Annotated in this window: 105 protein-coding genes and 1 tRNA gene (1 of these 106 only partly in view); 46 read left to right on the top strand and 60 right to left on the bottom strand. The window is 53.5% G+C overall.

Features of this window, described 5'->3' with window-relative positions:
- Positions 1–309: 309 nt before the first annotated feature.
- Positions 310–426, bottom strand: a complete 117-nt coding sequence (locus AB9F27_RS06415; protein ID WP_369757609.1) for a transposase — start codon at positions 424–426, stop codon at positions 310–312.
- 694 nt (positions 427–1,120) lie between these two features.
- Between AB9F27_RS06415 and AB9F27_RS06410 the strand changes: the two genes are divergently transcribed.
- Both AB9F27_RS06410 and AB9F27_RS06405 read left to right on the top strand, forming a co-directional pair.
- A complete protein-coding gene (locus AB9F27_RS06410) occupies positions 1,121–1,507 on the top strand; it encodes a methylglyoxal synthase (RefSeq protein WP_039001438.1) in 387 nt (128 codons plus the stop codon).
- A 15-nt stretch (positions 1,508–1,522) separates the two neighbouring features.
- Complete coding sequence (locus AB9F27_RS06405) at positions 1,523–2,173, top strand: aldolase (protein ID WP_335584138.1); 651 nt, start codon at positions 1,523–1,525, stop codon at positions 2,171–2,173.
- Between the two features lie 72 nt (positions 2,174–2,245).
- Here the strand turns inward: AB9F27_RS06405 and AB9F27_RS06400 are convergent, their stop codons facing one another.
- From AB9F27_RS06400 to AB9F27_RS06385, 4 genes are all read right to left on the bottom strand, one after another.
- Positions 2,246–3,532, bottom strand: a complete 1,287-nt coding sequence (locus AB9F27_RS06400; protein ID WP_335584139.1) for a TRAP transporter large permease — start codon at positions 3,530–3,532, stop codon at positions 2,246–2,248.
- A complete protein-coding gene (locus AB9F27_RS06395) occupies positions 3,532–4,062 on the bottom strand; it encodes a TRAP transporter small permease (RefSeq protein WP_039001441.1) in 531 nt (176 codons plus the stop codon). The genes AB9F27_RS06400 and AB9F27_RS06395 overlap by 1 nt, the downstream gene beginning before the upstream one ends.
- A gap of 70 nt (positions 4,063–4,132) precedes the next feature.
- Positions 4,133–5,119 (bottom strand): TRAP transporter substrate-binding protein, encoded by a 987-nt coding sequence (locus AB9F27_RS06390; protein ID WP_369757608.1) that lies wholly within the window; start codon positions 5,117–5,119, stop codon positions 4,133–4,135.
- A gap of 277 nt (positions 5,120–5,396) precedes the next feature.
- Complete coding sequence (locus tag AB9F27_RS06385) at positions 5,397–6,902, bottom strand: aldehyde dehydrogenase (NADP(+)) (protein WP_335584141.1); 1,506 nt, start codon at positions 6,900–6,902, stop codon at positions 5,397–5,399.
- A 255-nt stretch (positions 6,903–7,157) separates the two neighbouring features.
- Here AB9F27_RS06385 and AB9F27_RS06380 point away from each other — a divergent pair, with 255 nt between their 5' ends.
- The gene (locus AB9F27_RS06380) at positions 7,158–7,511 is read left to right on the top strand and encodes a cupin domain-containing protein (protein ID WP_335584142.1); all 354 of its coding nucleotides are present in this window, start codon (positions 7,158–7,160) and stop codon (positions 7,509–7,511) included.
- Here the strand turns inward: AB9F27_RS06380 and AB9F27_RS06375 are convergent.
- The 4 genes from AB9F27_RS06375 to AB9F27_RS06360 form a co-directional block, all read right to left on the bottom strand.
- Positions 7,508–8,260 (bottom strand): FadR/GntR family transcriptional regulator, encoded by a 753-nt coding sequence (locus AB9F27_RS06375; RefSeq protein WP_335584143.1) that lies wholly within the window; start codon positions 8,258–8,260, stop codon positions 7,508–7,510. The two genes, AB9F27_RS06380 and AB9F27_RS06375, sit on opposite strands and share 4 nt — an antisense overlap.
- The gene (locus AB9F27_RS06370) at positions 8,236–8,952 is read right to left on the bottom strand and encodes a ribonuclease activity regulator RraA (protein ID WP_039001445.1); all 717 of its coding nucleotides are present in this window, start codon (positions 8,950–8,952) and stop codon (positions 8,236–8,238) included. Before AB9F27_RS06370 ends, AB9F27_RS06375 begins: the two co-directional genes overlap by 25 nt.
- A gap of 1,231 nt (positions 8,953–10,183) precedes the next feature.
- Positions 10,184–10,260, bottom strand: a tRNA-Arg gene (locus AB9F27_RS06365).
- A 160-nt stretch (positions 10,261–10,420) separates the two neighbouring features.
- Positions 10,421–10,732 carry an ETC complex I subunit gene (locus AB9F27_RS06360; RefSeq protein WP_039001989.1) on the bottom strand — a complete coding sequence of 104 codons (312 nt, stop codon included), beginning with the start codon at positions 10,730–10,732 and terminating at the stop codon, positions 10,421–10,423.
- 379 nt (positions 10,733–11,111) lie between these two features.
- Between AB9F27_RS06360 and uvrB the strand changes: the two genes are divergently transcribed.
- A complete protein-coding gene (gene uvrB, locus AB9F27_RS06355; RefSeq protein WP_335584144.1) occupies positions 11,112–13,283 on the top strand; it encodes an excinuclease ABC subunit UvrB in 2,172 nt (723 codons plus the stop codon).
- 71 nt (positions 13,284–13,354) lie between these two features.
- Positions 13,355–13,756 (top strand): hypothetical protein, encoded by a 402-nt coding sequence (locus AB9F27_RS06350; protein WP_335584145.1) that lies wholly within the window; start codon positions 13,355–13,357, stop codon positions 13,754–13,756.
- 2 nt (positions 13,757–13,758) lie between these two features.
- On the opposite strand, the gene AB9F27_RS06345 is transcribed toward AB9F27_RS06350, so the two are convergent.
- Positions 13,759–14,076 carry an antibiotic biosynthesis monooxygenase gene (locus tag AB9F27_RS06345; protein ID WP_039001987.1) on the bottom strand — a complete coding sequence of 106 codons (318 nt, stop codon included), beginning with the start codon at positions 14,074–14,076 and terminating at the stop codon, positions 13,759–13,761.
- A gap of 91 nt (positions 14,077–14,167) precedes the next feature.
- Positions 14,168–16,462, bottom strand: a complete 2,295-nt coding sequence (locus AB9F27_RS06340) for a glycosyl hydrolase family 28-related protein (RefSeq protein WP_335584146.1) — start codon at positions 16,460–16,462, stop codon at positions 14,168–14,170.
- Positions 16,463–16,724: 262 nt separating this feature from the next.
- Between AB9F27_RS06340 and AB9F27_RS06335 the strand changes: the two genes are divergently transcribed.
- From AB9F27_RS06335 to AB9F27_RS06315, 5 genes are all read left to right on the top strand, one after another.
- A complete protein-coding gene (locus AB9F27_RS06335) occupies positions 16,725–17,420 on the top strand; it encodes an endonuclease/exonuclease/phosphatase family protein (RefSeq protein WP_335584147.1) in 696 nt (231 codons plus the stop codon).
- Between the two features lie 71 nt (positions 17,421–17,491).
- Entirely contained in the window at positions 17,492–18,640 is a 1,149-nt protein-coding gene (locus tag AB9F27_RS06330) for an ROK family transcriptional regulator (RefSeq protein WP_335584148.1), read from the top strand.
- Positions 18,637–19,734: a Gfo/Idh/MocA family oxidoreductase gene (locus AB9F27_RS06325; protein WP_335584149.1), complete on the top strand. Its 1,098-nt coding sequence runs from the start codon at positions 18,637–18,639 to the stop codon at positions 19,732–19,734. The genes AB9F27_RS06330 and AB9F27_RS06325 overlap by 4 nt, the downstream gene beginning before the upstream one ends.
- Before the next feature lie 13 nt (positions 19,735–19,747).
- Positions 19,748–20,395, top strand: a complete 648-nt coding sequence (locus AB9F27_RS06320) for a ThuA domain-containing protein (RefSeq protein WP_335584150.1) — start codon at positions 19,748–19,750, stop codon at positions 20,393–20,395.
- Positions 20,396–20,504: 109 nt separating this feature from the next.
- Positions 20,505–21,779, top strand: a complete 1,275-nt coding sequence (locus AB9F27_RS06315; protein WP_335584151.1) for a 3-phosphoshikimate 1-carboxyvinyltransferase — start codon at positions 20,505–20,507, stop codon at positions 21,777–21,779.
- 70 nt (positions 21,780–21,849) lie between these two features.
- Here the strand turns inward: AB9F27_RS06315 and metG are convergent, their stop codons facing one another.
- The 3 genes from metG to AB9F27_RS06300 all read right to left on the bottom strand — a co-directional run bounded on the left by metG (position 21,850) and on the right by AB9F27_RS06300 (position 25,587).
- Complete coding sequence (gene metG, locus AB9F27_RS06310; protein ID WP_335584152.1) at positions 21,850–23,379, bottom strand: methionine--tRNA ligase; 1,530 nt, start codon at positions 23,377–23,379, stop codon at positions 21,850–21,852.
- Positions 23,380–23,494: 115 nt separating this feature from the next.
- Positions 23,495–24,463: an aldo/keto reductase gene (locus AB9F27_RS06305; RefSeq protein ID WP_335584153.1), complete on the bottom strand. Its 969-nt coding sequence runs from the start codon at positions 24,461–24,463 to the stop codon at positions 23,495–23,497.
- Positions 24,463–25,587, bottom strand: coding sequence for a mannitol dehydrogenase family protein (locus tag AB9F27_RS06300; RefSeq protein ID WP_335584154.1), 1,125 nt, complete (start codon positions 25,585–25,587; stop codon positions 24,463–24,465). The genes AB9F27_RS06305 and AB9F27_RS06300 overlap by 1 nt, the downstream gene beginning before the upstream one ends.
- A 397-nt stretch (positions 25,588–25,984) precedes the next feature.
- Here AB9F27_RS06300 and AB9F27_RS06295 point away from each other — a divergent pair, with 397 nt between their 5' ends.
- On the top strand, positions 25,985–26,878 hold the full coding sequence (locus AB9F27_RS06295; RefSeq protein ID WP_335584155.1) for a GntR family transcriptional regulator: 894 nt from the start codon (positions 25,985–25,987) through the stop codon (positions 26,876–26,878).
- Positions 26,879–26,916: 38 nt separating this feature from the next.
- Here AB9F27_RS06295 and AB9F27_RS06290 read toward each other — a convergent pair whose 3' ends face one another.
- Entirely contained in the window at positions 26,917–27,816 is a 900-nt protein-coding gene (locus tag AB9F27_RS06290) for a metal ABC transporter solute-binding protein, Zn/Mn family (protein ID WP_335584156.1), read from the bottom strand.
- A gap of 86 nt (positions 27,817–27,902) precedes the next feature.
- On the opposite strand from AB9F27_RS06290, the gene AB9F27_RS06285 reads away from it, so the two are divergent.
- Genes AB9F27_RS06285 through AB9F27_RS06275 form a run of 3 tightly spaced genes read left to right on the top strand, consistent with a single transcriptional unit; the run spans position 27,903 to position 29,909 of the window.
- A complete protein-coding gene (locus AB9F27_RS06285; RefSeq protein WP_335584157.1) occupies positions 27,903–28,373 on the top strand; it encodes a Fur family transcriptional regulator in 471 nt (156 codons plus the stop codon).
- Positions 28,370–29,125 (top strand): metal ABC transporter ATP-binding protein, encoded by a 756-nt coding sequence (locus AB9F27_RS06280; protein WP_335584158.1) that lies wholly within the window; start codon positions 28,370–28,372, stop codon positions 29,123–29,125. The genes AB9F27_RS06285 and AB9F27_RS06280 overlap by 4 nt, the downstream gene beginning before the upstream one ends.
- Positions 29,115–29,909, top strand: a complete 795-nt coding sequence (locus AB9F27_RS06275; RefSeq protein ID WP_335584159.1) for a metal ABC transporter permease — start codon at positions 29,115–29,117, stop codon at positions 29,907–29,909. Before AB9F27_RS06280 ends, AB9F27_RS06275 begins: the two co-directional genes overlap by 11 nt.
- A gap of 5 nt (positions 29,910–29,914) precedes the next feature.
- On the opposite strand, the gene AB9F27_RS06270 is transcribed toward AB9F27_RS06275, so the two are convergent.
- The 4 genes from AB9F27_RS06270 to rpe all read right to left on the bottom strand — a co-directional run bounded on the left by AB9F27_RS06270 (position 29,915) and on the right by rpe (position 35,127).
- Positions 29,915–31,156 carry an Hsp70 family protein gene (locus AB9F27_RS06270; RefSeq protein ID WP_335584160.1) on the bottom strand — a complete coding sequence of 414 codons (1,242 nt, stop codon included), beginning with the start codon at positions 31,154–31,156 and terminating at the stop codon, positions 29,915–29,917.
- A 76-nt stretch (positions 31,157–31,232) separates the two neighbouring features.
- Positions 31,233–33,947 (bottom strand): DUF2339 domain-containing protein, encoded by a 2,715-nt coding sequence (locus tag AB9F27_RS06265; RefSeq protein WP_335584161.1) that lies wholly within the window; start codon positions 33,945–33,947, stop codon positions 31,233–31,235.
- Positions 33,948–34,001: 54 nt separating this feature from the next.
- Positions 34,002–34,430, bottom strand: a complete 429-nt coding sequence (locus AB9F27_RS06260) for an arsenate reductase family protein (protein WP_335584162.1) — start codon at positions 34,428–34,430, stop codon at positions 34,002–34,004.
- A 4-nt stretch (positions 34,431–34,434) separates the two neighbouring features.
- The gene (rpe, locus tag AB9F27_RS06255) at positions 34,435–35,127 is read right to left on the bottom strand and encodes a ribulose-phosphate 3-epimerase (RefSeq protein ID WP_335584163.1); all 693 of its coding nucleotides are present in this window, start codon (positions 35,125–35,127) and stop codon (positions 34,435–34,437) included.
- 180 nt (positions 35,128–35,307) lie between these two features.
- Here rpe and deoC point away from each other — a divergent pair, with 180 nt between their 5' ends.
- Positions 35,308–36,318, top strand: coding sequence for a deoxyribose-phosphate aldolase (gene deoC / locus AB9F27_RS06250; protein WP_335584164.1), 1,011 nt, complete (start codon positions 35,308–35,310; stop codon positions 36,316–36,318).
- A gap of 4 nt (positions 36,319–36,322) precedes the next feature.
- The gene (locus AB9F27_RS06245; protein WP_335584165.1) at positions 36,323–38,683 is read left to right on the top strand and encodes an aldehyde dehydrogenase family protein; all 2,361 of its coding nucleotides are present in this window, start codon (positions 36,323–36,325) and stop codon (positions 38,681–38,683) included.
- 51 nt (positions 38,684–38,734) lie between these two features.
- Here the strand turns inward: AB9F27_RS06245 and AB9F27_RS06240 are convergent, their stop codons facing one another.
- From AB9F27_RS06240 to AB9F27_RS06205, 8 genes are all read right to left on the bottom strand, one after another.
- Positions 38,735–39,412, bottom strand: coding sequence for a DUF1523 family protein (locus tag AB9F27_RS06240; protein WP_335584166.1), 678 nt, complete (start codon positions 39,410–39,412; stop codon positions 38,735–38,737).
- Between the two features lie 7 nt (positions 39,413–39,419).
- Entirely contained in the window at positions 39,420–39,689 is a 270-nt protein-coding gene (locus AB9F27_RS06235; RefSeq protein ID WP_335584167.1) for a hypothetical protein, read from the bottom strand.
- The gene (locus AB9F27_RS06230) at positions 39,686–41,032 is read right to left on the bottom strand and encodes a DUF6638 family protein (RefSeq protein WP_335584168.1); all 1,347 of its coding nucleotides are present in this window, start codon (positions 41,030–41,032) and stop codon (positions 39,686–39,688) included. The genes AB9F27_RS06235 and AB9F27_RS06230 overlap by 4 nt, the downstream gene beginning before the upstream one ends.
- Entirely contained in the window at positions 41,029–42,963 is a 1,935-nt protein-coding gene (locus AB9F27_RS06225) for an ATP-binding protein (protein WP_335584169.1), read from the bottom strand. Before AB9F27_RS06225 ends, AB9F27_RS06230 begins: the two co-directional genes overlap by 4 nt.
- A gap of 33 nt (positions 42,964–42,996) precedes the next feature.
- Positions 42,997–44,127: a hypothetical protein gene (locus AB9F27_RS06220; protein WP_335584170.1), complete on the bottom strand. Its 1,131-nt coding sequence runs from the start codon at positions 44,125–44,127 to the stop codon at positions 42,997–42,999.
- A 57-nt stretch (positions 44,128–44,184) separates the two neighbouring features.
- Complete coding sequence (locus tag AB9F27_RS06215; protein WP_335584171.1) at positions 44,185–45,261, bottom strand: hypothetical protein; 1,077 nt, start codon at positions 45,259–45,261, stop codon at positions 44,185–44,187.
- Between the two features lie 114 nt (positions 45,262–45,375).
- The gene (locus AB9F27_RS06210; RefSeq protein WP_335584172.1) at positions 45,376–46,167 is read right to left on the bottom strand and encodes an alpha/beta hydrolase; all 792 of its coding nucleotides are present in this window, start codon (positions 46,165–46,167) and stop codon (positions 45,376–45,378) included.
- 80 nt (positions 46,168–46,247) lie between these two features.
- On the bottom strand, positions 46,248–46,634 hold the full coding sequence (locus AB9F27_RS06205; protein WP_335584173.1) for a hypothetical protein: 387 nt from the start codon (positions 46,632–46,634) through the stop codon (positions 46,248–46,250).
- 114 nt (positions 46,635–46,748) lie between these two features.
- Here AB9F27_RS06205 and AB9F27_RS06200 point away from each other — a divergent pair, with 114 nt between their 5' ends.
- The gene (locus AB9F27_RS06200) at positions 46,749–47,288 is read left to right on the top strand and encodes an RNA polymerase sigma factor (protein ID WP_335584186.1); all 540 of its coding nucleotides are present in this window, start codon (positions 46,749–46,751) and stop codon (positions 47,286–47,288) included.
- A gap of 26 nt (positions 47,289–47,314) precedes the next feature.
- Positions 47,315–49,195 carry a vWA domain-containing protein gene (locus AB9F27_RS06195; protein WP_407067046.1) on the top strand — a complete coding sequence of 627 codons (1,881 nt, stop codon included), beginning with the start codon at positions 47,315–47,317 and terminating at the stop codon, positions 49,193–49,195.
- A gap of 57 nt (positions 49,196–49,252) precedes the next feature.
- Here AB9F27_RS06195 and AB9F27_RS06190 read toward each other — a convergent pair whose 3' ends face one another.
- The 5 genes from AB9F27_RS06190 to AB9F27_RS06170 all read right to left on the bottom strand — a co-directional run bounded on the left by AB9F27_RS06190 (position 49,253) and on the right by AB9F27_RS06170 (position 54,602).
- Positions 49,253–49,720 carry an Hsp20 family protein gene (locus AB9F27_RS06190; RefSeq protein ID WP_369757607.1) on the bottom strand — a complete coding sequence of 156 codons (468 nt, stop codon included), beginning with the start codon at positions 49,718–49,720 and terminating at the stop codon, positions 49,253–49,255.
- A 140-nt stretch (positions 49,721–49,860) separates the two neighbouring features.
- Positions 49,861–50,667, bottom strand: a complete 807-nt coding sequence (locus AB9F27_RS06185) for a trypsin-like serine protease (protein WP_335584176.1) — start codon at positions 50,665–50,667, stop codon at positions 49,861–49,863.
- Positions 50,668–50,725: 58 nt separating this feature from the next.
- On the bottom strand, positions 50,726–52,009 hold the full coding sequence (gene glcF, locus AB9F27_RS06180; protein ID WP_335584177.1) for a glycolate oxidase subunit GlcF: 1,284 nt from the start codon (positions 52,007–52,009) through the stop codon (positions 50,726–50,728).
- Positions 52,010–52,012: 3 nt separating this feature from the next.
- Positions 52,013–53,155: an FAD-binding protein gene (locus tag AB9F27_RS06175; RefSeq protein ID WP_335584178.1), complete on the bottom strand. Its 1,143-nt coding sequence runs from the start codon at positions 53,153–53,155 to the stop codon at positions 52,013–52,015.
- Complete coding sequence (locus AB9F27_RS06170) at positions 53,148–54,602, bottom strand: FAD-linked oxidase C-terminal domain-containing protein (protein WP_335584179.1); 1,455 nt, start codon at positions 54,600–54,602, stop codon at positions 53,148–53,150. Before AB9F27_RS06170 ends, AB9F27_RS06175 begins: the two co-directional genes overlap by 8 nt.
- Before the next feature lie 89 nt (positions 54,603–54,691).
- Here AB9F27_RS06170 and AB9F27_RS06165 point away from each other — a divergent pair, with 89 nt between their 5' ends.
- Both AB9F27_RS06165 and AB9F27_RS06160 read left to right on the top strand, forming a co-directional pair.
- Positions 54,692–55,393, top strand: a complete 702-nt coding sequence (locus AB9F27_RS06165) for a DUF599 domain-containing protein (RefSeq protein ID WP_335584180.1) — start codon at positions 54,692–54,694, stop codon at positions 55,391–55,393.
- Entirely contained in the window at positions 55,390–55,740 is a 351-nt protein-coding gene (locus AB9F27_RS06160) for a hypothetical protein (protein WP_335584181.1), read from the top strand. The genes AB9F27_RS06165 and AB9F27_RS06160 overlap by 4 nt, the downstream gene beginning before the upstream one ends.
- Here AB9F27_RS06160 and AB9F27_RS06155 read toward each other — a convergent pair whose 3' ends face one another.
- Genes AB9F27_RS06155 through AB9F27_RS06140 form a run of 4 tightly spaced genes read right to left on the bottom strand, consistent with a single transcriptional unit; the run spans position 55,741 to position 62,515 of the window.
- The gene (locus AB9F27_RS06155; protein ID WP_335584182.1) at positions 55,741–57,819 is read right to left on the bottom strand and encodes a hypothetical protein; all 2,079 of its coding nucleotides are present in this window, start codon (positions 57,817–57,819) and stop codon (positions 55,741–55,743) included. It lies immediately after the preceding gene.
- Positions 57,820–60,633, bottom strand: a complete 2,814-nt coding sequence (locus AB9F27_RS06150; RefSeq protein ID WP_335584183.1) for a DUF4159 domain-containing protein — start codon at positions 60,631–60,633, stop codon at positions 57,820–57,822.
- Positions 60,633–61,511 (bottom strand): DUF58 domain-containing protein, encoded by an 879-nt coding sequence (locus tag AB9F27_RS06145; protein WP_335584184.1) that lies wholly within the window; start codon positions 61,509–61,511, stop codon positions 60,633–60,635. The genes AB9F27_RS06150 and AB9F27_RS06145 overlap by 1 nt, the downstream gene beginning before the upstream one ends.
- Positions 61,508–62,515, bottom strand: coding sequence for an AAA family ATPase (locus tag AB9F27_RS06140; RefSeq protein ID WP_369757606.1), 1,008 nt, complete (start codon positions 62,513–62,515; stop codon positions 61,508–61,510). The genes AB9F27_RS06145 and AB9F27_RS06140 overlap by 4 nt, the downstream gene beginning before the upstream one ends.
- 95 nt (positions 62,516–62,610) lie before the next feature.
- Between AB9F27_RS06140 and AB9F27_RS06135 the strand changes: the two genes are divergently transcribed.
- The 3 genes from AB9F27_RS06135 (at position 62,611) to AB9F27_RS06125 (ending at position 64,366) form a co-directional block, all read left to right on the top strand.
- Positions 62,611–63,213 carry a DUF1285 domain-containing protein gene (locus tag AB9F27_RS06135; protein ID WP_335586992.1) on the top strand — a complete coding sequence of 201 codons (603 nt, stop codon included), beginning with the start codon at positions 62,611–62,613 and terminating at the stop codon, positions 63,211–63,213.
- 85 nt (positions 63,214–63,298) lie between these two features.
- Complete coding sequence (locus AB9F27_RS06130) at positions 63,299–63,676, top strand: VOC family protein (RefSeq protein ID WP_335586988.1); 378 nt, start codon at positions 63,299–63,301, stop codon at positions 63,674–63,676.
- Positions 63,677–64,366 (top strand): YafY family protein, encoded by a 690-nt coding sequence (locus AB9F27_RS06125; protein ID WP_335586989.1) that lies wholly within the window; start codon positions 63,677–63,679, stop codon positions 64,364–64,366.
- Here AB9F27_RS06125 and polA read toward each other — a convergent pair.
- Together polA and AB9F27_RS06115 are read right to left on the bottom strand one after the other, a co-directional pair.
- Positions 64,363–67,164, bottom strand: coding sequence for a DNA polymerase I (gene polA, locus AB9F27_RS06120; protein ID WP_335586990.1), 2,802 nt, complete (start codon positions 67,162–67,164; stop codon positions 64,363–64,365). The two genes, AB9F27_RS06125 and polA, sit on opposite strands and share 4 nt — an antisense overlap.
- Positions 67,165–67,282: 118 nt before the next feature.
- Positions 67,283–67,462: a zinc-finger domain-containing protein gene (locus AB9F27_RS06115; protein WP_335586991.1), complete on the bottom strand. Its 180-nt coding sequence runs from the start codon at positions 67,460–67,462 to the stop codon at positions 67,283–67,285.
- A 107-nt stretch (positions 67,463–67,569) separates the two neighbouring features.
- Between AB9F27_RS06115 and AB9F27_RS06110 the strand changes: the two genes are divergently transcribed.
- On the top strand, positions 67,570–68,496 hold the full coding sequence (locus tag AB9F27_RS06110; protein WP_369757605.1) for an ABC transporter ATP-binding protein: 927 nt from the start codon (positions 67,570–67,572) through the stop codon (positions 68,494–68,496).
- Positions 68,497–68,504: 8 nt separating this feature from the next.
- Here AB9F27_RS06110 and AB9F27_RS06105 read toward each other — a convergent pair whose 3' ends face one another.
- Positions 68,505–68,885 (bottom strand): HIT domain-containing protein, encoded by a 381-nt coding sequence (locus tag AB9F27_RS06105; RefSeq protein ID WP_335583678.1) that lies wholly within the window; start codon positions 68,883–68,885, stop codon positions 68,505–68,507.
- 24 nt (positions 68,886–68,909) lie between these two features.
- Entirely contained in the window at positions 68,910–70,487 is a 1,578-nt protein-coding gene (locus AB9F27_RS06100) for a DUF5928 domain-containing protein (protein WP_335583679.1), read from the bottom strand.
- A gap of 148 nt (positions 70,488–70,635) precedes the next feature.
- Between AB9F27_RS06100 and AB9F27_RS06095 the strand changes: the two genes are divergently transcribed.
- The gene (locus AB9F27_RS06095; protein ID WP_335583680.1) at positions 70,636–71,457 is read left to right on the top strand and encodes a sulfotransferase family protein; all 822 of its coding nucleotides are present in this window, start codon (positions 70,636–70,638) and stop codon (positions 71,455–71,457) included.
- Entirely contained in the window at positions 71,454–72,434 is a 981-nt protein-coding gene (locus AB9F27_RS06090) for a threonine/serine dehydratase (protein ID WP_335583681.1), read from the top strand. Before AB9F27_RS06095 ends, AB9F27_RS06090 begins: the two co-directional genes overlap by 4 nt.
- Here the strand turns inward: AB9F27_RS06090 and AB9F27_RS06085 are convergent.
- Positions 72,398–73,021, bottom strand: coding sequence for a TetR/AcrR family transcriptional regulator (locus tag AB9F27_RS06085; protein WP_335583682.1), 624 nt, complete (start codon positions 73,019–73,021; stop codon positions 72,398–72,400). The two genes, AB9F27_RS06090 and AB9F27_RS06085, sit on opposite strands and share 37 nt — an antisense overlap.
- Positions 73,022–73,098: 77 nt before the next feature.
- On the opposite strand from AB9F27_RS06085, the gene AB9F27_RS06080 reads away from it, so the two are divergent.
- Positions 73,099–73,857: an SDR family NAD(P)-dependent oxidoreductase gene (locus AB9F27_RS06080; RefSeq protein ID WP_335583683.1), complete on the top strand. Its 759-nt coding sequence runs from the start codon at positions 73,099–73,101 to the stop codon at positions 73,855–73,857.
- Here AB9F27_RS06080 and denD read toward each other — a convergent pair.
- From denD to nth, 3 genes are read right to left on the bottom strand one after another with little or no spacing between them, the layout of a single operon-like run.
- Positions 73,854–74,843 (bottom strand): D-erythronate dehydrogenase, encoded by a 990-nt coding sequence (gene denD, locus AB9F27_RS06075; RefSeq protein ID WP_335583684.1) that lies wholly within the window; start codon positions 74,841–74,843, stop codon positions 73,854–73,856. The two genes, AB9F27_RS06080 and denD, sit on opposite strands and share 4 nt — an antisense overlap.
- A 58-nt stretch (positions 74,844–74,901) precedes the next feature.
- A complete protein-coding gene (locus AB9F27_RS06070) occupies positions 74,902–75,894 on the bottom strand; it encodes an adenosine kinase (protein ID WP_335583685.1) in 993 nt (330 codons plus the stop codon).
- Positions 75,887–76,534, bottom strand: coding sequence for an endonuclease III (gene nth / locus AB9F27_RS06065; RefSeq protein ID WP_335583686.1), 648 nt, complete (start codon positions 76,532–76,534; stop codon positions 75,887–75,889). Before nth ends, AB9F27_RS06070 begins: the two co-directional genes overlap by 8 nt.
- 116 nt (positions 76,535–76,650) lie before the next feature.
- Between nth and AB9F27_RS06060 the strand changes: the two genes are divergently transcribed.
- From AB9F27_RS06060 to AB9F27_RS06050, 3 genes are all read left to right on the top strand, one after another.
- Complete coding sequence (locus AB9F27_RS06060; protein ID WP_335583687.1) at positions 76,651–77,502, top strand: bifunctional helix-turn-helix domain-containing protein/methylated-DNA--[protein]-cysteine S-methyltransferase; 852 nt, start codon at positions 76,651–76,653, stop codon at positions 77,500–77,502.
- 106 nt (positions 77,503–77,608) lie between these two features.
- A complete protein-coding gene (locus AB9F27_RS06055; protein ID WP_039001927.1) occupies positions 77,609–78,259 on the top strand; it encodes an OmpA family protein in 651 nt (216 codons plus the stop codon).
- Positions 78,260–78,402: 143 nt separating this feature from the next.
- A complete protein-coding gene (locus tag AB9F27_RS06050) occupies positions 78,403–79,170 on the top strand; it encodes an FCD domain-containing protein (RefSeq protein WP_335583688.1) in 768 nt (255 codons plus the stop codon).
- Here AB9F27_RS06050 and AB9F27_RS06045 read toward each other — a convergent pair.
- Complete coding sequence (locus AB9F27_RS06045; RefSeq protein WP_039001925.1) at positions 79,167–79,430, bottom strand: hypothetical protein; 264 nt, start codon at positions 79,428–79,430, stop codon at positions 79,167–79,169. The genes AB9F27_RS06050 and AB9F27_RS06045 overlap by 4 nt on opposite strands.
- 300 nt (positions 79,431–79,730) lie before the next feature.
- Between AB9F27_RS06045 and AB9F27_RS06040 the strand changes: the two genes are divergently transcribed.
- The 6 genes from AB9F27_RS06040 (at position 79,731) to AB9F27_RS06015 (ending at position 86,534) form a co-directional block, all read left to right on the top strand.
- The gene (locus tag AB9F27_RS06040; RefSeq protein ID WP_039001924.1) at positions 79,731–80,183 is read left to right on the top strand and encodes a cytochrome c; all 453 of its coding nucleotides are present in this window, start codon (positions 79,731–79,733) and stop codon (positions 80,181–80,183) included.
- A gap of 15 nt (positions 80,184–80,198) precedes the next feature.
- Positions 80,199–81,563 (top strand): cbb3-type cytochrome c oxidase subunit I, encoded by a 1,365-nt coding sequence (locus AB9F27_RS06035; RefSeq protein ID WP_335583689.1) that lies wholly within the window; start codon positions 80,199–80,201, stop codon positions 81,561–81,563.
- Complete coding sequence (locus tag AB9F27_RS06030; protein WP_335583690.1) at positions 81,563–82,375, top strand: CbbQ/NirQ/NorQ/GpvN family protein; 813 nt, start codon at positions 81,563–81,565, stop codon at positions 82,373–82,375. The genes AB9F27_RS06035 and AB9F27_RS06030 overlap by 1 nt, the downstream gene beginning before the upstream one ends.
- 3 nt (positions 82,376–82,378) lie before the next feature.
- Complete coding sequence (locus AB9F27_RS06025) at positions 82,379–84,322, top strand: VWA domain-containing protein (protein ID WP_335583691.1); 1,944 nt, start codon at positions 82,379–82,381, stop codon at positions 84,320–84,322.
- Between the two features lie 387 nt (positions 84,323–84,709).
- Entirely contained in the window at positions 84,710–85,783 is a 1,074-nt protein-coding gene (nirK, locus tag AB9F27_RS06020) for a copper-containing nitrite reductase (protein ID WP_369757613.1), read from the top strand.
- A gap of 19 nt (positions 85,784–85,802) precedes the next feature.
- The gene (locus AB9F27_RS06015) at positions 85,803–86,534 is read left to right on the top strand and encodes an SUMF1/EgtB/PvdO family nonheme iron enzyme (protein WP_335583693.1); all 732 of its coding nucleotides are present in this window, start codon (positions 85,803–85,805) and stop codon (positions 86,532–86,534) included.
- Here the strand turns inward: AB9F27_RS06015 and AB9F27_RS06010 are convergent.
- Positions 86,531–87,403, bottom strand: coding sequence for a LysR family transcriptional regulator (locus tag AB9F27_RS06010; protein WP_369757604.1), 873 nt, complete (start codon positions 87,401–87,403; stop codon positions 86,531–86,533). The two genes, AB9F27_RS06015 and AB9F27_RS06010, sit on opposite strands and share 4 nt — an antisense overlap.
- A gap of 141 nt (positions 87,404–87,544) precedes the next feature.
- Here AB9F27_RS06010 and urtA point away from each other — a divergent pair, with 141 nt between their 5' ends.
- The 5 genes from urtA to urtE all read left to right on the top strand — a co-directional run bounded on the left by urtA (position 87,545) and on the right by urtE (position 93,502).
- Positions 87,545–88,807 carry an urea ABC transporter substrate-binding protein gene (gene urtA, locus AB9F27_RS06005; protein ID WP_335583695.1) on the top strand — a complete coding sequence of 421 codons (1,263 nt, stop codon included), beginning with the start codon at positions 87,545–87,547 and terminating at the stop codon, positions 88,805–88,807.
- A 67-nt stretch (positions 88,808–88,874) separates the two neighbouring features.
- On the top strand, positions 88,875–90,830 hold the full coding sequence (urtB, locus tag AB9F27_RS06000) for an urea ABC transporter permease subunit UrtB (protein ID WP_335583696.1): 1,956 nt from the start codon (positions 88,875–88,877) through the stop codon (positions 90,828–90,830).
- Positions 90,831–90,834: 4 nt separating this feature from the next.
- On the top strand, positions 90,835–92,067 hold the full coding sequence (gene urtC / locus AB9F27_RS05995) for an urea ABC transporter permease subunit UrtC (protein WP_335583697.1): 1,233 nt from the start codon (positions 90,835–90,837) through the stop codon (positions 92,065–92,067).
- Positions 92,064–92,804: an urea ABC transporter ATP-binding protein UrtD gene (gene urtD / locus AB9F27_RS05990; RefSeq protein ID WP_335583698.1), complete on the top strand. Its 741-nt coding sequence runs from the start codon at positions 92,064–92,066 to the stop codon at positions 92,802–92,804. The genes urtC and urtD overlap by 4 nt, the downstream gene beginning before the upstream one ends.
- A 2-nt stretch (positions 92,805–92,806) precedes the next feature.
- On the top strand, positions 92,807–93,502 hold the full coding sequence (gene urtE / locus AB9F27_RS05985; protein ID WP_335583699.1) for an urea ABC transporter ATP-binding subunit UrtE: 696 nt from the start codon (positions 92,807–92,809) through the stop codon (positions 93,500–93,502).
- Between the two features lies 1 nt (position 93,503).
- On the opposite strand, the gene AB9F27_RS05980 is transcribed toward urtE, so the two are convergent.
- Positions 93,504–94,202, bottom strand: a complete 699-nt coding sequence (locus AB9F27_RS05980) for a response regulator (protein WP_369754757.1) — start codon at positions 94,200–94,202, stop codon at positions 93,504–93,506.
- Positions 94,203–94,587: 385 nt separating this feature from the next.
- Here AB9F27_RS05980 and AB9F27_RS05975 point away from each other — a divergent pair, with 385 nt between their 5' ends.
- Positions 94,588–97,095, top strand: coding sequence for an ATP-binding protein (locus AB9F27_RS05975; protein WP_335583700.1), 2,508 nt, complete (start codon positions 94,588–94,590; stop codon positions 97,093–97,095).
- Between the two features lie 35 nt (positions 97,096–97,130).
- Here AB9F27_RS05975 and AB9F27_RS05970 read toward each other — a convergent pair whose 3' ends face one another.
- Positions 97,131–97,799 (bottom strand): GntR family transcriptional regulator, encoded by a 669-nt coding sequence (locus AB9F27_RS05970; protein WP_335583701.1) that lies wholly within the window; start codon positions 97,797–97,799, stop codon positions 97,131–97,133.
- A gap of 155 nt (positions 97,800–97,954) precedes the next feature.
- Here AB9F27_RS05970 and AB9F27_RS05965 point away from each other — a divergent pair, with 155 nt between their 5' ends.
- Positions 97,955–99,361, top strand: coding sequence for an FAD-binding oxidoreductase (locus AB9F27_RS05965; protein WP_369757603.1), 1,407 nt, complete (start codon positions 97,955–97,957; stop codon positions 99,359–99,361).
- Here AB9F27_RS05965 and hemC read toward each other — a convergent pair.
- Positions 99,358–100,305 (bottom strand): hydroxymethylbilane synthase, encoded by a 948-nt coding sequence (gene hemC, locus AB9F27_RS05960; RefSeq protein WP_369757602.1) that lies wholly within the window; start codon positions 100,303–100,305, stop codon positions 99,358–99,360. The two genes, AB9F27_RS05965 and hemC, sit on opposite strands and share 4 nt — an antisense overlap.
- Positions 100,306–100,418: 113 nt before the next feature.
- On the opposite strand from hemC, the gene hemE reads away from it, so the two are divergent.
- Positions 100,419–101,450 carry a uroporphyrinogen decarboxylase gene (hemE, locus tag AB9F27_RS05955; RefSeq protein WP_335583704.1) on the top strand — a complete coding sequence of 344 codons (1,032 nt, stop codon included), beginning with the start codon at positions 100,419–100,421 and terminating at the stop codon, positions 101,448–101,450.
- Here the strand turns inward: hemE and hemF are convergent.
- From hemF to clpS, 4 genes are read right to left on the bottom strand one after another with little or no spacing between them, the layout of a single operon-like run.
- The gene (gene hemF, locus AB9F27_RS05950; protein ID WP_335583705.1) at positions 101,447–102,340 is read right to left on the bottom strand and encodes an oxygen-dependent coproporphyrinogen oxidase; all 894 of its coding nucleotides are present in this window, start codon (positions 102,338–102,340) and stop codon (positions 101,447–101,449) included. The two genes, hemE and hemF, sit on opposite strands and share 4 nt — an antisense overlap.
- Positions 102,341–102,351: 11 nt before the next feature.
- The gene (locus AB9F27_RS05945; protein WP_335583706.1) at positions 102,352–103,158 is read right to left on the bottom strand and encodes an SDR family oxidoreductase; all 807 of its coding nucleotides are present in this window, start codon (positions 103,156–103,158) and stop codon (positions 102,352–102,354) included.
- Positions 103,159–103,196: 38 nt separating this feature from the next.
- The gene (locus AB9F27_RS05940; RefSeq protein WP_335583707.1) at positions 103,197–104,201 is read right to left on the bottom strand and encodes a methyltransferase; all 1,005 of its coding nucleotides are present in this window, start codon (positions 104,199–104,201) and stop codon (positions 103,197–103,199) included.
- A 16-nt stretch (positions 104,202–104,217) separates the two neighbouring features.
- Positions 104,218–104,538, bottom strand: a complete 321-nt coding sequence (gene clpS, locus AB9F27_RS05935) for an ATP-dependent Clp protease adapter ClpS (RefSeq protein ID WP_039001901.1) — start codon at positions 104,536–104,538, stop codon at positions 104,218–104,220.
- A 119-nt stretch (positions 104,539–104,657) separates the two neighbouring features.
- Between clpS and AB9F27_RS05930 the strand changes: the two genes are divergently transcribed.
- Both AB9F27_RS05930 and AB9F27_RS05925 read left to right on the top strand, forming a co-directional pair.
- Positions 104,658–105,362 carry an HAD family hydrolase gene (locus AB9F27_RS05930; RefSeq protein WP_335583708.1) on the top strand — a complete coding sequence of 235 codons (705 nt, stop codon included), beginning with the start codon at positions 104,658–104,660 and terminating at the stop codon, positions 105,360–105,362.
- A 263-nt stretch (positions 105,363–105,625) separates the two neighbouring features.
- Positions 105,626–107,011, top strand: a complete 1,386-nt coding sequence (locus AB9F27_RS05925; protein ID WP_039002014.1) for a D-alanyl-D-alanine carboxypeptidase family protein — start codon at positions 105,626–105,628, stop codon at positions 107,009–107,011.
- Here AB9F27_RS05925 and ccoS read toward each other — a convergent pair.
- The 7 genes from ccoS to ccoO all read right to left on the bottom strand — a co-directional run.
- Complete coding sequence (gene ccoS, locus AB9F27_RS05920) at positions 107,008–107,166, bottom strand: cbb3-type cytochrome oxidase assembly protein CcoS (protein ID WP_039001899.1); 159 nt, start codon at positions 107,164–107,166, stop codon at positions 107,008–107,010. The genes AB9F27_RS05925 and ccoS overlap by 4 nt on opposite strands.
- A 3-nt stretch (positions 107,167–107,169) precedes the next feature.
- Entirely contained in the window at positions 107,170–109,368 is a 2,199-nt protein-coding gene (locus AB9F27_RS05915; RefSeq protein ID WP_335583709.1) for a heavy metal translocating P-type ATPase, read from the bottom strand.
- Positions 109,368–109,829 (bottom strand): FixH family protein, encoded by a 462-nt coding sequence (locus tag AB9F27_RS05910; RefSeq protein WP_039001897.1) that lies wholly within the window; start codon positions 109,827–109,829, stop codon positions 109,368–109,370. Before AB9F27_RS05910 ends, AB9F27_RS05915 begins: the two co-directional genes overlap by 1 nt.
- Positions 109,826–111,268 carry a cytochrome c oxidase accessory protein CcoG gene (ccoG, locus tag AB9F27_RS05905; protein WP_335583710.1) on the bottom strand — a complete coding sequence of 481 codons (1,443 nt, stop codon included), beginning with the start codon at positions 111,266–111,268 and terminating at the stop codon, positions 109,826–109,828. The genes AB9F27_RS05910 and ccoG overlap by 4 nt, the downstream gene beginning before the upstream one ends.
- Before the next feature lie 271 nt (positions 111,269–111,539).
- A complete protein-coding gene (gene ccoP / locus AB9F27_RS05900) occupies positions 111,540–112,400 on the bottom strand; it encodes a cytochrome-c oxidase, cbb3-type subunit III (protein WP_335583711.1) in 861 nt (286 codons plus the stop codon).
- A gap of 2 nt (positions 112,401–112,402) precedes the next feature.
- Entirely contained in the window at positions 112,403–112,615 is a 213-nt protein-coding gene (locus AB9F27_RS05895; protein ID WP_039001894.1) for a CcoQ/FixQ family Cbb3-type cytochrome c oxidase assembly chaperone, read from the bottom strand.
- Between the two features lie 11 nt (positions 112,616–112,626).
- Positions 112,627–113,071, bottom strand: the 3' portion of a protein-coding gene (gene ccoO / locus AB9F27_RS05890) for a cytochrome-c oxidase, cbb3-type subunit II (protein WP_335583712.1). 281 nt of this gene lie beyond the right edge of the window; 445 of the gene's 726 nt are visible here — the last part of the coding sequence; its start codon lies off the right edge, out of view; the stop codon is at positions 112,627–112,629.

The following is a 113,071-nucleotide window of genomic DNA, read 5'->3' as shown; positions in this document are numbered from 1 at the left end:
CCCTTCGGTTCATAGTACAAATTAGATCGCGTTAACGTCAGCAATGCGCATTGCCGACGCATGCTTAGTTTATGATCCTGGCTCACCATTTTTTGCCTCGCGTCCCGAGCAACTGGTCCGAGGCATCGGCCAAAAAATCCCGCTCCATCCATTGGCCGGCAGGGGTGTTTACACCCCGAGAGGCACAAGCTGACCGATCTTCGAATGCAATTTGTCGACTTCAGCCGCGCTCACCTGTTCCGGGGCAGCACCTCGGCGCGTAAAAGCCGTCGTCATGTTTTCTATCGCTGCACGCTTCCACGTGCCGATCTAGGTCGGGTGAACACCATACTTCTTGGGCAACTCCGCAAGCGTCATCTCCTCGCGGATTGCTTCAAGCGCGACCTTGGCTTTGAACTCTGGCGAATGGTTCTTTCGTTTTTTCATTCTGGATCACTTCTCTCATCGTGCGATCCACCTTAACAACTGGTCCGAAATTCCGCGACCACCTCTCTCTACGGTGGTGCCCGTTAATACCCCACAGCGCTTTGCTTGCATACACCCTAGTCCTAGAAGCCATGCCGTGCGGGCAAACCTATGCGTAATAAATGAAGAGGACACGGAAACCCAAAGTACACGCGATCTTCAGCCATCACTACAATGACGTCCATTAATCCTCCCAGCGCCCGCTGATTACAAACAGGCCTTACCGCTTGCCAGTGTGGACAGACCTCACCCAAAAGCGTTACAGTAACGTGTACCGGACAAGAACACACTCGGCGAACAACCATCTGAAAAAATTTGGATATTTCGCCTACAACACGGCTCCGTTAGGCTCCACCATAGTATTTTTAAAATTTGCTATCGTTAGATCTCTCTTTATTTTAGGGGTGCACAAAGCTTCGAACTGTTTTTGCGGCGGCGTTGAGAAAAATGCTTAACACCCAAAATTTTACCTCGGAACCAATACCCCGAACAATAACGGTTGGAGTGATCCAGAAAGCGAAGACGTTGTCTCGTAGCCTGTCCCCTCTCACACAGGGTGCGCACGCACAGGCGCTTCTTGAAAACACGCGATTTATTGACAGGGCGCGCTAGGGGTCTTACCCAAAGGCAACCGAATATTTTTCAGGAGCATAGGATGCCCGCCCACCAAAAATCTCTCGCCCTTGTGGCCCATGACGGCATGAAAGACGCGCTGATCGAATGGGCGCGCCCACGGGTAGCGGAGCTGTCTAAGCATCGCCTATTTGCCACAGGGACCACGGGGGGGCGGCTGCATACGGAACTGGGGCTGGACATCACTCTCCTCAAAAGCGGCCCTTTGGGGGGCGATGCGCAGCTTGGCGCCATGATCGCGGAGGAAAGGCTCGACGGGCTTGTGTTTTTTGTCGATCCTCTCTCGGCCCTACCCCACGATGTTGACGTGAAATCATTGCTGCGGCTTGCGATTCTGTATGACACGAACTTGGCTGTGAATAAAACGACCGCAGATGCGGTTCTGGCCCATTTTGATACTCCAAAATAACCCCACGAGGCAGACATGACACCAGAAACGCGCTTACGCGAAGATATTTGCACCATTGCCAAATCGCTTTTTGATCGTGGCTTAACCAGTGGGGCCAGTGGCAATATTTCCGCGCGCACCGAGGATGGCGGGCTTTTGGTTACGCCAACGGGGAGTTGTTTTGGCCGCCTTGATCCTGCGCGACTTTCGCGTTTTAATGCGCAATTGAGCCATATCGGCGGGGACAAGCCAACGAAGGAAATGGCCCTCCATGAGGCCTTCTATGACACACGCGGCGCGAAGGCGGGGGCGATCGTTCATTTGCACTCCTGCCACTCGGTGGCGCTTTCTACCCTGCCCGACACCGACCCTGACAACATGTTACCGCCCATCACGGCCTACGGGGTCATGCGCCTTGGGAAAGTGGCCCTACTGCCGTATTTCATGCCCGGTGATCCCGCGATGGGCGGTGCCATCCGTGGGCTCGCAGGCAAGCGCAGCGCCGTCGTTTTGGCCCATCACGGCCCTGTGGTCGCTGGCAAGGACCTTGAGGCCGCAGCCAACGCGATGGAAGAATTGGAAGAAACCGCCAAGCTCGCGTTACTGACACGCGGCATGACGCCAAATCTTCTGAGCGAGGCGCAAATTCAAGGGCTGGTGCGCGAATTCGGTGTTGAATGGGACTAGGGTGACCCACGCCTAAAAACGCCAACGGGCCGCAACCATTTCTGGTGCGACCCGTTTTTTAATGTTCGCGCGTCACTCCATCAAAGACGGGAGAAACAGCGAGAACGACGGCACATAGGTAATCAAAATCAACGCGGCCAAAATTGCGATATAAAACGGCCAGATCGTCTTTAGACATTCTTCGATTTTGATTTTACCCACGGCACATCCCACAAAGAGACAGGTGCCAACGGGCGGTGTGCAAAGGCCGAGACCCAAGTTCACCAGCATCATGATGCCAAATTGCGTAGGGTCCATTCCCAAGTCGCGGGCGATGGGCAAAAAGATCGGTGTGCAAATCAAAATCAACGCTGCCATATCCATGATCATGCCCAAAACAAGCAGGATAATGTTGATCATGATCAGAATGACGATTTTGTTGTCAGAGATCGCGAGCAATAAGTCACTAAGCTTCATCGGCACCTGATAGAGCGCCAGAAGATAGGCAAAGGCCGAGGCAAAACCGATGAGGATCATCACCATCGACGTAGTTTTAACCGTGCTCACAACCGAAGTTTTCAGGCCCGCATAACTCAGCGAGCGATAGATCAGCCCCGTCAAAACGAGGGCATAGATCGCGCCGAAAGCTCCAGATTCCGTAACGGTAAACACACCACCAAGAACACCACCGATAATGATAACTGCGGTAAACAGACCCGGGATCGCAACAGCCCCCGTGCGGGCAACTTCGCCCCAACCGGGGAAAGGTTCAGCGGGATATTTATGTTTGATCGCGATAACATAGGCGGCAATGGCCAAACACACGCACATCAGAATACCGGGAATAACACCGGCCAAAAAGAGCTTATCCACCGCAATTACCCCACCAGAAGCGACCGCGAGAATAATCATGTTGTGGCTGGGCGGGATAACGATACCCGCAATCGACGAGGTGACCGTCACGTTAACCGCATAGTCTGGGCGATAGCCGCGCTCTTTCATCACAGGGATAAGGATCGAACCCAGCGCCGAAATATCCGCAATCGCTGATCCCGAAATTCCTCCAAACAGCATGGAGGAAAAGATATTCACCGAGGCCAAACCGCCCCGCACGTGCCCAACAAGCGTAGAGGCAAAACGCACCAACCGGATCGCGATACCGCCGTGCATCATCACTTCGCCTGCAAGGACAAAGAACGGAATGGCAAGGAGGGGGAAGCTGGCGACGCCCGAAATCGTGCGCTGGAATGTGGTGACAAGGGGGAACCCTTCAAACCAAAACGCGCCCAATGCCGCCGCGCCCATGGCAAAAGCGACCGGCATGCCAATAATCACGCCCCCAAAAAATACGCCCAAAAGGATGAGCAAACCATATTCCATTATTCTAACCCCTCGGAGAGATAAGCTGCGCGTTTTTCGGGGTCACAAACCATGATCAAAAGACGCGATGCGGAAAAGAGAAAAACAAGCGCCCCACAGAAAACGGCGGAGCCTGTGCGTATCCCTTCGGGAACATTCAGCATGGGAAGCAATGTCGACCAGCCGAAAATCGTAAGTTTGACGCTATATATGAACATTGCCAAGCCAAGCCCCGCCACAATGAGATCGCTTAAGATAAGCAGAAAAACTTGAACTTTGGGCGGAGACATATCGCGAAACAGGGTGACGCCAAGGTGGCTTCTTGTGTGAATGCCCGCAGCGGCCCCAAGGAACGTAATATAACAAATCAACACAAGGGCCAGTTGCTCAACCCATGTCGGCGTGACGTTCAAAACATAGCGGCCAAAGACCAACCAGCCGAAGGTGAGAACCATCACAGTGACGGCAATCGCGCCTGTGACAATGCATATTTTACTGAGAGTGTTGTTGAAACGGATGAGGTTATCCGTCCATTTCCGCTGCTCGCTCATTTTCATCTCCCATAAAAAAAACGCGCCGACCTAGATGCAAGGGCGGCGCGACTCTTTGATATCGTGCAGATTAATCCGCAGCTTGGATCATCTCAACGAGACCCGCCATATCTGGGCTGGCAGCGAGGTACTGGTCGTAGACCGGAGCCATTGCGGCTTGAAACGCGGCTTTATCTTCGATTGTGTTCACAAGAACACCACCTGCGACAACTTTTTCCATCGAAGCCGCTTCACGGGCCTGCCACAATTCACGCTGTAGTTTCGCAGAATCCATCGCTGCTGCTTTTACAATGACTTGCTGCTCTGGCGTGAAGCCTTCCCAAGTTTTCAAGCTCATGCAAAGGCACTCAGGAATGATCAAGTGCTCGGACAACGAGTAGAATTTCGCAACTTGGAAGTGGTTTGTGGATTCGTAGGATGGTGGGTTGTTTTCCGCACCGTCGACAACGCCCGTTTTGATCGACTGATACACTTCAGCAAAGGCCATTGGTGTCGCGTTGCCGCCCAAAGATTCGATCATTCCAACGAACAAATCGTTGTTCATAACGCGAACTTTCATGCCTTCAACGTCCGCAGGAACGTTCACAGGCTGGATTGAGTTATAGAAAGAACGTGCGCCAGCGTCATAGAAGGCCAGAGCTTTGATACCTTTTTTCTGCATGCCCGCGTCGATAGCATCGCCAACAGCGCCGTCCATCAACTCATACATTTGAGGGATGGATTTAAAGATGAAGGGAAGCGAAACAACGTTTGCTTCTGGCACAGCTTGGCCCATCGGACCGAGGCTGAATACGCCGAAATCAAGCGCGCCAAGGCGAAGCTGCTCGATCGCATCCGGTTGGCTTCCGAGGACGCCGCCGTGGTAGACTTTGCCACTGACTTCGCCAGCCGTCGCTTCTGAAACTTCTGCGATAAAGGCTTCCATGCCATAGGACACAGGGTAGTCTTCGACGTGGATATTCCAGCCGCGCAGGTCTTTTGCCATTGTGCCAGTCGCACCAAAAGCCATTGCAACGCCTACGGCGCCTGCCCAAATTTTATTAATAGATGTCGTCATGAGGGATCCTCCCAAATCCTGATTTACATTAAAATTAACATATTTGTAAAAAGTTGTAAAAGCAACAGGACAAATATCTCACAACGTAATTTTAAGTCTTTTAAAAACAGGCATTTAAAATGTCACCAAACTTTAGTGCACAAAAACAATTGGAAAATTGCGCCAAGATGGGAGGCAGTAAGGCTCATTGGAATCGATTTGGAACTCTTTCAACGCGCGAATCAAAAAGGGCCCACAAGAATGCAGGCCCTTCGCGTTCAAATAGGAACGCTTTTTCTTAAGAGAAATCAGCCGGAAGAAGGCTAACCGGAATGTTTTGATAGCTTACAGGACGCAAGAAACGACGGATAGAAAGGGTTCCAACCGATGTCGCGCCAAAGTTCGTGGATGCAGGATAAGGTCCGCCGTGCACCATTGTGTCACAAACTTCTACGCCAGTCGGGAAGCCATTGGCCAAGACACGACCAGCTTTGCGCTCAAGGATCGGGAGCAACTGACGGGCCAATGGCGCATCTTCGTCATCCATGTGCAACGTACATGTGAGCTGCCCAACGAGGCTTTTCGCAACCGCGAGCATTTCGGCTTCATCTTTGGCAACGACAACAAGACCCAAGGGGCCAAAGACCTCTTCGCCAAGTTCTTCATTCGCGAGCCATTCGGACGCCGTGGTTTGGTACAGATAGGGCGTCGCGTTGCGCAAATCACATGTCGTGGTGAGCAGCGTTTGAACGCCTTGCGAGCCTGCAATACGGTCACGACCTGAATGATAGGCCGCTGCGATTCCGTCCGTCAGCATGGTTTGTGCGCCGACTTGCTTGAGGGCAACTTGCGCCGCGTGGACAAAAGCTGCGCCCTCGTCACCTTCCAAAACAACCGCGATTCCGGGGTTGGTACAGAACTGTCCTGCGCCCATCGTAAGGGAGGCAGCCCAGCCAGCGCCAAGCGTCGCGCCCTTGGTTTTCACTGCATGTGGCAGCATGAACATCGGGTTAACCGAGCCCAATTCCCCAAAGAACGGAATGGGTTCTGGACGCGCCGCACAAAGATCAAATAAGGCACGGCCACCACCAAGTGAGCCTGTAAAACCAACAGCTTTGATCAGTGGATGTTGAACACAGGCCTGACCAACAGCGCGATTTCCGCCCTGAATTTGGCTAAACACACCGGGGTGCACACCGCAAATTTCGATCGCCGCATGAATGGCTTGCGCCACAATATCCGACACACCGGGGTGGGCAGAGTGGCCTTTTACAACAACAGAACACCCAGCAGCGAGCGCCGCCGCCGTATCGCCACCAGCCGTGGAGAACGCGAGCGGGAAGTTGGAAGCGCCGAAAACAGAAACAGGTCCGATAGGACGTTGCATCATGCGAATCTCAGGACGAGGAAGCGGCTCGCGATCTGGAAGAGCCGCATCAAAACGGCGATCCAGATAATCGCCTTTTTCGATATGGTCTGCAAAGAGGCGAAGTTGCCCAACCGTGCGACCACGTTCGCCATTCAAGCGACCTTCGGGAAGGCCCGTTTCTTTGGTTCCCATTGCCGTAATTGCTTCGCCGCGTGCATCAATTTGATCCGCGATTTCGCGAAGGAACTTCGCACGGAACGCCCGTGTAGAGACGCCATATTCAACAAAGGCCTCTTCTGCGGCACGTGCGGCGCGATCAACCAATTCAGCCGATCCAACGGAAAACTTATCCGCAACGCCAGAAACAGGTGTGTTTTCAAAGACGCCTTCGCCTTCGACCCATTCTCCGGCAATAAGGTGTTTACCCATCAACATAATTCTCGCCCTCCTTGGCATAGTCTATTGCATTTCGCCGCGCAAATATCCGCACGGTGTTGGCACATCGGTACCAGATGAGAATTGCTAAACAAGCAGGAAGTCCACCTGTACCGAGAGTAGTGCGTTTGAATTTCACAGCGCGGCACGTTTGATTGCGGCTCAAACGCCGTGGTGTGTTGCGAAGACGCGTTGACACCATCCGCATGTGATTTTACAAATAAACATCAATTTTCCTCTAATCAAAGGCGCATCATGACGCAAAATATTAACGCCCCCTCCGACTGGATGATATCAGGACCGGGGGCCGAACGTCGTATTCTTTGCTATAACGATGACCTTATGATGGTTGAGTTCCGCTTTGCCAAAGAGGGCCTCGGTGCACTCCACAATCACCCCCACACTCAAACAACCGTTGTGGCTTCGGGGAAGTTCCAATTCACCCTTGAGGGGAAAACACACATTTTGGAAGCTGGCGACTCGCTTCTCATTCCGTCGCTAGCGATGCATGAATGCCTCTGCCTCGAAGGGGGTGTTTTGATGGATGCCTTCACGCCTTGTCGCGATGATTTCCTCGAAGCCCACGGCCTAACCAAAGTACCTTCCTAAGCGCCGTCAAAAACGCGTTTTCGCGCATTTTCAACATGCACTCGCATTGCTAAACGCGCAGCCTCGGCATCCGACACCTTAATCGCTTTCAGAATGGCCAAGTGCTCGCCCTGTACCAATTCAAGGCGCGAGGCGGGCATTGTCAGCGAGAGGTTGCGCGTAAGATTCATGCCCGTGAGGATATTCGCCTTCATGGAATTCCGTGCCGAGGTGAAATATTGATTGTCTGCTGCTTCACAAATTGCTGCATGAAAAGCCTCGTCGGCATCCACGCCAAGCTCGTTTGCCTGCACACATCGGTCAAGTTCGTCGTAGGCCGTTTGAAGTTTTTGCAAATCCCGATCAGTGCGCCGGTTGGCCGCAAGAAACGCGGCCTCCCCTTCGATGGCGGCCCGAAATTCGAAAGTTCTTTGGATATCCGCAATCGATCCGACGGGTGCAAAATCCAACACTGAGCCGTCGGGGCGGCGCTGAACGTAAGATCCCGACCCTTGCCGCGACACGATCAAACCGTCTTCGCGCAATTGCTTTAAAGCCTGCCGCAGAACTGGCCGACTCACCTCAAGACTCTCACTAAGAACATGTTCCGTCGGTAATTTAACCCCGACCGCGAACTCGCCTAAAACAATCATCGAGACAATGCGTTCGTAGGCACGATCCGAAAGGGTTCGATCCCTGACGGGACGTCCCGCAGTTCTAAATGCCGTATTACTGTCGATCTCTGCTATCGATTGTTCTTTTCTCGCCACGCTGAGTATAAGTCCTTTGTTGCCGGATCCGTCGGCGGATATAGTCCGAAGGTTGATGCGCCCGCCTGAACACGCTCAAGCACAAAATCCTCAAATGCAGTCATCTCTATTGCCTCGTTTGCGACCTCATGGGCAATATGCTTGGGCAGCACGACCACGCCCTCGTTATCCCCCACGAGAATATCTCCTGGGAACACCGAAACCCCACCGCAAGCAATTGGTTCGTTAATGCCAATTGCGTGATGCTTGGTCAAGTTCGTTGGAGCACTTGGCTGCTTGTGATAGGCAGGCATCGACATCCGCGATATCTCGGGGGCATCGCGAAATCCCCCGTCGGTCACAATGCCTGCACAACCAAGAACGCTTAGTCGAGTCGCCAATATGCCACCTGCGGAAGCGGCACTCGCGTCACCCCGCGAGTCGATCACGAATACCGCGCCTTCTGGGCATTCTTCGACTCCTTTGCGCTGTGGATTTTGGGGATCGGCGAAAGTTTCCAACCCGTCCAAGTCCTCACGCGCTGGAATATAGCGCAGCGTATAAGCGTATCCGACCATATTCGGACCCGGGTTCATACGATGAATATTTTGGATGTAAATATTTTTAAAGCCACGCTTAAACATAGCTGTTGTCAGAGTCGCCGTACTGACTTTCATCAATATTTCGTGGAGTTCAGCGTCAGTTTCTTTCATATCGTGCAGCCCTTTAAAATCTTGTGACGCAGATGCGCCTTCCCTAATTTGTAAATGCCTCTGTTATATTTGTCAAATATTTGTAAAGATAAAGGGTGAAGTTTCTATAAAACATCCCTTACGGGGTGAATTACAACTAAATAGGAAGTACTGCCCGCAATTTCGTACATTGAGGCCTGTAAAATTTGTAAAACCTGACACGGGCCATAAATCAGGTGGCAATGAAATGACGCCAGCGCACAAGATTTATCACAAATACAAAACGGGTCAGAAAGCCAAGCTATCAAATGTAAAGGGATCGCAAATACAATTGAAGCTCACGCCTCCCGACTTGAATGACGCTGAATTGCTTTCAATTGGGGAACCTCAAGTTTTGTATAAGGTCCAACTTTTGTTAGCGCGAGTACGCGATGTGAATAAGCCGTTGAATGGGGTTCGGGGAATTCAAAACCTGCCGCTTGTCCCTATCTCACATTCTATCAGGTGAGTTACTCAGAATTGAACCTGACCGCTCGCTATTCTCTGCTACGAAAGGGGTAAGGTTAACCTTGGGGAAACATCAACCAGATGCCTTGGCAGATTTCTTAGAGACCGGCGATTTTAGACGGCGAAAAATGAAATTTGATGAAAATGGCATATTGCAGATAGAACACTTTCCCAGCCGACAACGAGTGTCCGTAAATATCTCGAAAGCGCTTTTAGCGGATGCATTGCGCAAGATTCTGATCTCGGATGGCCGCAAATTAAAATCAACGTGGGTCAAAAATCCACCGTCTTCAACGTTCTAGGCCACCGGTATCCCTCCCTGTCCGCACGAACAAAATAGCAATAAATGGTCTTTCTAATCAGGGAGGAATGCCACGGAGTTGACGCATAAAATGTTCCATGATTGCTCTGACTTGAAAACGCTAGTCAGGAATAAGAGGCGCGACTAGGAAAGCGTTTACAAATCTAGGCGCAATCCAAACTCAGTAAAAACCATACTCAAAAATGGCAAGGCTACGGGGCTCGTCACCTCCGCGAAGACGTCGAATCTGTTTTTAGGCGACTGCTGACACGATCTGACGCCAGACCAAGCGTGCCAAAAAAGCGAAATGGAGCGATGCACATTGATGCAACCAGCTCGCGATAATGCACCTAAAGTCAAAATTCGATAAAAGGAGCAATAAACAAACTTCTTGATTGCGGCTTGTACGCTTATGTCCAATGGGTAGCAAATTAAATGGCTAAATGGTGATCCCATCAGGAATCGAACCTGAAACCCCCTGCTTAGAAGGCAGGTGCTCTATCCAGTTGAGCTATGGGACCACATTGTTCGGTGCGAGATGCACCTATTTGCTTTTCATAGCCTGACGGGCATGAATTTCAAGCGGAAAACCCCGCACTATGCGCAATTTTCAGTTTACACAGCCCATCTTTTTGGAAATGGAACGGCCCCACCATGTTCGAGGGCTCACGCCAGCGCGACTTAATGCGTCCAAGCGCCCCGACGATTCGTTGCGAAATTTTCGCCGTAGCCGCCTGCACGGATAACTGGCTTGCGTGTTTTTGGCTCTTGAACACTCGCCTCAATGCCATTGGCGCGCGCGTATTCTAGCGCCGCATCCTTGCTGTCGAACCGAAGCCGAACTTGGCTCTGCATATCATCGGAGCTTGTCCACCCCATCAATGGGTCTACGTCACGCGCGGAAGCTTGCGCAAACTCAAGAACCCAGACTTTAGATTTTCCCATGCCCGACTGCATGGCATTTCTGGTTGGCTGATAGATACGGGCGCGCATGGCGGTCTCCTGAAAAACTTGAAGTCTTATCGCAAGGAAACAGCCCGCATTGCAAGTATGAACGCACGTTAAGGTGCGCGACATCATGATAATTATCTTCTCTTGGGGGGGGGAAGTAGATTGTCGACCTAAACTGGGAGCGGGGTGGGTGGGGTGGGTGGGTGCGCTTAGATCGACAATCATTTCTGCTGCTTACTTGGTTAACCTACGCACCAGAATTACCCCAAGCAAGTAAAAAACTCGCTTAAGTTGCATTGCTTTGCATAAAATTCAACCTAAACACGTAACACATTATTAACAAATGCACGAAAATCCCCCTCCGCCCCCTTGAAGTGGAACAAAAAGTGATCAAATCTGTGGGCGAATAAGGAACTGATTCATGAACGTCCCACAGACCCCACAAAACCCAAACGGCCGCAAAAAACTCGAAGGCGGCAAGCGATTTGTGCTGAGTTCGGAATTCTCACCCGCAGGCGATCAGCCAACTGCCATTCGGGAGCTGGTTGACGGAATAAACTCCGGTGAGCAGAGCCAAGTCCTGCTGGGGGCCACGGGTACGGGCAAAACTTTTACGATGGCAAAGGTGATCGAGGCGACCCAACGCCCCGCCATCATTCTTGCGCCCAATAAAACCCTCGCAGCCCAGCTTTATGCTGAATTCAAAGGCTTTTTTCCCGACAACGCCGTCGAATATTTCGTTTCATTTTACGACTATTACCAGCCCGAAGCCTATGTTGCCCGCTCCGATACCTTCATCGAAAAAGAGAGCCAGATCAACGAACAGATCGACCGCATGCGCCACTCGGCGACACGCGCCCTCCTCGAACGCGATGACGTCATTATCGTGGCCTCCGTCTCCTGTATCTATGGCATCGGGAGCCCTGAAACCTATACCGAAATGACGCAGGATTTGGTCGCTGGCGAAACCTATGTCCAGCGCGAAATCATGGCCGGCTTCATTGCGCAACAATACAAACGCAACGACGCGGGATTCTCGCGCGGAACTTTTCGCGTGCGCGGCGACAGCCTCGAAATATGGCCAAGTCACCTCGAAGATCGCGGCTGGCGATTTTCCTTCTTTGGCGACGAACTTGAGGGAATCACCGAGTTCGACACGCTCACGGGTGAGCGTACAGATGTGCTCGAAAAGGTTCGCGTCTATGCGAATTCGCACTATGTGACCCCCCGCCCGACCCTGCTTCAGGCGATCAAATCAATCAAATCCGAACTCGCGATTCGTTTGAAACAATTCGAGAGCGAAGGCAAACTTCTCGAAGCCCAGCGCATCGAGCAACGCACGAAATTCGACCTTGAAATGATCGAGGCACAGGGGTTTTGCAACGGGATCGAAAACTATTCGCGCTATCTCACGGGCCGCGCCCCGGGCGAGCCGCCCCCCACCCTTTTTGAATATATCCCCGATAATGCCATCGTTTTTGCCGACGAGAGCCACGTTTCCGTGCCCCAAATCGGCGGCATGTATAAAGGCGACTTTCGTCGCAAAAGCACGCTGTCGGAACACGGTTTCCGCCTCCCCAGCTGTATGGACAACCGCCCCCTCAAATTCGAGGAATGGGACGCCATGCGCAGCCAATCGATCTTCGTTTCCGCGACCCCGTCAAAATGGGAAATGGAGCAAGCGGGCGGCGTCTTTGCCGAGCAAATCATCCGACCAACGGGGCTGCTCGACCCCATCATTGAAATCCGCCCTGTCACCACCCAAGTTGATGATCTTCTTGACGAAGTCCGCAAAGTAACCGCGGGGGGCTATCGCGTTTTGGTCACAACCTTGACCAAACGCATGGCCGAAGATCTAACGGAATACCTGCATGAACAGGGCATCAAAGTGCGCTATATGCACAGTGATATTGATACCCTTGAGCGCATCGAAATCCTCCGCGACCTGCGCCTAGGGGCCTTTGATGTACTGATCGGCATCAACCTTCTGCGCGAGGGTTTGGACATTCCGGAATGTGGCCTTGTCGCCATTCTCGACGCCGACAAAGAAGGCTTTTTGCGCAGCGAAACCTCGCTGATCCAAACCATTGGCCGTGCCGCGCGTAACGCCGAGGGCCGCGTCATCATGTATGCGGATCGTATCACCGGAAGCATGGAGCGCGCGATTGGCGAGACTGACAGGCGGCGCGACAAGCAAATCGCCCACAATCTGGCAAACGGCATCACCCCGACAACCATCAAGAAAAACGTCGAGGATGTTCTTTCGGGTCTCTACAAAGGCGACGTCGACATGAACCGCGTCACCGCCGTCATCGAAAAACCGTTGTTTGGAGCGAATCTATCCGCGCATCTCGACGGTTTGCGGGTGGATATGCGCAAAGCTGCCGAGAATTTGGAGTTCGAGGAAGCGGCGCGTTTGCGCGACGAGGTTCGGCGCTTGGAAGCGGTCGAACTTGCCGTTTCTAACGATCCCATGGCCCGCCAATCCGCGATTGAAGCGGCAAGCGAAACGGCAAACAACAAACGTGGTCGCAGCACGGCAGGCAAAAGCGGCACCCGCGCTTATCGCGGCAAATCCGAAGCTAAGTTCTAGAAAGGGAGGGCTTCTCTCGCGCGTTAAAACCGACTAACCTCGTTGAATATTTGGCCCGATTGGAGAAAGCCTTGCGTGTTCATCCCAGAAGCAATCACCTGAGATTGGCGGCAACGCTCGCGGGCTTAATGGTTTTGGTTGCCTGCGCCACGCCACAGCAACGTTGTATCAACGGCGCCACGCGCGAGTACCAAACGGTTGCAATTCTGGCGGAACAAACCGAGTTAAACATCGCGCGCGGCTATGCCATCGACATTTCCTATTTGCCCTACACGGTTTACGAAACCTGTTATTACGGGAATCGGCGCGCCTATGCCTGCCCACAAACCTACACTCGCACGGTAGAAACTCCGCAAACAATCGATGTCGCCGAACAAAAGCGCATTCTAGCCGATCTCAAGATCAAACTATCCTCCCTCCAAGATGCCTCCGCTGCATGGATTGCCCAATGCCAAGCACAGTATCCTGAATAGAGTTAAAAAACTGCTGACACCTCATACATAACGGGCTCGAAACTCTTGCAAAGGTCGCTAATCGCGCGATTACGAGCCCGCATTTCCTCCGTGCGCAGCATCGCTTGAAAATCCTCGCGCCGCGTCCATTGCGAGTAATTGGCAATCCGCGTTTGCGCATCATTCACATGCAACCCAGCCCCAATAAATCCGGGTTGTTTGCTGATAAAAACCTCATAGGCGTCGGTCAGTGCGTCGAGCAAATCCTGACAGGTACCCGGGGTCATTTCAAAAGTAGTGATGACCGTTTGAACGGGGGCGGCGACGGAAATAATTGGCATAAATGTCCTCCTCTCCTTTCAGCCTAGCTGATAGAAGAAAAAACGCCAAATTCAAAAAGGGGGCACGTTTCCGCACCCCCGCTTTTCTTTTTTACACGGGATTATCCATCCGCACCGTCAAATGAACGGTACCGCGACAGGCCTGCGACCACTTAACGCGAACCTCGTCCTGATCCGCGCCTTGCTTGAGGGCGCAGTACGGGAATTCCGTCACATGGGTGTTGGACGCGCGCAGAATTTTGCCATCCGGCACAAGGCCGACCATCGATTTGGTCATGCCCCCAAAGGGAAGATGCGACTCCGTCGAAACCACCCAACTCGCCGAATCCGAATTCTCCACGTGCTTAAAGGTCAGGGGATTATAAATCGGCTGGTTCACCAAATTAAAGGTGTTCCCCTGCACAATAACATTGCGCGCCGAATTCATATCAAGCCCTGCATAGGTTTCATCTACATGGTCAACACGGTCAATATTTCCGTTCAACGATCTGAAAACATTGCCAGAAACATTCAGCCCTGAGAGATAATGCCCCGCCCCGTAAGGCTTGATAACGATCCAATGGAACCACGGTGCAACGTCATTTACCGTGAAAATATTCCCCGTGATCGTCAGTCCACCAAAGGCAAATTCGTTGTTAAAATCGGGCGAGGAATCATGCTCATTTGTGATTTCGATAAAGTTGTTATCAACATAATTCCCAACCACCGTCGCCTTGGGGTTAGCAGTTGTGAACACCAGACCCGCCTTGCGAATACCGTCCGTTTCGCCATCGCCTTGGAACCAATGGTTGCCAGAAAATAGGTGCCCTGTGCCGTTCCAAACGCCAAAAGTACCAAATTTTACCGCGCGATTATCGCGAATTTTAGAGTCGTTGGAATTGACGTTGATGGCCACAGACGACCGGTCTTGTGATCGGGTGCTCTGTTCATTGGACAGGAATTGGCAGCGATCAATCAGCATCCCCTGACATCCCGTCCCCGGCGAGGTGATCCCGCGATTTTTCGGCTTAGTAATAAAGCAATCCCGCACTTGGAACGTCAATCCGTCCGGCGCCAGCAAAATCGCGCTCGCCGTCCCCGCGCATTGAAATTCAATATCCGACAGTACGAACTTGTCCAATCCCGAGAAGCCACTGAAATCAAGCACATATTTAAACCGCCTGAAGGTGTAGTTCTGGGTGCCCGCCGCCGCAAAAAGAGGCTGGCTCAACGTCAGCTTTTGCGCCCCGACATTCACCGCCTTTACATAGATTTCACGCCCCACACCCGCGCCCTGAACCAGCGATCCAACCTGAATATTCGCAATATTGGCGACACTTGTGAGCTCATTAGAATTACCCGTGGAATAAGAGGCAATGGACGTCACCACCACATCATTCCAATTCGGTCCAGAAACAACGTTGAACTGGCCATTTCTAATCACCCGCCGCACAGCAAAGGACGAAATATTGCTAACCACCGCCTGAACGTCGATCGGTTCCGTCAGTTCAATCCGGCGCCCCTGCATATCCAGCGACTCATGGTCGGTATAATTAAACAGAGCTTGAAGCGCCTTCTTAAACGCAAGGACTTCATCGCCGCCAAAGGCCGCGATATAGGCCCCAAGGTTATAGTTTTTCGTCAACGAAAGGCGTGCCTCTACGGGCATTGTCAGCGAGCCTTGAAATCTCACGCGATTTTGGAACGTCACGTTGCTCGGAAGGGAATACACCCCGTCCGAGATCAAAACCTCCCGCCCGTTTGCCGCCGCATCCGCCGCTTCAAACGCCGCGACATCATTGGTCACGCCATCGCCAATCGCCCCGTAATCCTTCACATCAACCCAATCCATCATTGTGCGATGAAACACGCTGGTGACGTCTTCGATTTTGATGTCGTCAATCCGCACGACGGCTCCGTTGGCCCCCGTCAGGTTCAGCCCGAAGTGGCCATATAACGGCGCCATGCCCCACGCCATATCAACGCCCGAACGTGCGCCCGTGCCGACAATCGCAGACACCTCAACGATACCGCCATAGGAGGTCAACGCTTTAGTCGGTCCTACTTCGACAACGCCCCCAACATGGGCATCCCCAGCACCACCGGCCCAACCCGCGATCTGAACCGAAGGCAAATTCCCGCTGATTGCCTTCACCCGCGCCGTGACGCGCAAATAACAGCCAGGCAGCATCGGCGTTTCACCCATCCAGCGAAGCTGTTGAGTCGTTTGCGTTTTCAACAATTCCAAACAGCCGCCAAAATCCTGATCCGCGGGCACATAGGCCGCATTTCCGGATCCCGCATATGTATCCGACCCCGCCGTCCCATTCTGAGAGGACCAAACATCCAACCCGTTTGCAAATGTCGGCGGCATAAAAACCAGCCCCTCTGTAATCGCTTTGTTCATCAATAACCCTTTCCACATTCACGGGATCCGCAGCCCCAAAACACCCCACTACAGCACCTTAAAAACGGTGGTGGTCTTGTTTTGAGAGCAAAAGGCACAAGGCCCAGACAGAGGTCATTCCTATCAAACCGGCCTTAAATCCCCCCTACAGCGCCGTACGCAGACTCGCTGAATTCGGAACGTTTCATGGGTGTTGACACCTTGTGCTTCGCCCCGTCATACGTCACCATTACGCCGACCTTTCAAAGACGAATGATTTAAAATGCGCATCGCCAGCTATAATATCCGCAAATCCGTCGGCCTTGACTGGAAGCGCGATCCCGACCGAATTCTCAAAGTTCTCCGTGAAATTTCCGCCGACATTGTTCTTTTGCAAGAGGTCGACAAACGAGTAGGTTCCCGACAAGGCACGCTCCCCTCGCCTGTTGATCCAGACAGAATTCAGTACGACTTCGTCGATATCGCCGAGCGCCCATTGAGTGTCGGCTGGCATGGCAATGCGATCCTCTACGGGCCAAGCGTCGAACTCCTTTCCTTTGAGCGCGTCCCCCTGCCCTCGTTTGAACCGCGCGGTGCGGTTTCCGCCCTTTTTCAAGCCAAAGGGTCCAAACCCTTCCGCGTCATCGGCGCGCACCTTGGCTTACAAACAACAATGCGCGCAAAACAAGCGGCCGCACTGACGGATTATATGGCGAGTATGCCCACGGGAACTCCCTGCGTTCTTGCTGGTGATTTCAACGAATGGCGCCTGCACGGTGCCGCCTGTCAGGTCTTTGAAAAACAGTTCGACGTCCTCACACCAGGGCCGAGTTTTCACACCGCCCGCCCCAAACTGCCCCTCGACCGTTTTGTCGTCTCGCGTGAGGTCGTTTCCTCCGAATGTCGCGTGTTCACATCCGACACAACCCGCAAGGCCTCCGACCACCTCCCGATCTATCTCGACACAGACAGCCTCTAATCTGCTGAAACTCTGCTTGAAAAATGCGCCAAAAATATTTATTCAGGACTCCAAACTAAATGGATTCCTGAATGGTTCTCAAGATCTCAGACCCCTTATTAATGCGCGAAATCAACAAGTTCAGCGTCCTTGAGACGATTCGAAAACACGAAGTTATTTCCCGCGTCGAAATCACCAATCTCACCCAACTCAGTCGTACAACCGTCTCCGCAATCACTGGCGGCCTCCTTGAAACGGGCCTCATCGAGGTCAGCCACACCGACGAAGCCTCCCGTGGCCGCCCGCGCGTAAACTTGGCCCTCGTTGCCGATGCGGCCTATGCTTTTGGTGCCGCATTGACGGAAAATGGCCTTACCCTCACCCTCGCCAACTTTCGCGGCGATGTCATCCTCACGGCCCATCACTCAAAGGATTTCTTGCACTTACCTCCCGACGCTCTCACTGATTTCATCGCCTCCCACCTCCTTGAGGCCTGCGCCGCCGCAAATATCGACAGCCGAAAAGTCAACGGCCTCTGCCTTGGCATTTCCGGCCTAATCGACCCCATTTCAGGAGCCTGCGCCCAGGGCGCCGATTTCGCAAAAATCACCCCACGCCTCTCCCAAGCCCTTCACGAGAAAACCGGCCTCGCCATCTTCCTCGAAAACCACGCCGAGCTTCTCGCCCTCAAGAAACAATGGTACGACCGCGCTGAAAAAAGCTGCGCCGTGGTTGTCCTCAATGACGTCGTTGAGATGTGCTTCCTCGCACCCGACTCTGCCCAAAACACCCCAAAACTCAGACCCGCCTTAGGCCACACAAAAATACGCGGCACAGCCCAAATTTGCGCCTGCGGCCAAACCGATTGCGCCCAAGCCTACCTCTCAAAATCCGCCCTAACAAAAGCATTCCCCGCGCAGCAAACGACGGGCGAAATTCTCTCAAACCTCGCGCCCTCCCAAGCAAAAACCCTCGCCGATATCCTTGGCCAATCCCTCGCCCATGTCGTGAACCTATTTAGCCCCGACACCTTGGTCGCCACCTGCGAGAGTGCGCCGTTCCTTGCCGAGTATGCCGAGGAAATCACCACAAGCATTCGCGCCAACGCGACCACAGATAATTTCCAAACCACAAAACTCGAATTCCTGCCCCTAGACCTGCAACATGTCGCGCTCGGGGCCACAGCGCTTGTGCTCAAGGAATTCTACAAAGCGCCATGGATCGCGCAGGAGGCACTATGAAAAACACCATCAAGGTCGGCGTTATCGGATGCGGAAACATCTCCGACGCCTATCTCAAAGCAGCACCCCAATTCCCCGTCCTGTCCATCGTGGCCTGCGCCGACATCAATATGGACGCAGCCTCCGCCAAGGCCGAAACCTATGGAATTCAATCCCTTACGGTCGACGATATGCTCGCCGACCCCGAAATTGAGCTGATCCTCAACCTCACAACCCCGCAACACCATGTGCCCGTGGGCCTCAAAATCCTTGAGGCAGGTAAACACGCCTACTCCGAAAAACCCCTCGCCATTAACGTCAATGAGGCCACCCAACTCGCAGACCTCGCCAAGCGCAAAAACCTCCGCGTGGGCTGCGCCCCCGACACCTTCCTTGGCGGCTCGCACCAAACCGCCCGCAAGGCCGTCGACGCAGGCACCATCGGCGCGGCCCTCGCGGGTTCCTGCTATATGATGTGCCCCGGCCACGAAGCATGGCACCCAAATCCTGACTTTTATTACAAAACCGGCGGCGGCCCCCTCATGGATATGGGCCCCTATTACATCACTGCCCTCATCAACATGATCGGCTCCATCGAGGCCGTCACCGGCGTCGCCAAAGCCTCCTACGCCAAACGCGAGATCGCCTCTGGCCCGCGCCAAGGCGAGGTTTTCAACGTCGATGTTGAAACCCATATTTCCGCCATCCTCAGCTTCACCTGCGGCGCCCAAGTTACCCTGACCACAAGTTTTGACGTCCAGAAACACGATCACAATCACATCGAACTCTACGGCTCCAAAGGCTCCATGATCGTCTCCGACCCCAATCATTTTGAGGGCGACATTCAGGTCAGCAAAGGCAAAGGCGACTGGGAAACCCTCCCCCAATCCCACCTATACGGCGACGGAAATTACCGCGTCATCGGCCTTGCGGACATGGCCCAAGCCATCCTTGACGGCCGCCCCCACCGCGCCAGCCTCGAACTCTCGATCCATGTCCTCGAAGCGATGGAATCCATCCTAAAATCCGCCGAAACGGGCCGCCGAATCTCCCTCAAACACCAATGTTCCCGCCCCGCCGCTCTCTCCGACCAATTGCCCTTTGGCCACCTCTAAAAAGGAAAATCTAATGTCCAAGAAAACTGCCCTCATCGTATGGGGTGGCTGGGAAGGCCACACCCCCGAAGCCAGCGCAAACGTCATGAAATCCACCCTCGAAGCCGCAGGTTTCGACGTCACCATGGATGCCTCAACCGAAGCCTTTGCCGACCCAAATTTGGGCCGTTTTGACCTCATCATGCCCGTCATCACCATGTCGACCATCGAGAAAGAAGAGCTCACTAATCTCCTCGCCGCCGTGCGCGCTGGGTCGGGCCTTGCGGGCTTCCACGGCACCATGTGCGACAGTTTCCGCAACGAACCAGACTATCAATTTATGACTGGTGGCCAATGGGTTGCCCATCCGGGCGATATCATCGACTACACCATCCAAATCGTCAAAACCGACGATCCGATCACAGCAGGTCTTAGCGATTTCGCCTACCATTCCGAGCAATATTACATGCACATCGACCCCTCGATTGAGGTCCTCGCAACCACCACATTCGACGGCAGCCGTTTTGACGAAATCGACGGTGTCACCATGCCCGTCGCTTGGAAACGCCGCTTCGGCAAGGGCCGCGTCTTCTATTCTGCCTTGGGCCACATCGCGGATGAATTTAACGTCCCTGAGATGAAAACCCTGATGGAACGCGGCGCCCTTTGGGCCGCACGCTAACCCTCAACATCTTTCCGAGGCTGAAACCTCCCAGCCTCGGAATCCCCTGTTGCGACACCGCGCACGCCTGCGTAAAACAGGCATGACCGCCAACAGCAAGGATCTCCAAATGACGCACCCCTCTACTGACACCAAGATCCTTTTGTCCGTCAACGACCAGACCCTCAAAGGCTCCGTCGCCGTCCCCGGTTCCAAATCCATCACCAACCGCGCCCTCTTGCTCGCCGCCCTCTCTGTGGGCGAAACCAAACTCACAGGCTGTTTAGTAAGCAAGGATTCCGAGCTTATGGCCCAAGCCCTGCGCGATTTCGGTGTCTCGGTCAGTGCCGTGAACCCCGTCGAAACCATCGTCAAAAGCACAGGCAAACTCGTCCCCCCAAAAGGCGAGATTTTCGTCGGCAACGCGGGCACAACCGCCCGTTTCCTCACCGCCGCTGCCTGTTTGGCCGATGGCACGACCGTCCTCAACGGCGACGAAGACATGCAGCGCCGCCCCATCCAGCCCCTCATTTCCGCCCTCAACGACCTTGGCTTCACCGCCTCAAGCGCCACGGGCTGCCCCCCCGTCACCCTCACCGGTGGCGCCAAAAACCTCGCCACCGATGTTGAAATCGACGCTGGCCTCTCCACCCAATATATCTCCGCCCTGATGATGATTGCACCCCGCCTTGAAAAAGGCCTCACAATCGCTCTCAAAAACGCCAATGGCCTCGACGGCGCAGGCTACCTCGATGTCACAACCCGCATCATGCAGGAATTTGGCGTCACCGTCGAAACCGACCCCGCGGGCAAATGGATCGTTCCCGCTGGCGACTATCGCGCGCCCGACTATGCGGTCGAACCCGACTACTCCGCCTGCACCTACCTTTGGGCTGCCGACGCGCTTTCCAAGGGCGAGGTCACAATCTCCAACACCAAAGAAGGCGAAACCGCCCAGCCCGATGCCAAAGCGCTCGACGTCATCCGCCAATTCCCCCACATGCCCGCCGTCGTGGACGGCTCTCAAATGCAAGACGCCGTCCCAACATTGGCTGTCTTGGCGGCCTTCAACGAAACACCGGTGCGCTTTATCGGATTGAAAAATCTACGCGTCAAAGAATGCGACCGCGTCGAAGCCCTCCGCGAAGGCCTCACCCGAATCAACGCCACTTTGGCCACCGTCGAGGGCGACGATCTTTTGGTAAACGGCGCACCCGACATCAAACCCGATGCCGCAACCACCGAAATCCGCACATTCAACGATCACCGCATCGCCATGTGCTTCGCCCTCGCGGCCATTCGGGTGGAGGGCATCATTATCCAAGACCCAAATTGCGTCGGAAAAACATTCCCCGACTATTGGGTCGAAATGGCACGCATCGGGATGGTTTCAACCGAAGTTTAAAAACTTTAAAGAATTTAAAAAGGGCGCCTTTTCGAGGCGCCCTTTTTTAAACTTTCGACCATTTATCGCCTCAATCGGCAATGCGCGGAAACAGCGGAATAACTTCCCCAAACTGCGCACCGCTCTGCAAGCGATCCAATTTCGGGGTCCAAATAGGCCCCACTTCAATCGGGCAATCCAAAATCGCCAAGGCTTTATCTGCCGACACAGGAATGATTTGACGGAAGGCCTCCAGCAACACCCGCAAACTATCAAGCGTCACATACAAAACAGTCTGTCCCCGCGCTTCAGTTTCTGGATCTTTGAGCAACTTCCACGGCGCTTGCTCGGTGAAATAGGTATTCAACTCGTCTGCTGCCACGATCAAAGCTTCGGTGCGGGACGAAATTTCCGCCAGCTTAAACACATTGGCAAACCCAAGTGCGGCCTTCATCGCTGCGGCCCGTGCGGCGTCATCTTCCGCCGTCAAAGCCCCCTTCGCAGGCACTTTGCCGTCCAACCGATCGGAGGCGAATTTAGCCGCCCGCGACAGCAGGTTTCCGACCTTATTTCCCAACTCGCCATTATACGCGGTCTGGATCAATTCCACAGAAATCTGGCTGTCGTTTTCGGCCCGCATATGGCGCGCAAGATAATAGCGCAGCGCATCCGCGCCGAACTTCTCAACTACAACCAACGGGTCCACAACATTGCCAAGCGACTTGGACATTTTCACGCCGCCACTTCCCAGCCAATGCCCGTGTACCGAGAGCTTCTTGGGAAGGGTTTCGCCCATCCCCATAAGGATAATCGGCCAATAAACCCCGTGTGTTTTAAGGATATCCTTGCCAATAACATGCTCAACTTCGGCCCAGTAGTCTTGGTAATTATTATCCGGCCACCCCAAGTTCGTGAGGTAGTTGATCAGCGCATCAAACCAAACATAGGTCACATAATCGGAATCAAATGGCAACTCGACCCCAAGGGAAACCCGCGATTTTGGCCGCGAAATACACAGATCTTCGAGCGGGTCTTTGAGCATGTTTTTAAGCTCGGTCAAAAACTTCTGTGGCTGCACAAAATCGGGATTTTCCGCGATGTGATCCAACAAGCGTTGACGGAAAGGCTCCATCGGAAAGAAGTAATTCGCCTCAGTGATTTCCTCGACAAAAAGGTTCGAGTGGTCAAGGCATTGCCCGTCCTCATTCAGATCAGAATCCGTCTTGAACTGCTCGCAGCCCTTACAGTAAATCCCCGAATATTCCTTCTTGATGATCAAGCCCGCGTCCATCATGGATTGCTCCATTTGGGCCACGCGCTCTTTGTGGAACGGGCGGCTGGTGCGGACAAAATAGTCGTAATCCACGTTCAACAAATCAAACGCTTTCTTGAATTCCGCCGAGCGCAGATCAAGGTATTCATCTACGGGCAAGCCCAGCTTTTCGGCGGACTCTTGGTTCTTTTGGCCGTGCTCATCGCACCCCGTCGAAAATCGCGTTTCAACCCCGTTGGCTTTCCTGTTGCGAATGAGGATGTCGCACATGACGGTCGTATGCGCATGTCCCAAATGAGGGGCCGCATTTACGTAATAGATGGGCGTCGTCACATAGCTTTTCGTCATTTTAATCACCTTATTTCACAGCGCAGAAAGCTCCGGTACGCACCGGATATATTGGCAAGCCCCTGTTTTATACAAGTCTCCCCGCGCGGCAACCAAGAAATCCCCCGCGCGCGTTTTAGAAAACCTCTTTAGCCAAGGCTTCGGGGAACGGCGCTTGGATGGCTTCCAAATTGCGCGTGAGGGAGGAGACTTTTCCCGTCCCGATTAAAACGCTCGCAGCTTCGGGTTTTGAAAACCCGAAATGCAAGGCGGCCGTCGCAAGTGGAACATCAAAGGCAGCGCATTTTTCCTCCAAGGCACGCGTTTGCGCCAGAATGTCGGCGCTTGCCGGAGCATAATTGAAACGAGCGCCCTCCGTCGGCCCCGTCGCCAAAATACCCGAGTTGAAAACCCCGCCCAATACGAGGCTCACGCCCATTTCACGGCACATCGGAATCAATTCGGCTTCGGCGGTCCGATCTAGCAAGGTCCAGCGTCCAGCGAGTAAAATAACATCCAAGGGGTGGGATTTTAGCACCTCCACACAGACCTCATTTTCATTCACGCCCAGACCATAGGCCCCGATTCTCCCCTGTTCTTTAAGGCTCTCAAGATAGGGCAAACCCGATTCCAAGAGGTCTTTCATATGAGCAGCATTCCCTGCGCCATGTGTCACAACGCCGATATCGTGTACGAAAACGATATCAATCCGATCGGTTCCAAGGCGCTCCATACTGCTTACAAGGCTCTCTTCAAAACCCTTCGCGGAATAGTCATAATGCACGTCATTCGGGAGCGGATTAACGAAATCTTCGGCGACGGCCAATTGTTTTCCTGGCCGCAAAACGCGCCCAACTTTGGTTGAGATAACAACCTCATCCCGCGATTTCGCAGCCAAAAATACCCCTAAACGCGCCTCTGCGCGCCCGCGGCCATAGTGTGGCGCGGTATCAAAATAACGAATGCCACTTTGCCACGCCGCCTCCAAAACCGCCTGCGCAGCCTCCTCCGTGACCTCTACAAAAATGTTTGCAATACCCGTCGTGCCAAAGGACACAAGACTTGTTTCGACTTCGGTTTTCCCAACTCTACGTTTGGCGAACATTACGATTCCTCTTTTGCTTTTTGTACAATGTTTTCTAGTCGCGGCTTCAGACTGGTATCGCCGTTCTTGTGCGCCCAAGCTAAAAAATCTGCAATGCGGCGCTGGATTTTCTCAGCGTGATTTCCCGCGATATCGGCGATCTTGTGATCCAAAAACGGGTTTCGAAACCTATCAATCGTCGTTTCCACATAAGCGCGGGCTTTTTCTTCAAGGCCTGCAGCTGTGAAGGCTGGAATGACCTCAACTTCATATAAATCGTTAAGATCAGCCAAGACAGTAGCATTATCAAGATACTCTCGGACATAAGCTGGGGGTGTTTCCTCGGCACGCCAATTGTCGGCCAAATACGTGTGCCCTAAATTGAGGATAAACAGCTTCAAAGCCTCGGGAGTTTCTAAATCGTCAACGATATCAATGCACGGATGAACGCAGGGCGCGACAAATCCGGCCTGATATTCAACCGCCCAAAGCGCGTAGGGTTCGGCTACCGCCCCTGCGGGCTCAAGCGGCTCAGAGACAATCCGATCCACAAGCGAGTCCATCCAAAGCACGTCTGATGTTAACCATTCCAAATACTGCGGCGATTGCCCCGACGCGAGTTCAAGCACGCGGGCCTTCAAAATCGCACCGTTTTTGACGATCAACTCCATAGGCATCACCGTCAATGTCCACGCCGACGCCTCAAAGCGGGCCCGAAGGAGCAGTTCCAATTTCGCAGGGTAGGACATCGCTTGATCAAAAGTATTTCCGCCGTCCGCAGGCTGCGTTGCAAACCCGCGATCCCCCGTGTTGGAAATGACATACTGTGCTTCGGAAACAAAACACGCCACCAACGCTTCCCAGTTCTGTGCGGTCGTAAATGTGCGCGCAACCGATTGAATACGTTGCTCGCTGTCGATCGGAACTCCTCCCTGCAAACCCTTGATGCGCACTGGATATCCATCAACTTGGGTCAAGCCCTCAAGGCGCGCCACTCTTGAGGAATCCCCCGTGGTTTTCACTACCGAAATTTTTCCCACAGCCTCCCCGCACTTCAAGGCCTCGTCGATAAAAAGATCCGCATGCGCTTGTAAAAATCGACTTGTTCCAAACTGAAAAATAGGTGTTTCGGTCGCTTTATTCATTCTTTTCATCCCATTTATTCAAAATCATTGGCCTTTAACCTTGGAAGTAACCCCTCGCCAACGCTTTCTCGCCGCGTTCTTGTGAAGGCTATCTCGTAGCACATGTTCGAACAACACCGATATGTATTTTTATGCAATAAAAACTTGCCGCAACCCTTCCTATGTGGCATAGCTTCTGGGAAGTCCTCGGGTCAATGATGCAGGACCATCAGTATTTGCAGAGGCTGTACTGCGCGCATGCAAATCAATAACTCGAAATTTTGACCACCCCATACTAGTGTCCTAACTGGTCGGGAATTCGCCGCCCAACTTCACCAAGAAAACTTTTTGCCAACAACAAAAATTTGTGATTGAAACATACCACCACACCCTGAGTAGCCAGCATTGAGAGCCATCCGTGTCGCGCAGCAATAGTGTTTACAAAGAAGCTTACAACCGATGTTTGGATTATATTTGCGACCATGATATCGCCAGCCAACTGCCCCCAGAAACCGAACTTGCCAAAAAACTTAAAACAAGCCGCACGACAATTCGGGTCGTTTTGGAGCATTTAGATCAAACCAAGATTATTCATTGGGACGGCCGGTTAAAAACCGTTCTTCGCATGCCCGCCCCTATCGACTATTTCGCAATTGAGGAAACACGCTCGGCCAGTGAAAAAGTCGACACTCTTTTTATGGACTATATTCTTGGTGGCGATTTGGCACCTGGGTCGGTCCTTCGAGAAAGTGAATTGGCAAGAGAATTCGGCGTTAGTTCGTCAGCGATCCGCGAATATCTCATCCGCTTCTCCCGTTTTGGCTTGATCGAGAAAGAACCCAATCGCCACTGGGTGCTCCTTGGCTTCACCCGTGATTTCGCCGAGGAGTTGTTTGACGTGCGCGAAATATTTGAGCTTCGGACGCTGCGGAATTTTTGTGAAACTCCCATGTCCGCTGAATCCCGCGCAGAGCTACAAGCGCTTGAGGTGGCTCACGTTGATTTACTCGAGAATATCGACACCCACTACCTCAAATTTTCCCGCCTAGATGAGCGCTTCCACCGTGTGCTTATAGAAAAGCTTGGCAACCGGTTCATCTCCGATTTCTATGTGCTCATTTCGCTGATTTTCCACTTTCATTACCGGTGGAATAAAACCTACGAGAAAGAGCGCAATATGCAGGCAGCCAAGGAGCATCTGGTGGTTATTCGAGCGCTCCTTTCGGGCAACAAGGAAGCGGCAAAGATTGGGTTCACGGCCCACCTGAAAACCGCGCGGCGCACTCTTTTGGATAGTGTCGTGTGGGACTAGGGCACGCGCGTTGAGGCGCGCCGCCCGCTTCCGCGAGCTTAACGCTTAAGGCACGCGGCCAGCGCCTGCGCCATATTTGCGAGCGTCGCGCCATATAGGTTTTTGTCTAAAGGCAAGGTCGCCCCCAATGGATCCATTTGCACGATGTCCAGCCCACCATTTGGGGCAATCGCGTCAAGGTTTCCCGACCTAAACCCGGGCTCAACAGCCAAACATTTGACGTTCGACTGAGCGATCTTGTCGCGCACCTCTTGTAGCCTGCGTGGCCCTGGATCAACAGCTTCTGTATCTGTTATCGCCCCAAAGGAGGGGACATCAAATCGTTTTTCAAAATACTGAAATGCATCATGATACACAAAGTATTCCACTCCGCCGAGATCGGAAAACCCCTCTTGGATACCCTGCGCAAGCGCGGCCATCTGAGCTTCAAAAGTCGCAACATTCTCTTTGTATACCGACCCGTTTTCAGGGTCAATTTTCGTCAGAATACGCGCCATTTCCCCCGCCCAGAGCACCGCATTTTCTGGGTCAAGCCAACTATGGGGATCAAATTCACCATGCGCATGCCCCCCCTCATCGGCGTGCTCTTCCTCCTCGCGTGCCTCCAACAAATTCGTCCCTGAAACCTCTGCCAAGAACACAATTTCGGCCCCGTTGGCCAAAGTCTCCAAGCTTTTCACAAGCCATGGCGTTAGGTCGGGACTGACACTAAAAACAACGTCCGCGTTTTGAAGTCCGCGTGCATGTGACGGGCGCAATGAGAAATCATGCGGCGAGGCCGCTTGTTCCACTATCAATGTGGGCGTCCCAACACCCTCCATAACCTGCGCGGCAATTGCATAGATCGGCGCGATATCAACCACGACATTGGGCGCCTTGGCATGTGCGGATTGTCCAAAAACGATGGCGGCAACGAATACGGGTAATAGATTTTTCAACTTTTTTTCCTCTAAAACTAAATTTGGCCTCGACTTATATGTAATAATATAACATTACAAGCAGGAACCCAACAGACTGAGATCTTATGTCGACCCATGGATTTGAACACCACGACCACAAGGATTGCATCGTGTCCGGCATCGCGTCGGTTGAGGCGCAATGTAGCGCGCAGAAGCTCCAACTCACACCCGTCCGCAGACGCGTGATGGAAATCCTACTGACCGAACATCGTGCTCTCGGGGCCTATGAAATTCTCGACCATCTGCGCACCGAAGGCTTGGGCTCCCAACCTCCTGTCGCCTATCGTGCGCTTGATTTTCTGGTGTCCAATGGCTTTGCCCATAAGATCGAACGCCTAAACGCCTTTGCCGCCTGTATGCATCCCGGAGAGCATCATGCGCCCGCCTTTCTAATCTGCAAAAAATGCGATGGTGTCGTCGAAACCTTCTGCGCCCCTCTGCTAAATGAACAGGCAAGCGACCTCGGTTTCAAAATTGAACGCACCGTTGTTGAGGCGCTCGGTCTGTGCCCAAATTGCCAATCGGACACGGTATGAAACTGATCTCCACAGAAAAGCTCACGGTAAAATTTGGGTCAAAAACAACGCTGGATGCCGTCGATTTTCACATTGAAAAAGGCGAAATCGTCACTCTTGTGGGACCGAACGGTTCGGGCAAAACCACCCTTCTGCGGGCGCTTATTGGCGCGATCCCGAGCGACGGAAAAATCACGCGGGCGGGAAACCTCAAGATCGGCTACGTCCCGCAAAAACTCCAACTTGATCCCAGCCTGCCGCTCTCTGTGAAACGCTTCCTCAGCTTGCCAACACGCCACCCCCTTGCGGAGGTCACTGCGGCGTTGGACGCTGGCGGCGCTGGACATATCGCCGACACCGCGATGGCCGACCTCTCGGGGGGGCAACTTCAACGCGTGCTGCTTGCGCGGGCATTGCTCCATAAACCCAACTTGCTTATTCTCGACGAAGCCACACAGGGTCTCGATCAACCCGGAGCGGCTTCCTTTTACCAACAGATCGAAGACGTGCGCTCGCAACTCGGATGTGCCGTTTTAATGGTCAGCCACGACCTGCATGTTGTGATGGCCGCCTCCGATCGCGTCGTCTGTCTCAACGGTCATGTGTGCTGCCACGGAACACCCGATATCGTGGCCTCGGCACCTGAATACCGTGCGCTCTTTGGCACCGGAACGGGGGGCGCACTTGCGCTGTACCGCCACGAACATAGCCACAGCCACGACGACCATGAACACGGCCCAAACTGTGGCCACGAGAATCAAAATGCTGGATGATTTCATGCTCCGCGCCACATTGGCCGGCCTCGGTCTTGTGCTTGCGGCCGCACCACTTGGGTGTTTCGTTGTCTGGCGGCGGATGGCCTATATTGGCGACGCAACTGCACATGCCTCGATCCTCGGCGTCGCAATCGCGCTCGGGTTTTCCATCTCGGTCTTCGCAAGCGTCCTTGCCGTCGCTCTCCTGATGGCAATCCTCGTCTCAACCCTCAGTGGCCGCAACCATTCAACGGACTCCCTCCTCGGGGTTTTGTCCCACTCCGCGCTCGCTTTTGGCCTCGTCGCGATCTCATTTATCGATGGTGTGCGGGTCGATCTTATGGCCTATCTTTTTGGGGAAATCCTTGCTGTAACGACCATGGATTTAGCCGCAATTTGGGGCGGCGCAGCCGTTATCCTCGCGCTTTTGGTCTGGCGTTGGTCTCTATTTCTCACCTCGACTTTAAGCCCAGGCTTGGCCTATGCCAGCGGAATCAACCCCAAACGCGAACAACTAATCCTCACTATCGCGCTGGCACTAGTTGTGGCTGTTGCGATCAAGGTTGTCGGAGTTTTACTGGTCACAGCGATGCTCATCATGCCCGCCGCCGCCGCGCGCCCCTTTGCCAAAACACCCGAAAGCATGGCATTTATTGCCATAGCAATTGGCGCGGCATCCGTCGTGTTGGGACTACAAGCGGCCTTGATTTACGACACGCCGGCAGGCCCCACTATCGTTTGTGTGGTCGCGATTTTTTTTGCGGTTGCCTCGCTCGTCCGGCTGCCCCTCCGGTCTGGCTAACCAGCTTAGCTTTGACGGGACGCCGCTATAGCAAGCCCGTCGACAACACCGGTAAAGGCCTCTGAATACATGAACTCAGCGGCGGGAAATACGGCCCGCATGCCGTCATCCACGATCGACATAAGACTTGAACCCCCAACAAAAACGACCTGTTCGATTTGGGCCTCCGACACGCCAGCCAACACGAGCGTTTCCTTGGCTGCATCGCGAATATCCGCGCCATATTCCGCAAGGGAGTCCGCCATGGATTGGTCTGACATGACGGCAAAGAGGCCCGCTTCAATCATTTTCATATCAATTCGCGCGTCGGAGCGGTCCTCTTGGTTCACCAGAATTTTAGCCCGCTCGACAGCAAAGGCGACCTCATGCCCCAACTCCTCGGTTAGTACCGTGAGCAGGCGTGAAAACAACACGGGTTCAAGTGCCAGCTTCCCAAGCTTCGCCATCGCCAACCGTGTCTGTTGCGTATAGAGAAACGGGATTTTCTCCCAAGTCGCCAAGTCTTGAAATATCGCGCTCGGGGCGGCCAATGCGCCCTCTCCGAATTCTTTGCCAATCAAGGAATCTTTGCCCAAAAGTGGCATCACATGGCGCACGCTGAGCCGTTTATCGAAATGGGTTCCTCCAAGTCGCACACCATGGCTCGCCAAAATTTCCTGCGTGCCAGCTTGCGTGCGAAACACCGTGAAATCCGAGGTCCCGCCGCCAATATCAACCACCAATCCAAGGCTACCATCTTGGCGCGCATGGCTGGCCAAGGCCGCGGCTTCGGGCTCCGGCATGAAGGATACTTCTTTGAAACCCGCCTTTAGGTAGCATTCCGTCAGATCGGCCAGCGCCTGCGTATTGCGCCCCTCATCCTTGGAGTGAAACCGCACGGGACGCCCCGAAAGCGCCCGCTCAAATGTCGTATAACATTGGGCCTCGGCCCGAGTTTTCAACACCTCAAGGAACCGCGCGATAATATCGCTGATCGTCATTTCGGCGCCCATTATCCGACGCTTTTCATGCATCAAAGACGTCCCAAGGACGCTCTTGAGGGCGCGCATATAACGCCCCTCTTCGCCTTGAATTAGGGCGCGGTTGGCTGCACTTCCGATCCGCATTTCCGCCGAATTCTGGGGAAAGAACACGGCTGTTGGCAATGTTTTCTCGCCCGCCTCAACCTCAATCAAGAAAGGTTTATCGTTGACCAAAACACCCGCCGCAGAGTTGGATGTCCCAAAATCAATTCCCAAAGCATTCATCGTCTGGCACCTTTATCGTCCGCAGGAACCGCGCTCTTTAGGCCCGTCATGCGAGAGATACAACCCTATCTGAATGCTAACTGTTGTCGTTTTGATTTGGACTGCGATCCCACTGCCGCGTCATGTTGCCGTTGATCCACGCAAGCGCCGCAAGTGACAACCCGAGGCCAAGGAAGGAAGCGACCCGAATGAGGCCCGCAAGCCCTGACATATCGATTAGAAAGACCTTCGCAATCGTGAGACCAATGCCGATCATAGCAAAACGCCGCAGCATCAAATTGCGACGGGAAAACGCATAGAATAAAAGCGCCGCCGAGGATAAAAGCATCGCGATGGTATAGCTATATAACTCCCCATCAAACACCCCTTGGTAGTCTTCCATATCGCCGCCCCACCAGATATGGCGGATTTCAAGCGCGGCGAAAATCACCGCATAGAGGGTCGCAAGCCCTGCATAGAATTTTCGCGTCCGCAGCTTCAGATGCGTCATACTCCATGCGATAAATCCAAAGAGGCAGGCCAAACCACCATAGCCAATGATCAAAGAGTTTAGGAGGATAGGGCCGATAACGGACTTAGCTTCTAAGCCCCAAACTGGATTGAAAATAATCAGTTCGACGAGCATCAACACTGTTCCCAAAATGCCAAAGATCCAAGCAAGTACAAGCCGCACGATCCGGAACATGCGCGCGCCATGCTTTGCGCGGTACAACTGATTGGCCGCCGAGACCCAAACCACCAAGGCCGCCAACGAAACCGTGATTTCATCGCCGCCGCCCAAATAATCCACCAAACGCGCGAGGCCGACACTGGCAAACATGGCCGCAAGACTCCAGAACGCAGATTCCACAACCAGAAGCGCGCCTTTCTGGTCTCGGGTTCTCAGGACGACAAACGTCGCCGCGATCAATCCAAGAATTGCAATCGCAACCAAAGAGAATTCCAGCGTCGAAACACGGTAAATCCACCAAAATCCAGGGTCGACAAAGGACCGGTAAGAGACAACGATCGTGCCGACCTGAACAAAATACGCCAACCGCCGCATGTCGAATTTACGCTCAAGAAGAGCGGCAAGTAGCACCATAACGCTCAAGGCCACCGTCAACGCCGCTTGTGACAACATTATCGTAAGCGCAAAGCTTATCAGGGAGAGGGCCGACATCGCAAAGATGGTCGCGCGGCGTTTATCAGGGCTGTCCAAGCGGGCGACCCGATGCGCCATGCCGACCATCAACGCGGCGACAAACATCGCGATACCGGCCCATAGGTTCGCGGTTAAAACATACACGGGTTGCCAAAACGCTTCGAGCGCAACAAGCGTGGCATTGGCCGTAACTGCGGCACCGACGCTCAAGGCAAAACGACCATTTTTGCGGTTGTTCCCCAGCCAAAAAAGCACGCAGCTCATCGCGATTCCGAGCGCGACGAGAACGTAAACGGTTGTTGGAAGGGAGGTCTCTGGAGCGCGCGTCAGACCCGCTTTAAATTCCGCGAGCAACGGCCCTCGATTGATCCCTTCAAGGGTGATCAAGGCCAGAAACACCACCACAGGCCCCATCGCCAATTCCCAAAGAGCGGGTGCTGCACGGAGCCAGAAATTAGTGGCCACAAACAGGAGCATAGCCGCGCCAATGGCCGCCCACGCGGTGGTCGCATTCGGAGCATCCGCCCCAACTGCTAGAATGACGACAAGGGCCGCAACAAACGTACCGAACGCCAGCCGCGTCGGGAACTCAACGGTCGGCAGCGTCTCCATTGACGACGAGAAATCCTTTCGGACAAGACGCCAAACCGCCTGCCCAACGGATGTGCCTTCGTGGTTGGGATATAGGGTTCGTACGGGGATGGCCGTGGCGCCCGCGGCAACAATCAGGGCAAACGCCAAGAAATAAACGCCTTCCGTAGTGCCCGATTGAAACAAAACCATTGCCGCAAAATAGGGCGCAACTATCGACAAAACCGAAACCAACGCACGGCGTTTCACCGTATCAATCGCCAATCCGACGAGGCAAATAAGGGCAAAATAGGCATATAAGAAATTCGGAGCCGTACTGGCCCCGCCGATAAGAAACGGGGCCAGCGAGGCTCCGAGCAAACCAACAATCGACAGAAACGGGCCATAGAACCAGCCAAGGACAAGCGCCACACAGGACACGGCCACAAGACCAATAAAAGCCATCTCCGCGCCAATGAGGCCATACATTTGCCGCGCCGCCAACACGCCGATGAACAATAGAACGATCCCAGCACCCGACAGCGTCGACGGAAGTGCTGCGGCGTGTCCCGTTTCATCACTGGCCCGTCTGTGCACCCATTCGCCCCCAGCTATCAAGGCGGCACCTAGGGTAAGGGTCCCTATGACGCGCCAAACAGGGGTCAGGATTCCGTTTTCCACACTGTATTGCACCAAGAATACGCCCGCCAATACGAACGAAAGCGCCGCAACTGCGAGGAACCATTTTTCTTTGAGCCAGTCTGAAACCGCCGCCGCATTTTCGGAGGTCAGAACGAAGGCTTTTGAGGGTTCTGGTGTCTGCACTTCTTTGAGGGAGGACGTGGGCCAGACTGTGGGTGCTACATCTTCGACAACTGCTGCCGACGCGGGAACAAAACCTTCCGGTGCCGGCAATGCCGCTTCACTGGGTGCGGTGTCCGTGGCCGCGTTTGACGCTTCCAGAACGTCCATACGCGCGCTGAGATCTTTAAGTTTTTTGCTTTGGCGGAAAAGGGTAAAGATCATCCACAGAAAGGCCAGCGGGATCAAAACACCGCCTAAGTCGAATAATCCCACGCCGCTCTCCCCTTGTTTTTATTCGGAGACTCCTAGGGCTGCCCCTTGCGCCTGTCAACTTTGCTCTAAAATCTCGTCCCACGGAATTTGAAAACTCTCGCCTTTGGCTGTCATTAGGGTCCGCGGAGACTGGTCGTTCAGCACCGAGAAAATCACTTCTTTAGGGCGGCAAAGAACGACCCCTTCAGAGGTACGCACGATTGGGCGCTCGACCAACATTGGGTCCGCAACCATCGCACGTAAAATCTCGCTGTCTGGTGTCGCAGGGTCCATGAGGCCAAGCTCTTTTGCGGGCGTATTGCGGGTGCGCAGTATATCGCGCGCCGAGAGTTTCGCGTCCGTCAAAATCGTGCGCAACAGATCTTCCGTCCACCCGACTTGCTGATACAACACAATCTCCGGAGTTTCGCCAGCGAGTTGCATAATCTCCAAAACAAACCGCGACGTGCTGCATTTTGGGTTGTGGTAGATGGTGCTGTTCATCCCTTTAGCCCTGTGCCGCCACGGCCGCCGCCCGAATTGCACGGATATTTTCGCCATAGGGCGCTGGGTTTTGCACACTACCACCAGAGAATACTGCCGATCCCGCGACCAAAACATCTGCACCTGCAGCCGTCACAAGAGGCGCTGTTTCGGGGGTCACGCCGCCATCAATTTCGATGTGAATGGGACGATCTCCAACCATGGCACGAAGTTTTTTAACCTTATCTATTTGGCTATGAATGAATTTCTGCCCACCGAATCCGGGGTTCACCGTCATCACACAAATGAGGTCAATCATATCCAGTAGATACTCGATGCTTTCAACGGGCGTAGCTGGATTGAGCGCAATACCCGCCTTGGCGCCCGCATTGCGGATCGCCTGTACTGTGCGGTGCGCGTGAGGGCCTGCTTCGACGTGGGCGGTAATAATATCGGCACCGGATTTGGCAAAGGCTTCGATGTAGGCGTCGACCGGAGTAATCATCAAATGCACGTCCATCACACCTTTGATATGGGGACGGATCGCTTTACAAGTCTCTGGACCGAACGTAATATTTGGCACAAAATGCCCGTCCATGACGTCAACATGAATCCAGTCCGCCCCCTGCTCCTGAACCGCCAAAATCTCGGCACCAAAGTTGGCGAAATCTGCGGCAAGAATGGACGGGGCGATTTTAATATTACGGTCAAAACTCATTGGGGTCTCCGTGGGCTAAGCGGGTTTTAGGCTCTCTTTCTTCTACCTACCTTGCTTTGCGAGCCTTGAAAACACTCTGATTTTGCCATTCCGACACACCAATCCTTGACCAAACGGTCAAACTTGCAATAACGAAGGAATAATGAGACCCTTTGTCCTGATCAATCCGGAGCCTCTTTGATGGAAAACCAAGCCAAGACGACGGTAAAAACCGCCGCTGTTGCCACCGCGCAATTGCCGCAAGTCCACGAGCCACGCAATCCTGGGATGGACCTTGATTTGGACTGGGTCCTTTCGGCGCAAGCGAACACCTCCGCGATTGAGCGCCGCGCTGCCTCGATTTCTGGACGGCGCTCCGTCAAAAAAGACTATCAAGCGGCGTGGATGCTCAAAGCGATTACGTTGATCGACCTTACAACACTCTCCGGCGACGACACTTGGGGTCGCGTGCGACGCCTGTGCGCCAAGGCCGCCCATCCCGTACGCGCGGATATTCTCGACGCGCTCGGTATGCCCCCGATCACCACCGGCGCGGTTTGCGTTTATCACGATATGGTCGAAACGGCGGTCGACGCCCTCAAAGGAACGGGTATCCCCGTTGCGGCCGTATCAACAGGTTTCCCTGCGGGTCTATCTCCCCTCCACCTACGCCTAGAAGAAATTCGTGAAAGTGTTAAAGCGGGTGCAAAAGAGATCGACATTGTAATCTCCCGCCGCCACGCACTCACGGGCAACTGGCAAGCAATCTACGACGAAATGCGGGCTATGCGCGAAGCTTGTGGCGATGCCCACGTCAAAGCAATTCTTGCAACGGGCGAGCTTGGAACCCTACGCAATGTCGCCCGCGCGAGCCTTGTTTGCATGATGGCAGGCGCGGATTTCATCAAAACATCAACGGGTAAAGAACCAGTAAACGCCACCCTCCCCGTCACCCTCGTGATGATCCGCGCCATCCGTGCCTATCACGCGCGCACGGGCTATCGCGTTGGCTATAAACCGGCAGGTGGCATCTCTAAGGCCAAAGACGCGGTCACCTACCTCGCCCTCATCAAGGATGAGTTGGGCGACCGTTGGCTGGAACCCGATTTATTCCGCTTTGGTGCCAGCTCGCTTTTGGGCGATCTTGAGCGCCAACTTGAACACCATGTTACCGGCCGCTATTCCGCCGCCCACCGTCACGCGATTGGATAAGACCATGACAGTAAAAGAGATATTCGACACAATGGAATACGGCCCCGCCCCCGAAAGCGCCTCCGAAGCCCTTGCATGGCTGGTAGATCGCGGCGACAGTTTTGGCCATTTCATCAACGGCGCCTTCACCAAGCCCGGCAAAGGCTTCCCGAGCAAAAACCCCGCCAATGGCGAGACCCTCGCGATCATCAGCCAAGGAACCCAAAGCGATGTTGACGCCGCCGTAAAAGCAGCCCGCGCGGCGCAAGGGCCATGGGCCAAAACATCGGGACATGCGCGGGCGAAATACCTCTATGCCATCGCGCGGTTGGTGCAAAAGCATTCGCGCCTCTTTGCGGTCCTTGAGACCCTCGACAACGGCAAGCCCATCCGTGAGAGCCGGGACATCGATATTCCTTTGGTCGCGCGGCACTTCTATTACCACGCGGGCATGGCGCAATTGATGGAAGCCGAACTTCCCGACGCCGAAGCCATTGGTGTTTGTGGTCAGGTCATTCCGTGGAACTTCCCGCTCCTGATGCTGGCTTGGAAAATCGCCCCTGCGATTGCTATGGGAAACACTGTCGTTCTGAAACCTGCGGAATACACGTCCCTTACGGCGCTGCTTTTTGCGGAAATCTGCCAAGAGGCGGGACTCCCACACGGGGTCGTCAATATCGTCACCGGCGACGGAGCAACGGGCGAAGCCATTGTTACCCACGAAGGGATCGACAAAGTGGCCTTCACCGGCTCAACCGCAGTTGGCCGCAAAATTCGCGCCGCGACGGCGGGGCAAAACAAGGTTCTGACCTTAGAGCTGGGCGGCAAATCCCCCTACATCGTTTTTGACGACGCGGATATCGATAGCGCCATCGAAGGGCTTGTCGACGCGATTTGGTTCAACCAAGGCCAAGTCTGTTGCGCAGGATCACGCCTGTTGGTTCAGGAAGGCATTGCCGAAGATTTCTACGCTCGTTTGCGCGCGCGCATGGCCAGCCTGCGTATCGGCGATCCGCTCGATAAATGTATCGACGTGGGCGCAATCGTGGACCCCGTACAACTCGCGACCATCAAGCGCCTTGTAGCGGACCACGGCAACGAGGGCACCGTTTACCAAGCGCCTAGCATAATGCCTGCCGACGGCTGTTTTTACCCACCAACATTGATCACCGACCTTCATACATCGTCGGTTTTGATGCAGGAAGAAATCTTTGGCCCTGTCCTCTGCGCGACCACCTTCCGCACCCCTGACGAAGCGGTCCAAATCGCCAACAACACGCGCTATGGCCTTGCGGCGACCCTCTGGACTGAGAACGTCAACCTCGCCCTTGACGTCGCCCCTAAACTTGTTGCGGGTGTTGTTTGGGTCAACGCCACCAACCTCTTTGATGCGGCCGCTGGCTTTGGCGGCGTGCGGGAAAGCGGCATGGGACGCGAAGGCGGTTGGGAAGGACTTTCGGCCTATACAAAATCCAAATCCAAATCCAAAAAACTCGCGCCTGTCGAGGCCATCCCCGAGCCAACCACGGTGAAGGTGAACGGCCTTGACCGCACCGCCAAACTCTATGTTGGCGGCAAGCAGGCACGTCCTGATAGTGGATACTCAAAAGCCGTTTACGGACATAAAGGGGCCTTGCTCGGACATGTTGGCGTCGGGAGTCGCAAGGACATACGCAATGCGGTCGAAGCGGCCCATAGCGCGTCAAAATGGGGAAAAACCACAGGACATTTGCGGGCGCAAATTCTCTATTACATCGCAGAAAACCTTTCGACCCGCGCCGAAGAATTTGCCAAGACCCTAGACGCCATGCAACCAAAATCCGCAAAACACAGCGGAAAGGCGGAGGTCGAAGCCACCATCAGCCGCCTGTTCACCTATGCCGCTTGGGCCGACAAATACGATGGGCTTGCCCATGGTGTTCCCATTCGCGGCGTCGCCTTAGCGATGAAAGAACCTGTGGGTGTGATCGGCGCGCTCTGTGCTGACGAAGCGCCATTGCTTGGCTTGATTTCGGTAATGGCACCGGCAATTGCGATGGGCAACACCTGCGTCCTTGTGGCAAGCCAGCCGTTCCCACTGGCGGCAACCGACTTCTATCAAGTGCTTGATACGTCTGACGTTCCTGCAGGTGTTGTGAATATCATCACTGGCGAACACAGCGGTCTTGGCGCAACTCTCGCCGACCATATGGACGTCGACGCGATTTGGAACTTCTCGTCCACCGATATCTCAGGAGATCTTGAACGCCGCTCCGCGAGCAACCTCAAACGCACATGGCTCAATCAGGGCCACGCGCGCGATTGGTATGGCACTCAAGGGGGGGGACGCGAATTCCTCATGCAGGCCACCGAAGTGAAAAACATCTGGATACCCTACGGCGAGTAAAAAAATGGGCGCTCGTCGAACCGTTCGATGCGCGCCCAATTCCAGTTAAGCCTATTTACGTGGCTTTGCGCGCCAAGATCCAAGCCACGCTTTGAACCGTCCCCAAACACCGCGCGCGCGGTCCTTAACGGCATCCGCGCGCTGGTCTGCGGCCTCAAAGGCTTCAGTCGCATCATCCAGCAAAGGGTCGATTTTGCGTTCGCGGAATTGCACCCACACCCGCCAAAGCCAGAAGATCAAACCAGCAAACGCGAGCAGGATGACGATGCTCATCCATGGGATAAGCCGCACGTCCGGCCCGTCGACAACTTTAAACTTGATAACATTTGGATAGATCGACAAAAACTCGCTGCGCCAGCCATAGTGGGTAACCGCGACCCAAATTGGGTCGTCGCGCAACGAAATCAAATCCGCAGCCTCCGCCTGGAGGTTTGAACTGTTTATCTTGAAGTAAGGCGGCCAGTTGAAAATTCCGGTGTCTTCATTGCGGTAGACAATGATTTTTCCGCCGTCATACGCCGCGTTCACGAGACGTAAATCGCGGTTGGTGGCCGCTTGGGCACCGCTGTCTGGTTCTGCATAAAAGAAACTGTTCGATCCTGAAAAATCGGCCCGAATAATCTCAGTCCCCGTGATGCGCACGATGTCGCGCTGCGGGAGATTATAGTGGAAAAAAGCAAAGATCGTCGTAACGAGCAAGACCCAGAAAGTTATTTTCACGTAGCGCATGACGACCTCAATAAAAATTGATTAAATAGAGAACGATGACATAAAGAACAAGGGGAATGACATAGATCAGAACAAGCGCTTTACGACGAAACGACTTGCGATACCGCTCCATCCCCTCCTCAATAAAGGCCTCTCGATCCCCATTTTTGATCTCTTCGTCGAACTCCTCCTCCAAGTCCTCACGACGCAGCGACGCTGCAAACCAGCGCGAAATCAAATAGATAACGGACAGTCCTACGAAGGCAAAAAAGAACTGCCGCACAAGAGTAAAGATCATGAACGCCTCCTCACGGCACCCCACGGGCCAACTCGATCGATAATATCCTCAACTATAGTTTCTGGTTCGGCCATCGAGTTCTCCCCCCCAAACAGCGCCTCGCGTGCCCCAACTTTATCCACTTGATACTCAGACACAAGAAAATCCGCGACATAGGTTTTCTTGCTATCAGCCCATGTGCTGTAGCGTTGGTAAAACTGTTCCTTGTGGCAAATAAAGAGCTGACGTATGTCTTTTGGCGATAATTCCGCAAGCAACATATTGACCAGATCAAAATTTGGACCCGACCGCGCCCGCAAAGTATAGAAATACGCCGCATCGTTGGAATTTAAGCGCGGCCACGGCCCATCGCCCTCGGACCAGCGCAATAGTTTCGCCAATTCGATGTATTCCTGCGGTAGGTTCTCAGCATATTTTCGTGTCAAATTGCGGATTTCTCGCCGATCCGCCTTCGCCAAATCCGCACCCATTTCCGCGGCGACATCTATGGCGATGAAATCCATTTTCTGCCGTAGGATCGAAGGAGCATCGACGGATTTTCCCTCCCAAATGGGTTCCACCAAATCATTCAACGAAAGAAACTGCGCAATTTTTGTGCGTTCCTTGATGCCGAAAACAAACTCCATTGGGAGGCCTTCGACTGCCTCGCGCCCATTGCTCGCGATTGCTGCGGGATGCTCCACATCTCGGAAAACATACAACCCGCCGAAATGCTTCGTCCAAAAATCATCTTGCTGAAATTTTGTAGCTTTAAGGGTGACAGGATTGCGTGTCACATCGCCGGTTTTCTTTGCTAACTCAATCATTTCTGCTATGAGGACATCATCCCACCACGCATCAGGGCGCGATTTGAAATCGGTAATCTTTTCTGACAGAACCTCTGCATTGGCAACGTGGGACTGGGTTGTATCCGCCCGCACAACGATTGTGCGGATGTCCAAAATATGCGCGGGATCACTCACCGAAAACACCGAGTTTTCCAATTCTCCGCCAACCGCATCACGGGCCGTCAGGGCAAAAAGCTCCGCCTCATTCTGCTCAATGAACTGTCGTAAAATCCGACGACTTGTGGAGAACTGTGCATTCAACAACGGCGCTCGTTTTTGTTCCGTCGTCAGAAGAATAAATTGACGGTTACAGCCCCCCTGATTGAGGTATAAATGATCGCCAAACTCATCGCCGATTTCGGGCGAGTATCCTGACAGATCAATGTGGAAATCCGTCAGCACTGTTTCTTTGCCAATGAGCAATTTCAACGCCGCGTTGTACCGCGCCACGAGCACGGTCGACCTCACAGGAACGAGATTTCCGAACATTAAACCGCGCTGGATCAGGCGTATCATGCGTGCCCCCCCAGATACCGCCGCTTCGCTTCTTCCATGCGTTCCATATCGCGAACGGCGTTTTCGATCGCCACTTCGTCGGATTTATCGGCATATCGGAATTCGGAATCCGCGTAACGGTTCACCTCTTGGATCACCATTTCGACGTTAATAGGTTTGCGCATATCTTCGATCATTGCGCGCTTCTCATCGTAGGGTTTGAACAAAAATAACTCCGGGTTTTCCATCCATTCATCGGGTAATTCAAAGTCCATCGCACGCACTTTGACAGCGTCCGTGATGTTCTTGATGGCCCGCCCCGTAAAACGTGGGTCCGCTTCCTGAATGGCCTTTAAATAGGTTCCGATCTTGGCAATCGTGTCGAGGTCTCCGAGGTCAGAATGCACCCGATCATAAACGTTGAGCAGGCCCAATTCGTGCGGTTTTGAATGCCCATCAAAGCTTGCGGCGACGGCTTTTTTGATTTCCTGCGCTTCAAATAAATTGTGCTTTCCTAGCGGGATATCGTGATTCCCCCCCATTAGAAGGCTCAGAATGTCGATATAATCGTCGCGTGTCTGCGGTCCATCCACAAGGAAGCGCGCGCCCGCACGTTGCCGCAACGCGTCATCGACATTCTCGGGATAATTGCTGAACATCCCAAAGGTACAATTCCCGCGCACGACGGTATTTGCGCCCGCGAAACTCTCCATCAATACTGCGGTAATTTCGAGTTGCCCCGCACTGGATTGTCGATCACCTCGCTTGCCTGCAAGTTGGTCGATATCATCAATAGTGCCAAAGCCAATGACGTTTGGATCGAGAATATTGTTGATAAACGCCTTGGCATTTTGTCCCGACTTGCCCTGATAACTATCGATATTATCCGTGCTCAGGTTTTGAAACCGGAAGGTATAGCCCGCAACATTGCAATACTCACTGATCAGGCCCGCCATCATCTGGATAAGCGTCGTTTTTCCGGTTCCGGGCGCGCCATCGCCCATGAACGTAAAGATGAACCCACCAAGCTCGGCAAAGGGATTAAGCTTGCGGTCAAAATCATAGGCCATCAACATCTTGGCCAGTTTCATCGATTGATATTTGGCGATGTGGTTCCCGACAACCTCGTTCGGTTTCTTGAACGACATGGTGAGTTTGGTGCTTTTCCCACGGCCAGCAGGTGTAAAACCCGCGATCGTCAAATCATCGGCTTCAACGTGATAAGTCGCACTCGAAAAGGCCCCCACAGTCGTAACATTTTGCGCACGCAGGGTAACTTTTTCCATCAATTGTTCGCAATACGCCAAGATCGTCGCGGCAAGCCGCGCGTCCTCCGTCGCGAAGGCCCCGATATCCTGATCCAACTCCCAAAGCGCGCCGTGCAAGGCGATTTGGCCGTTGTCCGTCAAAACCTCCTCAACCTCGCCGACCTCCACCGTGGTTTCCCCCACAAAGGATGCCAAAAGATAGGCACAGGAGTTCGCGAAAACATGGAGAGAAATAAGGGCTTCCGCCGTAAGTAGCTCTGTGAATTCCGTCCGACGCGCCTCCTGAAGGGCTCCCGCCAAATTATCGCGTTTCAATGCGGCAAGATGGGTTGTTTCGCCAAATTGTTCCGATACTGCGAGCGAAATCGCAAGCGCGCGCCGCAAGGCATGCATCGCGCTGGCCTGAAGCGGCGACGTCAACGGATCGGCCTCATCTGCCCCCTCTATGCGGGCAACAAGCTGGACCCCCTCTGGGCGAGCAGTGCTGCGCGTCACAAGGCCCGGTGTTGTGCTGCGAAACCGCCGCCGCGTTCCGAGGCCGGCCGATTTTTCAGCGCCCGACGTGTCCTTGCCTTTGCCAATACGTGGGGTGTGGTCAAAGCCCACCAAGAGCGCCGATGCCGCATCATAATGTTTGCGAATATCCTCTTCGCGCAGTTCCATTTGATCGCTCGACAGGCTCATATCGACATCCTATTTTCTAATGTAACGGGCATTTTAATTATAGCTGATGACACGCCCATTGGGCGCGACGACGAATTTCTGCACATTTGCAAAGCCTGGAATCTTTAAATCATCCAAAACTTGATAAGGCTTTTGGGGTAAAATGAGAGACCTCTGTGTCCGCGTCGCGCCTGATTCCACGCCCTGTGCGCCAAAGGGATCAAGGGCAAAAACTTCGCGCTCTACTTTACCAAACCAGCCAGATTTTTCCTCAACAACCCGTTCGCTTTCGAGGGTTTCAACTGTCCAAGCCAGCGCCCAATCTTCTCCCTGCGGGGAGTGCGCGTCTTCTAAAACCTGTCGAATGGGGCCGTTTTGCTGCGTGAAAGCGCTACTGTACATCGGCCCAACATACAGGCGGCGCAGACGTTTTGGGTGAAGGTCATCGAAATCAAGGTCGAACCCTTTTGCGATGGTCACCAATTTCAGGCCCGCCACGCTTTGGGACATCAACTTGGCTTGGGCCTGTGGCCAACGACGGGTGTCCTTGGGAAGCGCGGTTGCGCCCGTGTCCTCAACATCCATCAAGTAAATAACGGGCAAGTTGCTTTCGCTGTCGTAAACGGCCCAATGCACCAAAAAACTGCGCCGATTGTCGACGGTTCCTGCCCACAGAAGCTCTGGATCATTGCGATTCCAGAACATTTCGTTTGCCCGCAAAGCCTCGTAGTATTTACGCTGTGACATCGCGAATTGCAGCTTGGTCGGAATCTCAAGATCGCCAACAATCGTGCGCACCATATCGTCTTTTAGGGCCTCGATACTTGGCATATTGCGCAAATGACGCTCGGCTTGCTGCGCATCCGCGGCCATGTTCAGGATTTCATGGAAAACGGGAAAACCGCTCTCGGTGCTATCGATAGAAAGACTACCGAAAAACGTTCCAGTGTCGCGCCCAGTCAACAAATACTTATTGGCTAACGCGCGAAACGTGCGCCCTAAACGCTGCACATAATCCAGCACAACTTTGCGGTCCCGTTTAGACAGCCGTTGCTCATCTTTCATCATGTCGGCCACGGTTTCAAGATGGCCGGTGATCGTTTCAAATTTGGCAAAATAGCGGCGCGCAGCAAAGGTGTCGGTTAGTCCGACGTGGTCATTCATTAAGTCTTCTTTGATCGTCATTTTTGACCGTTCCAAATTGCCACTGCGCCACAAGATTACGTCCCTTTGGTGGCCCGATCAGCCTCCATAGAGGTTTTTATCGTGCTTCTCGACGATGGCTTCAAACCGGCGCGCAAAGCGCTCATCCGCTTTGGCCTTTTGCTCCAAAACTTTGCGAGCGAAAACCATGTGATCTTCGTGCGCTTCCATCATGTCCGCCATTTTCGCATTCGTGGCCGTGCCAATCGCCGCCATCGCGGTTTGCGCTTCCTTGTCGGTTTGCACACCAATCTCATTGATACGGTGCGCCACGTCTTGTTGCTGCGCCGTTTTGAGGGATTTTGTCAAAGCATCATACAAAACAACACGTTGCTTGGTGTCCGTCTGCAATTTATTGATCAAAACCATCTGGGTCGCTTCTTGATTTTGCAACGAGTCGATCCAGGTTTTGCCCTTTTCGATATAGCGCTCGAGTGTCTGGGAATTGGCCAGTTTTACCTGCTCCAGCTGCACTTTCTCGTTGAACGTCGTGTTCAACTTCGCGAGTTCTGTTTCAAGCTTTGTGCGGGCAGCGGCGTCTTGTTCAACGGAAATCTTGCCTTCCAGCGTGATAATTTTAGGGTCCATCGCAAGGATGTCCACTCGGAGCGTTTCAAGCTCGCCAACCACGGCTTCACGCTCGTCTAAAGTCTCAGTCAGGTTGGTTGAAACCTTCTCGCGTTGGGACACTAGCTCTGCGAGTTGGCCTTCGAGCAATGTCACAATAACATCCGATTTCGCGATCAAGTCTTGCAACTTGTCGTCAACGCTGGCCTCGCGCATCCGCTCTTGGCGCATGCTCTCGGACTTGCCGCGCGAGAAGATACCAATCAGTTTTTCGATACCCGATTTATTGCGTAACTCTTCGAAATCTTTCGAGAATCCAGCAGTTACATCGTCAAGTCCCATAATGAGTTCGGCGATATTTTCATTCATCAACTGCGTATGCGCATGAACATCGTCAAGCGTGGCATTCTCGATATCAATCGTAACATCGGCACCCGTTTTCATCTTGGCACGAGCAGACTCAATGCGCCCTGTAAGGTCAGCCATTTTTTGCTGTGTCTCGGCCGCTTGCTTTTGGGACTCAATAATTTGGGCTTCAAAATCTGCCATGGGGTTCCTCGTTATTTTGAATAGTGATCTAATATTTGGGGATTTATACTGCGTTTAACAGGTATTGGACATTGATATTTTTGTAAGAACACATTGGGGGTTCGGGCGGTTAAATCAGAAAAGGGCTCTCATCAACGAGCTCTCTGGATCTTTGAGGCCATCGATCACATTAAAATGGTGCTGTCCGGGTTCGATATGTAAACTTGCCCCCTCCCATGCTTGTGCGAGCCAACGGGCTTGATCCAAGAAAGCGGGACGTTCAGCGCCACCGACCCAAACGGTCACGGGAACGTCAACATGCTTTTGCAGGAGGAGCGGGCTTTCGGCCTCGGCCTCAGCCAAATCCAAGCGCAAATCCGCGTTCATTTTGGTCTCCATCAAGGGACGTAAATCAGAGAGCGGCGAGATGGGCACAACGGTTTTGATGCGCGCGGCGATTTCGGGGGCAAGCCCATCCTCACACAGCATCCGCGCCACCAAATGCCCGCCAGCGGAATGCCCCGCCAATACAATCGGGCCACGCACACGCTTGGCGGCTTCTTCGATCGCTTTTCGGATGCTCTGCGTGATTTCGGAAATCCGCGCTTCGGGGGCCAGCGGGTAGCTTGGAATTGCTACGGCCCAATCCCGCGCCGTAGCCCCCTCTGCAAAATGGGACCAGCGAAATTTATCAAACTGATACCAATAGCCACCATGCACAAAAACCATCAACCCCTCGGGACGACCAGACGGCAAAAACAGATCGAATTTCTCGCGCTCATGGGCGCCGTAAGAGAGGTTGACCTGAAGCCGCCCCGCCGCATTTTCCATCTCGCGCCATTCACGGGCGCTATCTTCCCATTGCTCCAAGAAATTTGACGCATTAGGAATGTATTTCGCGTTTGCGTAGGCGTCGTCCATGTCCATTCTCTGGCCTTCCAAATCGAGTTTTCTGCACCTTACGGTGAACAGATTTCAATGCAACCCGTGTTGCCTTTCCGTAAGCGTCAAACGTCTGAGGAACGCCATAAATACCGCGCGGCGGTGGCGATCAAACCCGACATTCCGGCAGCAATCGCAATCCAGCCTAAGAACCAAAACTGACCCGACAAGGCGTTTTCGGCATAAGATTCCGCGAATTTCATCTTGCCCATATATGCGGAAATCGCCCCGAAAACGAGCACCGTATCAAACAAGAATAGGGGGATCACCATACGAATATGGCTGCCAAAAACCGCGAAGGCAGATGCCCCAAAAATTCCGATAACGCCACCAATGAACAGCACTTTTCCAGACCAGTAGGGATGGGCACCGAAGGCCTCGGGCAAGTGAAGCCAATCCGAAATTACCAAAAGCAGCACCGCCGCACAGGCTCCTATCACATTTAGTCGCATAAATTCTCTCCTTATTTTCAAACAGCTTAGCGCATCACACCCGCCCCGAATAATTTATTTCAAACCTTCACCAAGGATTGACCTTTGGCGCGCGTCCTATTCATTGTGATGCTAATGGAAACAAATGACGAAACTTTGGCACTGGCTGCCGCAAATGGAGACGGCACAGCCTTTGGTGTGCTGTTGCAGCGGCATTACGACCGTCTTTTTGGACTGTGCTTTCGCCTTTTGGGAAGTCGTGCCGAAGCCGAAGATTTGACGCAAGACATCTGCGCCGCCCTCCCCGCCAAACTCGCGCGGTTTCGGGGCGAGGCGAAATTCACGACATGGCTCTATCGTGTCGCGATCAATGCCGCCCACGATCGTCGCCGACGCCACGCAACCCACGCCAAGGCCTCCGACGGCTGGGGAGGGTGGGAAATTGGCCGCCAAGCGGATAACGACGAAATGCGCGAGAAACAAGACTGGCTGGCCGCCGCGATCACGGCCTTGCCGGATGAGTTGCGCGACACCGTTTCCTTGATCCTTGGACAGGAATTGACCCATGCCCAAACGGGCGAAATCCTCGGCGTTTCCGAGGGCACAATTGCATGGCGCATGTCAGAAGTGAAAAAACATCTGCGCGCCTACCACCAAAAGGAGGGCTATCCATGAACGATGATCTCGACGCCCTAAAGGCCATGATGGCCGACATTCCCGCGCCTGATGACGCCAAAAAACGGGCCGATATCGCGCTGGCGGAAAAAAACTTTAAAAACTTCCAAGGATCAGTGGTTGAGCCCCGTCCTACTTCTGAAAGCACGCCACTTCGGGCGGGCTGGATTTCAGGAGTAAAAAATATGTTCACTGCAATGACGTCCCGCACAGGTCTTGCGATTACAACTTCAATTGCCGCCGTTGGTGTCGGTGTGATTTTCGTGGAGTTGCAAAACACGCCACTTGCCCCACAAGCCACCACGTCTGAAGGCGCTAAATCTTTGCTTGAAGAAAGCATGCTCGCTCAAGATGAGGTTGTTGACATGATGGTCGCTCCCGCAGACGAATTGGCGGGCCGCTCCATCGTACAAATGACGAGCCCGGCGCCTGCAACCTCCCTCTCGCGCCTCAGCAAGGAAGCGGTAAGTATCGAACCGCAGTTCTACTTCCCCGACGACATGTCCGAGTCTGAAACCTTTTCCAACGCAGCACCAAATCCGCTAAAAACCACCAAAGAAGATCCCGTTTCAACCTTCTCGATCGACGTAGACACGGCTTCCTACGCGATCTTGCGGTCCTCCATCACCAACGGGTATTTGCCCGATCCAGACTCTGTGCGCATTGAGGAAATGATCAACTACTTCCCCTATGCCTATAAGGCGCCACAGGGCGACCAGCCGTTTTTGCCAAGCGTGACAGTTATGGACACGCCATGGAACGCGGGTACGCAACTGGTTCATATCGGCATTCAAGGGGCACCCCCCGCGACGGATACTCGCCCACCGCTGAATTTGGTGTTCCTCATCGACACGTCTGGCTCCATGCAAGACCAAAACAAACTGCCCCTTCTGAAGCAAAGCTTCCGCTTAATGCTCAGCGAATTGCGCCCCGAAGATCAGGTCGCGATTGTGGCCTATGCGGGCTCCGCAGGACAGGTTTTGGAACCCACTGCGGCCAGCGAACGCAGCACCATCCTTGCCGCGCTTGATCGCCTCGAAGCGGGCGGTGGCACGGCGGGGCAAGAAGGGCTGCAGCAAGCTTATACGATTGCGAAATCCATGCAGTCAGAGGGCGAAGTTACCCGTGTATTGCTCGCGACGGACGGTGATTTCAATGTTGGCATTCACGATCCAGCGGCGCTCAAATCCTATATTGAAACAAAACGCGACGAAGGCACCTATCTTTCGGTTCTTGGATTTGGCCGTGGCAACCTCGACGATGCAACCATGCAAACGCTGGCCCAGAATGGTAACGGACAGGCCGCCTATATCGACACGCTGGCCGAGGCCCAAAAGGTACTTGTCGATCAACTGACGGGCGCACTTTTCCCCATCGCCAATGACGTGAAGATTCAGGTTGAGTTCAATCCGTCCCAAGTCGCCGAATATCGGCTGATTGGCTATGAAACCCGCGTACTCAACCGTGAGGATTTCAACAACGACAAAGTTGACGCAGGCGAAATCGGCGCGGGACATACCGTAACCGCGCTATATGAAATCACACCTGTTGGCTCTAGTGCCATTAAAAACGATGAGTTGCGTTATGGTTCAAAAGAGAGCGTACCGACGCCGAGTGACGAACTTGGCTTCCTCAAAATTCGCTACAAGACCCCAGGCGAAACACAAAGTGAACTCATCACCACTCCAATTAATGCAGCGATGGGCGAGACCTCAGAAGATACGCAATTTGCAGCATCAATGGCGGGCTTTGGTCAGCTATTGCGGGATGATACCTATCTGGGGGACTGGGGTTGGGACGAGGCGATTGCCCTGGCACAAGGCGCAAAAGGCGTGGACGCTTTTGGCTATCGCGCTGAGGCCGTCACCTTGATGCGTCTGGCAAAATCCATGGCGAACGGCAACTAATTCCCACAAAAAAACGGCGCGCAAATTCTGCGCGCCGTTCCATTCGTTTAGCGTCGATTAACTGACGGGTTTGGCTTCAATCTTCTTATTGTCCGCCAAATCACCGCTGGAAATCTCGATGCGCCGTGGCTTAAGCGCCTCCGGAACTTCCCGCTTCAAATCAATCGAAAGCATACCGTTTTCATGGGTGGCGCCCGTTACATGCACGTGGTCCGCCAGCTGGAACCGGCGTTCAAAGGCACGGGTCGCAATTCCGCGATGGAGATAGCTTGTTGTGGTGTCGTCGCTTTCTTTTTTCGCCGCGACAATCAGCTCGCTTTCACGCAGTTCGACCGAAAGTTCGCTGTCAGCAAAACCAGCAACGGCGATAGAGATACGCCATCCTTCTGCAGAGGTTTTTTCAATATTATAGGGGGGATAGCTTGGGCGTGCTTGGTCGGTCGAGCGGACACGATCCATAAGATCGGCAATCTGATCAAAGCCAACAGTGGCACGGTATAGGGGGGCTAAATCAAAGTTTCGCATGGTCATTCTCCTGATGAGCAACAACGTTAAAAAGGAGCCTTCCCGAGGGGACAGGCACGAACCAAGACCCAACATTGGCGCCTCGGTACACTTTAAGTTGGGAACGTTTTTGGGGCTTTCAAGAGGGGCGTCGGAAAAACCTAAGGGCGTAAAAACTTCGCGCCAGAGCGAACAATACCCGTATGACTGTTGCCGTTTAGGAACTTGGGCGAGCCTTTTTCAAAAACCGTCGGCTCTGCGGCCATTTCCGCCAACAAAACCGCGAGCGGTTCCGCAAGAGAGGTTCCAAGCGCAACCTGCCGCCCGCCCGCTTCGGCCTTTGCGGAAATTACCGACACAATTTCTGGATACCCGTTTCGCATGGAAAAAATCGGCGCACCCGACGAGCCGAAGTCGATATCACAAGACAAAACCAAAGTGCCCTTTTGCCGCGCCAAAACCTTGCACTCTTCTTGCAGACTCGCGCTGGCTTCCCGATCATGCGCATAAGAAACCACGCCCACAGTTGCCCCTTTGCGAGGAGAAGCGCCCGTTTCATAGGGGATGATCGACGTGCTGTTGATGGGTTGTGAGAGGCGCAGAAGTGCGACGTCATTCTCTACTTTTTGCGACACATTTTCGGTATCAAAGATATAGTCGGGATGCGTAACGGCATGCGCAACCCAGCGATAGGCAGACGCGCGACCATTGCGCCATCCAGCCAAAAATTCGATACCTTCTGGATCAACCCGCTCTTTGGTCGTTTTGTCAAAAAGGCAATGCGCCGCCGTCAGGACCAAATCGGGCGCAATCAGAGCGCCCGTACACATGGTTTTGCGGTCGATATTGAGGCGACCAACCGCCTCCCATCCGCGACTATCGTTGCCAGTTGAAAGCCTGCGCAACGTATCCGCCTGCGCGTGACCAAGGCCAACCAAAACCACAATTATTGCCAACAGTCCGCGCATATTTCCTCCGTCGCTTCCCCGGTAGTATTTCCGAGATAAGGCAGCAATATGGCCGAACTCAGTTCATTGCAGGCGGTTTTGGCCCACCAGTCGCCCAGTCCAAAAGTTCTACCGTGTGAACAATTGGGGCGCCGGCGGCCCGTCCAATTTGCATCATACACCCGATATTGCCTGCGGCAATAACGTCCGGTTTTTTCGCTGCGAGCGTTGCAACTTTACGCTCCTTCAGTTTTGCGCTGATCTCGGGTTGCATCAAGTTATACGTTCCTGCGGACCCACAACAGAGGTGCGCATCGGCAGGCTCTACAACCTCAAAACCAGCTTGCTTCAAAAGCGTTTTGGGATGGGTTTTGATTTGCTGCCCATGCTGCAAGGAACAGGCGGAATGATAGGCAACCCGCAGGCCTTGATCCTCACCTTTTGGCATGTCGAGTTGCATCAAAACTTCGCTCACATCCATCGCCAAGTCCGACACTTTTGCGGCATCTTGCGCCAAAGGATCATTGCGAAACATATGTCCGTAGTCCTTGACGGTCGTTCCGCAGCCAGACGTGTTGATGACAATCGCATCAAGCCCGTCAGCGCGGAACTCATCCATCCAAACTTTGATGTTTTGCGCCGCACTTGCATGGCTTTTCTTTTCTTGCCCCATGTGGTGGGTCAATGCTCCACAACATCCCATCCCCTTGGCAATAACAACGTCACAGCCCAAACGCCGCAAAAGGCGGATGGTGGCATCGTTTATATCCGTATTCAGCGCTTTTTGTGCACAACCCGTCATCAAAGCCACCCGTTTTTTGCGCGGCCCAATCGCTGGAAACACTTGCGCGTCATCATTGCGACTCACAGGTGGGATTGTTTTAGGTGCCATTTCGAGCATCGCCTTAAGGCGTGCATCAGGCATCAGAAAGGCAAAGGGTCGTCCGATTTTTGCGCCCAAAAGCGCCAGCCGAAACCGTTTTGGATAGGGTAAAATCTGCGCCAGCATCCAGCGCAAACTGCGATCCATAAACGGGCGTTTGTAAGTTTTTTCAATATATGCACGCGCCTGATCGACCAAATGCATGTAGTGAACGCCCGAGGGGCACGTGGTCATACAGGCCAAACACGACAGGCATCTGTCCACGTGTTTCACGGTTTTCTCGTCAGCAGGTCGCCCGCTTTCGAGCATATCCTTGATGAGGTAAATGCGCCCGCGCGGACTGTCGAGTTCGTCGCCCAAAACTTGGTAGGTTGGGCAAGTCGCCGTGCAAAATCCGCAGTGGACACAGGCCCGCAGAATCTCGTTGGCGCGTTCAATCTCCGGATCTTTAAGCTGGTCAGGTGTGAAATTCGTTTGCATTTTCTATCCCATCAAACCTGGATTTAAGATCCCACGTGGATCAAACTTTTCGCGAAGCCCCACCGACAGCCGTTCAATCAAAGGATGCGCTGGGGCGAAGGTTGGGATATCGGCAACGGTGTCTTTCCCCGCGCGAATACGCGTGGCGTGCCCATCAAAAGCCCCCAGATCGACGCGAAGATCGTGCCCCTCGGTCGTAAGCGCCCAGATCAATCCGCCCGCCCAATCGAACAAGATTTTGCCGCCTGCGGCTTGCGCCAACCTTGGGGCATCGCTCGGAACACAGGAAATTTTCCAAACGTCACCCGCTTCATTGTGAAAGGGCGCGGCCTCGCTAATTCCTTGCCACGCAGCAGCGGTCCGTGTGGGGTCCGTTTGAACTGTGATGTCAGAACACCCTTTGAACATCTCGACCAAAGCTTGCGCCCGGCAAGCAACCGACGCGTGAAAACCTTCGACCCGTAGCGTTGTCGCAGCCTCGCCCTCCATACCCAAAGGCATGTGGGCCGCACCGGAGACCTCATAGGGTGATCCCATCGCGCGGGACATCACCGAAACCGCTTCGGAATTGGTTAGACCTTTGATCAGAACCGTCGCGACCGCTTCGACTTGTGGCAAAACTTTAAGGGAAACTTCGCTCAGGATTCCCAATGTCCCATAACTGCCCGCCATCAGTTTAACCAAATCATAGCCCGTCACATTCTTCATAACACGGCCCCCGTTCTTAATAACATCGCCGCGCCCATCGACAAACCGAACCCCCAAAAGGTGATCGCGACAGGCCCCCACCTGCACCCGCCGTGGGCCAGACACATTCGCGGCAACCACCCCGCCGATTGTCGAAGTCCCTTGCGTTCCAAGCAGGCTGCGATGGTCCATAGGTTCAAAGGCCAGCCTTTGATTTTCGGCGGCGAGTGCATTTTCGATTTCCAAAAGGGGCGTGCCTGATTTCGCGACCAAAGTGAGTGCGCCTGGATCATAGAGCGTAATGCCAGAAAGTGCAGAAGTACTCACCACATCCTCCGCCTGAGTGGAGCCAATTCTGCGCGTATCTCCGCCAGTGACACGCATCGCGCGGCTCGCATCCCGCACAAATTCGGCAAGCTCTTTTTCGGAACGCGGGCAATTGATTTGAGATTTAGTCATTGGGGATCAATTCCTTAGCAGCACGCCGCGTTTCTGTTGTTGAAAGGGGAAAAACTTTCGCCGCATTCAACAGCCACATTGGATCAAACACATCTTTGACTCGCAACTGTGCCTCCAAATCCGCTTCTGTGTATTGGTCCAACATCAAATCCCGCTTCTCTACGCCGACCCCGTGCTCGCCCGTCAAACAACCGCCAACCTCCACACAAAGCCGCAGAATATCCGCCCCCAAAGCCTCGCATTTTTCCAGATCCCCCGCTTTGTTTGCATCAAACAGGATCAGCGGGTGCATGTTGCCATCGCCTGCGTGAAAAACATTTGCCACATCAAGGCCGTAGCCAGCCGAGAGTTCGCGGATGCGCTTAAGAACGAGCGGCAACTCGGAAACAGGAATCGTGCCGTCCAAACACATATAGTCGTTGATTTGCCCCATTGCACCGAAGGCCGACTTACGGCCCAGCCAAATCGCGGCGCTTTCTTCGGCAGATTTGCTTTCACGAAATTCGACGGGATTGTGGCGCATGGCAATCGCTTTGATCAGGTCAAGCTGGTGCGCGATTTCGGCATCGCTTCCCTCAACCTCGACAATCAAAAGCGCTTCGCAATCGGGGTAGCCCGCATGAGCAAAGGCTTCGCAAGCGCGAATGCAAGGGCGGTCCATAAACTCAATCGCGACGGGTAAGACCCCCGCCTTGATGATGTCGCTCACACAAGCGCCTGCGACCTCATTACTGTCGTAGCCGATCAACACGGGCCGCGCGCCTTCGGGTTTGGGAAGAATGCGCAGGGTGGCTTCGGTGACAACTCCAAGCTGCCCTTCGCTACCACAAATCACGCCCAATAAATCAAGCCCTGCGGCCCCCATATGGGCCCCACCAATATCGACAATTTCGCCCTCCATCGTCACCATTCGAACACCGAGCAGGTTGTTCGTCGTAACCCCATATTTCAGGCAATGCGCACCGCCAGAATTCATCGCAATATTGCCCGCAATCGCACAGGCAAGCTGGCTACTTGGATCGGGCGCATAAAAAAAATCGTTCTCCTCAACCGCACCGGATACGCTTAAATTGGTACGACCCGTTTGCACGCGGATAAAGCGATTGTCGTAGTCGGTTTCGAGTACTTCGTTCATGCGGGCCACGCCCAAAACAACGCAATCGGCGGTCGGAAGCGCACCTCCGGCAAGCGACGTCCCTGCCCCGCGCGGCACAACGGGAACGTTCTCTTGCGCGCATATCCTCAAAACGGCGGCGACTTCTTCGGTTGTCGTTGGCAAAACCACACACATCGGCGGACAACGGTAGGCCGTCAGCGCATCACACTCATAGGCGCGGGTTTCGATTTCATCGTGAATTACCGTGCCTGTGTGAAGAACGGCCTGCAGGAGCGAAACGATCTGCGATTTGCGATCTAGTACCTTTACATCGGGGGTTGGCATTTCCATAATTTCACCTTGCAGTTTTGAATTGGTAAGAAATTATAACCAATTTTTTGATCTAGCAACCCCCAATCGCGCGCGCTAATGTAACCACCATGGAACTCCTTGCTAGATTTACATATTTTGACGTGATTGATGCCGTTGCCATGGCATTTCTTCTGCTCAGCTGGACGTTTCTTGGTTGGAGGATTGAAAACCCGACCCCCAATAATCCGTCCACGTCTTCGCTTATGGCGAACTACCGCCGTGAATGGATGGTCCAATATGTAACGCGACAGCCACGGATTTTTGACGCGACAATCCTTGCAACCCTACGCACAGGCACCACATTTTTTGCGTCGGCGTGTATGATTAGCATTGGTGGCGGGTTGGCGCTCATTGGAAATCAAGAGCATCTTCGTGGTCTCGCCAGCGATTTCTCCATCGAAAGTGCGCCCGCCATTGTATGGGAAATAAAAATCCTGCTTGTTTTGGTGATGCTCGCCAGCGCATTTCTCAATTTCGTCTGGTCCCATCGATTGTTCGGATATGCGGCCGTGGTCATGGCCGCCGCGCCAAACGAAATTGAAGACCCAATGGCCCTCATTCGCGCGAAACAATCCGGTGAAATCAATATAACCGCTGCGCGAAGCTATAACCGTGGATTACGAACAGTTTACTACGCCTTAGCATGTTTGGCATGGATGTTGGGTGCATGGCCCCTTATTATATCCACAATTGTGACGAGTCTTGTCCTATGGCGGCGCGAATTTGCGTCCCATTCTCGGGCCGTCCTTCTTGAGGGTAAAACACCATGAAACGCCTTGTAGCCTTACTAGTATTCTTCGCGGCCCCTGCCTTCGCCGATCCGGCCGTTGTCAAACATGTGGTCGCGTCCCAGTCAGGCACAAAATGGCGATTTGACGTTTCAATTCTGCATCCGGATTCGGGGTGGGACCACTATGCGGACGGTTGGAAGATCATCGCTCCGGACGGCTCTATCCTAGGCCAACGTTCCCTCGCACATCCGCATGAAAACGAGCAGCCGTTTACCCGATCCGTTACGGGAATCTCCATTCCTGATGGGGTCACCCATGTCTTCATTCAGGCCAATTGCCTTACAGATGGCGAGACATCCGAGCCGTACCGCGTTGATCTAAAATAGCTATCTGCGACCCTCGCGCAGCCATGCGGCTATGGACATCATAGTGATCAAGACCAGCAAAATCCACGCGGGAACCAATGGGCTCACCGAAATTCCCGTGGTGACAAAAGCGCCGCGTGGGACGAATCCGATCCATCCAGCTCCCGACGCATTCCGGCCAGAACGCACAGTGCGAACGTCTGGCGTTCCGTCTTCCATGTTCAGTATCCCTCCCTGTGTCGGTGTGATCAAGGGTGCAAGCACACGCGAGGTGGCCACGGTTTCCACAAACTCTCGCGGGGCGGCAGGCCCCATGCCGATCACAAACGAAAGCGCGCCTTGGGACAAGCGATAGAGTCCAAATTCTGTCCCGAAATAGGTTGTTTCAAAAAGCCCAGGGCGGGATTGAACAAGGGGGACTTCGACCAGACTGCCATCTGGAGCCGTGATCGTCACGAGATCTGGCGCAGGCGCGTCATCGCCACCCAAAGTCCTCCGAACGATCTTCATTTCCAAACCCACAGCGGAGGCCGATAGCGCCTCTTCCTCAAGCTCAGGCTCTTTCATCATCCAATGCGCCAAGCGGCGAAGGAGTTCCAGCTGGGGTCCACCACCGTCAAAGCCACGATGCCAAAGCCAAGCATGGTCGCTCGCCAAAAGCGCGACGCGCCCTTCGCCAACCCGATCCAATTGCAGGAGGGGAGCGCCGCTTTTGCCAGACATCACCGTATGTCCGGATTTGGCTTCAAGCTCCACCATCCGCAACCACCGGCCCCATTCAGGCTCAGGTCCCGCTTGCAAACCTTCAGTCACAGGGTGCTTTTGCCCCGTTTCTGTTACCTTCGGGCGGAACTCTTCGTCAAGAACACGCGCCGTGGGTTCGGCGGGCAAAATTTCGGACAAGGCCGAGAAATACAGGCTCTCGACCGATGCGAAATCTGGCCCAGCCGCAAGCAGAACTGCACCGCCGCGACGCACATAATTGGCTACATTCTCCAGATAACTCGCAGGCAAAATACCGCGCCGCTTGTAGCGATCAAAAATAATTAGATCGAAATCATCAATTTTTTCAAGGAACAATTCGCGTGTCGGGAAAGCAATCAATGATAGCTCCGAGACGGGTACGCCATCCTGTTTCTCAGGCGGGCGCAGGATGGTAAAATGGACCAAATCGACAGAACTGTCTGATTTCAAAAGGTTTCGCCATGTACGCTCCCCCGGATGCGGCTCGCCAGAGACTAGCAAAACACGCAAGCGATCCCGCACGCCATTGATTTGAAGTACAGCGGTATTATTGCGATCCGTGAGTTCCGTGTCAGCCATAGGAACGACAAATTGCACGACATTCAGGCCACCATGCGCAAGCGTAAGCGGCAATTCAAGTTCCTGCCCAATGGGAACCTCAAAACTTTGCGTCGGGCCGCCATCAATGGAGATCAAGAGCGGAGCATTTGGCCCCACATCCGGCGGAACGGCCCCTTGATCCTCTACCAAAACGGTAAGCATTACAGGCTCGCCAATGATGCCAAATCCGGGAGCTTTGGAGAGAACGAGGCGTCGGTCCCAATCGCCTTTTCGGCCGCTCAAAAGTGTATGAATCGGCGCCGGCCATGTCAGCTCATTCAGCGCGTCTTCCGTTGGAATATCATGCGCTTGACCGTCACTCAGGATAACGATTCCCGCGACACGCGCCTCTGGGATTTCCGCAAGGGCCGCCGACAGCGCGCCAAAAAGCGTGGTGCCAGAATCCGCCTCACCATCGCCAAAAGACACTTCGTGGATATCCGTATTAGGCAACGCCGCAAGTTTTTGGCGCAAGGCGGCAAGCGCCGAAGCGTTTTGGGCCTCCCGATCTGAGAGGGACTGGCTGGAAGACTTATCCTGCAAAATAAGAACGATGTCCGACATTGCGTCTCGATCTTCGCTTTGCAGCGCGGGATTGAGGAGTGTGAGGAAGAGAACGGTCAGTGCAAACGACCGTAGAGGCCAGCCAAACAAACCGCGCCAATAGGAAAACCCGACGACGAAAACCGACGTCACAATCCCAAACAAAATGAGCGGCAGGGGCAGCAGGGGGTCAAAAAGAATGGTTTGCGTCATTTACTGCCCCAGTCGTTCGAGCAATTCAGGCACGTGGACCTGATCACTTTTGTAATTTCCGGTCAGGACGTGCATCATCAAATTCACCCCAAAACGATAGGCCATTTCGCGTTGCTCATCCCCCGCACGCCCGCGCCCAACGGTAAAGAGACGATTGCCATTAGGCGCAATCGCCCATGCCGCGGCCCAGTCATTGGCACCGATCACAACCGGCGTCACCCCGTCGTTTAAATTGCGAAACGGCATCCCCTCGGCGAGTTCCACGTCCGCAGGGGCGGCCTCGACCCAAACCGGCGGACCGACATATCGTCCCGCGGCTTCCTCCAACAGATAAAAGCTGCGATTCAAAACATGGTCAGATGGCACCTCTTCAAGGGGCGGGATATCGAGTTGGCGGGCAAACATACGCAGCTTTCGGGTATTTTCGGTGACCCTTTTGTACCTTTGCTCGTCGGCATCGCGGGTATCAAACAGGATGAGGCCACCCTTTTGCAAATACCTGTTTAGACGGGCATAGGCGGCAGGTGATGGCAGGGTTTGGGTCGTGGTAATTGGCCAGTAAATCATCGGATAGAAGGACAATTCATCCTTTTCCAAATCAATAGCTATGGGATCAGCGGGTTCGATAGATGTGCGTTGAAAAAGCACCCTTCCAAGTCCCCATAGGCCCGCACGTGACACCTCGTCCACAGCTTCGTCGCCCGTAATAACATAAGCCATGACCGTTTCACTTGTCGCAGCAAAGGCCTTTTCATCAATGGTTAGTGTTTCAGTTTGAGAGGCTGTCTGGGCCCAGCTTTCGGCCCCAATACCCTGCACACAAAAGAGCGTCGCAAAAACCGCAATTGTGCTTGAAGTCCGCGTGCCGTGAAAGCGCCCAGACACCCAAAGCGATGCAATGACGTCAAGAAGCAATGCAACCAAAGACAGCCCCAAAAGCACGCCTTTCAAGGAGCGCTCTTCCACCGATCCGCCACGATCAACGGGAACTGCGGAGGGCCAAACTTGCGGCTGAAGGGTTTGATCTTGTGCGATAGTATTGCGCGCGATTTGACGCTTATCACTAACATATAGCCCCGGTGGAAGGGCGGCAGAAACCAGCGCGGATGCCAGTATTTCGCCCTTAATTCCAGCAAGCGTACTTGGAGGCGGGATTAGTTGCCCAAAACCATCCAGCACCTTGACGGGGGACCAAATTGTACCCGCCAAGTCTTCCTCGGTAGGGCGCGAAGCCTGTGACGAAATCGCCAGTCGCTCCATCATTTGGACAAACAAACCTGAAATTGGCAAGCTGGACCATTGCGCGCTGGCGGTCACATGGAACAACACAACTTGCCCATCACCCAATTCCTTGCGTGTTACCAACGGTGTGCCATCTTCAAGGCTGGCTAAAACGCGCGAGGCAAGAGAAGGGTCGGGTTCTGCGACCACCTGTGAATTGACCACAACATCACTTGGTATTTTTAGGCCAAAGAAAGGGGAAGCCGTGGGAAATTCCTTGAGACCACGCGGCTCGCCCCAACTCATGGCACCACCGATACTACGCCCACCAACCCGTAAACGCACAGGCATAAGCGGGTCTTCGGAACTGCGGCTAACGTCGCTCGCAGCAAGGCGCGGCCCCGCAAAACGCACGAGCAATCCGCCGTCTTTCACCCAGTCTTCAAGGGCCGCGCTATCGCCTTCGGAAAGCTGGGCCACATCGGCCAAAATCACCACATCGGGTCGCGCTAAAAGGGTTTCGGCGATCAGGCCGTCGACCAGATCGGCCGTGGGCACCAAAGCCTGTCGCAAATAATGGAGCGGATCAAGGAGCGCGAGGGCTTCATCTTCGCTTCCAGACGAAAACAGCGCAACCTCGCGTCGCTTCAACGCTTCATCAGTTAAAACAACCGCTCCCGCCGAAACATGGCCAGCGATGCTAAACTCAGTGATCCGATTGCGTATTTCTGGCGGCATATCAAAACGCGCTTCGCTCGTGGTTTGTCCCGCCTCAAAATACGCCAACGACTGAGCCAAAACACGCGTCGTTCCCGACGGATCAGGGCCAATTGCATTCACTTGAACTTCCAAGTCAGAAGCGCTGATTTTACGCAAAACAGGCACCAAAACTTCACCCGTTTCAAAGCTTACAGGCCCAAGCGCCAAGGTTTGATGCGCCCCCTCATAAACGCGCACGGGTCCAACATCTTCAAGGCTTGCAAGAAGCGCCTCGCGCCCTGCCCGTTCCAATCCATCCGACATCCAAAGAACAGACAACGGCGTCGATTGTTGCGACGCGAATTCATCAACCAAAGCGACAGCTGCGTCATCATCCGGCAACCATGGGCGCGGAGCCATGGACGGCAATTGGGTCAAAACATTCTCGGCGGATTCAAGCAAAAGCGGAGTGGTGGGCACATCCGTTAGGGGCAAAAATGCCACCAAATTTCCGTTCCTTGCGGCGTCTTTTAGGACCAACTGCAAACGATCTTGTTGCGATGACCATCCGGGAGCCGACGCCCAACTTGCATCCGCGACAATCAACAGATTGCGGTTTTCTCCCGGCTCGGAGGATTGAGGGTTGAGCAATGGACCTGCAAAGGCAACGATCGCAGCCGCCAGAGCAAAAATGCGCAGTACGAGCAACCACCAAGGAGTTCTATCCGTTTGATTTTCCTCATCTTTCAAACCGAGCAACAGACCTACTGCTGGGAACTTCCGGATCACAGGAGCAGGCGGTACAGCGCGCAAAAGCCACCATAAAATGGGCAAGAAAACCAGCGCGAGCAAAAAGGCGGGCTGTGCAAAGCCAAGAGGACCAAGCGTAAACATCAACGCCCCACACTTAGCGCAGAATAGAGCCACAAAAGGGCGGGAAGCGGCGCGCTATCGCTTTGATGAACGGTGAATTGCCACCCCGAGCTTCGCGCCAAATCTCGCAACACCGCCTGCCGCTCAGCGAGCCGATCATGGTAGCGCGCCTTAAGCCCCCGCGCTTTCAGAGTTTCATGTCGAATCGCGCCCGTCGGACTTTCAAAAACATTGCGCCCTTCAAACGGGAACGCGATTTCCTGCGGATCAAGAACCTGCACAATCGCACCGCGCACGCCTTGCCCTTGCGCCGAATTCAACAGCTCCCGAAGGGCTTTCGTGTCGCCAAGAAAATCTGAAATCAGCACGACTTGCGTGTTCTTTGGCAGAGTGCTTCGCATGGGAGCGCCGAATTCGGCGTCGTCCACCATTTTCTCAAGTTCCTGCGCCAAATGCGTTAGGCCGCCGCGACTTGCGCTAGCGGGGGTTGGGTCGCCAAGAAGGGCAGTTTTCTCTCCGCCTCGGTGCAAAAGAACCGCAATTGCGAGCGTAAGGAGCTGCGCGCGAAAGGCTTTGGTCGCGTGTTGTGGTGAGGACGAAAACCGCATGCTTTGCGACGTATCGGCCCATAATGTGACCGTTTGCATCGCCTGCCATTCCTTTTGTCGGATGAAATGTACATCCGAACGTGCCGAGCGACGCCAATCAATATCCCGCAGGGAATCCCCTGCAACCGCTTGGCGGTATTGCCAAAATTCGTCACCCACCCCACTACGCCGCCGCCCGTGTTCGCCTGTTTGCACTGATGCCGCCAATTGATTGGCAGCCGCTAGCAATCCAGGAAGCGCTGAGGCAAGTCCTTCGGCCCGTTCGCGTAAGGGGGCGGACGTAGAAATCATGCAGCAGCCTTAACGCGCGTAATTTCTGCGCAAGCTTTGGCAATGATGTCGGGAAGCGTTTCGCCCTGTGCGCGCGCCGCAAAGCTTAACGCCATGCGATGCGACAATACGGGTTCCGCCAATTGCATCACATCATCGATATTGGGTGCAAGACGCCCCGCCAAAAGGGCTTTTGCACGCACGGTCATCATGAGCGCTTGCGCCGCACGCGGACCTGGCCCCCACGCCACGGTTTCGCGGATAAAGTCTGGGGAGGTTTCGTCCTCTGGACGGCAGGTACGCACCAAATCAAGGATCATATCCACGACCTGTTCGCCGACAGGCATGCGCCGAAGCACCTGTTGAGCGGCGAGCAATTCGGCAGCAGTAAAGACTTCATGCACCTGTGCATCCTGCGTGCCGGTTGTCGCCAAAACGATCGCTCGTTCCGTGGCACGGTCGGGATAACTCACGTTGATTTGCACCAAAAACCGGTCGAGCTGCGCCTCTGGAAGCGGATATGTTCCTTCCTGCTCAATCGGGTTCTGAGTAGCCAAAACATGGAACGGCTCGCCAAGGCTGCGCTCCTCGCCCGCGATGGTTACAACATGTTCCTGCATGGCCTGAAGCAACGCGGATTGCGTGCGTGGGCTGGCGCGGTTGATCTCGTCGGCCATCAAAAGCTGGCAAAAAATTGGACCGGGAACAAACTTAAACGCCCGCTTCCCGTCCGTGTCCGTATCCAAAATCTCAGACCCTAAAATGTCCGCAGGCATCAAATCCGGCGTAAACTGAATCCGGTTCCCCGAAAGGCCCATAACCGTCGATAACGTGTCCACCAATCGGGTTTTTCCCAGGCCTGGCAAACCAACGAGCAACGCATGCCCGCCGCACAGGAGGGCAGACAACGCGAGGTCGACAACACCTTCCTGCCCGATGAACTTCTGGGTTAGACTGGCCTTGGCCGCGGCCAGTTTTTCGCTCAAGAGTTCGATCTCTGCGACCAGATTTTCCGTTTCGGGCATGGATTACCTCCGTTTTCAAATATAAGCTGCATTAAAGTCGTTAATCCTGCGAGGTACAAATGACAAAAGCGAATTCAGATGAAAAGATCGTGAAAATGCCGTCAAATCCAGCGGATTCTAGCCCAGAAAAATCTGAGCTGCCAACGAGCATCATCAGCGCGGCAAAACAGGCCACCAAAAGGGGGCCAGCGCCCGTTCATTTGTGGAACCCGCCGTTCTGTGGTGACCTAGATATGCGGATCGCGCGCGATGGGACTTGGTTTTATCTCGGTTCCCCCATCGGGCGTAAGGGTTTGGTCAAACTTTTCTCCTCCATCTTGCGCAAGGACGGTGAGGATTATTTCCTTGTGACGCCCGTTGAAAAAGTGGGCATCAAAGTGGACGACGCGCCTTTTGTTGCGATCGATTTCAACGCCGAGGGAACAGGCGCAGAGCAATCCCTCACGTTCACAACCCATGTTGGCGACGACGTGACCGCAGGACCCGATCATCCGATTCGCGTCACCATTGATCCTGACAGCGGCGAACCCGCGCCTTATGTTTTGGTGCGCGCCAATCTTGAAGCCCTGATCGATAGAAAAAGTTTTTACCGACTCGTCGATATTGGCGACACACAAGATATTGAAGGCACGCCGTTTTTCGGCATTTGGTCGGGAGGGGTGTTTTTCCCAATCCTCGCCCAAAGCAAATTAGTTTGAACATCGCGCAAGGCTCCTGACATAATGCTGTCAGGAGGGGTATGTAAAAAGGGTCCTACGAACACTTACTCAAAGGAACATATTCATGTCTAGTTCTCCTAAACACTCGGTCGTCTGGGCCGAAATTCCCGTTACCGACCTTGAAGCGGGGCGCAAATTTTACAGTGCTGTCCTCGACACTCCGCTGAAAATCGAAGAATTCGGTGGCGGGGAAATCATCTTCTTTCCTATGCAAGACCAAGCCGCCATTGCGGGCCATATTTATGCAGGCACTCCCGCGCCAACAGGCACCGGTCCAACAGTACATTTGGCAATATACGGCAACCTTGAAGCCGCGATCACACGGGCCAAAGACGCGGGCGCGACCGTGGTGCGCGAGCCTGTGACCATCCCTTCAGGGCGCTTCCAATATATCGCGGACCCAGATGGAAATTCCATCGGCCTCTTTGAAGTGGCGACCTAATTGCGAAGAGCCGACCGCCTCTTTCAGATCGTGCAATATCTGCGCGGCGGTCGGCTCCTTACGGCCCGCATTTTGGCGGATCGGCTGGAGGTAAGCGAACGGACAATCTATCGCGACATCGCGGATTTGATCGGCTCGGGGGTTCCGATTGATGGCGAGGCTGGCGTTGGGTATTTGATGCGGGAAGGCTATGATCTGCCGCCGCTGATGTTCAACCGCAAGGAAATCACCGCACTGGTTGCGGGCGCGCGCATGTTACGCGCTTGGGGTGGGTCAGATATGGCTCTTGCCGCCCAAGAAGCCCTTGTAAAAATCGAAGCCGTTCTCCCTGAGGAAGCCCGAAAAAATGTAGCCAAGGTTCAGATTTTCGCACCCAACCGTCATTGGTTTTCCGATGCAGAACGCAAAGTCATCGACCAAATTGAATCCGCCGTGGATCGCCAACAAATGCTGCTCATTCACTACGAAAAGGGCGACGGCACCAAAAGCGAACGCCACGTCCGCCCGCTTGGACTTTGGTTTTGGGGCAAGGTTTGGACCTTGGTCGGATGGTGTGAATTACGGAATGATTTCCGTATGTTCCGCCTTGATCGTATGAAATCCCTCACCGAGACAGGCCCGTTTGAACATAGCGTGGGCAAGCGACTCGTGGATTTTTACGCCATCGAAAATCATCGCCCGACCCTTTAGTGCGCCCGTGCCCAATTCGCGCCGCGCCCCGCATCCACAGTCAATGGTACATCCAGTTTTACAACTGGCATTGCCGCGTTTTCCATGATGTTACGGACAACTTCGATCGTTTCGTCAACGGCACTATCTTCGACCTCGAAGATCAGTTCATCATGCACCTGAAGGAGCATTTTGGCGGGCAGGTCCTTGATCGCCGCCGGCATCCGGATCATCGCCCGACGAATAATATCCGCAGCCGTCCCTTGAATGGGCGCATTGATCGCGGCGCGTTTGGCAAACCCCGCCTGTGGCCCTTTGGCGTTGATTTCAGGCGTGTTGATTTTGCGGCCAAAGAGGGTCGCGACATAACCGTGATCGCGCGCGAATTGCACGGTATCGTCCATATAGGTCCGAATTCCGGGAAAGCGCTCAAAATAGCGGTCAATAAAGCCCTGCGCTTCTTTGCGCGGAATTCGCAGATTTCGCGCAAGTCCAAAGCCTGAAATGCCGTAGATCACCCCAAAGTTAATGCCCTTCGCTTGGCGGCGAATTTCGGGTGTCATTTCGTCGAGCGGCACGTCAAACATCTCGCTCGCGGTCATAGCGTGAATGTCATGCCCGTCACGGAACGCCTGTTTGAGGCTCTCGATATTTGCCACATGCGCCAGAATTCGCAGCTCTATTTGACTGTAATCGAGGCTGACGAGGGTTTTGCCTTCTTCGGCAATAAAGGCCTCGCGAATGCGCCGCCCTTCCTCGCTTCGAACAGGAATATTTTGCAAGTTTGGATCGGTCGATGCCAAGCGCCCTGTGATGGCACCGGCGATGGAATAGGACGTGTGCACACGCCCCGTATCTGGATTGATATGGGTCTGAAGGGCGTCCGTATAGGTGGATTTAAGTTTGCTTAACTGCCGCCAATCCAAAACGCGGGCGGGTAGATCATGCCCTTCGGCAGCGAGGTCCTCAAGGATATCTGCGCCCGTCGCATAGGCGCCGGTTTTGCCCTTTTTTCCACCCTCAAGGGCCATCTTGTCGAACAGGATTTCCCCAAGCTGTTTGGGGGAGCCGATGTTGAAACTTTGGCCTGCAATCTCGTGAATTTCGGCCTCTAGGCCCGCCATTTTCTGGGCAAAGGCGTTGGACATCCGCGACAGGGTATCCCGATCTACTTTGATCCCGTACATTTCCATTTCTGCCAGCACAGGAACGAGCGGACGTTCAAGCGTTTCGTAAACCGTTGTCACCTGTTTCTGGTGCAACTGTGGCTTGAATATTTGCCACAAACGCAGAGTAATATCAGCATCTTCGGCGGCGTATTTTACGGCTTCGTCTACGGGCACTTGATCAAAGGTGATCGCGGATTTTCCGCTTCCAAGCAAAGATTTAATCGGAATCGGCGTGTGATCAAGATAGCGTTCGCTCAACGTATCCATGCCGTGATTATGCAAGCCCGCGTTCATTGCATAGGACATCAACATCGTGTCATCGATCGGCGCGACCGAAACGCCATAGCGTTTGAAAATCTTGGCGTCGTATTTCATATTCTGGCCGATTTTTAGAATCGACGGGTCTTCGAGCATCGGTTTGAGCATATCAAGCGCCGCCTGAAGCGCCATTTGTCCATCGGCCAACGTGTTGGTTGCAAAAAGGTCTTCGCCAGCATCTGCGCGATGCGCGAGCGGAATATAACAGGCCTCGCCTGCCTCAATGCACAGCGATATGCCGACCAAATCAACGATCATATCATTCAGACCCGTGGTCTCGGTATCCACCGCAACCCAGCCCCGCCGATACGCAGCATCAATCCATTTTTGCAGTTCCGTGCCGTCGCGCACACATTCGTATTTTTCGGGATCAATCGCCACGGTCGGCAAGGCCATGGGCGCACTAGCCCCGCTGATTTCCACAATGATTGGGGCCGCGACACCCATTTTATCGGCTACCCGCTTCGTGAGGGTGCGGAATTCCATCTCATTGAGGAAAGCCAATAGTCTTTCGGCTTCAGGCTCGCGAATCTCAAGGCTTTCGAGCGTGAAGTCCAAATCCATATGCGTGTCGAGCTTCACAAGGGAGCGCGAAACGCGGATGAGTGCTTCGTTGTTGAGAAGACTTTCGCGGCGCTTGGGTTGTTTGATTTCACCAGCCCGCGCCAAAAGACTTTCCAGATCGCCATATTCGTTGATCAAAAGCGCCGCCGTTTTGAGGCCAATTCCGGGCGCGCCGGGCACGTTATCAACGCTATCTCCCGCCAAAGCCTGAACATCGACAACGCGCTCGGGACCAACGCCGAATTTGTCGAAAACACCTTCACGATCGATGCGCTTGCCTTTCATGACGTCGAGCATTTCGACCCCGCCACCGACGAGTTGCATCATGTCTTTGTCGCTCGAAATAATCGTGCAGCGCCCCCCTGCCTCATCCGCTTGGCGGGCAAGGGTCGCGATTATATCGTCCGCTTCAAAGCCCTCAACCTCGATACAGGCAATGTTAAACGCGCGGGTTGCATCGCGGGTTAGAGGAAACTGCGGGCGGAGATCTTCGGGCGCCGGAGGGCGGTTGGCTTTGTATAAATCATAGAGATCATTACGAAAAGTCTTGCCCGAGTGATCAAAAATGACAGCAACATGCGTCGGCGCGTCTGATCCTTTATTGTCCTCAACTTGCTTATACAACATGTTGCAAAATCCGGCGACGGCCCCGATGGGCAATCCGTCAGACTTGCGCGTAAGTGGCGGCAACGCATGATACGCGCGGAAAATGAACGCCGAGCCATCGATCAAATGTAGATGACAGCCTTTGCCAAATGAGGTTTCCATAGCGCGCCCTTTTCGATTTTTATGTGCGACAACCTTCGCATATCACTCAGGTCTTCACCACCCAAATGCTGCGCAATTTGGGGCTTCCTGAAGGAATTTTAATCTACCTGCAAAGAATTTAGGTGTCGGCCGAGCCGCCCTTGAGGATGATCTTTTTGTCGCAATAGCCACACTCAACAAACCCTGTTTCTTCGGGGATAAAAAGCCATACGCGGGGGTGTCCCAGCGCGCCTTCGCCTCCATCACAGGCCACACGGCTTTGCTCTACAATAACGATTTCAGGGGCTTCTATGGTCATGATGGCTCCGTTTAGCTTGTCGAAGACGGTCTTCGGGCTTAAGTCTGCTGCATGATAGCGATCCACACCCTCGGGGCAAGATCGAAAACCGATGCGGGATGATGGAAATGGTTGAGAACGCTTTAGAAATTACTGGCCTGAAAAAGACCTATGCTGCGCAGCGCAATCAAGCGCCCAAAGTCGCCTTGAAAGGGATTGATCTCGCGATCCCTAAAGGCAGTATTTTTGGACTGTTGGGGCCAAATGGTGCGGGAAAATCAACGCTCATTAATATTCTGGCGGGGCTTGTGGTGAAATCCGCGGGGAACGTCAAGATTTGGGGGTTTGATCAGAACATCAACCCCCGTCAATCGCGCGCCTCTATTGGGGTGATGCCGCAAGAACTCAACATGGACCCGTTTTTTTCGCCGCGCGAAGCCCTTGAGGTACAGGCTGGATTATATGGTGTTCCGAAATCCAAACGCAAAAGCGACGAAATCCTTGAAATGATTGGCCTTACTGACAAGGCAGACGCCTATGCGCGGTCGCTTTCGGGCGGTATGAAGCGGCGTCTTTTGCTGGGCAAAGCCCTCGTACATCATCCCGACATTTTGGTTTTGGACGAGCCGACCGCTGGCGTAGATATCGAAATCCGCCAGATGCTATGGGACAACGTGCGCAAGTTGAACCAGCAGGGCATGACGATCATCTTGACGACCCACTACCTCGAAGAAGCCGAGGAAATGTGCGACGAGATCGGCATTATTAACCATGGCGAGTTAATCGTCCGCGAAGATACAAAAACTATGGTGGGCCGTTTGGATACCAAAACACTGGTCATTGTACCAGATCGTTCAGCCGCAGAATACACGCCTCCCAAAGACACGACACTAACACGCCGCGCCGATGGCTCGCTCGCGATCAGTTACAAAAGCACCACTACTTCGGCGAGTGAAATCCTCGACTCGCTCCGCGACGCAAACATCACCATTCGTGATGTCCGCACCGAAGAGCCTGATCTTGAGGACGCATTTTTGGCCTTAACGGCAAAATAACTGTAACTTTAAGCAGGATTTAGCATGCGACCAAGGGGACGGCCGGCGAGGATATGCATGTGCATATGCGGCACCTCTTGGATTGCGGCTTCGCCTGAATTGGCGATCAAGCGATACCCATTGCCACCCTCGCCTGGCTGCACCTTGAGCATTTCGCAAAGAGTGCCGATTGTGCGGTTAAAATCCAAAATCTCAGCATCACTCGCATTCATTGCGAAGTGATCAAAATTCACATACGGCCCCTTAGGTATTACCAAAACATGGTCGGGGGCTTGGGGCGTAATATCGCGAAATGCCAACGTGTGGTCAGTTTCCAAAACAGTAGCATTCGGAATTTCCCCTCGGAGGATCTTGGCGAAAATGTTTTCGGAATCATAGAGATAGGCCATAGGGGCATCCTTTTGCGACAGCGTTTAATCAGAGAATAAGTGGTCAATTTCGGCGAGTCTTAGCGCGTCTTCAGGTGTGGCATCAAGGAACTCTGCGAGAGGAATCGCATTTTTCGCAGGCGAATTCTTTTGCAGGATGCGAAAGTGCATGGGGAAATTCGCGTCGCGGATCGCATCCGATTCATACACCAAATCTTGTTGAATTGTTGGCATCAAGGAGTTGATGGTTTCCTCTGACGGGCTTTCCCCCGCAAGGCCAACCCGAATGGCATGCCCAACCAGATAATCGCCAGAAAAGTCACAATTGATCTCCAGCAGTTTCGTTTTACTGCGATCTGCGTAAAAATCCTGTATGAGGTCCAGATTGCTAGAGTCCAGACATATAACCATTTTGTCGGTTTCATAGTAGTCAAACAACATCCGCACCAACGCGCGCCGATGCCGCGTGCGTTTGCCAATCGTGGACTGAATACCGCCCAAATCGGGCAACGGCGTATTTTCTTCGTTAAAAAGATATTCGATGACGGGAAAATCAGAGGAGCGGCGAATGCCGTCGACCAGGCGCTTGGCGACATGCCATTTCTTACAGGCAACAATCAAAAGTTCACGATTGCGCCCCATGGTTGCTTCTGCCTCCCAGAACCTCGGCGCAAACCGGCGCCCTTCGCGCCCTCGCCCTGTCAGGAACTTAAACAGGCTTCGACCCTCGCTTGAAATTGGGAAATCCGCGTTCTCACTTGCATAAAGCTTCCCCAAGCGAAGTTTGAGTTCTTCGGCCTCGGGGCTCACTTTGCGTGCGAAAAGAAAGTCTTGGCTCACAAGCATATCATAGTGGTCGTTGTAAAACGTCACCGGCATTCCATATTCCGAAAACATTAAAAACGTCAGTGTCCGCGCTTCAATTTCAACTACTGGCACCAGATGGCGCACGACCGTTTGGAAAAACGTTTCATCCGGAATCCACGTGGTGCGGAAAAAACGCATGACGTCTTTACGCTCTTTGGTAAACCGAAGAATTGCTTCTATCGTCCGGCGACGTAGACACCACCATTGGCTGCCGATCTGCACCTGAATATCGGACGGAATTTCGCGCGAGAATCCCAGTTTGCGCTGGAGATTGAAACTTTGATAAAAAAGCCATTTTTGGGTGCGTTCGTTGAAATAGTGGCGATAAATAAGCCGCTCTTCCTTCATCCCCGTTTTAATCCAATCACTTTCGAAATAGTCGAAACTTTCAATATAATCGATATCGGTATTGTCTAAAAACTTGTGTGCATAAACCGCCGATTTAATCGGCATACAGTCGCCAGACAGCATGTAAAAATGCGTCGCCCGCGGGAAAGCCTTTTCAGCGGCCTCAACAGCATAAAGCGTGGCTTGCACCAGGCTCCACGCCCCCCATCCACAATTGATCCGCTTTTTTGAAAAAACAACATTTGAATTGCCCTTCAGGGCTGCGCCAATTTCGGCGAAATGCGCTGGACTGGCGCTTGCGTCAAAATGAATCGCCATATAGTCACCAGTAGCGGTCAGACGCTTGGCTTGCAAAATAATGGCTTCTGGATCCTTGTGGCACAGAAGAATGTAGGCGATTTTTGCCATTTACGAAACAAAACCCTTATTATCCCAGATTGTTTACACAAATAACGCTAACAGGCGTTGAATAAACAGCGTTTCTTTGCTTTTTTGTGCAAAAACAAGTCAGCACCGCGTATTTCTGTTCGGGCACACTATTGGAGACGATAAAAATATGGGCTTTCCCGGCACTTGGATGACCGAGAGTGAAAGCGTGGTATACCGCGTTGTTCCGAAATGCGCCTGCTCGACCATCGGGCAGATCATGTATTACTCCGATCACGGCACGTTTTTTGACGGCGACATTCACGACTCAAAAGCGGGGCTGCATAAATGGGCCATTGAAGCCAGCCAGCCCATTATAGAGCGCAACGTGACAGGCCACGAAAGTTACGCTTTCACCTGTGTCCGCAACCCCTACACCCGTATTCTAAGCTCCTTTTTCGATAAAATCTGCGGCATTCAACGCAATGGAAAACGGTATCGTGGCAATCTGGTACCTTTGTTGGTTCAGAAATACGGGATCGAAGTTGGCGATCCGGAAACAGGATTCGAATTTGATCAAGTAAAGAGCTTTCGCCGATTCCTTTTGTTTGCCCGCGACAGCATTCGTTGGCGCCGCCCGATGGATCCAGACATCCATTGGTCCGCGATGTCGGGGCATGTTTCGACGTTTATTAACAACGGCGGGAAGTATAATAAAATCATATTCACCGAACGTTTTAACGAAGGAATGCAAGAGGTTTTAAACGCGATTGAAACGCCTCATGCGGTGGATCTCGCCCAAATTCCGCGTTTCAATGAAAGTGAAGGCCATGGGCCAAAGCGCCTGCACCCCGTTGAAGACTATTTCGACGATCTATCCATGCATCTCGTTTATGAAATTTACAAACGTGATTTCCGCCTTTTTCAATATGATTTTGAGAATCCGGCCAACAAGATGCCGCTACAGCCTGTCGATCTTGATGAAGTCCACGCGAAACTTGGTGAGAAATGAGCTATCCAGACCTTCGCGATATAAAAATCGCCGCCGAGTCCTTGCGCGGAAAAATTATTCGCACGCCTTCGGTAAGGTTGAGTTCTGACCGTATTGTAGGTCTTCCTGCCGATGCTCAAGTGACTATGAAAATGGAGCTGTTTCAAGAAACAGGCACGTTCAAAGCGCGCGGTGTTCTGTTGGCGATTGCTGCAATGGACCCAACCGCGCGCGCGGCAGGCGTTGTTGCGGTTAGTGGTGGCAATCACGCGTTGGCCGTTGCTTGGGGGGCGAAAAAATCCGATATTTCGGCTAAGGTCATCATGCCCAAGACAACGGATTCGGCGCGAATTGAAGGCTGTATTGCGCTTGGGGCCGAAGTTGAGTTGGCCGAAGACATCACCGCAGCCTTCGCACGGATGGACATTCTTTCAGCCGCGGGCGCAACGCCCCTCCACCCATTCGAAAGTCCCTATATGACTCTGGGTGCGGCAACCATTGGCCTTGAGATATTAACGGACACGCCCGATTTGGACGCGCTGATTATTCCCGTCGGAGGCGGCGGTTTGATAAGTGGGCTTGCTCTGGCGGCGAAACTTATTCATCCAAACATTCGCATCTACGGCGTCGAACCCGTTGGGGCAAACAGCATGTCTCGGTCGCTCAAAATAGGCAGTCCCCAGCGATTGGACAAGGTTAACACCATCGCGGACAGTTTGGGCTCCCCCCTCGCCATGCCCTATTCCTTTGGTCTTGCGCAACGATATGTGGATCAAATGGTCGAGGTCGAAGACGACGAGATGACACGGGCGATGACTGTGCTTTTCGACGGCCTCAAGATCGTCGCGGAACCAGCATGTGCCGCGACGACGGCTGCGATCACCGGGCCGCTCAAGAGCGAACTTGCCGGTAAAAATATCGGAATTATTGCTTGTGGATCCAACATAGGAGCGAAACGTTTTTACGAATTGCTCTCGTCCGGCGCTCCCAAAAGGTAACCACAAACGGCGTCGGTGAGGCGCCGGATCACCGGTTCACAATCTTTGCACCCGATCTGGGCCTGCGCGCCAATAACCCCTTTGCACATTGCGCTTAAATCAAAGGCAGCAGTCGGCGCATCTATGATGTCGTAACGATTGAGAACAAAAAGAACCGCAGCAAGGGAACGACGTTTTAAAGCCTCGATTTCTGTAGTCATCGGTAACTCGCATTCCGCATATTCCAAAACCTCCACGCGTCTTGGAGCGCGGATATGGTGCGCAGCGCTGGCCCGCACCATCTTTTCGACCGCTTCCCGCAAGCCAAGCCCTCTAATCGAGTCTCTTGCTTCCTCAAGGTCTTCACACAGATCTTGGCGCATTCGTCGCACCAATTCGATCAATATCGCCTCCTTGGAGGGGAAATACTGATAGACCGACCCCACACTCACCCCCGCCCTCTCGGCAATCAAATTCGTGGTAAGAACCGCCAGGCCACCGCTTTCCAGAATATGAGCCGTCGCTTGCAAAATCACTTCAACAGTCGCTTTAGAGCGCGTTTGAATCGGTATTTTCTTGGGGGTCAGCTGCAGTGATGTTTTAGCCATAGAACGCGAGTTTCCAATGTGAGCTTTTCCTTACATTATCACGGAAACGTCCTTTTCACAGTTAAACTTGGTGCCTAATGTCTCACAAATTTTCTTTTCAAAACAAAACGATCCTTGTAACAGGCGCGACGCGTGGTATCGGGCGCGCATTGACGGACCTGCTGATTGCGCGGGGCGCGACTGTACTTGCTGTTGCGCGCGATGAGCCCGAACTCGAACGTTTGGCCCAAGAGCATCTCGATAGAGTTTTCGTCCTTGCCGCTGACCTCCAAGACCCAGAAATGGTGCGAGCCGTAGCAAATTGGGTCACGGCTGAACACCCAGATTGCGCAGGCCTCATCAATAACGCCGCAATCATGGAACACACCGATTTATTTGCCACAGAGCGCACTTCCCTTGCCACATTTCAACGTGAAATCGCCATCAATCTCACCGCACCCATCGGGTTATGCAACGCCCTTCTGCCGCTCTTAAGCGCGCAGCCAAACGCCTGTATCGTCAATGCGACATCGGGTTTGGCAATTTCTCCCAAAGCCCCTGCACCAGTCTATTGTGCAACGAAAGCGGGCTTGGGTAGTTTTACCAAAACCCTTCGATATCAATGCGAAGATGCGAAAACCCGTATTCTTGTCAGCGAAGCCGTCATGGCCCTTGTCGACACGGCTCTCTCTCGCGGTGACCCACTCAAAAAAATGCGACCTATTGATGCTGCCGAGGAGGTTTTAATCGGGGTCGAAAACCTTAAGAAACGCATTTGGGTCGAACGCACCAAAATGCTCCGGATCCTCCACCGCCTTGCACCAAGTGTTGCAGACCGAATTTTGCGCAATGGTTAAGGCAGGGTGCCTCCCAATTCGTCTTCGATATGAACCTGTATGATTTCGTCAAAAGTTTTCTCAGATTGAAACCCGAGGGAAATAGCCCTTTGGGGCGCAAAGGTCCGAGGCCATCCTTGCACAATTTGAATGATTTTTTCGTCGGGCACAGATTTTATTAACTTGACCGATGACGCTCCTGCCACGCGGTCAAGCGCTGCAATTTGGTCGCCAACACTTGCTGCCAATCCCGGCATGGACATCGAACGACGCGCCCCAAGCAGGCGCGTGTCCATTTGTGCGGCATGAATTAAGAAGCCAACGGCCGAGCGCGGACTTGCATGCCAATGCACCACGTCTTTGGAAACGGGCAAAACAGCCTCTAACCCGATCAACGGCTCACGCATAATATTGGAAAAGAAACCTGAGGCTGCGAGGTTGGGTTTTCCGGGGCGAATACAGACCGTAGGGAGGCGGATACCCACGCCATCGACAAAACCCTTGCGGGAATAGTCATTAACCAGAAGTTCGCAAATGGCCTTTTGCGTGCCGTAACTTGTAAGCGGGGTCGAGTGAAATTCGTCATCGATGATATCTGGAAAAGGCGCGCCAAATACGGCGATGGAGGAGGTGAACACCAGGCGGGGGACGTAGGGGGCGTTCGGTGTGCTTTGCGCGCGGATAGCCTCAAGGAGGGTTTGAAACGCTGCGAGATTGATGGCGTATCCCTTGTCGAACTTCTCTTCCGCTTCGCCCGAAACGATGGCCGCAAGATGAAAAATCACGTCGGGACGCTCCGCGACAAGGGAAAGCGCGGTTTCGGGCGCCGTAATATCGGCCGCCCGCAGAGTGACCGCGCCGCCAAAACCTTCGGGTGCCGCGGGCGCCACCACATCCGCGAGGGTTAACTGCGTTATCTCGCGGCCAGAAAGGCCCGCCAAATGCGCCAATCGATTGGTGAGTTTTTGCCCGACCATACCGGCCGCGCCAATTATCAATACGTGCATTTTTCCCTCCTCGGATTTCCAGCAGTTTAGGTGGAAATCCGAGGAGGGAAAGGATTGATTATCCTAAGAGGTTTGCCGCTCGGAAAAGGGCTTTTACGTCTTCGTTCGGACGTGGCCCCACATGGCGAATAACTTCAGCAGCAGCAACACAGCCCATTTTACCTGAAACTTCAAGGCTTTGCCCCGTTGCAACCCCATAAAGGAACCCAGCCGCGAATTGATCACCAGCACCTGTCGCATCAACCGGAACAATCCGTTTTACCGGAATAGTCACGCGTTCACCATCGTGTAGGATAACAACTTCTGATCCGGAGCGCGTACAGGCTACAAGCCCGCAATCAACCGCCGCATGTCCGAGCGCCACATCTAGGTCGTCGGTTTCATACAAGCCGCACCATTCTTGTTCATTCCCAAGGACGAAATCAAGGTCGCGTGACAGGCGTCGAAAATCATCGCGATGACGATCCACACAGAAGGGATCCGACAGCGCAATTCCCGCTTTTCCGCCTGTCGACTGGCAGGATTTCGCGGCCAGTTCAAAGGCTTCCTTGCCCTTAGGTTTGTCAAAAAGATACCCTTCAAGGAACAAAATCTCCGCCTGACTCGTCACCTCTATCGAGACATCCTCAGGTCCCAAATCCGCAGAAACGCCGAGGTAGGTATTCATCGAGCGCTCCCCGTCAGGAGAGACAAAAACCATTGAGCGCGATGTCGGCAAATCACCGCCCGCAACTGGCGGATTGACAAACACTGTGCCGCCCGCAGCCATTTTATCGGCATAAAACCGGCCGAGCGCATCATCGTGAACGCGCCCGATAAACGCCGTTGAAAGCCCAAGCCCCCCGAGCCCTGCCAAGGCGTTTGCCACCGATCCACCCGGCGTTTGAACGCGATCTTTCATCGATCCATAAAGTACTTCAGCGCGCTCGCGTTCGACAAGTTGCATGATACCTTTTTCGATCCCCATCATTTCGAGGAAATTGTCATCCGCTTGCGTAATCACATCAACAATCGCATTCCCGATCCCGACGGTTTGGTACTTCTTAGTCATATTCTTTATCCTCAAATTCACAGAGATCACGGATGAGACAGGTGCCACACATCGGCTTGCGTGCCTTGCATGTATACCGCCCGTGCAAAATCATCCAGTGATGCGCGTGGCGTTGAAATTCAGCGGGGATGTTATCCTCAATTGCGCGTTCAACGACCACTACATCCTTGCCCGGAGCGACGCCAGAGCGGTTCCCGAACCGGAAAATATGGGTGTCCACGGCCTGTGCGGGAATATCCCACCACATGTTCAAAACAACATTCGCCGTTTTGCGCCCCACACCAGGTAGGCTCTCAAGAGCCGCGCGCGAAGACGGCACTTCTCCACCATATTCTTCCACCAAAATCTGGCTCATTTTCATCACGTTTTTGGCTTTTTGGCGAAACAAACCGATGGTCTTGATATGGTCGGTCAGCCCCTCAAGTCCGAGGTCGAGCATTTTTTGCGGGGTGTCGGCAATTTCAAACAGCGCCTTGGTGGCCTTATTAACGCCAACGTCCGTGGCCTGCGCCGAAAGGGCAACGGCCACCACCAATGTATAGACATTGGTATGGTCCAACTCGCCTTTGGGTTCAGGCTCGGCTTCTTGAAAGCGCGAAAAAATCTGGTGGATCGTATGATAGCTCATCTGTTTTGCCATGCGAACCATATGCCCTTTTGTGACCAATGCGGCAAGTATTCAAAATCGGCGAATTGCGCAAGAAATGGATCGACCCACATCAGCGGTAGATTATGATAGATGCAAAGGAGTTTCCCATGTCGGACAATACATTCGAAAAAAAGTACCATTACGGTGTTGTCAAACGGGCGATCGAAGCCGTTGACGCGGCGGGCGGCGTCCCCCTAGCGCTCGAAGATTTGGCACGCGAAGTACAAATGAGCCCCGCGCATCTCCAGCGCCTCTTCTCGGGTTGGGTCGGCGTGTCGCCCAAGCGGTATCAACAATACCTCACCCTTGATCACGCCAAAACTCTACTAAAAAACAATTTCACGACCCTCGCTGTTGCCCACGAAACGGGCCTTTCAGGGAGCGGCCGACTGCACGATCTCTTCTTGCGCTGGGAGGCCATGAGCCCCGGCGAATTTGCCAAGAAAGGCGCGGACCTCACTATTTTTACGGGTTGGTTTGAAAGCCCCTTTGGCCCATGTTTGGCGATGGGAACCGACAAAGGCCTTTGCGGTATGGGGTTTTCCGACGAAATGGGCACCCAAGCCACCTATGACGACTTACATCGCCGCTGGCCCTTTGCGAATTTCATCGAAGAGCCTGCCAGAATCCAAACATGGGTCACCGCAGCTTTGGAGCAATCGGGCCAAGCCAGTTTGCATCTGATTGGCGCGCCGTTTCAAATCAAAGTCTGGGAAGCCCTGCTGAATGTTCCGAGCGGCCAAGTGACCACCTATTCCGAGATTGCTGGGCGCATCGGCAGTCCACGCGCAGTTCGAGCGGTGGGCACAGCCGTGGGGCGAAATCCGGTTAGTTGGCTCATTCCATGCCACCGCGCATTGCGCAAATCCGGCGGGTTGGGTGGGTATCATTGGGGCCTCCCGGTCAAGCGGGCCATGCTTGCTTATGAAACAGCACAGTCCGAACGCGCCGCCTCTTAGGAAAACATTCAGGCAACAAATCGCGCAGTGGTGTGTGTTTGTGCTATCACTTGCTGCAATTTCCGTTGTAAAAAGGGCAAAATCGAGCAACAGAAAGAGGTCCTAGATGATCCTTACAAAGTCCAAACTCCTCCTTGCAAGCGCCGCTGTTCTGGCACTAGCCAGCTGTACGGACCCTGGGTACGTCACAGGCGAAAGCCAGTCCAAAACAAAAGACGGTGCCATTATTGGGGGCCTTTTGGGTGGCTTCATTGGCGCGACATCGGGCAGCCCCAAAAACGCCGCCCTCGGAGCCGCAGCAGGCGCCATCGTTGGCACCGCAATTGGCAGCGCGCTTGACCAACAGAAAAAAGACCTTGATGCCAGCTTTACTAACAGCGCCATCGATGTCGTCAATACGGGTACGGAATTGATCGTCGTTATGCCACAGGGCATTTTGTTTGATTCCGACAGCTCCACGGTCAAATCGAGCCTTGATGGAGAAATCCGCGCCCTTGCGACCAACCTTCAGAACTACCCTAAATCCACCGTCACGATTTATGGCCACACGGACAACACGGGAACCGCCGAGCACAACCTCCTCCTCTCGCAACGTCGTGCGGACGCTGTCATGGCGAAAATATTGTCGGCGGGCGTGTCAGGCGGACGGGTATCTGCTGTTGGTAAAGGCGAAGACAGCCCCGTTGCCAGCAACCTCACAGAAGAGGGCAAGGCAGCAAACCGTCGGGTCGAGATCGTCATTCACCCAACCAACTAAGGGTTATCATTCAAAGCGGGCGCGGAATTTTCCAGCGCCCGCTTTGAATTTAGGGTTTGGCACACGCGGGATTACAGTTGTTATTTCCCCCTATCGGTCATATATTCTTACCAATTCTGACGCCGCAATCCACCGGACCTTTCATGCCGTTTCAAAAAATCCAATCGGAAAAACTTGCTCAATCCGTCGTTTCCCAAATCGAACGGTTGATTTTGCGAGGCATTTTGCGTCCCGGGGAGCGCCTTCCGTCGGAGCGCGAATTATCCGATCGCATGGGCGTGTCACGTCCCAGTTTGCGCGAAGCCATTTCCGAACTGCAAAATGCAGGATTGCTCACCAGCAAGGCGGGGGCTGGAATCTATGTTTCTGAAGCTTTGGGGTCTGCATTTTCTTCCGCCTTGGTCAGTCTTTTCGGGCGGCATGATGATGCATTTTTTGACTACGTGTCCTTTCGAAGGGACATGGAAGGACTTGCGGCAGAGCGCGCGGCGCAAACGGGTTCGGACATAGATCTAGAGGTGATTGATCAGCTTTTTGCCAAAATGGAAGCGGCCCACGCGAAGCGAAATCCCACCGAAGAGGCGGCGCTTGACGCCGAATTTCACCTTTCAATTATTGAGGCGAGCCATAACACGGTGATGCTCCATATGATGCGCGCGATGTACGAGCTCCTGCGCGAGGGCGTATTTTACAACCGCCAGATCATGTTTAAACAACGCACCACCCGCGACACGCTCCTTGAGCAGCATCGCGATATCAACACCGCCATTCAGACGCGTGATCCCGTTGCTGCAAAAGCTGCGACGCTGGCGCATCTGGATTTCGTGGAGCGATCGTTGTTTGAAAAAGAAAAGGCAGACAAGAACGAGGCGATTGCAAAACAACGTCTCGAACAGGAATTGCGACGTTAGGCGTTTTTTGGGCTCGCTTCCAGAATCAACCGCAGCACCCATTTCCCTGCCATCCAGCTTAAAACGGGTCCGGTAATCACCCCAAACCAAAGCGCCGTAACAGGCGAAATTGCCGGCACGCCCAGCGCTTGTAACAGTAGGAAAACCATGAATAAATTAATGGCCGCCGCTGTCGCACAGAACGGATAAAACACAAGGGTCAAAGTTCGAAGGGACCAAACTTTGGGTTCTGTTGACGGGGTACTCTTGGCTGATTGCATCATAATTTCCTGCGGTTTTGATGCTGAAAGCTATGCCAAAAATTCTGGCGAAACCTTGATCTTAGTCAAATTGGTGACGCAGCCTACCCCCTGTAAACCTGCGTCACCCACAACCCTAATGTCTGTTTCTAATGCATTTCTCGGTCTAAATCTGGCCCACAGTGCCCCAATCACACGTCACTCAGAATTAAGTGGCATTTGTAATGCTTATTCGCGTTCAACTTGACCTTGATCAAGGCGCGCATGTTTTTGAACCCTCATTGCCGTTCTATCCGTAACCCTTCGACGAAGGAGAGCGCAATGCGCGACGTCCTGACCAAAAGCATGGCCCGAAATATCTTCTATGGCGGGTCCCTGTTTTTTATTGCCATCTTTATCGGCCTTTCTATTCACTCGCATCGTTACATCGTGACGACCTCAACGAACGCGGAAACGCTGACCGAGAGTGTCGCCCACGGTAAACGCATTTGGGAGAACAAGGCCTGTATCAACTGCCACTCGATCCTCGGCGAGGGAGCGTATTTTGCCCCCGAAGTGGGTAATGTAATGATCCGCTGGGGGGTTGATGACGACCCAGACGACGCTTTTGACGCGTTAAAAGGCTGGATGGAGGCACAGCCCTCCGGCATCGAAGGCCGCCGTCAAATGCCCAACTTCAATCTGACTGACGAAGAAATGCGCGCTCTAAGCGACTTCCTCCTTTGGACAGGCACAATCGACACTCAAGGCTGGCCGCCCACCGAGGCAGGCTAGGAAAGGAGCGCAGAAATGAAATATAAAACTCAGAAAATTGCCTACGCGTACTTTATTTGCGCCCTCGGGCTTTTTGCGATCCAAATCCTTGGCGGTTTACTCGCAGGCTGGATCTATGTCTCTCCGAACACACTTTCGGAGGTACTTCCCTTCAACATCGTGCGCATGCTCCACACCAACAGCCTGATTGTCTGGCTTTTGCTTGGGTTCTTTGGCGCCGCATACTTCCTCATTCCCGAGGAAGCCGAACGCGAAATCCACTCCACAAAACTTGCCTATATCCAGCTTGCCATTTTGGTAATTGGGACATTGGGCGTTGTGGTGACTTATGTGTTCAACCTTTTTGAGGGGAACTTTTTCCTTGGAAAAGAGGGGCGCGAATTCCTTGAGCAACCCAAGTGGGTAAAAGCTGGGATCGTCATTGCCGCGTTGATTTTCTTGTATAACGTCTCGATGACTGTCCTTAAGGGCAAGAAAACCGTGATCACGAATACTCTTCTGCTCGGCCTTTGGGGTCTAGCGTTGTTGTTCCTGTTCTCGTTCTACAACCCTGACAACCTATCGCTGGATAAAATGTACTGGTGGTATGTGGTTCACCTTTGGGTTGAGGGCGTTTGGGAACTGATCATGGCTTCGATCTTGGCCTATCTGATGCTCAAACTCACCGGTGTTGATCGTGAAATCGTCGAAAAATGGCTCTATGTCATCGTCGCGACCGCGCTTTTCTCTGGTATTCTGGGAACTGGCCACCACTACTTCTGGATTGGTGCCCCGGGATACTGGCAGTGGGTTGGCTCGATCTTCTCGGCCTTCGAAGTTGTTCCCTTCTTTGGCATGATGGCCTTTGCCTTTGTCATGGTTTGGAAAGGGCGCCGCGACCACCCAAACAAGGCGGCCCTTCTTTGGTCGCTCGGTTGTGCAACCTTGGCGTTCTTTGGCGCGGGTGTTTGGGGTTTCCTCCACACATTGCACGGGGTGAACTTCTATACCCACGGCACCCAAATCACCGCCGCGCACGGTCACTTGGCCTTCTATGGTGCGTATGTCGCGCTCAACTTGGCAATCATGACCTACGCTATGCCAATCCTGAAAAACCGTGATCCATACAACCAAGTTCTCAACATGATTTCCTTCTGGTTGATGTCGGGTGGGATGGTGTTCATGACTTTCGTTCTAACATTTGCAGGGACAATTCAAACCCATATGCAACGTGTTGTTGGCGACTATTACATGGACGTACAGGATGCTTTGGCCCTGTTCTACTGGATGCGTTTTGGGGCTGGACTGGTATTCTTTATCGGAATGCTCCTCTTCCTTTACTCGGTGTTCGTGCCACGTCGCGAAATCATCACTGCAGCAGTAGCAGAGGCGGCTGAATAATGGCTAAGGATAATCTCATCAACGAGGGGGGGGCGGCAAACGCCCCCTTCTACCTCCCCCAAGGGGACGAATGTGCGGTTTTTGAAGCCGCCGCCGCCCATGATCTGCCGCTCCTTCTTAAGGGGCCGACAGGGTGCGGAAAAACACGCTTTGTGACCCACATGGCCGCTAAGCTCGGTCGCCACCTCTATACTGTGGCGTGCCACGATGATCTCTCTGCGGCCGACCTTATCGGGCGCTACCTCCTCAAAGGCGGCGAAACCGTTTGGGTCGATGGCCCCCTCACACGGGCCGTACGCGAAGGCGCGATTTGCTATCTCGACGAAGTTGTCGAGGCGCGCAAAGACGTCACGGTTGTTCTCCACCCTCTCACCGATGACCGGCGTATCCTGCCGATTGATCGTACGGGCGAAGAGCTTGTGGCCGCTCCTGGCTTTATGCTCGTGGCTTCCTTTAACCCCGGCTACCAAAACATCCTCAAAACGCTTAAGCCTTCTACCCGCCAAAGGTTCCTCTCGCTCAGCTTCGACTTCCCCGAAGCCACGCAGGAAATCGCCGTCGTCACGCGCGAAACTGGTCTCGATGCGGATCGCGCCAAGGGTCTTGTGCGCTTGGCCAACAAGCTTCGCGCACTCAAGGGCCAAGACATCGAAGAAGGCGTTTCAACCCGTTTGATCGTCTATACGGCAACCTTGATCCAAGGCGGCATGAGCGTCGAACGCGCGATTGAAGCCGCTATGATTGAGCCCCTTACCGATGACGCAGTCGTTAAAACCGGATTGATGGATCTGGTCACAGCGGTATTTGGATAGATCATGCCAAAACTAGATTTTGAACCTTGGGAACCCGAAGAGACCATCGGAAAACTCTGGCACAGCCTTGCCAGCAGAATAGAAACGCCCCAACGTTATCCCGAGGCCGCCGTAACCCTTGGCGAAGTCTCGGGCCGCTTGGCCGTGTTTTTTCGTGCGCTCGGCGGTACCCCCTCGGTTGAAATTCGACCCACAGAAGATGAGCGCAGCCACCATCGGCTATCGCTTTTACGCCGCTTGGGGACAGAGACTGAAGAGCTGCCGCGCACAAGCTTTGACGGGGAGGCCCTGCGCCTTCCCGCACGCCTCGCCCTGTTTCCCGCCCGCGAAGCCAACGCCGCACTTTACCTTTGGCTCACCGCCGCCACGGCCCATGCCGTTCCATTTCTTGAGGTCGAAGACGCCCTACGCGCCGACCTTGCCGCCCTCACTGCGGCTTATAATATGACCCAAGCCACGCAGGAAAACTGCCCCGGCCTCGTGGGTCTGTATACTGACCTTACAACAGCCAGCCTCTCTGCGCGGCGCGTGCAAAAACTTCCCAAACACGAAGCCGCCGTTGAGGCCGTTTTACGTCACCTTCTTGGTGGCCCTGCCCCCACAGATTCATTGGCCTCGGACTTTTTGGCACATGTGCTTTCTGGCCAACTGCCAGAGGACCTTACAGCCCCACGTGGCTATCGACCCTTCCTTCCTGTCCCGATTTGGCCCGAATTGCGCACTGTTCAATTTTCCGCCCCAAGCGGCGTCGAAAATCGCGAAACAGAAGGCACACCCGAAGAGAACACCTCCGAGAAAACACACCGCGCCCGTCGTCGTAAATCCGACCTCGCAGAGCGCCAAGACAGCTTGATCCTCCACAAATTTGAAGCCATCCTAAGCTGGGCGGAGTTCCTGAACCTCAACCGTCGCATCGATGATGACGACAACGAAGATGCAAAAAAGGCCGCCGACGATCAAGACGAGATTGGCCTTGGACAAACCAGTAAAGCCCCCGCCACAAAACTCAAGCTCCACCTCGACCTTGCCCCCGAGGACGTGGACCGTGAAGCTGTTTCCGGAAAATTTACCTACCCAGAATGGGACACCCGCACGGGAGTCTATATGCCCGACCACGTACGCGTATTGGACGCCGAAGCCCCCACTACCGATATCGCTGCAACCTTTCAAACCGACCCAAAAGCCAAGCGTCGCATCCTCGCCGTGCGCCGTCAGTTTGAGGCTTTGCGTCCGGGCCGCGTCATCATCTCGGGCCAACCCGACGGCGAAGACCTTGATCTGGAAGCCGCCGTCCGCGCCCATGTAGACCTCGCGGCAACCGGCCTTTCCAATGACCGGATTTGGCGACAGTCCCGCCCCCAAGCGCGCGACTTGGCTGTCTCGATTTTGCTCGACACCTCACGTTCAACCCAAAGCAGCGTGCACAACCGCCAAGTCATCGACATCGAACGCGAAGCCATGGCCGCGCTCGCATGGGGCCTTGACGCCTGTGGCGACACTTTCGCGATCAACTCGTTTTCATCCCTCAAACGCAACCGCGTTTACGTGAATCGCTGCAAGAGTTTTGATGCGCCCATGAGTCGTGACGTCGAATCTTGTATCGCCGCAATGGCACCCGGGTTTTATACACGCCTTGGTGCCGCAATTCGTCACGTCAGTGTCGATCTCATGGCCCAAAGCCAACAACGCAAACTGTTGCTGGTGATCACCGATGGCAAACCCAACGACCTTGACCACTACGAAGGCCGCCACGGAATCGAAGACACTCGGATGGCAATCCGCGAAGCAAAACGCGCGGGGGCAGCGGTATTTGGTATCACTATCGACGCGAAGTCAAAGGCTTGGTTTGCACGCATGTTTGGCGCTGGAAGGTATTGCGTCATTCCGAATCCAGACCACCTGACGACGGCTTTGCCCCAGATATACCAGCAACTTATCGGCGCGTAAGAGCGCGCGCCGTAGCCAACCACCCTTCCCTTAAAAATTCACCGAACCTTCCCAAAAAGTGTAAATTTTCTTTGTTTCTCTTGATCTCCATCAAGGCGCAGACTCGGTAGCACAGTCAAAAAGTCCCCAACGGCGCACACATACAAACCGCGCCAACCGAACGTGTTATCCCGCCCCAACGAAGGGCCGAGACACTTAATTGAAGTTGCGCAAATGTGCGTGACATTGAATTGGAAGGACTAAAAAATGACTGCCTCAACAAAAAAAGAATTCCAACCATCGCGCCGAACAATCTTGACTGGTACCGCAATGGCGGGTGCTGCAATGATGACAGGCGCAGCCCCATCCTTCGCCACAACCCGCCGCAGCGCACCCCATGTACCTTCGATGGGCAAAGGCCTCGTTCTTCCCGTCGCTGAGAAAACAACAGTGTCCGCGGCAGCCGTCGACCTGTCACACCTGCCTCGCGTAAAGCAAGAAATGGTGATGCCACCAATGGCTCCAAAACACGAGCAAGTCGCTACAGGTGGCCCAAAAATCGTCGAAGTCAGCTTTGTTACCGAAGAAAGATTAATGGTTGTCGACGAAGATACAGACGCCAAAATCTGGGCGTTGACTTATAACGGTTCCGTCCCTGGTCCGATGATTATCGTGCACGAAGGCGACTATGTTGAGTTGACAATTTCCAACCCAGAAAACTCCGTGTTTGAACACAATATCGACTTTCACGCCTCAACTGGCGCGCTTGGTGGCGGTGGCTTGACCCACGTTCTTCCGGGTGAAGAAGCGGTTCTACGCTGGAAGGCAACCAAACCCGGTGTGTTCGTATATCACTGTGCCCCCGGCGGTGCGATGATCCCGTACCACGTATGTCACGGCATGAATGGCGCGGTGATGGTTCTGCCACGCGACGGCCTAAAAGACGGCGACGGCAATGCGCTGACTTACGACCAAATCGCCTATATCGGTGAGCAAGACTACTACCTGCCAATGGACGAAGATGGTGAATACATCCAGTATGAATCCGCGGGCGAAGACTATTCCGATAGCCTCGACGCCATGCGCACTCTTATCCCAACACACTCCGTATTCAACGGTGCGGTTGGTGCTTTGACTGGAGAAAACGCACTTAAATCCAAGGTCGGCGACACCGTTCTAATGATCCACGCCCAAGCCAACCGTGACACCCGCCCACACCTTATTGGTGGTCATGGGAACTTTGTCTGGGAAGGCGGCTCATTCACTGACTCGCCACAAACCGGCATGGAAACATGGTTCATCCGCGGCGGTTCCGCAGGGGCAGCGATGTACACCTTTGAGCAGCCGGGCGTCTACGCCTATGTCAATCACAACCTCATCGAGGCCGTGCTTTTGGGCGCGTCGGCACACTTCGTTGTCGAAGGTGAATGGGACAATGACCTGATGGAACAAGTTGTCGCGCCACGTCCAATGGGCGTTTAAAACTTAGCGGAGAAAACCAATGACCAAACTCAGAGCAAAAATCATCATCGGCGCAACTGCCCTTGTTGGGCTGGGTTTGGGCATTGCCGCCATAACTTTGAGGCCTCTCAGGGGCCCCGATATGCAATACATTCCTCAAATGGAAGCATTTGAATTTTCCGATGGACGCAGTGTGTTGGTGCAAAAGTTCGAAGTCACGGCAGCCGAGTGGAACCGCTGTTTTGATGCGGATGCCTGCTCTCAGAAAATGAAAATCCGCAAAACGGGCGAAGATTTCCCTGCGACGAACCTCAATTGGATGGACGTGAACGAATACCTGACATGGGTTAATGCGGCTTCGCGGCATGCATTTCGCCTCCCCACCCAAAACGAGTGGAACGAAATGGCCCATGAGGTTTTGCCCGAAGAAAAAGACCCCATTTTCACCGATCCGGAATTATCCTGGGCTTCAACATACTTAATGGAGCCTGAAATCAATCGCTCCTTGCGCCCATCGGGCAGCTTTGAAACCACCGCAGAGGGTATTGTCGACTTGAACGGCAACGTGTGGGAATGGACCGCCGATTGTTACTCGGGAGACTCGGGTAATTTGGATTTGGCCAAATGCCCCGCCTATTTTGTAGCTGGTGAACACATCGCAGCCATCCCGATTTTCACTCGCGATCCCGCGCGCGGCGGATGCGCCGTCGGGTCGCCCCCAGCGCACCTTGGCCTGCGCCTCATGACAGACACCCCTGTTCCCGGAGTTTAAGCTCCGATTCTGGCACCCAACTGGCTAACAAAGCGTGCCGCAGCGATCGGCAACGGGCGGCCCTCGATCTGGCATAGGGCAATGTTGCAACGTGGCATGCTTTGCATGATCCCCACCTGTCCACCCATTTGCTGCACAATGTCTGCATCCAGTGCAAGCGTTGGCCAGAATTGCAAACTTGGCAGCGGGGACACATGCGGGGGAACCAATGTGTCCATCTCCAGAATCTGATGAATATTTAATCGCGCTTGTGCAAAATGCGTATCCAAAAGGTTCCGCATCCCCGTGCCATTTGTGGGCAAAATAACGTCGTGATCTTCGAGTTCGTGGGGATAGAGGACCGTTTTGCTGCCCTTCCCCAAAACGAGTGAAATCGACCCATGTTCCTGCAAGATCGTTTCGACGCCTGACCGTGGTTTGGGTTCGAGGATGAGGCCCAAATCCGCCTGCCCGTCCAGGAGCATTTCGTTGATGCTGTCGCTGTCCCCGGTCACTACCGAAAAACTAACGCGCGGATGGCGTTCACGAAAGGCGGCTATCTCTTTTGGCAGGAACCCCAATAAAAACGGTGCGCTAACGGCAAGGTTTACTTGCCCGATTCGCACGCCCTTCATATCTGCCACGATTCCATTTGCGCGATCTAATTCAGCAAGGTGCCCAATAAAGTGGCGGTGGTATATTTCTCCGACGGTCGACAGTCGAACGCCCACAGAAAGGCGGTCAAAAATTTCCGCGCCAAGTTCCTCCTCCACGACCTTCACTTGCCGAACAAGTGCAGATGGCGAAATCCCCAATAATTCCGATGCCTTACGGAAAGATCCCTGCTCTGCGACTGTCTTGATTGCACGATAGATTTGGAGGTGGCGCACGGTGTTGCCTTTTTCAAGCGTTGCATTATTTGCAACACATAAGGCTATATTTTGCTACAGACAGCAACACAATAGCTTTTTAAGCCTATTTCCTAGGCGCGGACCGAACTGCGCCACAGAGACAATAGGGAACCTGACACGATGAAGAAACTTCTCTCCACAGCAGCAGCCGTTGCAACCCTCGCAACCGCAGCCCACGCCGACATTAAAGTTGGCATCCTCCACTCTCTTTCCGGCACGATGGCGATCTCGGAAACAACCCTCAAAGATACGATGTTGATGCTCATCGATGAGCAAAATGCCAAAGGCGGCGTGAATGGCGAAATGCTTGTTCCCGTTGTTGTTGACCCAGCATCCGACTGGCCATTGTTCGCGGAAAAAGCGCGCGAATTGCTCACCGTTCATGATGTCGACGTTATTTTTGGCAACTGGACTTCGGTTTCGCGCAAATCAGTTCTTCCAGTGATCGAAGAGCTTAATGGTCTGCTATTCTACCCCGTTCAATACGAAGGCGAAGAGAGCTCCAAAAACGTATTTTACACAGGTGCGGCGCCCAACCAGCAAGCCATCCCTGCAACCGACTACCTCCTTGATGAGCTTGGCGTTGAAAAATTCGCCCTCCTTGGCACTGACTATGTTTATCCGCGCACAACCAACAAAATCCTTGAGCAATACCTCAAAGACAAAGGCATTCCGGCTGAAGATATCTTCGTAAACTACACACCGTTCGGTCACTCTGACTGGTCCAAAATCGTGGCAGACGTTGTTGCCCTAGGGGCCGACGGTAAAAAAGTTGGCGTTATTTCTACAATCAACGGCGACGCAAACATCGGCTTCTACAAAGAGCTTGCCGCTGCTGGAATCTCGGCGGATGACATCCCCGTCGTTGCCTTCTCTGTGGGCGAAGAAGAGCTTTCGGGACTTGATACCGCAAACCTTGTTGGTCACCTCGCCGCTTGGAACTACTTCCAATCCGCAGAATCCGATGCGAACGCCGAATTTATCGCCGCTTGGAAAGAAAGAATGGGCGACGAGCGCGTCACAAACGACCCAATGGAAGCGCATTACATCGGTTTCAACATGTGGGTAAACGCCGTTGAAGAAGCGGGCACTACAGACGTCGACGCCGTTCGCGCCGCAATGTATGGCCAAGAATTCCCGAACCTCACGGGCGGTATGGCCGTTATGTTGCCAAACCACCACTTGGCAAAACCCGTCTTGATCGGTGAAATCCAAGCAGACGGTCAATTCGATATCGTCAGCCAAACAACTGAAGTTCCGGGCGATGCGTGGACTGACTTCTTGCCAGAATCCGCGGTTCTCACATCCGATTGGAAAGACCTTGGTTGTGGCATGTACAACACCGAAACAAAGACCTGCGTTCAGATAAAATCCAACTACTAAGCGCTTGAAAATTCTCAAAGGGGGCGTTCGCGCCCTCTTTTTTCACGAATAACCCCGACAGGCTCCCATGAAAACTCTCCTCCTAGCGCTGTTTACCGCGTTTGTGCTCTCTGTCTCCCCTGTTGACGCAAATGCCCAACCTGCCGATATCCAAGACATTCTGGCAACGCATGAAGCCACCATTGTCAAAAGCTCCCGTCTGACGGTTGAGCCCGCGATTGTCGCCCTGCGCGACAGTGGTCTCCCTGAAGCTCAAATGGTACTAGAAGCATGGCAGGGGAAAAACCTTTGGCAACTTGAAGCGGACAAGCGTTTTGTGACCGCCAAAATTACACCGACCAAAACCTATGCAATTTTCGACGTCATCTCTGGCGAAGCCTTGGGCGAAGTTGAGAAAGACGCGATCAATCAGATCAAACCAAATTCAGGCGTTCGTGGGCTGATTGGTGCTGCACTTGTGCGGTTCCAACTCATGGACCCAGACATCGAAAAACGCCGTGACGCCCTCGTCGCGATTGGCCGCGATTCAACGGCCTACCACCTGCCCGCCATTCGGGGGGCTATTGACGGTGAAACCGACCCCGCGCTTAAAGTTGAGAAAATTCGTCTAGAGCGCCTTTTGGCTGTCCAATATGAAACCGATATTCAACTGCGCGTCGCTGCGATCAAATCCCTCAAAGGCGACCTTGGCGTTGACGCCCGTGCAGCCCTCAATCCGATCCTGCAAACGTCGCCCCTTGCAGACTTGGGCAAGCCAACGGGCAACGTCGCTCGCACTCTTAAAGTCGACACAGACATCAGTCCGGACGAGGCCTACGCCCTCCTGATTGAGGAGAACCTTGCGCTTCCGATCCCTACCCACAAAGAAATTCGCGCGGCTCTTGAAGAAAACATTGTCGACGGTTTCGTCGCAGGAGTACCCACCTATACCCTCGATACGGACGTAGCCCGTGAAGCCGCCTATACAACACTGGTAGAGCAAGAGCTTGTGGCTCCGCTTATTTCCGCCGCCGCCCAGCGCGCAAGCATCGCAGCCCACAGTTACTACGAAATCTATGCCGAGCCGAACGCCGAAGTGACAACCGCCGCGCGTGAAACGCTGGATGCGATTGAGGTCAAAGTCGGGATTAGCCAAGCTGTCGATCTGACCCTAGATGGCCTTTCACTTGCGTCAATTTACTTCCTCGCGGCCATTGGCCTTGCCATCACGTTTGGGGTGATGGGCGTTATTAATATGGCCCATGGCGAGTTTATCATGATGGGGGCCTATACAGGATATGTGGTTCAGCAAATCGTTCCGAACTATACGCTCTCGCTCATTATCGCGCTTCCTGCGGCCTTTTTGGTGACCTTCGCAGCCGGTGTTGCGATGGAACGGCTGGTCATTCGCTGGCTTTACAATCGCCCGCTGGAAACCCTGCTGGCGACATTCGGCATCTCGGTCGCCCTCCAGCAACTGGCCAAAAATATCTTCGGCACGCAAGCTCGCCCCCTCACCTCCCCCGCTTGGCTCGATGGTGCATTGTCCATCAACGACGTGGTGTCCATTAGCTATATTCGCATCGCGATCTTTGTTTTGGCACTGATCTTCTTGATGCTGTTTCTTTTCATCATGAAGAAAACGCGGGTCGGCCTTGAAGTGCGCGCTGTAACTCAAAATCCCCGTATGGCCTCCTCAATGGGGATCAATCCCGACCGCATCAATATGCTCACTTTCGGACTGGGTTCAGGTATTGCGGGGATCGCGGGCGTCGCGATTGGCCTCTTCGCCAAGGTAACCTCGGAGATCGGCAACGACTATATCGTGCAAAGTTTTATGACGGTTGTTGTTGGGGGTGTCGGCAATATTTGGGGTACCCTCGCAGGGGCCCTGATGATTGGTGGACTGCAAAAATCGATCGAATGGTTCAACCCCTCAAACACGCTGGCAGCCCAAACCTATATGATCATCTTTATCATTATTTTCATCCAGTTCCGCCCCAAAGGCATCATCGCCCTCAAGGGCCGTGCGGCAGGAGATTGATCCCATGAAAAACACCTTTTTTGCGCGCAACCCGTCCGTCCTCATATTCATAGCCTGCCTCGCGCTCCTGACACTCGTGGTCTCAGTTCTCTCTGAAGGCTTTGGTGTGGGCATTATTTCTACAAGCTTCATTAAGACCTTAGGCAAAACGCTCTGCCTCTGCTTGATCGCCCTCGCGATGGACCTTGTTTGGGGGTATTGCGGGATTTTGTCCCTTGGGCATTTCGCATTTTTCGGGATTGGCGGCTATATGATCGGCATGTGGCTGATGTATGCTCGGACCGAACTCATCCTCGCAAGCTCCCTCTCGGACGCCAGCATTCCGCCCACCGTTCAAGAAGTGTCCGACGCCATCGGCAACCAAATATTCGGCGTTGTGGGGGGCTCAGATATTCCCCTCATCTGGAGTTTTGCCGACAGTCTGACGATCCAATTAGCGCTCGTGATTTTGGTGCCGGGCCTCCTTGCTGCAATCTTTGGCTGGCTTGCCTTTCGCAGTCGCGTCACAGGGGTTTACCTCTCCATCCTGACCCAAGCCATGACCCTCGCGCTCTCGCTGTACCTCTTTCAAAACGAAAGCGGCTTGCGCGGCAACAATGGTCTTTCCGGATTGCAGAACCTTCCCGGCCTAGACGCCGTGCCACAATCGGCAATTTCACTTTGGTTTTTCTGGGCGTCCGCCCTTGCGCTTGGGCTTGGCTATATCCTTTCTGCATGGGTTGTTTCTGGAAAGTTCGGCAGCGTCATTCGCGGCATTCGCGACGATGAAGCTCGCGTTCGGTTCCTCGGCTATTCGGTCGAAAGCTACAAACTCTTTATATTCACGCTGACGGCGATCATCGCTGCGATTGCTGGCGCGCTGTACTACCCACAGGCAGGGATCATCAATCCCGGAGAAATGGCGCCCATCGCCTCAATCTACCTCGCAGTTTGGGTTGCAATCGGCGGACGCGGACGCCTCTATGGAGCGGTTCTCGGCGCGGCCCTCGTGTCGCTTCTCTCCACATGGTTCACAGGCGGCCAAGCCCCCGATATCCCCCTTGGTTTCTATACAGTTCAATGGGTTGACTGGTGGCTCGTCCTTCTTGGCCTCTCGTTTGTATTGGTCACACTTTACGCGCCAAGTGGACTAGGGGGCTTGTTTGACTACTTCTCTGGTCGACTGGCGCCAAATCGCCACGGTGCAGATCTCGGCCCTGATGCGGGCTCTCTTCGGGAACAGGAGGCCAAAGAATGAGCACACTTTTAGAAGTATCCGGCGTTTCAGTATCCTTTGACGGCTTCAAGGCCATTAACAATCTGAGCTTTCAAATCGCTGATGCGGAATTACGGGCAGTCATTGGGCCAAACGGAGCGGGAAAAACAACGTTTATGGACATCGTAACTGGCAAAACACGTCCAGACGAAGGGCGGGTCCTGTTTGGCGAGAAATCCCTGTCGCTTTTGCGCATGTCCGAAGCCAAAATTGCCCAAGCGGGTGTGGGTCGAAAATTCCAGCGCCCCACCGTATTTGAAGACCAAAGCGTTTTTGATAACCTGCTTCTGGCCCTCAAGAAGAACCGTTCACCGTTTTTCGTTTTGTTCTATAAAAAGTCAGAACAAGATGCCGAAAAAGTACGTGCCCTCGCGGCGCAAATCGGCCTTTCGGAGCAACTTGAGCGCCACTCAGGCGAACTGTCGCATGGACAAAAACAGTGGCTCGAAATTGGCATGCTACTGGCGCAGGAACCGCGTTTGCTTCTCGTCGACGAACCCGCCGCAGGCATGACATTGGCCGAACGCGAACAAACAACCGATATCCTCGTCGAAGCCGCAAAAACCCGCGCGGTTGTGGTCGTTGAACATGACATGGAGTTTGTTCGCCGCCTTAATTGCAAAGTGACCGTCCTTCATGAAGGCTCAGTCCTTGCAGAAGGTAGTCTCGATCACGTGACCTCAAACCAAGACGTCATCGACGTATATTTAGGACGATAGATATGTTGGAAATCAAAGGGTTGACCCTGCACTATTCCGGTTCTCAAATATTGAACGGCATCGATTTGACAGCAGAAAGCGGTCAGGTGACCTGTGTTATGGGAACGAATGGCGTGGGCAAAACGAGCCTTCTGAAAGCCATTTCAGGCACCCATCATCGCACGGATGGAAGTTATACCTTAAATGGCGAAGCGCTGGAAAAACCACCAGCGCACGCCTTGGCGCTCAAAGGGGTTGGATATGTGCCACAGGGGCGCGATGTCTTTCCGTTGATGACAGTACGGGAGAATTTGGAAACGGGTTTTGCCTGCCTACCCAAATCGGAACACATGGTGCCCGATCAAATCTTCGAACTTTTTCCCGTTTTGAAGGAAATGGAGGCGCGGCGTGGCGGCGATCTTTCTGGCGGCCAGCAGCAGCAACTTGCGATTGGCCGAGCCCTCATCACCAAGCCCAAATTGCTTCTGTTGGATGAACCCACAGAGGGCATTCAACCGAACATCATTCAACAAATTGGCCGCGTCATTGAGTATTTGCGCGATCAAGGAGATATGGCAATCATTCTGGTTGAGCAGTATTTTAGCTTTGCCTACGACCTCGCCGATGCATTTTGTGTACTGACACGCGGTTCGGTATCGCTTGCCGGCACAAAAGCCGAGCTTAAAAAAGCTGAACTTGTTAAATCAGTTTCCGTTTAGGCTAAATCAACTCGCGGTCACGAGCGATCATCGCGGCATGCGTCCGATTGCGCGCGTCAAGCTTGCGGCTTAGGGTTTTGACATGCAGTTTGACAGTCACTTCCTGAAGGTCGTAGTCGCGGGCGATTTCTTTATTGGATTTACCTTCCGCGATTCCACGCAAAACTTGTTGCTCACGCTGTGTCAGCCCCGTTTTAACGTCCTCTGGCTGGCCCATTTTCTGCATGAAATTAAAGGGGGCAAATATTTCTCCTTGCGCCATAAATTTAGCGGCCATCACCATCGACTTAGACCCCAATGTTTTGGGCACAAACCCAGCGGCACCTGCCCTTATGGCCTCCTCGGCCGTGCTGCGCGATGCCGATCCTGAAAGGATAGCTACAGGCTTCCCTCCGTTTTGAGCAATCGCTTTACCGAGCCCCTCAAGACCATTCATTCCTGGCATATTGTAATCCAGCAACACGAGATCAAAGGCACCTTGCTCGTCGATGGCTTTTAGTGCCTCGTAAAGATCAGCCGCTAGAAAAACGTCCACGGCGCCCTCGGTTTCTATGAAAGAACCAATCGCTTCGCGTACCAAGTCATGATCGTCTGCCACCAAGAACTTCAATGTATCACCCCTCAAGGACGGTCCAACGTTTATCTGCTCTGACGGCGCTGGCTCCCGATTGAATGGTACCACGTTTCCAAATGCCGCCATTGCTATCTCCTATGTTGAAGCCCCGACCTTAACAGAACTCTAACATACTCCCCCGGGGGGGTGGGCACCCCTGCAATGGTATAGCGCCCTGTGCATTAGGTGCTATCAGACTATCCTTTCGCCTTAGCTAATATCCTTCCAAAACTTCTGAAAATTTTAGAAAAAGCTTAGATAATTATTCACTTTTCTTAAAGCTTGGCTGCATAGAAATGGATCTTGAACACGGACGCCAAAGGTTTCTAACCACAACTGTTTGCACAATTTCAGAAGGATACAGTATCCGATGTCCCAATCCCGACTGTCTCGAACGAATGCACAGGCCGTTATCGTGCCAATTGGGGTCTGGAGTCTCATACTCGTCTGTTTGGGAGCAGTATATGTCTTAATGACAACGCGTTTTGAGACTACCCTCAATGCGAACTCATCCGAAATAGGCGGTGCGGTTGAGGTCCTTTCTTCACTCGGAGATACAGCCATCCTCCTTGGGAAAAGCGCGGAAATAGTCTCAAAGTCGGAAGACATGACACAGGTTCCCATCAACGATTTGCGCAATGGCTACGAAAAGATGGTTCACCAGTTTAACGATTTAAACACAGGTCCAAAGTTTAAGGCACTTCGCAGTATTCCAGAAGTTCGGGCCGCGCTTTCACGCTATTTGAAGACTATTGAGGAAATTAAATTCATACCCCTGTCCACGCCGGAGACGATTTTTGACCGTGCGGAACAAATTGAATCCACCGCGCAACGGATGTCAGTAGAAATTCGCCTTATGGGTTTGGAGACGCTGCGTTTTTTTGATAATGAGTTGGAAAATAAATTGAGTGCGGCCGCAAAAATATCCCAAAACCTGACCTACTTAGCAGCAGCTATGGCCGCCCTCATCGCAACACTCACAACCATACTATCGCTCAGAATAAGAACAAATGCTCGAAATAGAAAGGTAATTTTGGAACTGAGCGCCCTCCTTACATCAACGACTGCGGCATCCCTCGATGCTATTTTAGTCGTTAACGAACACGGAATTGTATTAGATTTCAACAAGTCTGCTGAGAACTTATTTGGCCACACCAAGGCACAGGCGTTAGGGGGGAATATGATTGATCTTTTTTTCCCCGAAGATCGGGTAGAGCCGTCCATGCGCTCGATACGTCGCTATTTGGCAACGGGCGATGATCGCCTATTTGGAGAAGGACGTGTTCAACTTGTTGCGCGTCGCAAAAATGGAAAAACATTTCCCGTTGAACTTTCCATCGGAACGACGCATTCCCCGGACGGACGCCTTTTCATTGCATATTTGCGCGATATCTCGGCTCAATTAGCCGCAGAGAACGAACTCATGCAGGCTCGTGACAAAGCTCTCGAAGGGGAAAAAGCTAAATCCCGTTTTCTCGCAGTTATGAGCCATGAAATGCGCACGCCCCTAAATGGCCTTCTCGGGACCTTGGATCTCCTAGCCCGAACCTCGCTGACGACCAAACAAATCCAGTACCTGACAATTGCCGTGAAATCAGGCAACCATCTGCTTGAGCACGTGAACGATGTTCTGGATATCTCCAAGATTGAGGCTGGGCATGCAAAATCTGAAAAACGGCCATTCAACCTGTTCGGCATCTTAACCGAGGTTTGCGACGGTCAGCGTTCTCTGGCAAGCTCGCGGGGAAATAATCTCTCAATCGGGACCTCAGAATTCGAGTTGGGAACCGTGGTTGGTGATCCGGGAGCGGTACGGCAAATACTTCTGAACCTCGTCAGCAATGCCAACAAATTCACATCTCGAGGGAGCATTTTAATTGAAGCCGAAGACCTCGAAAACGACCTTGGAACAATTGAGTTTCGCGTAGCAGACACGGGATTGGGGATTGCAGAGAAAAGCATTGGCGAAATCTTTACTGATTTTGTGACGCTCGACCCCAATTTTGACCGCGAAGCCGAGGGTACAGGACTTGGCCTCCCGATTGCGAAGCGTCTTGTGGAAGCAATGGGCGGAGAAATAGGGGTGGAAAGCGAAGAGGGAGAAGGCAGTCTGTTCTGGTTTAGAGTTCCGTTCGCAAGACATATGGATGCGCCTGAGCAAGGAGTACATTTGCCAAAAGTTGCGGCAGAAGACTCGCCACCCATTTTGCTCCAAAAGCCTTTGAAAATACTATTGGTGGAAGACAACCAAATAAATCGATTTGTAGCACGCGAAATGCTAGAAGCAGATGGGCATATAGTGACGGAAGCTCAGGACGGAGAAGAGGGCGCGCAGTATGCAATCGAATGCGCTTTTGACGTGGTCCTCATGGATATATCCATGCCACGTTTGGACGGTGTCTCTGCAACCGAGCGTATTCGAGAGTCTAATTCCGACTATTCCGGTGTCCCGATTATTGCCCTCACGGCCCATGCACTCCCTGACGATATTAAACGTTTTCAAGCCGCCGGAATGGACTATTGCCTTGCCAAACCTGTCGTCCGCGACAAACTTCGCGAGATTTTGGCGAAGTCTGTTGCACAGATTTTGGAGCCACACAGAAAGGTAAAAGGTGACACCGAAACCCGAGCCGGCAACGTTGCTCTTGTCAACCAAGACATCCTCTTGCAACTCCTCGAAATACTTGGGCAAACTCGTGTTGACGATCTGTTCAAAAGGTTTGTCGTTGAAGCAGAAACCACAATCGCCGAGCTCACTCGCATAAACGACCCGCTTCGTGTCCAAAACTCGATACCCCAAGTTCACCGTCTAGCTGGCTCTGCGTCCACTTTTGGGGCACAGCGCCTGCAGACAACCCTCGCAAATCTCGAGTCGATGGGAAAAGCCGGGCAAAATGACGGTTTCATCAACGAACTACCTTTCCTCCCCGCCATCCTAAACGCGTCGAAAGCCGCCCTAAACTCAGCGATAAACCCATAAATTTCTTACAATTTTGTCAAAAATGTTTGGCACGCCTAAAGGACAGATAGGCGAAACTTTTTAAGAATTTCCAATAACTCGGAGGACGCGCGTTTGCGATGCTCGCGAAAGAGTTCTGCAACCCCCGCCTCATCTCCAGCGGCAATCCCTTCCAGTATTTCCCGATGAACGCGCGTGGAATCCTCTGGAATCGCTCGCATGCGCAATGTCACCATTCGGGCACGGTGCGCCTGATCGAACAAAACCGAAACCATCGCCAATAACCGCTTGTTCCCGTGCAATTCTAGGAGCAACCGATGGAAGCGATCATCGGCATCGGCCCATGCATCCAGATCATTTGCCGTCAAAGCTTTTTCCATCTCCAATGTGGCCTGCTCCATGCCACTTAATTCTTCCTTACTCGGACGTCGGCGCGCCAAAGCTGCCGCAGCTTCAGGCTCAAGGGCAGTAAGTATCTCGTAAATTTCGGCCATGTCTTCTAGCGAAACAGGTAACACGCGCGCGCCTCTTCGAGGAATCAACTCAACCAACCCCTCAGCTTCCAGCTTAATCAGGGCTTCGCGTACAGGCGTCCGACTCATCCCCAAGAGCGTAGCAATTTCCGGCTCTGGCGCCTGAAACCCTGAGGGCATCCGGTTTGAAAGAATCTCTTCTTTCAAACGCAAATAGGCATCTGCCACTCGTGTCGTCTTAACTTCTGGCACTCTCGAATTCCCCCACAGACACAACTTTCTGAATCAAACGACTATGCAGGTGTTTCAAAAAAAATGCCAGTCGTCGGAAAGCTTTCCATACCGAATTGTTCACTGGCACTTCCTGCCATTTTGCGAGACAATCACATTCAAAATTGGGAATTTTAATGAACATTATTGCGGAACTTTCTAATCTACTTGGCGAAAAGCACGTTCTGACAGGAGCAGACGTCTTAGCTTATTCAACAGATTGGACGGGAAAATACACGTCTAATCCGCTCGCTGTTGTCCGGCCCCTAGACACTCAGCAAGTCAGTGAAATCGTCAAACTGGCAGCTGCGAATCGCATCTCGATCGTTCCAATCGGTGGAAACACCGGACTTACTGGCGCAACTATGGCCGATGGAGCCATCTTACTCTCTCTTGGTCGGCTTAATACAATACGCGAAATACGACCAGAAGCGCGCATCGCCATTGTCGAAGCGGGTGTCATTCTCTCAAACCTTCATACAGCAGCCGCAGAATTCGGTTTAAGCTTCCCCCTCACATTTGGCGCGCGTGGGTCAGCAATGATTGGCGGAAATTTGGCCACCAATGCTGGCGGCTCAAACGTACTGCGCTATGGAAATACACGTGCGCTGTGTTTGGGGCTAGAAGTGGTGCTTCCGTCCGGTGAAATCATGGACCTGATGAGAGAGCTTCATAAGGACAACGCCGGTTATGATTTGCGCGATCTCTTTATTGGAGCCGAAGGGACGCTTGGAATCATCACTGCCGCAGTTTTGAAACTCGTGCCAAAACCAGCGGCATATGGCACAGCAATGGTCGCACTCGCATCCCTTTCTCCCGCGTTGGACTTGCTCAACAAGCTGCAAATATCCACTGGTGGCGCGGTTGAAGCGTTTGAATTTATGCCGGCAAGCTATATGGAACTCCACGCCAAACTTTTCCCCAACGCGCGCGCACCGTTCGAGAAAATCCACCCCGTTAACATTTTGGTCGAAATCGGCGCGACCGCACCACGCGACACAGTGCCAAATGAAATCGGCGAAATCCCGATTGTGGACCTGCTGGAAACTGCGCTAGCTAAGATGATTGAGACTGGCGAAATTCTTGATGCCACGGTTGCACAGAATGAAACACAGCGCATAGAAATGTGGCACCGTCGCGAACAAGCAGCCGACCTCGCGTTTCACAAAAAGCCGTTTGTGAACTGCGATATTTCCGTTCCGCTGGACAAAGTCGAAGTTTTTATTTTGGAATTTGAAAACCGACTAGCGCTCATCGATCCCACAGCGACGACCCTTTATGTCAGTCATCTCGGCGACGGAAACGTCCATCCTACAATTTGGCCAAGCTCTGCGTCACCCGAACTAGAAGAACGCATTATTGAAATCCTCGAAGATGTGGTTTCTGACTTGCGCGGCAGTTTTTCTGCTGAACATGGGATCGGCGTTTCAAAGCTCGGGTCAATGGCGCGCAAGAAAGACGCGACGGCCCTTACGACCATGCGGGCGATTAAATCTGCGCTGGACCCCCTCGGGATTATGAACCCTGGGAAAATTTTGCCCTAGTGCATCCAGTCAAAAAAATCTTCTGGCGCGCGGGCGCGTAAACGGTTCGCGAGCGTCAAACCCATTTCGGCACCGGTTGAAATGGGGCCAGAAATTTCATCTGCGAGGCTCTCGCTTCCGTCTGGGCGGATAATTTCGCCCCTTAGACGCAACGTATCACCGGAGATTTCCGCCAATCCCGCAATCGGAGTCTCGCAGGATCCATCGAGTGCCGCCAAAAATGCACGCTCGGCGGCCAAGCGCTGGCCGGTCGGGATGTCGTGAATGGCTGCGAGCATCTCGCTTGACCGCGCGTCGTCGGCCCTTTGCTCAATGCCGATCGCACCTTGCGCCACGGCCGGAAGCATCTCGGACACCTCAATCGCGCTCGCGACAACATGTGTCATACCCAGCCGATTAAGACCCGCCATCGCCAAAAACGTACAGGAGGCCACCCCTTCGGAAAGCTTTTTCAGCCGCGTTTGCACATTGCCACGGAATTCGATTACGTCCAAATCAGGCCGTACTTTTTTGAGTTGTGCATGTCGGCGCATACTCGATGTCCCCACGACCGCGCCAAGGGGCAAATCGGCCAATCGCGCGACCGTCGGCGAAATAAACGCGTCACGCACATCTTCACGCGGTAAATATGTCGAAAGAACCAACCCTTCGGGCTGCTCCACGGGCATGTCCTTCATGGAATGCACTGCAATATCGATGGATTTGTCGAGCAAGGCCTCTTCAATTTCCTTGGTAAACAGGCCCTTACCGCCAATTTCCCGCAAAGCGCGATCCTGCACACGGTCGCCGGTGGTTTTGATGGCCACAATATTAAATGCCGCCTCAGGCAAATCAAATGCTGCCATCAAACGCGCCCGCGTTTCATAGGCTTGAGCAAGTGCAAGCGGAGAGCCACGGGTGCCGATATTCAGCGGTGCGTCGGGAGTGGGTAAAGTTGTTTTCATGCCCCGTGTTTACGCGCGGCAAATGCGCCTGACAATGCGTCAGTTGGCCTCTCTACCTTGACAACGCGGCCACGACACGAAAAGTGTTGCGTGAAAATCTATAGGGGCACGAAATGGCTGAACAGAAAAAACTATTGCGCGCATTAGCGGGTGAAACACTCGATGTGCCCCCCGTTTGGATGATGCGTCAGGCGGGGCGATATTTGCCTGAATATCGCGCCACTCGCGCTCAAGCAGGAGACTTTTTGTCGCTCTGTTACAATCCAGAACTAGCCGCGGAAGTTACCCTACAGCCCATCCGTCGCTATGGCTTTGATGCCGCCATCGTTTTTGCTGATATCCTGTTATTGCCGCAAGCCTTAGGCGCAGATGTTTGGTTCGTTACGGGCGAAGGACCGCGCCTTTCAACGGTCACATCCGCAAGCGACTTCAATAAGTTGACCGGTATTGATGGCATTCACGAGACGCTCAACCCAATCTATGAAACGTTGAAAATCCTCAAATCCGAACTTCCCAAAGAGACCGCCCTCATTGGTTTCGCCGGAGCCCCTTGGACCGTCGCGACCTATATGATCGCAGGGCGCGGCACCCCCGATCAAGGCCCCGCACACGCGCTAAAATCTACCGATCGTGAGACTTTTCAAAACCTGATCGACCTCATCACTGAAGGCACGATTTCCTACCTTTCGGCCCAAATCGAAGCGGGCGCCGAAGTCGTCAAACTGTTCGACAGCTGGGCCGGTTCGCTCAAAGGGGCCGACTTCAATGATTTCGCCCTCGCACCAACCAAACGCATTATTTCGCAACTCAAGGCACGCTTTCCACACATCCCCGTCATTGCCTTCCCACGGGAAGCGGGCGACGCCTACGTGGGATTCGCCAAAGCGACGGGCGCGGACTGCCTTGCAATCGACACCAAAGTTGACCTTGCTTGGGCCGCGAAAGAATTGCAAAAAGATGGGTGCGTTCAAGGCAACCTTGATCCAAAACTCATGGTTGAAGGCGGGGATCGCTTGATTTCAGAAACTAAGCGGATCAAGGAAGCCCTGTCCAACGGGCCCCATATCTTCAACCTCGGTCATGGCATCACGCCCGATGCGGACCCCGCAAATGTGGACGTTATGCTCAAAGCCCTACGCGGCTAAATCCATTTCGCCAGCGGTGGAAGACTCATCAACACGGCCTCGGGATCATGACCACTCTCGAGGCCGAATTTCGTTCCGCGATCATAAACTAAATTATATTCCGCATAGAGGCCGCGATGTACGAGCTGCGCGTCTTTGTCGGCTTCCGACCATGGCGTATTGCGACGCCGTTCGGTGATCGGAAGGAAAGCCGCTAGGAATGCGCGTCCAACATCCTGAATGAAGGCAAAATCAACGGCCCAGTCACCCGTGTTGTGATCATCAAGGAAAATGCCACCCACGCCACGCGCGCGCTTGCGGTGTGGAATATAGAAATACTCGTCAGCCCACTCTTTGAATTTCGGGTAGTATTGCGCGTCGTGGCGATCGCAATGTGTTTTTTGCACCGCGTGAAAATCGGCCGTGTCCTGTTCGTATTCAAGGCAAGGGTTGAGGTCGGAACCGCCGCCAAACCACCAGCCGTGTGGCGTCCAGAACATGCGGGTATTCATATGAACGGCTGGCGCGTGTGGGTTTTGCATATGCGCAACAAGGCTTATTCCAGAGGCCCAAAACCGTGGGTCATCTGCCATTCCAGCAAGCCCCTTACGCGCGGCCATCGCCCTTTGGGCACCCTCGCCAAGCTCGCCGTAAACCGTTGAAATATTGACACCCACTTTTTCAAATACGCGGCCACCGCGCATCACACTCATCAGTCCACCACCCGCATCACTGCCATCTGCGGACGTGCGTGAAGTCTCGCGCAACTCAAACCGACCTGCGGGAAACGGCGAAGTGGGCCCTTCAGTTTGGCTATCTTCGAGCGCTTCAAAAGCGGCACAAATCTCGTTTCGCAACGTCCCAAACCAGTTCGAAGCTTGAGCCTTCTGGGTGTCCATCTTATCTGTCATTTTAAGTCTTTCTAGTGAGCGAGCGCCGCGACGGGGTCGAGCAACGTACGTCCACCATCGATTGTCACGATCTGACCGGTCATAAAGCCACTCGCATCACTGGCTAAAAACTGCACGGACTCGGCAACTTCACTTGCACTTGCGATCCGCCCCAGAGGCGTATGGCGCGTGATGTTTTCGCGTAAACTCGCATCCTCTTTGAGGGCATGCTTCAAACTCGCGCTCATTACGCTCCCAAAAGCCACCGAGTTCACGCGAATACGGCTCGGGGCCATTGCAACGGCAAAGGATCGGGTCATTTGATCCAAGGCTGCTGTGCTCACAGAAAGCGCCATTAAATTGGGGTTGGAGCGTTGTGCCGCAATGGACGATAGGTTCACAATCGACCCGATGCATCCCTCGCTTTGGCCGTCGTCCTCGGCCTGTTTGATCATCCGTTTGGCGACCGCTTGGCTTACCCGCAAAGGCGTCATCAGGTTCTGATCAAGCAGCTTGCTCACCCCATCCGAGAGAGGGTTGAGCGGATCGGAGACAACAACTTGCCGGCTGCAATTCACAAGGATATCGACGCGATCAAAGGCGGATATCGTCGCGGAAAGAAGGTTGGCAATTGTGAGGCGTTTGCGCAAATCCCCTGCGAAGTAACGCACGGGACCGTCATCAAGGGGGCCATCTAGTTCATTTTGCAGGCGTTTTTCGTCCATGTCTGCAAACATGACATTGGCGCCTTTTGCCACGAAATGGCGCCCGATTGCCAATCCGACCCCGTTTGCTGCCCCAGTGATGATCGCCGTCTTGCCTGATATCGAAAAAGACATTCCCTAACCTCATTTTTATCGCCAAACGGAAGTTTAGATCACGAAGGCGCGCGAGTTTTTTGTACCGGTTGCGTTGCGTGGAACACTTTAAATTTATTGTCCCCAGAAACTTCAGTCACAACACGAAAGACCTCTTTTAAATGTGCTTCATAGGGCAAATGCCGGTTCGCGACGACCCAGAGATCACCACGCGGCTTTAAGAAGCGGCCAGCCGCCGATAGGAACGCCTTCCCGATATTGGGGTCGCCGACCCGCGAGGTATGAAACGGGGGGTTCATCACAATCGAGTCAAATGCGGGCAACGCCTTATAGCGCGTCACGTCCGCCCAATGAAATTCCGCGCGGGGGTCGGTAATATTCTCACGTGCACACGTAATTGCGGCAAAATCCGCTTCAACCAGATGCACGGTTTTTACAGTTTCGCGCTTGAGGATTTCACCCGTTAGCCAGCCCCAACCGGCTCCGAAATCACCCACGACTTCACCGAGTTTCGGCGGAAGTGCTGCGGCCAAAATCGCGGACCCAGGATCAATGCCATCCGCCGAGAATACACCCGGGCGCGTCACAAACCCTGGAGCGGCAAGTTGCGCCTCTTTTGGGGCAGCCCAATCTTCAAAACTAGTTCCTGCTGGGAACCAGAAGATTTTTCCATGCGATTTTGAGATAGCAGCAGAGCAATCGGCCCTTTGGCGACACGCTTTAAACATGCCGTCGATGCCGTCGGTTTTCTGGCCATCAACCACAACAATCCCATCCGGACAAAACGCATTTGCCATAGCAATTGCGTCTCGTGCCTCGGCTTTCGCGCGCGGCAAGAAAACAACCGCCATCGAGAATGTGCCCTCTGCTTCTGTTAGGACTGTGAAGCCCGCGTTTGCAAGCGCATCAAAATCGGGTTTAAACCCTTGGACCGCAATAACACGTTCACGGGGCAGCGCGGAAAGATCACTGTCGGGGCCCGCGTTGAGAACAAGAATTCTACCGTCTTCGGGAAGGGTAAGAGCGGCACCAGAAAGCGCAAGAGAGAGGCGAAGATTTTGCATAATTCGGGCCGCGGCCCTATTCCTTTTCCATCGTGCACTGCAACGGGTGTTGCTTTTGACGTGCGGCATCCATGACCTGAGACACTTTTGTTTCCGCCACTTCATGCGAGAAAACACCGACAACGGCAATGCCCTTTTTATGGACCGTCAGCATCAGATCAAACGCCTGTTGATGCGACACGCCAAAAAACCGCTCCAATACAAAAATTACGAACTCCATGGGCGTATAGTCATCGTTAAGGATCAACACCTTATACATAGGAGGCTTCGCCGTCTTGGTGACGGTTTTTGTGATAACACCCGCTTCGTTGTCTGGCGGATCATCTTTGTCAGACATCCTAGCGGGGGAGGTATTTTCGATTGACGTCACACAAGTATCCACTTCTTTTGTGACAGGAACATATAAGTTCGTTGGAGCTTATGTAAGGGGGGGCGAAGGGTTAGGTGGAGAGATTTATGCGAAAAATATCAACAATTGGGTTTGATGCGGATGACACGCTTTGGCAAAACGAGGCCTTTTTTCGCCTAACTCAAGACAAATTCGCCGTATTGTTGCAAGATTTCACACAGGCGGATCACCTCGCAGAGCGCCTTCTTGCAGCGGAACGCCGCAATCTTGGCCATTATGGATTTGGGGTGAAAGGGTTTATCCTTTCGATGATTGAAACCGCCATTGAAGTGACCGACGCGCGGGTTTCAGCAACTGTTATTCAAGAATTGTTAGACGCTGGTCAGGACATGCTTAAGCACCCCATTCACTTGTTGCCCCATGTCGAATCCACACTCGAGATGCTGGCGCCGGATCACAAAATTCTTCTGATTACCAAAGGAGACCTTCTGGATCAGGAACGTAAATTGGCCCAATCCGGTTTGGGAGAGTTTTTTGATGGAGTGGAAGTTCTATCAGACAAAAATGAAACCTCTTACCGTGGTGTTTTCGCGCGACACAATCTTAATCCAAATGAAGTGTTGATGGTCGGAAACTCCCTAAAGTCCGATATTATACCCGTCCTCGCCACAGGGGCGCGTGCCGTGTATGTACCGCACGGAATGACTTGGGAATTAGAGCACGCCACCATGCCCGTGGCCAGTGAGCGACTGGCTGAAATCCCCGACTTGTCACATCTTGGCGCTGCATTGAGCGCGTTCAACAATTCCTAACCAGACGTACCAACTCCTACATGTAGAGGAAGTCGCCGACGTAGGTACAAAATATTGAATGCAACACTTTCAAACTTAACGACTTTTTCCCAAAATTGGGTGTTTTCTGAATGAATCGGCTGTGCTAACGTTCCTGTAACAAAACAATGTCAGTCGGAAAATCGACGGCACGAGGCAGTTATAAAAAGGCGGGCGACGTGAAAACACGTCTAGGGCGGTACGTCCAATATAGATCGATTCTGATCGCGTTTATTTGCGCCACCATGTTTGGTGCGACCATGGCGCGTGCAGCCCCTTATGCCGCATATGTGATGGATGCGCGAACGGGTGAAGTCCTGCATTCCAGCAATGCTGATACGCGACTACATCCCGCTTCTTTGACAAAAATGATGACCCTATACGTGGTGTTTGAGGCGGTAGAGAACGGCGAAATTTCCCTCGACACCAAAGTTTTGATCTCAAAGAAAGCGGCAAGTGAACAGCCATCAAAGCTCGGCTTAAAATCAGGGCAACGTATTGAACTTAGATATCTGATTCGAGCCGCGGCGGTCAAATCAGCCAACGATGCCGCAACGGCCCTTGGCGAAGCCATTTCAGGAAGTGAAGCCGCCTTTGCCCGCAGGATGAACCGCACAGCAAAAGCCATGGGGATGACCAAAACAACCTTTAAAAACGCACATGGCCTCACCGAATCTGGACATCTTTCGACAGCCAGCGATATGTCCAAGCTTGGGCGGCACGTCTTTTACGACTATCCAGCATATTACAACCTATTTTCGCGTATTTCGGCGGATGCGGGTGTTGCAACCGTCAACCATACAAACCGCCGCTTTTTGAAAGCCTACAAAGGGGCCGACGGAATCAAAACGGGGTACACGAACGCGGCCGGTTTCAATTTGGTCGCCTCTGCTGAACGTGGTAACGTTCGCATTATTACCACTGTTTTCGGCGGGCGCTCCACGGCATCTCGCAACGCAAAAGTTGCGGAACTCATGGACCTAGGCTTTCGACGCGCCCCCAAGACAGCCTCTATACGTAAGCCAAAACGCCCAGCATATGTTGGCAATGACGGCAGTGGTGCCGCCATGGCCGCAGCAACAAACACTGGTTCCAAAACAATCCGCATAGTGACCGCCGTAAACACAAGCCTACGCCCCATACCGCGTCCGACGGTTGTCATGACCGAGCAAGTGCCAATGGATGCAATTGCGGCCTCTCTCCAAGACACGATTGAAGATGCGTTACGTGAGGCACAAGACGTAAAGTTTGATGAAGTTTCGCGTGCACCGCAAGCGCGACCAGAAGCTTTTGACACGCCTTCCGAGACCATCGTTTTGGCCGCAGTAACGCCAGAAGTCCACATCGCGCAAGAAACTCCCATCGTGGTGACACGTGTTTCAAATTCCACAGACCGATACTGGGGTGTCACGGTTGGGACATTCAATACCCGCTACCAAGCGGAGCGTGCGTTGCTCAAGACTGCACTCCGCGAAATGGCGACTTTAGATGGCACCGTGCGTAAGGCGCAGAGTTCCAGCCAAGGTTTCAAAGCAAATTTCACGGGAATGTCTAAGGATGCCGCAGAACTCGCCTGCCGCCGCTTATCCGCCCGTAGCACCCCCTGTGAAGTCATTACACCGGCATCTTAGGGGCGAGGTTCATCGTCCCAATCGTCGCTTAATATCCGTGCGCTGTCACCTTTAGGGTCTTCAAATTGCCCCCGCCGCAGCGCCCAAAAAAACGCACCCAGACCCAAGGCTCCAAGGCCAAGCGAAATCGGGATGAGGTAGGCGATAATCTGCATGTTTTACCTTAGGCGCAATGCGTTGAGGGATACGGTAATCGAACTTGCCGACATGGCGAGGGCTGCAGCAAGGGGGGTCGCCAATCCTGCAACGGCGATCGGCACGGCGATCACATTATACAGTGTCGCAATGCGGAAGTTTTCGCGAATGCGTTTGGTCGCGTTTTGGGCTGTTTTAAGCGCGTCAGGAAGCACGGAAAGATCATTCCCCAGCAGCACAACATCCGACGCAACACGCGCGGCATCAAGGGCGGTCGCGGGCGACATCGACACATGAGCGGCGGCAAGCGCGGCCGTGTCATTGAGGCCATCTCCGACCATCAAAACGTGATGGGATTCGGACAGTGCGTTCACGTAATCCGCTTTTTGCGCAGGCAGCACCCCTGCACTATAGGTCGGAATGTTCAGCGTTTGCGCGAGCGTGCGCACAGAGGCTTCGGTGTCCCCCGACAGAAGATGAACTTCGATTCCCCTCGATAAAAGCTCCCGCACAGCTTCTTCAGCACCCATTCGAAGGGTATCTTCGAAACCAAACGACACTGCGGCAGAAGCGCCAACTTTGAGGTAAGTAGATGGGCCAGTGGCCCCCGACGTATCAGCCCCGAGCCAATCGCCGCGCCCAAGACGAACCGGCAAGTCGTTCCACATCCCCTCAAGCCCATAACCCGGCTTTTCGACAATATCTATGACAAGCTGCGCGTTTGGAACATCCGATCCCGCTCCCATCTGCGCCAAGGCCCGTGCGAGGGGATGGCTTGATCCCTTCGCGAGGGCGCCGGCAATCTCCAAATCCAACTCCGAGTGTTCAGTGCTCGCCAAAATCGGGGTGCCTGTCGTTAGCGTGCCTGTTTTGTCAAAGACAACGCAATCCACTTGAGCGAGGCGTTCTAGGGCGGTCTCGTGCTTGATGAGCATTCCGCGCTTAAAAAGCCGCCCCGAGGCTGCCGTTGTGACCGCAGGGACCGCGAGTCCAAGGGCGCAGGGGCATGTGATAATCAAAACGGCAGCAGCCACATTGATCGCTTGGCGCATGTCGCGTGTAAAGAAATACCAGCCGATAAAAGAGGCCAATGCAAGGATATGCACACCAGGCGCATAGAGCTTGGCCGCCTGATCGGCGAGGGATGTATAGCGACTACGACCACTTTCGGCGATGGCCACAAGGTCGGCCATTTGATGGAGCGAACTATCGCGGCCAATGGCCGTGGCCCGAATGACTAACGGCCCTGTGAGGTTCACTTCGCCCGCACTAATCTGATACCCGGGGGCGGCAAATATCGGCAAAGTTTCCCCCGTCAGAAGCGAGCGATCAATCTCGCTTTCGCCCGTTAGGATCACCCCGTCCACCGGCATCCGCGATCCTGGGCGCACCAAAACATGATCCCCGACGGCTAGGGCTGCCAACGGCACCACCTCCTCTGTCGGCCCCCCGGTGCTTCCATCGCTCAAGCGGATCGCGCGAGGGACCTCCAGCGCGGCAAGCTCTTCGGCCGCCGAGCGCGCCACCGCACGTGTGCGGTGGTCAAGGTAACGTCCCGCGAGTAGGAAGCAGGTTAGCGTGAGGGCCGCGTCAAAATAGGCGTATTCCCCCGAATGCATCGTCTCATACAGGGATGTGCCTAGCGCCAGCGCAATAGCGAGGGCAATCGGCACATCCATATTCATCCGCCCCTTTGACAGCGCCGAAAAGGCACTCGCAAAGAAAGGCTGTGCCGCGAAACCAACCGCAGGAAACGCAATGGCCGCGGAAATCCAGTGGAACATATCGCGCGTGGGCCCCTCGGCCCCCGACCAAACGGCAACCGACAAGAGCATCACATTCATCGACGCAAAAAACGCAACCGCGAGGCGCATCAAAAGTGCGCGGCCCGCCGTGTCGGTTTGCGTCGCGGCAATGGTATCGGCATCTAGCTCATGCGCTTCAAAGCCGATTCCGTCCAAGACAGAAATCAACGCCTCGGCATCAACCTCCGGCTCAGCTTCAACTCGCACACGTTTGAGCGTCAGGTTGACCCGCGCATTTGTCACGCCTTTGGTTGCCAAAAGTCCCCGCTCAACAGCCGAAATACAAGCGGCGCAATGGACCGTCGGAAGCGAGAGCATAATTGGTTCATGCTGGCCTGTCGCGGCCTGAACCCGCGCAGCAAGAGCTTCGGCCGCTGGCGCCGCCGCACATGCAGGACAGGCAGCCATAGAGCTCATTACTTCGTTTTCACATGGATGACGACACGTTGTTCAAACGGTGTTCCATCCACAGAAACGGCCTGCATGCGGAAATTCCAGTTGCCGACATCAAGCTCAGCAGGCGTGCTAAAAACACCGTTGGCATAGGTGAAACTGGGCAGAGTATCCGCGCGATCATGGGTCGCACGTCCTAAGATGCCCGAGATCTGTTGTGCCTCAACGGGTGTGCCCGCTTCGTCCGTTATGGCAATCTCCAAAACGCCATCGGCGTACGTCGGTACAACGGTCCATCCAAGTGCAAGTTGCGTCTTGAGTTTGTCGTTGAACTGTTGGCTGGCCACATAGGAGTTTTTCACCTCAAGCCCCGGGAAGGTACTCACCGCATAATAGGCCATCGTGAGATTCACCCCGATAACAATTGCAAACGCCCCTGAGACAAAGAAAAAGACTTGCCGACCTGTGATTGGTTTACTGCTCATTTTCCGTTCCCATTAAAAATCGTGTCCTTGTAGGCGCGATCGAGTGTTTCGGTATCTTCAATCCAAATCCTTACCGGCGTGCTATCGGTTTTTGCGGCGGCCGAGCCGGATGGGGCGACGATGTGAACCCGCTGCATGAAGGTCTCGTCGGGGTTCACCATGACCACATTATTTTCGCGATCGTCAACTTGCACAGTTAAGTCGGCGTCGGAGGTGATAGACACCTGAAAGCCGCGCTCATCGCCAAGTTTATTGCGCAACCTTACTTCGTATGTGTTGCGAATAGAACCGTCCGAAAGCGTTACATACGTCGGATTGCGCACGGGCGAGATCACGAAATCGATATCACTGCGAATAAAGAGCGCAAACATAAGGCCGAACCCAACCAGCGACCAAAGCACGGAATAAAGGATCGTGCGCGGACGCAGGATATGCTTCCAGAGCGAACGCGGCGGTTTGCCCGCCATTTCTGCGATTTCATCCGTGAGGGCCATATAATCGATCAACCCACGCGGCTTGCCGATCCGGTCCATAACCTCGTCGCAGGCATCAATGCACAACGCACAGGTGATACATTCAAGCTGTTGTCCGTCGCGAATATCGATGCCAACGGGGCACACATTCACGCAGGCCATACAGTCGATACAGTCGCCCTGCGGCGCCACATCAACGTCCGGTTCGAGCGCAGCTTTTTGCAATTTGCCACGAGGTTCGCCGCGCCAGTGACGATAAGCCACCATGAGCGTGTCTTCGTCGGTCATCGCTGCCTGAATACGTGGCCATGGGCACATATAAATGCAAATCTGTTCACGCATAAATCCGCCAAAAACGAAGGTCGTGAGCGTCAGGATAGCGATTGTTGTATAGGCAATCGGATGCGCGGTGCCATGCAATAAATTCACGGCCAACGTGGGTGCATCCGTGAAGTAGAAGACCCAAGCGCCCCCTGTCGCGACCGCGATGAGGAGCCAAACGGCCCATTTCGTCAACCGAAGACGTACCTTGCGCGCATCCCACTTAGCATTCCAGAGGCGCACACGGGCGTTTCGGTCACCGTCAATCCAACGTTCCACCAGAATGAACAAATCCGTCCAAACCGTTTGGGGACAAGCATATCCACACCAGACACGGCCCAGCGCGGACGTAAACAAAAACAACCCAAGCCCGGCCATAATCAACAGACCCGCGATGAAATAAAACTCATGCGGCCAGATTTCGATCCAGAAGAAAAAGAAGCGGCGATGGGCCAAATCAATCAGCACGGCTTGGTCAGAAAGACTCGCTCCGCGGTCCCAACGCACCCAAGGGAGCAAATAGTAAATCCCAAGCGTAACCGCCATAATCCACCACTTCAGGTTCCGAAAGACACCCGAAACGCGGCGTGGAAAAATTGGCTCATGGGCCGCATAGAGTTTTGGTGGTGTGTCTGACGCGCTCATTTACGCCTCCTTGGGCCTATAGTGAACTGCACTAATGGTGGAAATCACCGCGCGGTTCTTTGATGTGTATCAAAGTTTCACACAAACGCGAAATTGTCCCTGCGACCAATTCGAAATCAGGCAGGCTGTGCGCCTTGGTCGCAGTGCAAAACGCAAAAACGGCAAGACCCCGAAGGAGCTTGCCGCCTTTGTTTTGGTACTGCGCCCTAAGAAACGCGCGAACAGGACAGGACGTCAGCACCATACTAAGGACTCGCGCCCTCAGAACTTGTTATTCGCCACCGCCAAGACCGTGGACATAGATCGCAACGGCGCGAATATCTGATTCGCTCAAACGTACATTCCATGCCGGCATCACGCCAAAGCGGCTGTAGGTAACGGTTTCCATGATCGTTTCGCGATCACCTCCGTAGAGCCAGATTGCATCCGCAAGATTCGGCGCGCCTTGACTTTTGTCACCTAGAGCCTCGTCACCGTGACAGGCAGCGCAATTATCTGCAAAAATGGTCGCCCCAGCGAGCGCCATCGTTTGATCGGCGGCATCATCTGAAAGCGAGAGAACGAATTCCGTAACTTGTGCGATTTCTTCTTCTTCAAGAATGTCGCCAAAAGCTGGCATCTCTGAGTAACGCGCATCGTCGTTGGTTTCGTTGCGAACACCGACGGTGATTGTTTCATTGATCGCTTCGATCTCGCCCCCCCAAAGCCAGTCATTGTCGAGCAAGTTGGGGAAGCCAACAGCCCCCGCAGCACCCGACCCGTGACATTGCGAACACCACGTTGCAAAAACCGCCCGTCCATTTGCATTGGCAAAATGGAGAAGTTCGGGATTATTGGCCACTTCGCTCAAATCCGCAGCCACCAACTCTTCGCGCAGATCAGCATTGGCAGCCTTGAAATACGCAATATCTTCGGCCACTTCGGCGCGGGTTGAGTATCCAAGCACCCCCCGTGTCGCCCCGTTGATCAAGGGCCACGCGGGATAGGCGATGGAGTAGCCAATACCCCATATGATGCAGGCATAAAGCGTCCAGAGCCACCAACGCGGCAAAGGATTGTTGAATTCTTCAATCCCATCCCAACTGTGGCCTGTTGTTTCCGGATCTTGTTTTTTCACAGGTTTCTTTGACATGGCTACGCCTCCTCACTTTCGTCTCTGGGCGCCTTTGAGGCCTTTGGGGCCACATCGGGTGCGGGGTGGTCTTCATGTTCAAATGGGATATTTGCCGTCTCTTTATAAATCTTTTTGCTTCCCGGCCGGAAAACCCAAAGGAACACCCCCAAGAAGAAAGCGAACATAAGGAGCAATACCCAGCTGTCGGCAAGCTGACGCAAGAATGTATACATGATGCGCCCTCCTAGCGGTCTGGGTCGGGCGTGAAGGTTGAAAAATCAACCAATGTCCCGAGCATTTGAAGATACGCCACCAGCGCATCGGTTTCCGAAATACCCTCTTGGCCATCGAAGTTGCGCACCTGCGCTTTTGGATAGCGTTCGAGCATATCGTCATAGTCGCTGTCTGGATCCGCTTGCGCCATAAAGTCAGCTTGGGCGTTGTCCAACATTTCTTCCGTATAAGGGACGCCGACCATTTTATGCGCCTGAAGCAAATCGCCGATGTATTTACCATCGATCAAATTATCCTCAAGGAAGCCGTATTTTGGCATGATTGACTCGGGCACCACGGATTGTGGATTGTTGAGGTGCGCGATGTGCCACTCGTCCGAATAGCGGCCACCAACACGCGCAAGGTCTGGACCCGTGCGTTTTGAACCCCATTGGAACGGGTGGTCATACATGCTT

It is taken from the genome of Falsihalocynthiibacter sp. CO-5D18, assembly GCF_041205445.1.
Taxonomy (GTDB): Bacteria; Pseudomonadota; Alphaproteobacteria; order Rhodobacterales; family Rhodobacteraceae; genus Falsihalocynthiibacter; species Falsihalocynthiibacter arcticus.
Note: the sequence above shows the minus strand (reverse complement) of the source record. Positions and strands in the feature narration are given on the sequence as shown.

Coding starts and splice junctions, on each gene's coding strand:
- AB9F27_RS05975 (WP_335583700.1), top strand. CDS start 94,588: ATGACAACGCGTTTTGAGACTACCCTCAATGCGAACTCATCCGAAATA.
- AB9F27_RS06400 (WP_335584139.1), bottom strand. CDS start 3,532: ATGGAATATGGTTTGCTCATCCTTTTGGGCGTATTTTTTGGGGGCGTG.
- AB9F27_RS05910 (WP_039001897.1), bottom strand. CDS start 109,829: ATGAGCAGTAAACCAATCACAGGTCGGCAAGTCTTTTTCTTTGTCTCA.
- AB9F27_RS06015 (WP_335583693.1), top strand. CDS start 85,803: ATGACCAAACTCAGAGCAAAAATCATCATCGGCGCAACTGCCCTTGTT.
- AB9F27_RS06175 (WP_335584178.1), bottom strand. CDS start 53,155: ATGACTAAATCTCAAATCAATTGCCCGCGTTCCGAAAAAGAGCTTGCC.
- hemF (WP_335583705.1), bottom strand. CDS start 102,340: ATGACAGATAAGATGGACACCCAGAAGGCTCAAGCTTCGAACTGGTTT.
- AB9F27_RS06315 (WP_335584151.1), top strand. CDS start 20,505: ATGACGCACCCCTCTACTGACACCAAGATCCTTTTGTCCGTCAACGAC.
- AB9F27_RS06305 (WP_335584153.1), bottom strand. CDS start 24,463: ATGTTCGCCAAACGTAGAGTTGGGAAAACCGAAGTCGAAACAAGTCTT.
- urtC (WP_335583697.1), top strand. CDS start 90,835: ATGAAAAACACCTTTTTTGCGCGCAACCCGTCCGTCCTCATATTCATA.
- AB9F27_RS06190 (WP_369757607.1), bottom strand. CDS start 49,720: ATGCGAAACTTTGATTTAGCCCCCCTATACCGTGCCACTGTTGGCTTT.
- rpe (WP_335584163.1), bottom strand. CDS start 35,127: ATGAGTTTTGACCGTAATATTAAAATCGCCCCGTCCATTCTTGCCGCA.
- AB9F27_RS06130 (WP_335586988.1), top strand. CDS start 63,299: ATGTCTAGTTCTCCTAAACACTCGGTCGTCTGGGCCGAAATTCCCGTT.
- urtE (WP_335583699.1), top strand. CDS start 92,807: ATGTTGGAAATCAAAGGGTTGACCCTGCACTATTCCGGTTCTCAAATA.
- AB9F27_RS06050 (WP_335583688.1), top strand. CDS start 78,403: ATGCCGTTTCAAAAAATCCAATCGGAAAAACTTGCTCAATCCGTCGTT.
- AB9F27_RS06235 (WP_335584167.1), bottom strand. CDS start 39,689: ATGATCTTTACTCTTGTGCGGCAGTTCTTTTTTGCCTTCGTAGGACTG.
- urtA (WP_335583695.1), top strand. CDS start 87,545: ATGAAGAAACTTCTCTCCACAGCAGCAGCCGTTGCAACCCTCGCAACC.
- AB9F27_RS06080 (WP_335583683.1), top strand. CDS start 73,099: ATGTCTCACAAATTTTCTTTTCAAAACAAAACGATCCTTGTAACAGGC.
- AB9F27_RS06185 (WP_335584176.1), bottom strand. CDS start 50,667: ATGCGCGGACTGTTGGCAATAATTGTGGTTTTGGTTGGCCTTGGTCAC.
- AB9F27_RS06105 (WP_335583678.1), bottom strand. CDS start 68,885: ATGGCCTATCTCTATGATTCCGAAAACATTTTCGCCAAGATCCTCCGA.
- hemC (WP_369757602.1), bottom strand. CDS start 100,305: ATGAAAACAACTTTACCCACTCCCGACGCACCGCTGAATATCGGCACC.
- AB9F27_RS06345 (WP_039001987.1), bottom strand. CDS start 14,076: ATGCCAATTATTTCCGTCGCCGCCCCCGTTCAAACGGTCATCACTACT.
- AB9F27_RS06240 (WP_335584166.1), bottom strand. CDS start 39,412: ATGCGCTACGTGAAAATAACTTTCTGGGTCTTGCTCGTTACGACGATC.
- AB9F27_RS06225 (WP_335584169.1), bottom strand. CDS start 42,963: ATGAGCCTGTCGAGCGATCAAATGGAACTGCGCGAAGAGGATATTCGC.
- AB9F27_RS05895 (WP_039001894.1), bottom strand. CDS start 112,615: ATGTATACATTCTTGCGTCAGCTTGCCGACAGCTGGGTATTGCTCCTT.
- AB9F27_RS06370 (WP_039001445.1), bottom strand. CDS start 8,952: ATGAAAGAAACTGACGCTGAACTCCACGAAATATTGATGAAAGTCAGT.
- AB9F27_RS06405 (WP_335584138.1), top strand. CDS start 1,523: ATGACACCAGAAACGCGCTTACGCGAAGATATTTGCACCATTGCCAAA.
- hemE (WP_335583704.1), top strand. CDS start 100,419: ATGGCTGAACAGAAAAAACTATTGCGCGCATTAGCGGGTGAAACACTC.
- AB9F27_RS06230 (WP_335584168.1), bottom strand. CDS start 41,032: ATGATACGCCTGATCCAGCGCGGTTTAATGTTCGGAAATCTCGTTCCT.
- AB9F27_RS06170 (WP_335584179.1), bottom strand. CDS start 54,602: ATGGAAATGCCAACCCCCGATGTAAAGGTACTAGATCGCAAATCGCAG.
- AB9F27_RS06060 (WP_335583687.1), top strand. CDS start 76,651: ATGTCGGACAATACATTCGAAAAAAAGTACCATTACGGTGTTGTCAAA.
- glcF (WP_335584177.1), bottom strand. CDS start 52,009: ATGCAAACGAATTTCACACCTGACCAGCTTAAAGATCCGGAGATTGAA.
- AB9F27_RS06150 (WP_335584183.1), bottom strand. CDS start 60,633: ATGTTTACGCTTGGTCCTCTTGGCTTTGCACAGCCCGCCTTTTTGCTC.
- AB9F27_RS06140 (WP_369757606.1), bottom strand. CDS start 62,515: ATGCCCGAAACGGAAAATCTGGTCGCAGAGATCGAACTCTTGAGCGAA.
- ccoP (WP_335583711.1), bottom strand. CDS start 112,400: ATGTCAAAGAAACCTGTGAAAAAACAAGATCCGGAAACAACAGGCCAC.
- AB9F27_RS06330 (WP_335584148.1), top strand. CDS start 17,492: ATGGTTCTCAAGATCTCAGACCCCTTATTAATGCGCGAAATCAACAAG.
- AB9F27_RS06070 (WP_335583685.1), bottom strand. CDS start 75,894: ATGACTAAGAAGTACCAAACCGTCGGGATCGGGAATGCGATTGTTGAT.
- AB9F27_RS06220 (WP_335584170.1), bottom strand. CDS start 44,127: ATGACGATCAAAGAAGACTTAATGAATGACCACGTCGGACTAACCGAC.
- AB9F27_RS06335 (WP_335584147.1), top strand. CDS start 16,725: ATGCGCATCGCCAGCTATAATATCCGCAAATCCGTCGGCCTTGACTGG.
- AB9F27_RS06380 (WP_335584142.1), top strand. CDS start 7,158: ATGACGCAAAATATTAACGCCCCCTCCGACTGGATGATATCAGGACCG.
- AB9F27_RS06145 (WP_335584184.1), bottom strand. CDS start 61,511: ATGATTTCTACGTCCGCCCCCTTACGCGAACGGGCCGAAGGACTTGCC.
- AB9F27_RS06085 (WP_335583682.1), bottom strand. CDS start 73,021: ATGGCTAAAACATCACTGCAGCTGACCCCCAAGAAAATACCGATTCAA.
- AB9F27_RS05925 (WP_039002014.1), top strand. CDS start 105,626: ATGTTTGGTGCGACCATGGCGCGTGCAGCCCCTTATGCCGCATATGTG.
- AB9F27_RS06040 (WP_039001924.1), top strand. CDS start 79,731: ATGCGCGACGTCCTGACCAAAAGCATGGCCCGAAATATCTTCTATGGC.
- metG (WP_335584152.1), bottom strand. CDS start 23,379: ATGACGAAAAGCTATGTGACGACGCCCATCTATTACGTAAATGCGGCC.
- AB9F27_RS06095 (WP_335583680.1), top strand. CDS start 70,636: ATGGGCTTTCCCGGCACTTGGATGACCGAGAGTGAAAGCGTGGTATAC.
- AB9F27_RS06285 (WP_335584157.1), top strand. CDS start 27,903: ATGTCGACCCATGGATTTGAACACCACGACCACAAGGATTGCATCGTG.
- AB9F27_RS06045 (WP_039001925.1), bottom strand. CDS start 79,430: ATGCAATCAGCCAAGAGTACCCCGTCAACAGAACCCAAAGTTTGGTCC.
- AB9F27_RS06025 (WP_335583691.1), top strand. CDS start 82,379: ATGCCAAAACTAGATTTTGAACCTTGGGAACCCGAAGAGACCATCGGA.
- urtB (WP_335583696.1), top strand. CDS start 88,875: ATGAAAACTCTCCTCCTAGCGCTGTTTACCGCGTTTGTGCTCTCTGTC.
- clpS (WP_039001901.1), bottom strand. CDS start 104,538: ATGTCTGACAAAGATGATCCGCCAGACAACGAAGCGGGTGTTATCACA.
- AB9F27_RS06385 (WP_335584141.1), bottom strand. CDS start 6,902: ATGTTGATGGGTAAACACCTTATTGCCGGAGAATGGGTCGAAGGCGAA.
- AB9F27_RS06340 (WP_335584146.1), bottom strand. CDS start 16,462: ATGAACAAAGCGATTACAGAGGGGCTGGTTTTTATGCCGCCGACATTT.
- AB9F27_RS06030 (WP_335583690.1), top strand. CDS start 81,563: ATGGCTAAGGATAATCTCATCAACGAGGGGGGGGCGGCAAACGCCCCC.
- AB9F27_RS06035 (WP_335583689.1), top strand. CDS start 80,199: ATGAAATATAAAACTCAGAAAATTGCCTACGCGTACTTTATTTGCGCC.
- AB9F27_RS06215 (WP_335584171.1), bottom strand. CDS start 45,261: ATGGCAGATTTTGAAGCCCAAATTATTGAGTCCCAAAAGCAAGCGGCC.
- AB9F27_RS05965 (WP_369757603.1), top strand. CDS start 97,955: ATGAACATTATTGCGGAACTTTCTAATCTACTTGGCGAAAAGCACGTT.
- AB9F27_RS06300 (WP_335584154.1), bottom strand. CDS start 25,587: ATGAATAAAGCGACCGAAACACCTATTTTTCAGTTTGGAACAAGTCGA.
- AB9F27_RS06195 (WP_407067046.1), top strand. CDS start 47,315: ATGATGGCCGACATTCCCGCGCCTGATGACGCCAAAAAACGGGCCGAT.
- AB9F27_RS06245 (WP_335584165.1), top strand. CDS start 36,323: ATGACAGTAAAAGAGATATTCGACACAATGGAATACGGCCCCGCCCCC.
- AB9F27_RS06115 (WP_335586991.1), bottom strand. CDS start 67,462: ATGACCATAGAAGCCCCTGAAATCGTTATTGTAGAGCAAAGCCGTGTG.
- nth (WP_335583686.1), bottom strand. CDS start 76,534: ATGGCAAAACAGATGAGCTATCATACGATCCACCAGATTTTTTCGCGC.
- AB9F27_RS06270 (WP_335584160.1), bottom strand. CDS start 31,156: ATGAATGCTTTGGGAATTGATTTTGGGACATCCAACTCTGCGGCGGGT.
- ccoG (WP_335583710.1), bottom strand. CDS start 111,268: ATGAGCGCGTCAGACACACCACCAAAACTCTATGCGGCCCATGAGCCA.
- AB9F27_RS06320 (WP_335584150.1), top strand. CDS start 19,748: ATGTCCAAGAAAACTGCCCTCATCGTATGGGGTGGCTGGGAAGGCCAC.
- AB9F27_RS06200 (WP_335584186.1), top strand. CDS start 46,749: ATGGAAACAAATGACGAAACTTTGGCACTGGCTGCCGCAAATGGAGAC.
- denD (WP_335583684.1), bottom strand. CDS start 74,843: ATGCACGTATTGATAATTGGCGCGGCCGGTATGGTCGGGCAAAAACTC.
- AB9F27_RS06055 (WP_039001927.1), top strand. CDS start 77,609: ATGATCCTTACAAAGTCCAAACTCCTCCTTGCAAGCGCCGCTGTTCTG.
- AB9F27_RS06275 (WP_335584159.1), top strand. CDS start 29,115: ATGCTGGATGATTTCATGCTCCGCGCCACATTGGCCGGCCTCGGTCTT.
- AB9F27_RS06410 (WP_039001438.1), top strand. CDS start 1,121: ATGCCCGCCCACCAAAAATCTCTCGCCCTTGTGGCCCATGACGGCATG.
- AB9F27_RS06415 (WP_369757609.1), bottom strand. CDS start 426: ATGAAAAAACGAAAGAACCATTCGCCAGAGTTCAAAGCCAAGGTCGCG.
- uvrB (WP_335584144.1), top strand. CDS start 11,112: ATGAACGTCCCACAGACCCCACAAAACCCAAACGGCCGCAAAAAACTC.
- AB9F27_RS06165 (WP_335584180.1), top strand. CDS start 54,692: ATGGAACTCCTTGCTAGATTTACATATTTTGACGTGATTGATGCCGTT.
- AB9F27_RS06280 (WP_335584158.1), top strand. CDS start 28,370: ATGAAACTGATCTCCACAGAAAAGCTCACGGTAAAATTTGGGTCAAAA.
- AB9F27_RS06135 (WP_335586992.1), top strand. CDS start 62,611: ATGCCGTCAAATCCAGCGGATTCTAGCCCAGAAAAATCTGAGCTGCCA.
- ccoS (WP_039001899.1), bottom strand. CDS start 107,166: ATGCAGATTATCGCCTACCTCATCCCGATTTCGCTTGGCCTTGGAGCC.
- deoC (WP_335584164.1), top strand. CDS start 35,308: ATGGAAAACCAAGCCAAGACGACGGTAAAAACCGCCGCTGTTGCCACC.
- AB9F27_RS06100 (WP_335583679.1), bottom strand. CDS start 70,487: ATGGCAAAAATCGCCTACATTCTTCTGTGCCACAAGGATCCAGAAGCC.
- AB9F27_RS06325 (WP_335584149.1), top strand. CDS start 18,637: ATGAAAAACACCATCAAGGTCGGCGTTATCGGATGCGGAAACATCTCC.
- AB9F27_RS06260 (WP_335584162.1), bottom strand. CDS start 34,430: ATGAACAGCACCATCTACCACAACCCAAAATGCAGCACGTCGCGGTTT.
- AB9F27_RS06155 (WP_335584182.1), bottom strand. CDS start 57,819: ATGACGCAAACCATTCTTTTTGACCCCCTGCTGCCCCTGCCGCTCATT.
- AB9F27_RS06390 (WP_369757608.1), bottom strand. CDS start 5,119: ATGACGACATCTATTAATAAAATTTGGGCAGGCGCCGTAGGCGTTGCA.
- nirK (WP_369757613.1), top strand. CDS start 84,710: ATGGGCAAAGGCCTCGTTCTTCCCGTCGCTGAGAAAACAACAGTGTCC.
- AB9F27_RS06160 (WP_335584181.1), top strand. CDS start 55,390: ATGAAACGCCTTGTAGCCTTACTAGTATTCTTCGCGGCCCCTGCCTTC.
- AB9F27_RS06090 (WP_335583681.1), top strand. CDS start 71,454: ATGAGCTATCCAGACCTTCGCGATATAAAAATCGCCGCCGAGTCCTTG.
- AB9F27_RS06210 (WP_335584172.1), bottom strand. CDS start 46,167: ATGGACATGGACGACGCCTACGCAAACGCGAAATACATTCCTAATGCG.
- AB9F27_RS06205 (WP_335584173.1), bottom strand. CDS start 46,634: ATGCGACTAAATGTGATAGGAGCCTGTGCGGCGGTGCTGCTTTTGGTA.
- AB9F27_RS05930 (WP_335583708.1), top strand. CDS start 104,658: ATGCGAAAAATATCAACAATTGGGTTTGATGCGGATGACACGCTTTGG.
- urtD (WP_335583698.1), top strand. CDS start 92,064: ATGAGCACACTTTTAGAAGTATCCGGCGTTTCAGTATCCTTTGACGGC.
- AB9F27_RS05940 (WP_335583707.1), bottom strand. CDS start 104,201: ATGCAAAATCTTCGCCTCTCTCTTGCGCTTTCTGGTGCCGCTCTTACC.
- polA (WP_335586990.1), bottom strand. CDS start 67,164: ATGGAAACCTCATTTGGCAAAGGCTGTCATCTACATTTGATCGATGGC.
- AB9F27_RS05945 (WP_335583706.1), bottom strand. CDS start 103,158: ATGTCTTTTTCGATATCAGGCAAGACGGCGATCATCACTGGGGCAGCA.
- AB9F27_RS05915 (WP_335583709.1), bottom strand. CDS start 109,368: ATGAGCTCTATGGCTGCCTGTCCTGCATGTGCGGCGGCGCCAGCGGCC.
- AB9F27_RS06110 (WP_369757605.1), top strand. CDS start 67,570: ATGGTTGAGAACGCTTTAGAAATTACTGGCCTGAAAAAGACCTATGCT.
- AB9F27_RS06360 (WP_039001989.1), bottom strand. CDS start 10,732: ATGCGCGCCCGTATCTATCAGCCAACCAGAAATGCCATGCAGTCGGGC.
- AB9F27_RS06395 (WP_039001441.1), bottom strand. CDS start 4,062: ATGAGCGAGCAGCGGAAATGGACGGATAACCTCATCCGTTTCAACAAC.
- AB9F27_RS05980 (WP_369754757.1), bottom strand. CDS start 94,202: ATGGCGGCATTTGGAAACGTGGTACCATTCAATCGGGAGCCAGCGCCG.